Raw genomic sequence first — 113,438 nt, 5'->3', positions numbered from 1 at the left:
ACCCGCACCAGGCGCTGCATCGGGTTTATTTTGTCGGCGCTTTTCTGTTTCACGTCCGCGATGGTCGACGCGGCGAGGCCCGTTTGCTCACGCAGGGCGGCGTAGACTTTTTCCACTTCGCCGGGGCCGATCACGATCTGGAACAGACCGCCGGTGAAGAACGAACCCTTGACCAGGTCGACCTGGTTCAGCTCGCCGCTGTTGGCCAGGCTCGGGTCCTTGAGGGCCAGGCGCAGGCGGGTGACGCAGTGGGCAGCTTGCTCAAGGTTGTCGCTGCCGCCGAGGTTCTTGAGAATCTCGCGGGCAATATTCGGATAGTCGTGGCTCATGCTTGGTATCCACTCTGGTTTTTTTTATTGGGCGGTCATAGGCAGCACGCCGAAGCCAAAAGTACTCGTCTGTACGAGTTAAAGCAATAACTCGTATGTACGAGTTTGAAAATGATTAATTTTCTGTTTTTTGAGTCAGAAATTTCCGAGTTCTACAATGGGTTGCATGGACAAACCCCATCGCTGCCACTAAGGTTCCTGCCTTGAACGCCAACGTGGCACAGAGCCCTTCCCCATGAGTAAATACAACCAGATCTATACCGATCTGCTTGCCAGCATCACCACCGAACGCCTGCAACGCGGCACGCGCCTGCCCTCCGAAACCGAACTGATGGACGCCTACCAGGCCAGCCGTGGCACGGTACGCCGGGCGATCGAGCAATTGCAGGAGCGCGGCTTCGCGCAAAAGATCCACGGCAAGGGCACCTTTGTGCTGTCACCCAACCCCATCGAGTTCCAGCTCGGCGGTATCGTCAGCTTTCGCGAGACCCATGCCGCCCTCGGCGACGACGTCAGTACCGAAGTGGTGGAGTTCAGCCAGTTCCCGCTGGAAGGCCCGTTGATGCAGCACATTGAGGCCGAACCTGGCAGCCTGATCACCCGGGTCAAACGGGTGCGGCGGATCGACGGCAAACGGGTGATCCTCGACATCAACCACTTCGTCGCCGACCTGATACCGGGGCTGGATCGGGAGATTGCCGAGCAGTCGATCTATGCGTTTATCGAACAGACCTTGCAGCTGCAGATCAGCTATGCCCAGCGCACCATCGAAGCGCTGCCACGGGGAAAGGACGATCAGACACACCTGGACCTCGAAGGTCAGAGCCATGTGATCGTGGTGAGCAACCAGACGTTTTTGCAGGATGGACGGCAGTTCGAGTACACCGAGTCGCGGCATACGCTGGATAAGTTTTACTTTTCGGATATTGCGCGGCGGTAGACAAACGCCAGAAACACAAAACCCCGGCACCAGGCCGGGGTTTTGTTATTCAGCGCTCAGCTGCTACGGCAGGATCATTCCCACTCTATTATCAACTACCCAGTAAACCCTTCTATTTTAAGGACGAAATTATAAATAAGTTTTTCAATACCATGAAAAAAACCACGCTCCGTAAAGAAGGTTGCCATTTCTCGATGAGGTCGTAATGGGCTGACGCTACCATCATAGGGAAGCAGATAGGCAAATACCTGGGCCCAGAGACTATGTAAGCACTTAGCGCTGCGTAATTTCAGCGCGAAGAGCTCCTGCTACAGGCATTCGCAAGGCCCAAGGAAAACGTTTGGGATCGCTCTGCTCGTACTGATTCACTTCAAGCCTCGGAAGATTTCGCTTGTCATAGAGCGTACCGAACCGCAGTGCAATACTCGCAGGGGCCGCCAAGAACAGAGAAATTTCAGTCACGCCCTCGCGAGCCAGAGACATCACAACGTCTAGAAACTGCAGCGCGAGCTGCTGCTGCTTTCTCTCGGACCAATGCGAATTCGTACTACGTCCGGCGAGGTCCATTCTAACAATCGGAATATCCGACTCGACGAGGCGAACATCAACGTCTAGAACATCGTAAGAGGCAGATATGCAGAGCGCCACTCGCTGCACTTTTGCGCCGAAAGCTCCAAGACCAGTAACAACGAAACGCTTGCCATCATCCTCATCATCGAGCGTGCGCCACATATGCTGCTTGCGATCCCAATCCATAATGAATGTTCTTGATTCATCGTCGACAATTATGCCGAGAAGAAAAAGAAGTGGTACCGGTGCGAGCCCACCGACCACGAACGAAATATCCGCCCTGTCTAGGCCGTTACAACGGCGCGCAATATCTTCAGGCAAGCTCGCAATACGGCGCAGTGCGGCTTCCGGACTGATGATCTGACCATCCACTATCCCCTGCCTTACATCAACCACCACCTGCTCACGCCGTCCCGGCATAGAGGACGGGATTGCTTTTATCAACGGCTGCCCCTGCCAATCACGCAACCCCCTCGCCTCAACTACAATTACCTTTTGTCGGCTCTCCTGACGAATGTCGCGAATGATCAGAGCCAATCCTAAAAAGACTATGAGGCTTGCAATCAGAAACACGCCCCAACTCAGGGCCATAGAGCCGCCACTTGCCGAGTCCCAGCTGAAGATAAACGGCCCATTGGATGTAGGAATCGTTACGCCGACGGTGAGCCCCACGAGAACTAGGGCGAAGAGAGGTACTCCAAATTTTACAAGAGTTACACCTGCTGAGCGTCGCCGAAAGATCCAGTCGATGAGCGATCGCAAGAAGTAGGTGACCAATGTCATTTCTCCAAAATTTCGACAGGCGAGGGGTTAGTATTTCGGGAAAAGAGCGTGCAAGAACAGGAGATCCTGTGCAACCAGTGCAGCCGAACGATTAAGAGCACGGCGAATCCTATGCCGCGTTCGCCCTCGACTAATTCATTCATTGAGAGCGTGTCCTGAACGCTAGGTGTTACGGGGAACCGCGGATGAGAGTGCCACTCCCCTAGATAATTGAAACGGTCATACTCGTGTCCCGTCCGATTGAAGAACTCGCTCAGTGCTCCAGCGTGAGCTTCTGGACTACGGACGAAATGGGCCTGACCTCCAGTCTGATCGTCCATCGAAAGATCAACGACTCGGAAAAAGCCTGGCTCGACTTGCTCGGCCATCAGCACGCCGCCGATCTCACGGCGACCTGCGCTTATTAGCGCCCGCCGCAGCTTGGCCTTGACGTCGCGCGCAATTTCAACCCGCATCGGACGCTCCGGGAAGTAGGTCTGCAAGCAGCTGCCTTAACGCATCCGAGTCGCTTGCCTCTGGCTCGGAGCCCCAAGCATCACTCTCCCCGAGATCGATCGGTTGCACGTCAAACGGGGCGGTGAAGATCCACCTTTCAGCCATCCCTATTAAGTAAGCGGAAAACGGGAAGATTGTCGCGCCGGGACGGGCGAGGATATCGATTGCAAACCGAGACAGATGCGCAGCGACGACCGATACGTCCGCGTCGTCTGCAATAAGGGGAGTTCCTACCCCGTCGCTGTCCGTATACGGCTGCGAAGACCCGTCATCTGGCCATTCAACACCCTGCTCCGCATACCAGCCCTCAATGCGCTGACGGGCAGTAAGTGGTGTCGGATCCATTTTAGGACGTAGGCGTACGACAATGCCCCCCGCCCCGCCCCCGAATACCTGCGCCCAACACATCGGCTTCTCGGCCCTGCGCGCAATCGCTGCGCATAAATTGAACACCGTCGCATCAGCGGTGGCATCTATGATCAGATCGCACTCGGCGATGTCGCTCACTGTGGCGGAAATTGTCCCGCCGCTCTCTTGGCCTCCTATGACTGTGGTACGACTAGTGACGTCGCAATCAGCACTGACCTCCTTGAGCCGGGCCCCGAGAGCAGGTGCCTTATGAATCCCCACCGACCGCCAGTCGAGCTCGTTGCGCACTAAGTTGCCGGACGCGAGGACGTCACCATCGATGAGCACGAACCTACCCACACCCGACCGGGCGAGGTTCACAGCGACCTTCGACCCGACAGAGCCACATCCTACCACCGCGACCTTCGCTCCTGCCAAACGAGCATATTCGGGATCTAGGCGCGCACGACCGTGCTCGGCGAACACTAAGTCGTAGTTGATAAGCAAACGGGATTCCACACTACCGATGACCATTAGGACTTGAATACTTATGCCATCGAAGAGGATGACCCCCACGCCACAAGACACCGCCGATAGCTCTGCTGCCGTAGATCCAAAACCGTGATGCTGAAGTAGAGAAGTCAGCTCCCCAAGCGTCTTACTTTTTGCTGACGCGCCCTCAGGCAGACGGACAACCCAGGCGCTCAACAGACGGGCTCCGTACCCGCGCTTATTAGATTCGGACCATAAAGGTGCATCTTTTGGGCCCATACGCGAGAGCTGGGCAGCGTAAAATCCCGCGAAGTCGTGTTCTTGAATCTCGGCCTCAACTACTTTGCCCTCTTCGACCATCAATAGACCGGCCCACACGTCGTACGAGTAGAGGAACCGCAGTAGCGCACCCCGAGTTCGTTGGGCTGGTGAAGAGTTGTGATCTGAAAGAGCAGACGCCCCAGTCTCATGCTCGGAAGACAACAGGCGATAGGCACTTTCAATCATCATGGCGCCGGTGACATCCGACGTCCAATTATCAGGGCGATACTGCAAGCATAGCTCTCCGGCCGCACCATACTGGTGGCCAGAGATGCGGACTCCGTCCCGCGGGACAATAGAGGGGGTCACGTCCGGGAAAAATTCGGGATAGGTAAGTGTTAGCGGGACAATCCGTTCCCCCACCTCAAGATTGAAGTCGACCGCGATCTGGAGGTTAGCCGCAAACCGCCACTCAATATTCGACAGCCACGAATTCCGATCGAGCAGATCCGCTACCGAGGCTCGCTCGGATTGTGCCCGAGAGGGTTGATCTGCCCACCAGATCAAGCGAAACCCTTTGGCGATGTCGGTTCACGCCGAGTGTTCGGAAATACTGGCGCGCTGGGAGCCGCAGCGCCTAGCGCAGCAGCAGCCGTCGCGGGGCGTAACATGCTCCCAGGTGGCGGAGCTAGACGCGCAGCGGCTCTTTCCGCAACTGCCCCCATGCGAGGTTGGATGCTTTCAATCAAACGCCGCCTTTCAACCTGCTCTGCGAGCTCCCCAAAATCGTGGCGAGCTTGGCCAAGCCATTCAAAGAAAGCTGCTTCTCGCTCAGGATGTTGCGGCCATTTGTCAGCAAAATTCTCGAGAGGGTCGGATGGGTTACGAATGACGCGATTGTGCCCGTCGTGCTCTATGAATTGATCCATACGCGAAAGGATTGAAAAAAGGGCATCCGCGATCTTTTCTTCACCATTGTAAGCATGGGCAGCGAGCGTAGTGATAATTATAGAAATCGGCCGCTCGTCGTAGCGTCCCACAAACATCCCGTCCCGATGCCGCTTTAAAATCATTATGGCCGACTGGAGAGGCGTCCGAATTTTATAGTCAGGTATATCCTCAACGCTCGCTTTTATCGACTCCGCAAGCACGCGCCTACGTTTCTCAAACACCGATCCCATACGTTGCCTGAACCACTCGGCGTATCCCTTGGGATTCGAGCGCTGCCAATCGTTAGAGATCATCTCGTAGACTGGTGACCTAATATCGGTAATGACCAGGGCTGTCTCAGACCATTTCAGATCCAGTCCACGCGCTTCAAGCTGTAGGCGCTGTCGGGTTGCGTTGGGAATTGCAGGGACGATGTCCATATGAAATTGAGCACCGTCCGCATAAGCTAAGACCCAGCAACGGCGCCCCTCAGTAACAGGCTTCACCATATTCTGCGAGTTACGATAAGCCTTGACCTCATCGCCGACGAGCGACTTGAGTTGTTTCTGGGTCAGGTCTCCGGTTCCGAGACGTAGCAAGCAGACGGAATCAACATCGTATTCCTCCTCATCACTAAGCGGGCGAATTGCTGTACCTAGTCGAAACGATCCTTGAACGTATATCTGCGGATCGTGGCCAACGACGGTAGATTCCGCACGATGCAACCATGCCCCTAGAGACTCATAGCTCCGGCACGCTTGATCGTATCGAGCCTCACTGATCGCGAGCTCATCTGCAAGCGCGGCGAGATAGTCTTCAGCAGTTTGCGTCGGCATCCTTGTCAGCTCCGAGTTTTTTGGGCTTCTTTAATGGCACTATAATGCCATTCACATAACATCGGCCAGGTAAGTCTCAACCAAAAAATACTGTACCGGCCGTTTAGAATCGCTTCCGGTCTTGACGCGAGGAAATACGCTGGATACAGCGATATTGTAGGACAGCCGAAGCTAGTCGGATGAGGTGCTGAACTGGCGTCACCGATCACAGGGCTAGCTTCTTTTCCGATCCCGTGCAGGCATTGGAGTCGGGCCACAAGCCAGAATGGTATCGTGCGAAGACGTAAAGTGGAGCGATGTTGTCATGGTTAGTGAATTAGTAGAAATGCTCGGTCGAGCAAGAACCTTAGCAGGTGAAGAATTTACTGGGGTCGGCGTGATTGTCTGCAATCCGGATACAGAGCTTCCCACAGTCCCGCTTAGACTGGAGATCGTGATCCCTAAAGAAGAGGATGCAGCTTTATCCTTGGCCAGAGTTTCTAAGGTAACGAACGACCTCCACGACGGATTCCATGTGCTGACGCCTGATCTCCGCCTAGTAGCAATGTCACAGTATTTTTCTCCTCCTGTATCGAAAACTGCGCTTATAAATAGAAGCAGGAAATTTGGCGGACGGTACTTGGCAGCACTATTTGGATCAACCATTTCAAAAGTGCTTTTATGCGGCATTGCCACTGAATCATTAGGCATTGTCATATTTAAGGATGGCCAAGAAATTTTCTCCGAGAGAACATAGATGTTTTTACTATTATATCCGCTAAGACTAATTGCATTTATAGCTATTGCCTACTGTGTATGTGTGATTGGGAGTTATGAAATAATCAGCAGATTTAATTCCGAGCAAAAAACCGAGATACTTGGAATGGCATTAGGCGGTGGTGCTGCACTTAATACAGTAGTACTTGGGTTTGTATATTGGGGCTGGCGAAAAGTTTGGGAGTTTTTGCCATTCCTGAATAGCTGGCTGTTCCCCGACCTCAATGGTGAATGGGACATGACGATTCACTACCGAAACCACGGTAAGAGCGGTGAAGTTCGTGCCATAGCCATAATCAGGCAGAACTGGCTGAGTATGAGCATGGAGGTGTTGTCGCAAGATTCGGATTCACAGACGCTTGCGATGGTACCAAAAAAAGATCCTGAATCCGGCCGCGCCCAAATCTTCTACTTTTATCGTGTGACACCAAAGAAGACCAATATTGCTACAAGAGAGGCTTATGAAGGATCTGCCAATTTAAAGTTCTTCGAAGCTAGCCCAACACAACTGGCAGGAAATTATTATACCAGCGCGGCAACGGACGGGCACTTTGAGCTAAGAAGACCAGGAACTAATTCTCCATGATTGTGCTGCCTGCCGCATATACGTCGCATCTGTAATTCTTTTGGAAAGTGCGACCCACAATAAGCAGCAACTCGGCACAAAAAAAAGGCGGGAAATGGCAATGAACGATACGAAAGAACGTGAGATGTTCGGAAACTTTTCACAGTACGAAGCAGCAAAAAATGACCTTTACGAAATATGTGCACAGATATTAAAATTCCCCCAAGAGCGTGAACATGAAAGATATTTTTTACTGGCTGTCGCTCGTCGAACATTGTCTTTAGAAGCAGCCTTCAGGCAATCCATAGAAGCGTGCAATGGCCAAATGGCAATGACGCTTGTTCGATTAAATCTAGATACCCTGGCAAGGTCCTATGCACTCTACTGGGCAGATGAGACAGATAGCATGACCGCAGAAACATTTGCGCAGCAAGTCGCCCAAGGGAAAAACATCAAAGACATGAAGTTACGTGGAGCGAAAGAGAAAGCTTCTGACAGATGGCTAATACAACAAATAGAAGGCTTAGGAGACTGGATACCAGTAGTTTATAAGAAAACATCTGGCGCTATTCACTTCTCAGACTTCCACATCAAGCAACTATTGCAGCAAGCCAAGCCAATCAAAACGCTTGAAGATGGCTCACTCCATGCAGAGTTAACCATCGGTCCTGGCGAGAAGGACGCCGAACCCGAACTATACCGCGAGCTCAAACAATCGTTCCTGCATATTACCCTTATGCTGATTGTAGCAATACAATATCGGTGTGAACTAAAGCTCGAGTGACCTAGCAGTTATCCTTGTAAGGCTCCTTTTGAGGAGTTAAAAAGCTCTAAAGCGGCGACCCCGGAAACGGCCCAAGTGAGCTTTCACCCTTTCCGAGCATAGACTATCATGCTCATCGTCTCGCGAATTTGTCCCTGCAACTCCCTGAATTCGATCATTGTTCTTTCCACGTCAATGGGGTGTGCGCCTTGGCCTCGCTTTTCGGCAAGCCAAAATTTCAATAGCCCGGCAACTCGTCCAAGGTCGCCATTGACCTTAGCCAAATCTGCCACAGCTCTCAGGTCAACGACCGACCGAATGGGCGTGTTCATGCCTAAGGCGCGAAGGTAGCCCGAGCGTGACATGCCTGCTTCTTCGGCCTTGTCAGTGATTAGCGCCTTTTCCTCGTCAGTAACCCAAACCTCGATTGGCTTGCCGCGTCGGCGAGCCGGTGCCTTTTCTTTGGTGTCGTCTGCCATTGTAGGGCCCTGTTTTGCTATTGCATTTTTGCCCTTAGACGCGGCAGCGTCTGCCTGCCTCGCAGAGCAAGATACGTTGAGCCGAAGGCGAATAAGGGGCGGTGATGGATGGGTACGGGCTTGCCCGTACCCGTACAACACACATCTTGCCGTCATTGTTTTTGCGATTCTATGCGATTTGGACAAAACAGCCAGTTCCGTTTTTCCCACTCACATATATTTTCCTAGAATCGCATTAAATCGCATTAAATCGCATTGAATCGCATTAGTCGGAACAATTAATCGCAAAAAATTGCGCTATTTTTCTTTGAAAAAATATATTAATTAGTACCAGATAGCTCGAACGGAGAAAAACGTATGAATAACCACGAATTGCCCCCTGTCGAGCACCACCCACAACGCCGTGGATGCGGCCGTGTGTCGTTCATAGCTGTCATGGATGAGGTTCGGGCGGAAGTCGTGCGAGGGGTGCCTTTGGTGCAAATATACGAGGCTTTCGAGGATTGGTTAGACCTCGGCTATACCAGTTCACCAAATACGTTACTCGGTTCATCAAGCATAGGACGACCAGTCATTTGCATTGCATTCGACCACCGATTACATCGGTTTGACCAATGTACTTCATAACCATGATCGACAGAGAACTGCACATTGCTGCCAGTGGCAGTGACAGGCAGAAAGCGGCCATAAGTGGACGTTCGCAAGCGGACGCGTCCGGCCAACAGTCGTCATCACGATATGCTGCTCTCGACATAATGCTGCTGTTTACATTCTGCGGTTATCGGTGGACAGTATTGAAAAAGTCTATCCTTTCAACCAGCCTGCACACTGATCGATGAAAATGCCTTTTTGCAAGTAGTCACCAAAATCTAAAATCGCCATGCTCTATTACAAATAAAGTTTCAGCATAGCAATTTCTGTTATTGCCCCGTAGTTGATTTTATTTTTATAAATAAAAAACTAGTGAACCGCTTGGTAGCTCTAAAGTGCCCGCAACAGCTGTTTAAATATTAGCAGAGCGCCATCAGTTTTCTTTACGAGTTCGCTTGATAATATAATCCTGCAATGCAGAGCCCTGAAGCTTTTTCTTAGACCCATTTAGTCGAACCCAAGTTTCGCCAGATGAGTTAAAGTAAAGCAGCTCCGATTGAGATCTTGGTATATTCACCTCCAATACGTAGCCATTATCAGCATTTAAAACCTCGTGAAAAAACACCCCTATTTGTGTTGGATCTATAGGCGGTTCGATTACATTGATTTTATCGCTAACAACCCTTCTGATATCATCTTTCATTTTAGTTGTCAATTTTAGGCTTTTGACTAAGCCATCATCATTAACACCCCAAAAAACGCTTCCACCCTGGCTATTGAAAAAAGCTAAAACATACTCATCCACTAAGTTACTAATTGATTTTACTGGATTATTACCCTTAACCTCCTTAAATTCTACTGTCAAGTTTTCCTCCAAGCAAAACTTTTCCCCCTCAACAAGCTTAAACTCTCGAGTTAGATAGGTATGACTTGGTAAGTTCTGGTTGTACAGCACCCTCTCAGCTTCACGCTGCGCGCGAGCGAAGTCTTCCAATCGACACGAAATAATAGCTAATAAATCTCCGCTCCCAACAAAAAAATTTAGCCCTAATACGGTATGATTAATTGACGTTGCATCGTCGTACTTATAATATTTTTTTATTGGCGGGAGAATACCATCAACTAATGACTCTACTTTTAAAAGGTATTCATCAAAAGAAAAAGGCTTAATCCAAGCACCGAGATTCATATAGCTCGTCTGCATTGTAATATCCATCCCTCTTCCGGAGTTATCGAGAGAGAGCGCTGACAAGGAAGGGTAAAACTCTTGAACCGCCCCTATGTAAAAGCTAATATCAGACGGTATATTTTCGACTCTTGTACCGTTCAGCTTTGACAAAAAATCGCTTCCACTTACCTGCAGCTTACGATTTCGCGGACTATCCATCAGATAAGTCCCTTTATAAAATAGCTCAACTCTTTCAACAGAGCATTTAAAATCTATAGCCAAGGCTCACTCCTTGCTTGGTGTTACTTACGACGAATAAAACTGGCCACGTGACGCTGTACCATCCTAGGAATAATATTATGGCAAGGGCACAGTGTCTATCGACCCATGACTGTTAAGAGTTTTCCTCGATCTGTGCATATATCTTTGCGTTGCCCCCCGAGATTTCTTGATAGTGTCCGCGAGTGGTTGCGGCGGTCTATAGACTCAGGCTCCATCCGGCTGGCCGTCGTACCTTTATAGCCACTCATTGAATGACTTCATAGCTAGTCGGACGAAATCGCACCGAAGAAATCCGATGGAAGACGACACGCCTGATGTAACCAGTATCCGGTCTCACGCCTCAGGAAATCGAGATTGCGTGCTAACGAAACAGAAATGGTCTTACATTTTCGACTAAGCGCAGGACTTCACTTTCGTTATGCCGCAGGAATTCGTGGCTCCAATGCTCCCAGCTTTCATCAAAACAGGCATCCGAAAGCTCTGCTCCAATTTTTTCAAGTGAAATTCCTCGATCAACTCGCAAAGGCTCCGGCTCATCCAACGTTCCTAGCAGATAAACACGTCCTGCTAAGTCCTCTGGAAACCGCTCTCTAAAATATCTGAGCCTTTCTTCTACCTTATTATCAAAATCGATAAGCAATACTATGTGTCCCAACGGATACTTTCTCAAAATGGGCACATAAGTCGTAACGAAATCATTACAAACTTTTGCCCACCCTCCAGAATATGGCAACGCTGCAACCGCTCGTAGGTTCAATGACGGATTTCTCAGAAAACCGTTCGCTAATTGGCGGTTAGCATCATCCTCTGGAAGTATCAGTAAGTGAGGGGCCAGCCGATTAACACTCACGGTTCCAGATCTCCGTATATAAGAGACTGCACAAGGTCAGAAGGAGCAGGCATGTCGTCCAAGAGTCGGATAATAGTAGGTTCGAGGTGCGATCTACGCCCCAAAACCCAAGTGTTATCATTAGAGAATCGGCGTACAGCTTCCTCATTATGGGAAGTCATAACAATCTGACCGCCTTTGTGAAAACCTTGCCTCAAAGCCATTACGAAGTGACTAACTTCATTAAGAGCCAAGTAATTGTCAGGCTCGTCCCAGAACGCAAACAATGGCCCATAGCATTGATTCGCGGCCAAAACTACAGCGCAAAGAAAGAAGCATTTTTCGCCGTCGGACAAGGAGTCGAATTCAAACTCATGCTCTGCTGTTTCCGACTTAAAGCGGACTAGTAAGGACTTGGATTCTTTACCCGCTCGCTCGAATCGAAAGTCCGCCAAATCCGGCATAATTTCCTGTAAATGGCGAGTTAGGGTAGAATAAGCCGATGGATATTGAGCCAGTATGCCCGAAAGCCAATCAGCGAAGTTTTTACCATCCTCTTCGGGCTCAAGTGTTTCATCACTTGCTTCCCCCCCCATGTGACTAGGAATAGGCGCAAGCAGTATCATTCTAGCCATCCATTCGCGAAACTCGCTTAAAGCATCACTACTGGATGGATCTTGTATAACCGGCAACGCGATTAAATGCCAGTCTATATTGAACTTCGCCTCAGGCTGCGCGCCACCCTGACGCCTTATTACTACCTGAGCTAATTCGCGCGAGTATACAACTTCATCATCGAGCATTAATTTTTCTTCTAATACCCTAAGCTCTCGGAATCGTTCAGGCAAGTCTAAAAGAAGGACATATCGATACAAACGACCAGAAAGCTTGGCCTCCATTTCTAAGCGAATTGGCACATCAGTACGACCCAAGGTGAAATCCTTGACTCTAACTAACTGGCCAACCCGATTCGTTCCCCGGCCAATTGCCTGAAACAGCCTAAAAACTTTTGCCAGCGTGCTTTTTCCGCTGCCGTTTTTTCCGATCAGTAGTGCAGAGGATGCACTACCCGGTTTGAATTCAAAGTTTTCTAGGCATCGAAAATTGTGAATGTATAGGCGTTGTAACATGATGCCATTCCTCATACTGATTAATGCGGTATCGCAATCCCACCCTACGTCACATAAATGCCATGGGATGTACAAATAATGATCTTAGCGCTTCCGTCGTTCCGACAATGCATGCCCCGCTACTTAAGCCTATCACAAGCCTGCCTTTGAGCTATTTTACGTTTTGCTTGCACACGTAGGCGCGCGCAGAGGCGAATGTCATGGAGCGCCACCCTAATTTGCAAGCCACAAAGCGCCAGCTTTTAGCCGGAAGCAATTGCTCATGAACGTCTGCTTCTGGCCGATTGCTGCCCTTGGCGAGAGGCAGAAAACGGCCAAAAGCTGCCTTGGTTCCCAATTCGTTTATTTGAACGGTCGGCGCACATTGACAACCTCCATGTGCGCCATCAGCCCTCATTGCCTCGCCTGTTCCAAAAGTAATGGCCAATGTGGACGTCTGCGGCCGCCACCACTACCACACCCCTCTACGTGTTCGCAGGTTGGGGGATCAATTCTGACCTCATTCCTCACAGCTTGTGGGCTTTGCGGCCCTAAGTAAGCACCGACCCACAACGCAAATCCGGCGTTATCACGCTGATCAACTGCTCCCGAATCTCGCCACTGCTCGCTGCCAGATCAACCGTCGCAAACCGGATGTAGTGCCCCTGTATCACCACACTCTCATCCACCCTTTCGCCAACCGCCGGATGCAACAGCAAACCGCTGGCGGTCTGCGTGAGGGGGTTCGACTCGGCCACCTGCGAGCGAAGGTATGCGTATATCTGATAAAGATGAGCGCTGTGCAACGTCTGCGTGCGATAAACGCTGCGCTTGTAGATTGCCGTGAACTTGGTATCAATCACCATCCGCTGCGCCAGCGTTGCATTCTCAAGCATCATATCAACCGTCATCTGCGGGAAGACCGCATCCAACCCCGGGGTACGGTCGCTGCTATTCCATCTCAGTTTCACCCCCGCACGAACAGTCCAGTCGCCCTTCAGTGCCACGCGGTAAAATCCTGCTACGGCTTTCTCGAACAACCGGCGCACCCAAACTTCGTCGCGATTGGGTTGGTGCATGTACTGCTTGCCTGCGGACTCACTGGGGATAGCCATGTCATAGGCGAGTTTGGCGGCGGAAACCATCAGACGATCCGCCGTGTCGTGCCCCCCGAATCGCTCCAAGTCGATCTGCGAACGAACCACACCCAGATTGGAGACCCCCAGTTCTGTGAGGCGCTGCGCAAGTTGTCGGCAGCGTCTGCCGACCGGGTGCCGACGCAGCAATCCAGCCAATCTTTCCAAGGCCATTCGAACAAAGCGATTTCGAACGGTGTCCAGGGTCAGTTCGTCGAATCGGCAAGCTATCTGCCCACGCATCAATAGCTGTTTGCGCTCGGTAGCGAGGACATCAATCCGGCCGCGCACGCGGTTGACGATCTGCTCGCGATGCTGATAACCCAGCCCCAAATGGCGGCGCAACCGTGCTTCAACGGCATCGGCCAGGATTTCTCCTACCATGCGCGGCAAATCGTCGGGCATGGCTTCGATAGCGGTCCTGGCATTGCCCAGGGCCCGATAGAGATCCGAAGCATAGAGCATCAGCAGCCAAAGATTTCTGACCGGAATACGACCCACCGCTCGCTCGGAGCTATGAATGAATGCCCCTTCTGCAAGGTTTGCCATATCACCAGCCTGCTAGAAGATTGGCTGCTGCCTCTTGCGCACTGGCGGGTGTGTCCACCCAATATTCGTCCAGCAAGGGCAGGATCTCGGTTTCTACCACTCGAACGAACCAGTCCCGCGTGGTGCCCTCTTTAAGCATCTCGCTTGGCGTCACGTAGCTATGCCCAATCTGGAATTGCTTACCCAGTCGCTCATCATCGGCAATCACGGTATTGAGTTCAGCCATCCGCGTTTCGATGTGGTGCGCCAAGTCGGCGTCTACAGCACATTGCGTGGTGACCCATTTGCGCCAACGGTCTCCCAACCTTGGGGTCAGGCTGATAAACGCAAATCTGCGCCGCAGCGCCAGATCAACCAAAGCCAGAGACCGATCGGCCACGTTCATGGTCCCGACCACGTAAAGATTTTCCGGGATATGGACAACCGTACGATTGCCGTCTGCGTCGGGATAGCTCAACTCCAGCGCTTCGCTTGGCGTGCGCTTGCCTGCTTCCAGCAAGGTCAGCATCTCGCCAAAGATCTGTGCGGGATTGCCGCGATTGATCTCCTCGATCACAACCACAAACGTTGAATCTGGATTGTTGAGCGCTGCTTTTACCACCTCCATGAAAACACCTTCGGCCAGGGCGAGACCTCCTCGACCGTCTGGGCGCCAACCTCTAACAAAATCCTCATAAGACAAGTTGGGGTGGAACTGAACAGATCGAACTTTTTTGACGTCCCGAGTGCCGATCAATGCGAACGCAAGGCGCTTGGCGAGCCAGGTCTTGCCAGTACCCGGCGGCCCCTGAAGGATCAGGTTTTTCTTCTCGCGCAAACGAACGAGCACGCTTTCCAACTCGGCATGCTCCAGAAAACAACCCTCTGCGAGGATGTCTTCCAATGTGTAGGAGGGTAAGGCAGGATGGTTCGCGATGGCTGGCTCGGCTTCTGTCACCTCCGGTTCCTCGTCCATATCGTCTGGGGACAGTTCGTCGCTATCAAGAGAGGAATCAGACTCCAAACCCCAAGCTAACAACGATAACTCCGGGAACGAATGCGCGGGGTAGCCACTTTCCTGAAACCGCGGCTCGAGTATATCCACCACTTGCAAGTAGTCTACTGCGGCGCATCGCCTGTTTGGGCCGTTACGGTTGATCGTTATCGCTAGAGTGTCCTTAATGTACGTTCTGGACAGCCCGTCAAGGCTGAGCAATGCCCAAGGCCGGGCCCAATACAGCCCCATGGTCAGGTTCCATGCGACGCCCAGGCGGCCATTACTGTCATCGAACGCCTTGGCAAATGCAGTTTTGGCGACTTCCTCCTGGCCCTCTTCGCTATCGGCATAGGCGATGGCTGTCGCGAAGGTTTCCCACAGCGAGTCAATGTGATCACGGCTACGGTTCTTTTCGCGTGGGAAATACCAAGACTTCAAATTGTGCAGTACGGGCACACCTTCAAACGACTGTGGCACCGGCTCTTCAACGCCCAGGAAAATCGCGATCTCGGTGGCAATCGCTTTCCGGTTTACTTCTTTGGTTTGGCGGTTGAAGGTGCCCATGACAGTGAACGGGCAAATGTCCCGTACAAAGCCACGCTTGCCGTTTGGATAAATGTCCGCTTCCAGATAACCCAGCGCCGGTACCTGAGTGGATATCTCTTTCAGCCCTGCCACCAAGGCTTTCCGATCGTGCCGATGCTGGAGCAGCTTGTCGGCGATCGCCATGTAGAAGCGCGTCCAGCCAAACTTTTCCGAAACCGCAGATTGGCGACCAAAGCGCGCTTTCCAATAAGGGGCATCGCAAAAGCGTTGAATATCCTGGGCGTTGCCTTCAAACGCAAAGTCAATCAGTCCATCATTTTTCCAATCACCCGGCAGCACGCGCCAGATCGTGCCGCGGTGGGTGTAGAAGTACCATTTATGTCCCGGCTTGACGGGTTCCCAGTCGACCTTGACTTGCCGGCCGTCATTGCGATTCTCAGTGATAATACCGGTCGCCTTGATGGTCATGACCGAAACTCGATTCCCACGGTTATCGAACGGTAGGTCATGCAATTGGGTGTAGGCCGACTTGATCGCAATGCGCTCGCCCACTTTCATGCTGCGCACGAGATCAAGGTGTTTGTCGTCGTAGCCATTTTCCCAGATGCCCTCGCGAAGGAAGCGCGCAGTCTGATCATCTTTCCTTCCGTAAGCGGCGCCGACGAACCACACGGGCTGGGTGGAGATTCCTTTAGGTGCGGTAGTCATGTCATTCCCTTAAATAGCAGTGTGTGGAGGGGGGCGAATCAGTTGCAATTGATTGCGTGACACATTCGGTGGGCTTCGATCGCATACTGGCTATAGCGCGCCCAAATCTTGCAAGGCGATAGTACTTTTCGTGACCACGACTCAAACGAGCCAGATCTGGCTTACCGTTCTTCCCAGCAAGCCCCCCCCCGCGAAAAACGAAGAGGCAATATGCCAGCAGCGGAGCTGCTCTGCATAGTAGGCAACGTGTCAATAAAATCCGCGAAACTTTCATCAACCGGTAGCCCGATGCGTGCTTTGTACGCCGCTTCAGGCCGAGCTGTGCCTGGCGGGAATGACTGCTATGGGTCGTTCTCTGCCGGTCATGGCCACGAAGCGTGGAGGTCAAATCTGGCGCAAATGGCTGGTCAGGTCGAATGCAAACTGGTGGGCAAGTCTGTGCGTTTGCCAACCCGGCCGCCCCCCTTCCCTTTGGTGTCCCTTTTTTGAGATCAACACGGTGGCCTTGTGCGCTGCTGGAAAACATGGGCGCGCAGGTTTTTTCTGAGGGTGTATTGGCCAGTACACCGGCAGGGCACTGCGCAGCCTCCCTTGTTAGATATCTAACATGGATGAACGAGGTTCGTTCATGGCCAGCAATCGCGTTTGTCGCGCGGCCCATAAACCACAATCCCCGGTAGCGAATCTGTACGACACGCCGGCTGGCCAGCGCATAGACAACTCTGTGAGCGTACCGAACGCATTTTCATGCGGAAGGGGAAGCCGCCGCGAAGCGGTGGGGGAACCCCCGCAAGGGTGCCCCTGCTTCGGTTGCCCAGTTGGCACCCTCAGCGGTTTTAGAGTTTTAATTAAGCTTTAAAAGATTTAGGAAAAAAATAATTAAAATTTCTTTTTATTTTCAATGGGTTGTAAATTTGTCCAGTGTGCAATGTACGGCTTTTGGTGGGTAATGTACGGTTTTGGGTGGGTAAAGTACGGAGGTTGGTGGGTAATGTACGGACTATCCACAGGCTAAGCGCGTGCCGCGCATTGGCACCCGTACATTACACACCGGCCGCTCCGTCGACCATGCGGCGCCGATGTGCCATTGCGAGCAGCGGCCCGCTCTGCCCGGCCTCCATCGTCAAGGTATATTCCGGCAAGTCGTTAGCCTCGACGATGCCGCGTAAGATGCGGCAGAATTCTTTGAACGTTCCCGCCGAGCCGCTGCGCTCGTAGATGGTCTGGAATGACCATCTGGCCTCTGTCTTGCCCGCTGCTCTGCGCGCAAGACGATACACGAACCGGCCAATGCCGGTACCGATCAGGAAGAAGTCAGGGTGGAGGGCCAGCACGTCGGGGTTTTTGCCGCCCGTGATCTCCTGATACATCCACTGCGCCACCTCGATCTCAATGAATTCTGGCTTGCCTGAGCTGTTCTCAATGACCTTGTATCGGCTAATCAGCGGCTCACCTTCATTCACGGTGATGGTTCGGCCATTCTTGCCCTTTTCGGTACGCCGGACCGCTACATGCGTGGTATTCAGCCGTAGGCACGTCTCTACAAGATCGTCTTTCTGCTTGCCGCCATAAGCACGACGCAGGAATTTGAGGACGTCACCAACGTGCGGCCGGAAAACCCGGCCCGGCTTTTCGCCCCTACCATCTCGATAGCGGTTCATTGCTTCGGTCAAATGCGACACAGCCATCAGCACAAGGTCGTAATCCCACACCGAAGCCATACCGGCTGGACCGGCAGACACCTTCACGTTGCCGTCCCGCAACTCATAGGTGATGACCTCGCCCGCACGCCTCTCCTTCTTGGACAGTCGGAATACGGCCACATCCATGATGTTGCGGCTATCGCGGATGCCCACGTCATACACCGTCGGGATGAAGAAATCCTGCTGCTCATCCCCCTTGGATGGTTTGCGCACGCGGGTAGCGGGTTGTAGCTTAGGCGCTGCTACTAGACGGCTTTCCTCGTTCCCTTCGCGCTGCAAGCGGTCGGCGACTTGCTCGTATGTCTCGCCAGGACGCGCTACGGCCTCAATGCGCTCGCGGCCTATTACAGCCCTCATCGACTGGGGACCATTGTTTCTGCTAGTCATATGGATGGCCAAACCCCATGCCAACTTGCTGAGCGACTGTGCGCCCTGCATTCTCGTCCAGAGCTGCCCGCAGATGGCCGCATGAAATCCAGCACAAGCGGTTTCCCCTGGCATGCTGCCCACACATCAATCGCCACGATTCAGGCCCCTATTCCGGGGCGGGCAGCATGTATACCCGACGACTTGCGCGCGTCGATCCATTCCTCGATCTCAGTCAGATCCCACGCGACGTTTCGGCTGGTTAGTGCGATGCGGCGCGGGAACTCCCCCCGCTGTTCCATGTTGTAGATCGTGCGTTCAGCCAGCGGGATCATCGCGTGCAATTTCTTGCGGTTGATGAGTGTCTTGCTCTTTGGCTTGATCTCCATAAGGTCGCTTTCCTTCAAAGTCGTCAGATGCTTGACAATGCCCTCCAGCGCCAGAGTCAGGGTGCAAAAAAGTTAGAATTTAGTTGTCACGAAGAGCTATCATCGGACGATGAAAAAACGTGAGAAAGCGCCGAGCACATTCGATCCGTTTCTAGAACGCCTGGTTAGGGAAAGTGATACATCGTCTGATCGCATCCGCGCCAAGCTCAGCAACGTCTATGACTGGGGCTTCTGCGAACTATGCTGGCGATCCACCGAATACTCGATCAGCGTGGGGGCTCAAAAGGTCTTCAAGCGCCTAAAACGAGGAAATGTCAAAGTCGCGCCGCTAACGGATGCCATTCGTGCGGCAGCTCAGAAAAAAGCCGACGCCTTGGTGGAGCGCTACGAGCAGGCATGGAAAGGTGAGTTCGGCCGGTACGAGCCCGCCCGCATGTTGATGGCCTACTGTGACATGGTGGAAATGCGCGGTGACCGTTCGGTGTCAGCCTTCAGGGAGCACGTCGAGCGGCGAATACTCATTGCCGCGTGGGCACGGCATGGTGAGTTGCTCCGGCCCACTAAACTACCGGGTCAGCCCGAAGGCGCAGCGAAGCCCAGCAAACTCTACTGCGAAGCACACAACCCAAGGCGAAGCGATGAAGCTCGCCGCGCATATCAACGTGACAGAAGGTTGGCGCTAGAGTATGACGAGTTGATTGACAAAATCTGGTCGCAGGAAGCCGGCACTCTCCCTGAGTGGGACATTGAAGCCCACGCATATGTCAGGAGAGAAGCCTATCGACTGCTCCAGGCACTCAAGTCTCCCACCAGTATGATGGATGATCTGTTAACTCAGGGCACCATGAGTCAAGCTGAAATAGCGCGCCAGCTTGGCGTATCACGCCAAGCAGTTTCCGCCGCTGTCAAGCGGCGAGCGCAGAAGCAGGCGACACGCTGAAGACAATCATGCTCTAATTAGCCTCCGGCGCTCTGCCGTGGCTGTTTGAGCGTCCATTCATCAATCATATCCGCCCAATCCTGTAGCATCGCCGTGCGCTGCTCACGGTATTCAGCCTTGTTGTAGATAGCCCGCACGCCTTTCTGCTCGTGCGCAAGACACTTCTCAATCCAATCAGTGTTGTAGCCCGCCTCATGCAGCAGCGTGCTGGCTGTTCTTCTGAGGTCGTGCGGCCCAAACTTGGTCAGCGCCTTCCCTTCTTTCTGCGCAAGCCGGTATGTCAGCGTCAACACTTGGTTAATCGTAGCGGCACTCATTGGCAAGTCCGAGTCGTACCGTGACGGCAACACGTAGTCCGATCCACCAGCAAACGTCTTTAGTGCAATGAAAATGTCTAACGCCTGCTTAGATAGAAAAACGAGGTGAGGATTTCGGCGTTTCATCCGTTCTTTGGGAACGGTCCAAAGCGCCTCGGTGAAATTGATCTCGCTCCAGGTCGCGTTGGTCAGCTCGCTCTTACGCACCATTGTGAGCAACAACAGCTTAGCGGCAGCACGGACTGACGATGCGGTGCCAATGCGCTCCATGTACTGGTACATCAAGCCGATCTCTTCAAAGCTCAACGCCCGGTCGCGCGGCTCGAATTTGGCGATGCTGGAAGGACGTACCAAGTCTGCTGGATTCTCGACCTTGTTCCCGCGCTCAATGGCCCAACGATAGACCTGCATCACCACCTCGCGAACGTGCACCGCCGTTGCCGGTGCACCTCGCTCAACAATGGCATCTGTCAGCGCTCGCAAGTCCTCGTGAGTAATCTCCACAAGCTTCTGATTGCCGAATTTCGGCTTCAACTCACGCTCGTAGATGGAGCGCCGCATATCGCGGGTAGAATCAGCCATCTGATAGCCGCGCAGCCACTTTTCAGCCCACGCATCAAACGTCTCCGCGTCCTTAACACGTGCCTTGTCCCGAGCTTTTTCCTTCGCAGGCGACTTCCCAGCCGCGACCATTTTCTTGGCCTCGTTCAGCCGCTCACGCCCCTCCGCAAGGGTAATCCCGCCACTACCGTATCGGCCGAAGGTGATGGTTTCTTGCCTGCCGTGAATCGAGTAATTGTAGCGAAACGAGATGGCTCCAGCGGCTGTAACGGCTACATAGAGGCCGTCACGGTCGTTCACCTTGTAGAGTTTTTCCCTAGGTTTGAGGTTACGTAGCTTGGTATCGGTAAGCATGGTCCCTGCCTTTTCTCGTTCAAAATACCATGCTCTAAAAACCCACAAAAATTCACAAATAATTCGTTATAAATCAATATTTTGTGAATTTTAGATACCATGGGCTCGCGGGAACGCTACACATGGTATCGGGGCATCGGCATGGCATCAGGCTTAGATAATACCAGCTACCATGCCACGGATAGGGGGTGCTTGGCGATGCTAAGAATTGCCAAATAGTGCCAGACAAAAAAACCAAAAAGCCCGCAATTACGCGGGCTCCAGGGCATTTATTGCTAGATAGTGCCGGGCAATGCCGGACGTCCCATCATTCCCACTCAATGGTCGCCGGCGGCTTGCTCGACACGTCATAAGTCACACGCGAAATACCTTCGATCTCATTGATGATACGGCCGCTGACCGTCTCCAGCAGTTCGTACGGCAGGTGTGCCCAACGGGCGGTCATGAAGTCGATGGTTTCCACCGCACGCAGGGCCACAACCCAGGCGTAACGACGGCCATCGCCGACCACGCCAACCGATTTCACCGGCTGGAACACCACGAATGCCTGGCTGACCTTGTGGTACCAGTCGGCCTTGCGCAGTTCTTCGATGAAGATGTGGTCGGCGCGACGCAGCAGGTCGGCGTATTCCTTCTTCACTTCACCGAGGATCCGCACGCCCAGGCCCGGGCCCGGGAATGGGTGGCGGTAGACCATGTCGTACGGCAGGCCCAATTCCAGGCCCAGACGGCGGACTTCGTCCTTGAACAGTTCGCGCAGTGGTTCGACCAGCTTGAGGTTCATTTCCTCAGGCAGGCCGCCCACGTTGTGGTGGGACTTGATCACGTGGGCCTTGCCGCTCTTGGCGCCGGCCGACTCGATCACGTCCGGGTAGATGGTGCCCTGGGCGAGGTACTTGATGTTGTCCAGTTTGTTGGACTGGGCATCGAATACGTCGATGAAGGTGCGACCGATGATCTTGCGCTTCTTCTCCGGGTCGGACTCGCCGGCCAGGTTGTTCAGGAACTGATCTTCAGCGTTGGCGCGGATCACCTTGACGCCCATGTTCTCGGCGAACATGGCCATCACTTGCTCGCCTTCGTGCAAGCGCAGCAGGCCGTTGTCGACGAAGACGCAGGTCAGTTGGTCGCCGATGGCCTTGTGCAGCAGCGCCGCAACCACGGAGGAGTCAACGCCGCCGGACAGGCCCAGCAGGACGTTGTCGGTGCCGACCTGGGCACGTACGTTGGCGATGGCGTCTTCAGCGATCTTCGACGGGGTCCACAGGGCTTCGCACTGGCAGATGTCGAGGATAAAGCGCGACAGGATGCGACCGCCTTGCTTGGTGTGGGTCACTTCCGGGTGGAACTGCACGCCGTAGTAGCCGCGGTCGTCGTTGAACATGCCGGCAATCGGGCAGCTCGGGGTGCTGGCCAGGATGTGGAAGTCTTCCGGCATCCGGGTGACCTTGTCACCGTGGCTCATCCATACGTCGAGGCCAAACAGGCCGTCGGCGTCGATGTGGTCTTCGATGCCGTCCAGCAGGCGGCTCTTGCCGACCACGTCGACACGGGCGTAACCGAATTCACGCAGCTCGGAACCTTCAACCTTGCCGCCCAGTTGCTCGGCCATGGTCTGCATGCCGTAGCAGATACCGAAGACCGGCACGCCCAGGTCAAACACCGCCTGCGGGCAACGCGGGCTGTTGGCTTCGTGCACGGACTCGGGGCCGCCGGCGAGAATGACGCCTTTTGGAGCGAATTCGCGAATCGCTTCGTCGTCCATGTCGAACGGATGCAGTTCGCAGTACACGCCGATTTCACGCACGCGGCGGGCGATCAGCTGAGTGTACTGGGAACCGAAGTCGAGGATCAGGATGCGGTGGGCGTGAATGTCGAGGGCCATGAGATCAGTCTCGTCTAATGAATCAGAAACAACTCGGGGCTGAATAAGACAGCCCCGGTTACTTAACTATTTGCTGGAAGCATCAACCTACGCGGTAGTTTGGCGCTTCCTTGGTGATCTGTACGTCGTGGACGTGGGACTCGGCCATGCCGGCACCGGTGATCCGCACGAACTCAGGCTTGGTGCGCATTTCTTCGATGTCGGCGCTGCCGGTGTAGCCCATCGAGGAACGCAGGCCGCCCATCAGTTGATGGATGATGGCGCTCAGGGTGCCCTTGTAAGGAACACGCCCTTCAATGCCTTCCGGTACCAGCTTCTCGGCGCCCGCGGAGGAGTCCTGGAAGTAGCGGTCGGAAGAGCCTTGAGCCTGGGACATGGCGCCCAGAGAACCCATGCCGCGGTAAGCCTTGTACGAACGACCCTGGAACAGTTCGATCTCGCCCGGCGCTTCTTCAGTACCGGCGAACATCGAGCCCATCATCACGCAGGAAGCACCGGCGACGATGGCCTTGGACAGGTCACCGGAGAAACGGATGCCGCCGTCGGCGATCAACGGTACGCCAGTGCCTTCAAGGGCCGCGGCGACGTTGGCGATGGCGCTGATTTGCGGCACGCCTACACCTGCCACGATACGGGTAGTGCAGATCGAGCCAGGGCCGATACCGACCTTGACCGCATCAGCACCGGCTTCGGCCAGGGCCTTGGCGGCAGCGCCGGTGGCAATGTTGCCGCCGATCACTTGCACGTCAGGGAAATTCTGTTTGACCCACCGAACGCGGTCGATCACGCCTTTGGAGTGACCGTGGGCAGTGTCGACCACCACCACGTCAACACCGGCAGCCACCAGGGCCGCTACACGGTCACCGGTGTCTTTGCCGGTACCGACCGCAGCGCCTACGCGCAGACGACCTTGATCGTCCTTGCTGGCCAGCGGGTAAGCCTTGGCTTTTTCGATGTCGTTGACGGTCATCATGCCCTTGAGGGCGAATTTGTCGTCGACGATCAGTACGCGTTCGATGCGGTGCTTGTGCAGCAGCTCGCGCACATCGTTCTTGTCGGCGCCTTCCTTGACAGTAACGAGGCGCTCTTTAGGCGTCATCACTTCACGGACGGTGACTTCAAGACGGTTCTCGAAACGCACGTCACGGGAAGTGACGATGCCGACCAGGTCGCCATCGTGCAGCACCGGAACGCCGGAGATGTTGTGCAGGCGGGTCAGGTCGAACAGGTCACGAACGGTGGCATCGGCCTCGATGGTGATCGGGTCCTTGACCACACCGGCTTCGTAACGCTTGACCTTGCGAACTTCGGCAGCTTGCTGCTCGATGGTCATGTTCTTGTGGATGATGCCGATGCCGCCTTCCTGAGCCATGGCGATTGCCAAACGGGCTTCAGTGACGGTGTCCATGGCAGCGGAAACCAGAGGAATATTCAGCTCGATGCCACGGGTTAGGCGGGTCTTGAGACTGACTTCGTTAGGAAGCACCTCGGAATAACCGGGCACTAGGAGAATGTCGTCGAATGTCAGAGCTTCTTGGCTGATACGCAGCATCGCGGGGGCTCCCGAGCGGGAAAATGGAAGCGCGCCATTATAGTCAGACACCCCCTCGGGTTCAATGTAAAACTCTGACAAACTTGGTAATACTGATAGATGGATGATTTTTGCAGCACTGAGCGTTCCCACGCTCTGCGTGGGAACGCTCACATCGGATTAAAGTTCGACTTTGACCCAACTCATCTTCTGGTCCAGCCAGTCGGCAAATTCGTCGATAAAACTCTGCTTGAACCCCGCCTCCGCCCAGTTATTGAAGATGAATCCCAGGTTGGAAAAGCCGCATTCCTGCAGGAACAGGAAACCGTTGATGTCGTCCTCATGCCCACACAGCGGGCAGGTGAAGTTGTCGGTGTGGCCGGGCATCCAGTCTTCCAGGCTTTCGAACAGGGCTTCGCCGACTTCCTTGAGGCACTCGGGACAGCCGGCCTCTTCCAGGAAGCCTTTGGCCGGGGTGTAGATGCAGCGCTTGTAGATGATCTCCAGGCCGTTGATCGGCTCGTTGAACGGCAGCGCGTCGGGGTGCAGCACCACGGCGCGGGCACCGTCGGCCAGGGCATAGCCCATGCGGTTGCCGGTGCGCCCGCAGGTGGTGAGTTCTTCCTTGACGATGTTCTTGCGCACCAGCCAGCGCACGATCGCCCGGGCGCGGGGTTCGTGGACGGGTAGCGTGGAGATTTTCGGGACAAGGATGCTTTGGGAATTCATGGGAGTCCTGCGGCGTGGCTACTGGCGCCTTCGCGAGCAAGCCCGCTCCCACAGGGGGAATGCGTTCCAAATGTGGGAGCGGGCTTGCTCGCGAAGAGGCCCTGAAGGCTGGCAGCTTAATCCCTGAAACAATCAGGTCAAGTACTCAAGTAACGGGCAATCAAGGCAATGCCACTGGCCAGCACCAGCCAGGTCACCAACCGCACAAACGCCTCGCGGGACATGCGCAGGGTCAACCGCCGCCCCGCCCACAGCCCGAGCGCCATGGCCGGCAACAGGCACACCGCCAACATCAACAAGGGTAGCTCGGCATACACGCCCGCGATCAGAAACAGGCTCAGGCGCACCACCGTGCTGCAACTGATCAACGCACTCTGGGTCGCCCGCGCGCCATCCTTGGGCAATCGGCTATTGAGGTAGATCGCATACAGAAAGCCACCACTGCCAAACAACGCGCCAAACAGCCCGCCGACAACCCCCATGGGAATCGCCCAGCCGGCTGCCATCTGCGTGGGCTTGGCCTTCACCGCCAGGCTGTAGATCGCATAGGCGCTGATAAACAGCCCCATCAACAGCAGCAATAAATCAGAGTGCAGGTTGAGCAGGAAGATCACCCCAAGGGTGCAGCCAATCGCCATGCACGGCAGTAGCCTGAACAACTCCGGTTTCACCACATCCCGGCGCGATTGCAGAAGGTTGCCGAAGGCCGCGACAAAATCCAGCAGCACCAGCAAGGGGATGATCTTCGACAGCGGCATGAACAGAATCAGGATCGGCCCCGCCACCAATGCGGTACCAAAGCCTGCAATGCCGAACACGATATACGCCAGGGCAATCGCCACGCCTATCACCAGCCAGTCCACACCGCCAAACGACCAATGACTCAACAACTCGACCGGACTCATGACGTATTCCTTATTAGAGATGGCCATCACTTTAGCCATTGGCAAGCGTTGCGACTAATATCTTCAAAGCCCATCACTCATCTCGAAAAGGCATGACTTGTGATTTCAACCCGGCAATTGCGTTACTTCGTCGAAATCGCCGAGAGCGGCAGCTTCAGCGCAGCGGCCGAGCGGCTGTTTGTGGCGCAATCGGCACTGAGCCGGCAGATCAAGGAGCTGGAAAACCTGCTGCAAACGCCGCTGTTTGAACGCACTGCGCGCCAGCCACGGCTGACGGCTGCGGGCGAGGCTTTTTATCCGCGGGCACGCAACCTGCTGGGCGAACTGCTCAAGGCCAGTGAGATGGCGACGCAAGTGGGCAATGGACAGCTCGGCACGCTGCGGATGAGCCATTCGAGCACGGTGCCGATGAGTGGCCGCCTGCTGCGCGGCATCGGTGCCTGGCTGGAACGATGCCCGGGCGTATCGATGGACATCGCCAAACTGTCCTCCGAAGCCCAGTTGGAAGAAATCGCCGACGGCCGACTGGAGGTCGGGCTGTTGCGCTTACCGGTGTTGCGCCAGCGCGAAGGCGTGCGCATCGTGCCTTTATATAGCGAGCGACTGTTGCTGGCCGTGCCGCCGAACCACCGGTTGGCCGGGCACACATCCGGTATCGATTTGGCGCAACTGAAGAACGAAGCGTTTATCTCGATCCCTCACCCCCAGCGCGGAGGGCTGAGTTACCTGTCAGCCGAGTTGTGCATGCGTGCAGGATTTTTCCCCAAGGCGGCGCGGGTGATGTCGCGCAAGACCACGCAGCTACAGCTGATCCAGGCCGGATTCGGGATCGCCTTGCTGCCGGAGTCGATGCAGGACATTGCGCCGGCCAACATTCATTTTTTACCCCTGGCCGATCCCGATTGCCAAAGCACCGTCGCCCTCGCCTGCCAGCAAACGCCGAGCGCGCTGGTGGAGCAGTTCTGTCAAACCCTGCACGAATGCCTATAAACTGCCGCCCATGATTAAAGATCCCTTTGCCCGTCTGGGCCTGGACCGCGAAGTCCTGACTGTCAGCCAGCTCAACGGCCGCGCGCGGGTGTTGCTGGAAGACGTGTTCACCAATATCTGGGTCGAAGGCGAGATCTCCAACCTCGCCCGCCCGGCCTCCGGCCACGTGTATTTCACCCTCAAGGACAGTGGCGCCCAGGTGCGTTGTGCGCTGTTCCGGCAGAACGCCGCACGGGTGCGCCAGGCGTTGAAAGACGGCCTGGCGGTGAAGGTGCGGGGCAAGGTCTCGCTGTTTGAGGGCCGTGGCGACTATCAGCTGATTCTCGACACGGTGGAGCCGGCCGGTGACGGCGCACTGCGCCTGGCCTTCGACGCGCTGAAGGAAAAACTCAGCGCCGAAGGCCTGTTCAGTGCCGAGCGCAAGGTGCCGCTGCCCGCCCACCCAAGGCGCATCGGGATTATCAGCTCGCCCACCGGCGCGGTGATTCGCGACATCATCAGCGTGTTCCGCCGCCGGGCACCCAACGTGGAACTGACGTTGATCCCGACAGCCGTACAAGGTCGTGAAGCCGTGGCGCAGATCGTCCGCGCGCTGAAGCTGGCCGATGCACGCGGCTTCGACGCGTTGATCCTGGCCCGTGGCGGCGGGTCGCTGGAAGACCTCTGGTGCTTCAACGAAGAAGCCGTGGCGCGTGCGGTGGATGCCTGCGTAACGCCCATCGTCAGCGCCGTTGGCCATGAGACCGATGTGTCGATCAGCGACTTTGTCGCCGACGTACGCGCCCCAACGCCTTCCGCCGCTGCCGAGCTGTTGGCGCCGGACTCCAGCCACCTGACTCGCCAGGTAGAGAACCTGCACCGCCGCCTGGTGATGCTGATGCGCAACCGCCTGACTCACGACCGCCTGCGCCTGGAAGGCATGGCTCGTCGCCTGCGTCACCCGGGCGAGCGCCTGCGCCAACAGGCCCAGCGCCTGGATGACCTGGACATGCGCCTGCGGCGTGCCTTCGAGCGCAGCCTCAACACCCGTCGCGAGCGTTTGATCCGCCTGGAAACCCGCCTCGCCGGCCAACACCCCGGCCGCCAACTGGCGCTGTTGCGCCAACGCCTGGACAGCCTTGCCGAACGCCTGCCCCGCGCCATGCGCGAAGGCCTCAAGGCCCGTCGTCTGCAACTGCAAAGCCAGGTGCAGACGCTGCACGTGGTCAGCCCGCTGGCGACGCTTGGACGCGGCTACAGCATCTTGCTCGACGAACGCGGCCAGGCGATTCGCAACGCCGCGCAAACCCACACCGGCCAGCGCCTGACCGCGCGCCTCGGTGAAGGCCAATTGCAGGTACGGGTGGAAGACAACCACCTGACGCCCGTCACCCTCTCGTTACTGGACTGATTGATGCCACGCTTTTTAAGTTTGTTGATGCTGCTGTGCCTGACCTTTAACGCCCATGCCGACAGCTACATCACCCGCCTGCTGAACAAGCCGGTGCCCGGTGGCGTGGCGGTGGTCGACCTCGGCACTTCGGCCACGGCGCCCAAAGCCACCTACATGAACCGCCCAGTGCTGGTGGTGAAGGAGCAAAACAACTGGCTGGCGATTGTGGGCATCCCGCTGACGGTCAAGCCTGGCACCCAACGCATCACCAGCGGCAGCCAGAACCTGCCGTTTGTCGTGGGCTTCAAGAAATACCCCGAGCAGCACATCACCCTGAAGAACAAGAGCCAGGTGAACCCGGACCCGGCGCAACTCAAGCGCATCGAAGGCGAGCTGGCGGTCCAGCTCAAGGCGTATCGCAGTTTCAGCCCGAACACGCCGAGCAACCTGCTGCTGGACAAGCCGGTGAACGGGCCGCTGTCGAGCAAGTTCGGAGTACGACGTTTCTTCAATGGCGAGGAGCGGAATCCGCACTCCGGCCTGGACTTTGCCGTGGGCGCCGGCACGCCGATCAAGACCCCGGCAGCGGGCAAGGTGATCCTGACCGGCAACTACTTCTTCAACGGCAACACCGTGTTTGTCGACCATGGCCAGGGCTTTATCAGCATGTTTTGCCATATGTCGAAGATTGATGTGAGCGTGGGCCAGCAACTGGCTCGTGGTGCGGTGGTGGGCAAGGTCGGTTCCACCGGCCGGGCGACCGGGCCGCATATGCATTGGAACATCAGCCTGAACGACGCACGGGTGGATCCGGCGATCTTTATCGGCGCGTTTCAGCCCTGACGCTCAATTGCGCACCCGGCAACGGGTGCGCAAACAAAACAACCTCGCGCACAATTCTCAACCATAAAATCTCGTTTTCCTCAGCAATAGCAGAACTTCTCTCAATTTTTTCCGACTGCTTGCCATCTTTCACCCCGGCGGTTAGGGTTGGACCTATGAAAACCTCTCACACCCTCATTCAGCTCCGCCAGCACCGCAGCCTGTGCCTAGTCAGCGCACGACTGCCAGGCTGAATCGATCTGCCTCGTCTTCTGCTTTATCCCCAATAACAGTTTTACGGCAGGCCGCCTTTTCTCGGCCCCTAGACAAAGGATTTCCCGATGAGCATGCTCAAAGACCCGTCTTCGAAGTACCGCGCGTTCCCGACCATTGATATCCCGGACCGCACCTGGCCTTCGAAAACCATCACCACCGCGCCGATCTGGTGCAGTTCCGACCTGCGCGACGGCAACCAGTCGCTGATCGAACCGATGGACGCGGTGAAAAAGCTGCGTTTCTGGAAGACCCTGGTGGCCGTCGGTGTGAAGGAAATCGAAGCCTCCTTCCCGGCTGCGTCGCAAACCGATTTCGACTTCGTGCGCACCCTGATCGAAGACAATCACATCCCCGCGGACACCACCATCCAGGTGCTGACCCAGGGCCGTGAAGACTTGATCGCACGCACCTTCGAATCCCTGCGCGGGGCGAAGAAAGCCATCGTTCACTTGTACAACGCCACCTCGCCGTCGTTCCGCCGCATCGTGTTCAACCAGGACAAGGATGGCATCAAGGCGATCGCGGTCAACGCGGCCAAGCTGTTCGTCAAATACGCCGCCCAGCAGCCGGAAACCCAGTGGACCTTCGAATACTCGCCAGAGACGTTCAGCGCCACTGAGCTTGAGTTCGCCAAGGAAGTCTGTGACGCGGTGATCGAGGTCTGGAACCCGACGCCTGAGCACAAGGTGATCCTCAACCTGCCAGCCACCGTCGAGTGCGCCACCCCGAACATCTATGCCGACCAGATCGAGTGGTTCGGTCGTCATATCAACCGTCGCGACAGCGTGATCATCAGCCTGCACACCCACAACGACCGTGGCACCGGCGTAGCCGCCACCGAGTTGGGCCTGATGGCCGGCGCCGACCGTGTCGAAGGCTGCCTGTTCGGCAACGGCGAGCGTACCGGTAACGTCGACCTGGTCACCGTGGCCTTGAACATGTACACCCAGGGCCTCGACCCTCAGCTGGACTTCTCCGACATCGACGGCATCCGCAAGGTAGTCGAAGAGTGCAACCAGATCCCGGTGCACCCGCGTCACCCGTACGTCGGCGACCTGGTTCACACCGCCTTCTCCGGCTCCCATCAGGACGCGATCCGCAAGGGCTTCACCCAGCAGAAAGACGACGCCTTGTGGGAAGTGCCGTACTTGCCGATCGACCCGGCCGACATCGGCCGCAGCTACGAGGCGGTGATCCGCGTCAACAGCCAGTCGGGCAAAGGCGGCATCGCCTACCTGCTGGAGCAGGAATACGGCATCAGCTTGCCGCGCCGCATGCAGATCGAGTTCAGCCAGGTGGTACAGGCCGAAACCGACCGAGTGGGCCTGGAGATGACGGCCGCGCAGATCTACAGCTTGTTGCAGCGTGAATACCTGCAAGCCAACATTCCTTACGCACTGGTCAGCCATCGCTTGCAGGAAGAGAACGGCAACAGCTCGGTGGAAGTTGAAGTCTCCGGCAAAGGCCAGGGCGAAACCAACCTGCGCTGGCACGGCAAGGGCAACGGCGCCCTGGAAGCGCTGGTGGCCGGGCTGCCGATTGGTGTGGAGATCATGGATTACAACGAACACGCGATTGGCGCCGGCACCAATGCCAAGGCGGCGGCCTACATCGAGCTGCGAGTGAACGGTGAGCGTCCGGTGCATGGCGTGGGCATTGATGAAAACATCACCACGGCGAGCTTCAAGGCGGTGTTCAGCGCGCTGAACCGCTCGTTGAGCCAGCTGGAAGCGAAAGCGGCGTAAGCACTGACCGCTGAAATGCGAAAGGCCCCGGGATGAGAATCCAGGGGCCTTTTTTATGATCGTTCCCACGCTCCGCGTGGGAATGCAGCTCGGACGCTCCGCGTCCCGAAGCGTGACGCGGAGCGTCACAAGAGGCGTGCCCACGCAGAGCGTGGGAACGATTTATACGAACTCGAAGCTGTCCGCATCCAGGTTCGCCGGGAAGCGTGTGCGATACTCCGCCAATTCCGCTGCATCCAGGCACACCTGGAACACGCCGTCCGCCTCCCCTGCGCTCAGCAGGCTTTCGCCCTGGAAATCCACGACCTGGCTGTCGCCGGTGTAGGCAAAGCCCTTGCCGTCCGTGCCCACCCGATTCACCGCCGCCACGTAGCACAGGTTTTCAATGGCCCGTGCCGGCAGCAGACGGTTCCAGTGCTGGCGACGTGCGCCCGGCCAGTTGGCGGTGTACAGCAGCAAGTCAGTGTCCTGGGCGTCACGACTCCACACCGGGAATCGCAGGTCGTAGCAGATCAACGGACGAATCCGCCACCCCTTGAGTTCGAACTGCACCTGGCGCTCGCCGGGGGTGTAGTGGTCGTGTTCACCGGCCATACGGAACAGGTGACGCTTGTCGTAGTGCAACACCTCACCATCCGGTCGCGCCCACAGCAGGCGGTTGCGGTGGCTGCCATCGGCGGCCTGGATGATCACGCTGCCGGTGATCACCGCGTTGTACTTCTTCGCCTGGGCCTGCAGCCATTGATGGGTGGGGCCGTTTTCAGGCTCGGCGAGGGTGTCCGATTCCATCGAGAAACCGGTGGTGAACATCTCCGGTAGCACGATCAGGTCGGCACCCTTGGCCTGTTCCAGCAGCAGTTCAAAATGCTCCAGGTTGGCCTGGCGGTCGTGCCAGGCCAGGGTGGTTTGCACCAGGGCGATGTTCAGGTTGGGCAGTGCACTCAGATCACGCATAGTTTCTCGGCTGCTTGACGCAGCGTCTCCTCGCGTTTGGCAAAGCACAGTCGCACCAGGCGCTGGCCTTGCGGTGGGTTCCGGTAGAACACCGAGACCGGGATGGTCGCAACGCCGTGTTCGCGGGTCATCCACAGCGACATGGCGACGTCATCCAGGTCCGGGCGAATCTGTGAGTAATCCACCAATTGAAAGTAGGTACCGGCCACCCGGGTAAAGCTGAAACGCGACGGTTCCAGCAGGTCGCAGAACAGGTCGCGCTTGGCTTGATAAAAAGCCGGCAGCTCCTCGACGTGTTCCGGGTGTTCGGCCATGAAGTCTGCCAAAGCGTACTGCAACGGGGTCACGCCGCAAAAGTTGACATATTGATGCACCTTGCGCAGCTCGGCGCTGAGGGCTGGCGGCGCGACCACGTAGCCGGTTTTCCAGCCGGTGACGTGGTAGGTCTTGCCGAACGAACTGACCACAAACGCACGCTGATACAGCTCTTCGTGAGCCAGCACGCTGACGTGGGGCACACCGTCGAACACCAGGTGCTCGTAGACCTCGTCGCTGACCAGGTAGATGTCGCGGTCGCGGATCAACTCGGCCAACTGGTCCAGCTCGGCACGGCTGATCAGGGCACCGGTGGGGTTATGCGGGCTGTTGAGGATGATCATGCGGGTGCGCGGCGACAGCGCAGCGCGCAGTTGCTCGAAGTCCAGGGCGAAATCATCCAGACCCAGTTGCACGTGCACGCAGCGACCGCCTGCCAGTTCCACAGAAGGCTCGTAGCTGTCGTAGGCCGGATCGAACACGATGACTTCATCACCGCTGCGGATCACCGCCTGGATCGCACAGAAGATCGCTTCAGTGGCGCCTGGGGTGATGGTCACTTCGCTGTCGGCATTCACCGTTGCGCCATAGCTGCGGGCGATCTTGGCCGCCACTTGCTGGCGCAGTACCGGCAGGCCGGTCATGGGGGCGTATTGGTTATGGCCCAGGGCAATGTGTCTGCCCACTCCATCGAGCAACTCCTGGGGCCCGTTAAAGTCGGGAAAGCCCTGGGACAGGTTGAGCGCACCGGTTTCGGCAGCGAGTTGCGACATGGTGGTGAAGATGGTGGTGCCGACATTCGGCAGCTTACTGGTGATCATCGGTGCGCCCCTTGCGGTGAGCCCCAAGTTTTAAGCTGCATGCCGCGAAGGGTCAACCGCCAGGCACAAAAAAGGGCTCCGAAAGAGCCCTTTTTCAACCGATCAGGATCAGCGCTTGTCGCGGCGCTTTTTGTCGGCCTTCTTGTGGTGCGTCATCATCCGGCGCTTTTTGTTTACCTGGCGGTCGGTGAGGCTGTTCTTGTTACCTTCGTACGGGTTCTCGCCACCCTTGAACTCGATACGAATCGGCGTACCGACCAGTTTCAAGACACGGCGGTAGGTATTTTCCAGGTAACGCACGTAGGACTTCGGCACCTTCTCCAGCTGGTTACCGTGAATCACGATAATCGGCGGGTTGGCACCACCCAAGTGAGCGTAGCGCAGCTTGATCCGACGGTTGTTGACCATCGGCGGCGCGTGCTCGCTGACCGCATCTTCAAGAATCTGGGTCAGGCGGTTGGTTGGCCAGCGGGTGACCGCGGACTTGAACGAGTTCTGCACCGAGGCGTAGAGGTTACCCACGCCGGTACCGTGCAGTGCCGAGATAAAGTGGATATCGGCAAACTCGACGAAGAACAGACGACGCTGCAGCTCGACCTTGACGTAGTCGCGCTCGCTCGGCGTCATGCCGTCCCACTTGTTGATCGCGATCACCAGGGCACGACCGGCTTCCAGGGCAAAGCCCAGCAAGTTCAGGTCGTGGTCTACCACGCCTTCGCGGGCGTCCATGACGAAGATCACCACGTTGGCGTCTTTGATCGCCTGCAGGGTTTTCACCACGGAGAACTTTTCAACTTCTTCGTGGATCTTGCCGCGCTTGCGCACACCGGCAGTGTCGATCAGCGTGTACTTCTCGTCGTTACGCTCGAACGGGATGTAGATGCTGTCGCGGGTGGTGCCCGGCTCGTCATAGACGATTACCCGGTCTTCACCGAGCATGCGGTTGACCAGGGTCGACTTGCCGACGTTCGGACGGCCGATGATCGCGATCTTGATACCGTCTTTTTCGCTTGGGCCAGGAATGCGCTTGGCTTCCTCGCCTTCGGCAACGATTTCTTCTTCGCCTTCGACTTCATCCACGTCATCACGCGGGAAGTCGCGCAGGGCGATTTCCAGCATCTGGGTGATGCCGCGACCGTGGGCACCGGCGATCGGGATCGCATCGCCCAGGCCCATCGGGCTGAACTCGGCGCGGGCCATTTCAGGATCGATATTGTCGATCTTGTTGGCCACCACGTAGGAACGCTTGTTGCGCTTGCGCAGGTGCTCGCCAATCATCTGGTCTGCAGCGGTGTAGCCCGCGCGGGCGTCCACCAGGAACAACACGACATCAGCTTCTTCAATGGCCAGCAGCGACTGCTCGGCCATCTTTTCGTCCATGCCATGCTCGTCACCGGAGATACCACCGGTGTCGACAATAATGTAGGAGCGCCCTTGCCACTTTGCCTCACCGTATTGGCGATCACGGGTCAGACCGGACAAGTCGCCGACGATGGCGTCGCGAGTCCTGGTCAGGCGGTTGAACAAGGTGGACTTGCCGACGTTCGGTCGGCCCACCAGGGCGATTACGGGAACCATGCGGCTCTCCACTTCGTTATTTCAGAAAATACAAAAGCCGCTGCAAGGCAGCGGCTGGTGCTCGGGGCAGCGCTCGAAAGCGCCGCATGCCCTGCCGAAGCAGGGCCGCCTGGGAATTACCCCAAGCATAGTCAAACCATTACTTGATGGTCAGCGCTTCCAGTTTGCCGCTGTTGCCATACACGTAAAGCATGTTACCTACCACCAGCGGACGGGCACGCAGGCCGTCGCTGTCGATACGTTCGCGACCCACGAAGCGACCGTCCACCTGGCTCAGCAGGTGCAGGTAACCTTCAAAGTCGCCTACCGCTACGTAGCTGGAGAACACTTCCGGTGCCGACAACTGACGGCGGGCCAGGGAGTCGTTGCTCCACAATGCAGTGGTGGAACGCTCGTCGACACTTTCAACGGTGCCGGACGCCAGGCTTACGTAGACGCTGCCAAACCCTTGGGCGACACCGGCGTAGCTGGAAGCATCACGCTGCCAGTTGATCCGGCCGCTCTGCACGTCCAGCGCCGCAACACGGCCCTGATAAGTAGCGACGTAAAGGGTATCACCCGACAGCAGCAAGCCACCGTCGATGTCCACTACGCGGTCCAGTTCCGAACGACCTTGAGGAATCGCGACCCGGGTTTCCCAGGCCGGCACGCCGTTCTGGGTGTCCAGGGCGACCACTTTACCGGTCGACAGGCCTGCCAGTGCCAGGTTGCTGGTCACAACCGGACCGCTGGTACCGCGCAAGGTCAGGACCGCCGGCGTGCTGTCATACAACCAGCGCTGGTTACCGGTGGCGGCGTCGAGGCCGATCACACGGTCATCCTGGGTCTGCACGACAACCACGTCACCGTTGGTAGCAGGCGGCGAGAGCACTTCACTGGTCACGCGAGCGCGCCATTTCTCTTCACCGGTGCTCGAATCCAGTGCCACGACGTCGCCTTTCAGCGTGCCGAGCATCACCAGGCCAGAACCCACGCCAACGGCGCCGGACACAGGCAGTTCGAGGTCTTTCTTCCACTTGACGTCGCCGTTCATGCGATCCATGGAGACCACAACACCGGTGGAATCAGCGGCGTAGATAGTGTCACCGTCGATCGCCGGGACCATCAGGTTGTACAGATCGCCCTGACCGTCACCAATGGAGCGGCTCCACTGCTTTTGCAGGACCACTTCTTCCTTGAAGCTGGTCAGCTCGGCCGGAGGCAGTTCTTTTTTGCTGTTGCTGCTGCAACCCGCGGCCAAAACGGCCAGAGCCAGCAATGCTGCATGTTTCCAACGGATCACGTCACGCATCCCCTTTGGCCAAGTCGTCGAGCTTGATTTGTAAGCCACCGACCGCCGCTTCATCAGACAGCGCCGCCTTGGCTTTTTGGTACGCAGCATTGGCTTCGTCGGTACGACCCAATTGGACCAGGAGGTCGCCCTTGAGCTCTTCACGAGTGGCCAGGAATGCCTTGTCAGCATCGCCGTCGAGCAGTTTCAGTGCTTCGTCGGCCTTGTTCTGTGCCGCCAGTACCTGAGCCAGACGCTGACGTGCGATTTCACCCAGTGTCGGGTTGGCCGGCTTGTCGGTGATGGCTTTCAGCTCGGAGGCGGCGTCATCCAGCTTGCCGTTGTCGACCGCAACTTTTGCGACGAACAGGCTGCCGTATTGCGCGTAGGTGCTACCGCCGAATTCGCTCTTCAGCTTGCCGGCCAGGTCTGCAACCTGGGCCAGGTCAGGCTTGCCGTTTGGCGTCAGCGTGGTTTCCAGCAGTTGCTGATAGATAATCGACGCGCCTTGCGACTGGTTAGCCTGATACTTGTGCCAGGCTTGCCAGCCGAACACCACTACTAAAGCCAGCAAGCCGCCAGTGACCAGGGGCTTGCCGTTGCGCTGCCACCAGTCTTTGAACTCGGCCAGCTGGTCATCATCAGTACTCGACACCCCAATACTCCTTAATCGCTAAATCGGCTGTTTGACAGCTTCAACCCTGCACGATGCAGGTGGCCAGGTGCGCTGCAAGCGCATCAAAGGCAATGCTTTGTTGTTCACCCTGACCACGCAGGGGTTTGAAACTTACCACTTGCTGGGCCAATTCATCATCACCCAGGATCAGTGCATACAACGCACCGCTCTTGTCGGCTTTCTTGAACTGGCTTTTGAAGCTGCCGGCGCCGGCATTGACTTGCAGGCGCAGGTTCGGCAGTTGGTCGCGCAGTTTCTCGCTCAGGGCCAGGGCAGCCAGTTCGGCCGCCTCGCCAAAGGCACAGAAGTACACGTCCACCTGACGGGAGATTTCTTCGGGAACCTGCTCCAGGGTTTCCAGCAGCAGGATCAGCCGCTCGATGCCCATGGCAAAACCTACGCCGGTGGTCGGCTTGCCGCCCATCTGCTCGACCAGGCCGTCGTAACGACCACCGGCACACACCGTGCCCTGGGCGCCGAGCTTGTCGGTGACCCACTCGAACACGGTCTTGCTGTAGTAATCGAGGCCACGTACCAGTTTCGGGTTGATGACGTAAGGAATACCGGCTGCATCCAGGCGAGCCTTGAGGCCCTCGAAGTGGATACGGGACTCGTCGTCCAGGTAGTCGGCCATTTTCGGCGCGTCCACCAGTACGGCCTGGGTCTCGGCGTTCTTGGTGTCCAGTACCCGCAGCGGGTTGGTTTTCAGGCGGCGCTGGCTGTCTTCGTCCAGCTTGTCCAGGTGGGCCGACAGGAATTCCACCAGGGCTTCGCGGTAGCGGCCCCGGGATTCGCTGGTGCCCAGGCTGTTGAGTTCAAGCTTGACCGCATCGCGGATGCCCAGCATGCCCCACAGGCGCCAGGTCAGCACGATCAGCTCGGCGTCGATGTCCGGACCGTCGAGGTTGAAGACTTCCAGGCCGATCTGGTGAAACTGGCGATAACGGCCTTTCTGCGGACGCTCGTGGCGGAACATCGGGCCGATGTACCAGAGCTTCTGCGGCTGGCCACCGCCGGTGAGGCCATGTTCGAGCACCGCACGCACACACGCGGCAGTACCTTCCGGACGCAGGGTCAGGGAGTCACCGTTGCGGTCTTCGAAGGTGTACATCTCTTTTTCGACGATGTCGGTCACTTCACCGATGGAGCGCTTGAACAGCTCGGTGAACTCGACGATCGGCATGCGGATCTGCTTGTAACCGTAGTTATCCAGCAGGCGCGCGACAGTGCCCTCGAAGTAGCGCCACAGGGGCGTCTGCTCAGGCAGGATGTCGTTCATGCCACGAATGGCTTGCAGAGACTTGCTCACATCAAATCCTTAAATTCGTTCGATCAGCCGCGCGCGATAACCGCTGCGTCAGCTTCGACCTTTTCGGCCGCTTTCTGGCGGATCAGCCGTTCCAGCTCATCCACCAGATTGTCATTCGTCAATTTCTGCGACGGCTTGCCGTCGATGTAAATCAGGTTTGGCGTACCACCGGTGAGGCCCACATGGGCCTCTTTGGCCTCACCCGGCCCGTTGACCACACAGCCGATCACCGCGACATCCAGCGGCACCAGCAGGTCTTCGAGGCGTACTTCCAGTTCGTTCATGGTTTTCACCACGTCGAAGTTCTGCCGCGAGCAGCTCGGGCAGGCAATGAAGTTGATGCCACGGGAACGCAAATGCAGGGATTTGAGAATGTCGTAACCGACTTTCACTTCCTCTACCGGGTCTGCCGCGAGGGAGATGCGAATAGTATCGCCAATCCCGTCGGCCAGCAGCATACCGAGACCCACCGCAGATTTCACTGTGCCTGAGCGTAAACCGCCGGCTTCGGTGATACCCAGGTGCAGCGGCTGGACGATTTCCTTGGCCAGCAGGCGGTACGCTTCTACCGCCATGAACACGTCGGAAGCCTTTACGCTGACCTTGAAGTCCTGGAAATTCAGGCGTTCAAGGTGTTCTACGTGGCGCAGCGCGGACTCGACCAGTGCGGCCGGCGTCGGCTCGCCGTACTTCTTTTGCAGGTCTTTTTCCAGCGAGCCGGCGTTGACGCCGATGCGGATTGGAATCCCGCGATCACGGGCGGCATCCACCACGGCGCGAACCCGGTCTTCACGGCCGATGTTGCCCGGGTTGATCCGCAGGCAATCGACGCCCAACTCGGCCACGCGCAACGCGATCTTGTAGTCGAAGTGGATATCGGCGACCAGCGGCACCTTGACCAGTTGCTTGATGCGGCCAAAGGCTTCGGCAGCGTCCATGTCCGGTACGGAAACCCGCACGATGTCGACGCCCGCCGCTTCCAGGCGGTTGATCTGGGCGACAGTGGCCGCCACATCATTGGTGTCGCTGTTGGTCATGCTCTGTACTGCGATGGGGGCATCGCCGCCCACCGGCACCGAGCCGACCCAGATCTTGCGCGATACGCGACGTTTGATTGGAGATTCGCCGTGCATGACTTTATTGTCCCAACTTGAGGCGAGCAGTCTCGCCACTGGTGAACGGCGCCACGTCCACAGGCTGGCCGTTGTAGGCCACTTGCGCGCCACGGGCAAAGCCCAGACGCAGCGTCAAAGGAGGCTTGCCGCCCTGGTCAAGTGTATCTCCCTTACGCTTCAGACCACTGAACAGCACCTTGCCGTTGCCATCGGAGACTTGCGTCCAGCAGTCAGCGACGTAGGTAATTTGTACTCGGCCATCACCGGCGATCAGTACCGGGGTGGTTGGCGCGGAAATCGCCGGGGCGACGGGAGCCGTTGTTGCCGGAGCCTGCGCCGGTACTGCTGGCGTTGCTGGCGTATGAGCTGGAGCAGCAGGCGTCACTGCAACCGCTGGAGCGGGTGCGACGGGTGCCACTGCGGCGGCAGTACCTGCTTCGGGCGCAGGCTGCTCGGCACTTGGCTCTGCCTCAGGCGCCGCCTGACCCTGGGCCACGGCCTGGTCTTCCGGCTCATCCAACGGATGAATCTGGGTGGTGCCGTCGGCGCTTTCGACTTCGACGTGCTCCATGGCGTTGCTGGACAAGTCCTTGCCACGCTGGGCGGTCTGATCCTGCCACCATACAAAACCACCGCCGATCACGGCGATGAGCAGCAACAGGCTGACAATGCGCAAAATGGTGTGGGAAACCCGCACAGGCTCTTCAATGCGGCCAAGACCATGGACATTGCTGCCCTGGGAATCGGTACCGGTGATTTGGTCGAACTCCTGGACCAATGCAGCCTGGTCGATACCCAGCAACTTGGCGTAGGCGCGGATATAGCCGCGGGCAAAGGTGTGCCCTGGCAGCTTGTCGAATGCGCCAGCTTCAAGGTTGCCCAATGAAGTCGTGGTCAAATTGAGCTTGAGGGCCACTTCTGCCAGCGACCAACCATTGCTTTCGCGGGCCTGACGCAAGGTCTCGCCTGGGTTTCCACGATTAGCTGCTACAACTTCCGGGTGCGCCGCTTTCATCATTGCTCCGACAGGTATTGCTGATATTCCGGCGTACCGGGATAGAGTCGTTCGAGTTGCTGGCCAAAACGTGCGGCCTTGTCGCGTTCTTCATGAACCGTCGCCAGGCGCACACCGAGCAATAGACTACGTGCATTTTGCCCGCTCAGCAGGCTAAAACGCTCGTAATAGTCACGTGCCGGCACATAATGCCTGTCTTCGAAGGACAACTCAGCCATTTCGAGCAAGGCCCGTGGCTGGCGCTGGTTCAGGTGCAGGGCTTTTTCCAGTTGCTGGCGTGCGGTGTCGCGCTGGCCGAGAAGCATTGAGGTCACCCCCAGGTTCTCGAAAACCCGCGAACGCTCAGGATAGAGGGTATCGGCCGCAGCCTGCTGGAAATATTCGGATGCCTGGGCATAACGTTTCTGCGCAAACAAAAAACTGCCGTAGTTATTCAGCAGTCTTGGGTCGCCAGGGCGTGTGGCCAGGGCCTTGTGGAAATATTGATCGGCCAATTCAGGCTCGGCCTGGGCCTGGAACACCAAAGCCAGCGCAGCATTGGCGTCAGCGTCGCTGCCATCCAGCTCGAGGGCTTTTTTCAGCGGCACCTTGGCCTGTTCGGTCATCCCTTGCTGCAAGTACCCCAAGCCCAGCTGCACATAGGCAGCTCGCGCTTCGTCACGGCCCTTGCCGGTTTGCAACGGGCTGTCATGGCCCGATGAAACACAGCCAGCCGCGAGGCTGGCAACAAGCAAAAGCAGCGCAAGGCGCAAGGGCATAGAGATCCTCTCTCAGGTTCGAGTCGCGGCGCTTTGCGGCATATCGTCGGCGGCACTCAATTCACGCACGGCGATATAACGTTCGCTGCGACGGGTGCGATCCAGCACCTGTCCTACCAATTGGCCACATGCCGCATCGATGTCTTCGCCGCGGGTGGTGCGCACGGTGACATTGAAGCCTGCATGGTGCAGTTGATCCTGGAAACGGCGGATGGCGTTGTTGCTCGGCCGCTCATAGCCAGAATGGGGAAACGGGTTAAACGGAATCAGGTTGATCTTGCACGGTACGTTCTTGAGCAACTCGATCATCTCGACCGCGTGCTCGACCTTGTCGTTGATGTCCTTGAGCATGGTGTACTCAATGGTCAACACACGCTTTTCGCCCAAGGTCGCCATGTAGCGCTGGCAAGATTCGAGCAGCATCTTAAGCGGATACTTCTTGTTGATCGGCACCAATTGGTTACGCAATGCGTCATTCGGTGCGTGCAGCGACAACGCCAGGGAGACGTCGATGTGCTTGGCCAGCTCATCGATCATCGGTACCACGCCGGAGGTCGACAGGGTCACGCGGCGCTTGGAGATACCGTAGCCCAGGTCGTCCATCATCAGGTGCATGGCCGCGACAACGTTGTCGAAGTTCAGCAGCGGCTCGCCCATGCCCATCATCACCACGTTGGTGATGGCACGGTCGGCGGTCGCCGGGATGCTGCCGAACGATTTATTGGCAATCCACACCTGGCCGATGACTTCGGCGGCGGTGAGGTTGCTGTTGAAACCTTGCTTGCCGGTGGAGCAGAAACTGCAGTCCAGGGCACAGCCTGCCTGGGACGAAACGCACAGAGTGCCGCGTTTGCCCTGGGGAATGTACACGGTCTCGACGCAGCTGCCGGACGCCACGCGCACCACCCACTTACGGGTGCCGTCGGTGGAAATGTCCTCGCTGACCACTTCGGGGCCGCGAACTTCGGCAATGGCCTTGAGCTTGTCGCGCAGGGCCTTGCTGACGTTCGTCATGGCGTCGAAATCATCGACGCCAAGATGGTGAATCCACTTCATTACCTGAGCGGCACGAAAACGCTTCTCCCCGATTGAGTCGAAGAATTTTTCCATTTCCTGTTGAGTCAGACCCAGCAGGTTGGTTTTTGCAGTCAATGTAGTCATGGATTCACCTTCGCTCTTTTAAGCCAATGCTTAGCGAGCGGTTACTTCAGTAGCAGCGAAAAAGTACGAGATTTCGCGGGCAGCAGCGGCTTCGGAGTCCGAACCGTGAACGGCGTTGGCGTCGATCGATTCAGCGAAGTCAGCACGGATGGTGCCGGCAGCAGCTTCTTTAGGGTTGGTAGCGCCCATCAGCTCACGGTTCAGAGCGATAGCGTTTTCGCCTTCCAGAACCTGAACAACAACAGGGCCGGAGATCATGAAGGCAACCAGGTCGCCGAAGAAACCACGAGCGCTGTGCTCAGCGTAGAAGCCTTCAGCTTCAGCCTTGGACAGTTGCTTGAGTTTCGAAGCTACAACCTTCAGGCCGGCTTTTTCGAAACGAGTGGTGATCTCGCCGATGACGTTTTTTGCAACAGCGTCAGGCTTGATGATGGAGAAAGTACGTTGAACAGCCATGGTGTAACTCCAGAAACGGTAATTTGCGAAAAATTAAACCCGCGAATTATACGCGGGTTCTTGGGTATTGCCTAACTGCGTAAAAAGGCGATTCAGTCTGCTTCTTCGATCCACAGGCCTTGTATCGCCTCAAGAACCTTTTCGCCACCCCGATCCGGGATGTCGTCAAATTCCGGCAGCTGCATCACCAGGTTGCGCAACTTGACGAAGTTCACCGACAGAGGATCGACATCCGGGTGAGCTTCAGCAAGTTGTATAGCGATTTCTTGTACATCAACCCATTTCAGGCTCATGACATTTCCTTGAATCAATGCGGCGCTTCGGCGGCATGGTTGAGCGAATACTTCGGAATCTCGACGGTGAGGTCTTCTGTTCCCACTTTTGCCTGACAGCTCAATCGCGACGTCGGCTCAAGGCCCCACGCCCTATCAAGATAGTCCTCTTCCAGCTCATCAGCCTCTTCCAGGCTATTGAAACCTTCGCGGATGATGCAATGGCACGTGGTACAGGCGTTAACGCCGCCGCAGGCGCTTTCGATCTCGATGTGGTTATCGTGAGCGACTTCGAGAATGGACTTGCCGGTCTCAGCCTCCACAACCATACCGTCCGGGCAATGCTCGGCGTGTGGCAGAAAAATGATCTGCGGCATCAGTTAATCCTCAAGTTCATTCAAGTTGCGGCCCGCCAGGGCGGCTTTTACCGTCTGGTCCATACGACGGGCGGCAAAGGCATCGGTCACTTGCGACAGGCGCTTGGTCTGTTGCTCGATGGCGTAACCATCGGTGCCTTTCATCAATTCAGCCAGTTCCTGCATTTGCAGGTCGATGACCATGCGCTCTTCGGCATCCAGCAGACGTTCGCCGTCAGCTTCCAGGGCGCCCTGCACCGCTTCGAGCAGGCGTTGGGCGTCGACTTGCTGCTCACGCAGCACGCGGGCGACCTTGTCGTCACCGGCGTACTGGAACGAATCCTTGAGCATCTTGGCGATTTCGCCGTCGGTCAGGCCGTAGGACGGCTTGACCTGGATGCTGGCTTCAACGCCAGAGGCCAATTCGCGAGCGGCAACGCTGAGCAAGCCGTCGGCGTCGACCTGGAAGGTCACGCGAATCTTCGCCGCACCAGCCACCATCGCCGGAATACCGCGCAATTCGAAGCGCGCCAGGGAACGGCAGTCGCTGATCAGCTCACGCTCGCCTTGCAGCACGTGAATCATCATGGCCGTCTGGCCATCTTTGTAAGTCGTGAAGTCCTGGGCGCGGGCAACGGGGATGGTGGTGTTGCGTGGAATCACCTTCTCCATCAGGCCGCCCATGGTTTCCAGCCCCAGGGACAACGGGATCACGTCGAGCAGAAGCAGTTCGCCACCATCACGCTTGTTACCGGCGAGGGTATCGGCCTGGATCGCGGCACCAATGGCCACCACTTGATCCGGGTCGATTTCAGTCAGCGGCTGACGGCCGAAAGCTTCAGCTACCGCCTCACGAACACGCGGCACGCGGGTCGAACCACCCACCATGACCACGGCGACCACGTCTTCCAGCTCGACACCGGAATCACGCACGGCGCGGCGGCAGGCTTTCAGGCTGCGGGCGACCATCGGTTCGATCAACGAATCGAACGCTTCGCGGGTCAGTTGAGCCGACCAGCTACCGTAGGAAACTTCAACCGACGCAGCGTCAGTCAGCGCTTCTTTGGCGGCACAGGCAGTTTGCAGCAAATTACGTTGCGCACCCGGGTCCAGGTCGGCAGACAAGCCGGCACTGGTGATGATCCAGCCAGCAATGGCGTGATCGAAGTCATCGCCACCCAGGGCGGTATCGCCACCGGTAGCCAGCACTTCGAAGACACCGCCGGTCAGGCGCAGGATCGAAATATCAAAGGTACCGCCGCCCAGGTCGTAAATAGCCACCAGGCCTTCGGCGTGCTGATCCAGGCCGTAAGCCACAGCGGCTGCGGTCGGCTCGTTGAGCAGGCGCAGCACGTTCAGGCCGGCAAGTTTCGCCGCATCCTTGGTGGCCTGGCGCTGAGCGTCATCGAAATATGCAGGAACAGTAATCACCGCACCTACCAGTTCGCCACCCAAGGTGGTTTCGGCGCGCTGGCGCAAGACCTTGAGGATATCGGCCGACACTTCCACCGGGCTTTTCGGGCCCTGGATCGTGTCGATGAACGGCATATGTGATTCGCCGCCGACAAAGCGGTAGGGAAGCTGGTCGCCCAGCTGCTTGACGTCGGACAAACCACGACCCATCAAGCGCTTGACCGACAGCACGGTATTCAAAGGATCGGTAGACGCCGCCAGCTTGGCCGACTCGCCCACTTCGGTGCGGTCAGCGTGATAACGCACGGCAGACGGCAGGATGACCTGGCCATCCGCGTCGGGCAGCGGCTCGGAAAGACCGCTGCGCAATGCAGCGACCAGCGAATTGGTAGTGCCCAAGTCAATCCCGACCGCCAGACGACGCTGGTGCGGTTGAGGACTTTGACCGGGTTCGGCGATCTGCAGTAGGGCCATGGTAATCAGGACTTATCTGTATATCAGGCGTGCAACCTGGGCGGCACTGGGTTAATCGTCGAGGCGCTCTTCTAACTGGCGCACTTCGTAGGTGAGCTTGTCGAGGAACTGCATGCGCCGCATCAGGCGTTCGGCCTGTTCACGTTGCGCTGCATCATCCCAACAGGCTGCGAAGCTTTCGTTGAGTTCATCTTGGGCCACTTTCAGACGGCGCTTGAACACTGCGACTCCGGCCAGATCAGCCTCGTCCTGCAGTTCTTCAAGCTCCTCGCGCCATTGCATCTGCTGCATCAGGAAATCAGGGTCCTGGACCGTGACTTCAAGCGGCAGCTCGCGACCGCCCATCGCGAGCAGGTAGCGCGCGCGTTTGGGAGGGTTCTTGAGCGTCTGATAGGCTTCGTTGAGGCTGGCTGATTGCTCCAGCGCCAGGCGTTGCTCACGCTCGGAAGCGTCAGCAAAGCGGTCCGGATGCACCCCACGCGCCAGTTCACGGTAGCGCGTGGCAAGCTGTTCAAGGTCCAGTCGAAAACTCGGCTGCAGCTCGAACAAAGCGAAATGACAAGGAGTACCCACGATCAGCCTCAGATGTTGAAGCTTTCGCCGCAGCCACATTCACCGCGTACGTTGGGGTTGTTGAACTTGAAGCCTTCGTTCAACCCTTCCTTGACGAAATCGAGTTCGGTGCCGTCCAGGTAGGTCAGGCTTTTCGGGTCGATGATCACTTTTTCGCCGTGACTCTCGAACACCTGATCTTCCTCGACCACCTCGTCGACAAACTCCAGCACGTAGGCAAGGCCGGAACAGCCCGTGGTGCGAACACCCAGACGAATCCCCTCACCTTTACCGCGCCCATTCAGGGAGCGGCGAATGTGCTGCGCAGCCGCTTCTGTCATGCTGATAGCCATCGTGACTCCTTACTCGTCGCCAAATTGCTTAGATCAAGCCTTTCTTCTGCTTGTAGTCGCGAACGGCCGCCTTGATGGCGTCTTCCGCGAGTACCGAGCAGTGGATTTTCACTGGCGGCAAGGCCAGTTCTTCGGCCAGCTGGGTGTTGCTGATAGTCACAGCCTCATCCAGGGTCTTGCCTTTCATCCATTCGGTCGCCAGGGAGCTGGAGGCGATGGCCGAACCGCAACCGTAAGTCTTGAACTTGGCGTCTTCGATAACGCCAGCTTCGTTGACCTTGATCTGCAGGCGCATAACGTCACCGCACGCCGGAGCGCCGACCATGCCGGTGCCGACATCAGGGTCTTCCGCGTTCATCTTGCCGACGTTGCGCGGGTTTTCGTAGTGGTCGATGACCTTTTCGCTGTAAGCCATGGTACTGAATCCTCACTCATCAGGGCCGCTCTGGAACCCTGCAAACACGCCTGCGTTTTCCGCCACGTCTTTACAGAGCCTTTTGGGTGGCGGCTTCTATATTTAGTGTGCCGCCCACTCGATCTTGGAAATGTCGACACCGTCCTTGTACATGTCCCACAGCGGGGACAAGGTACGCAGCTTGGTGACGGCCTCGCAGACTTTCTGCGCGGCGTAGTCGACTTCTTCTTCGGTGGTGAAACGGCCGAATGTAAAGCGGATCGAGCTGTGAGCCAGTTCGTCGTTGCGGCCCAGGGCGCGCAGGACGTAGGACGGCTCAAGGGAAGCCGAGGTGCAGGCCGAGCCGGACGAAACCGCCAGGTCCTTGAGCGCCATGATCAGCGACTCGCCTTCGACGTAGTTGAAGCTCAAATTCAGGTTGTGCGGTACACGGGCGGTCATGCTGCCGTTGATGTACAGCTCTTCAAGGTGCTCGACCTGCTTGTAGAAGCGATCGCTCAGGGCCTTGATGCGCACGTTTTCGGCAGCCATGTCTTCCTTGGCCACACGGAACGCTTCGCCGATGCCGACAATCTGGTGGGTCGCCAGGGTGCCCGAACGCATGCCGCGCTCGTGACCGCCGCCGTGCATGGTGGCTTCGATACGTACGCGAGGCTTGCGGCTCACGTAGAGCGCGCCAATGCCTTTAGGGCCGTAGGTCTTGTGGGCAGAGAACGACATCAGGTCGACTTTCAGTTTCGACAGGTCAATATCGACCTTGCCGGTGGACTGCGCAGCGTCGACGTGCAGCAACACGCCCTTGGAGCGGGTCAGCTCGCCGATGGCGGCGATGTCGTTGATGGTGCCGATTTCGTTGTTCACGTGGATCACGGAAACCAGGATGGTGTCTTCACGCATCGCGGCTTCGATCATCGCAGGGGTCACGATACCGTCGGTGGTTGGCTCGAGGTAGGTAACCTCAAAACCTTCACGCTCCAGTTGGCGCATGGTGTCGAGGACAGCCTTGTGCTCAATCTTGGTGGTGATCAGGTGTTTGCCTTTGGTCGCGTAGAAATGCGCCGCACCCTTGATTGCCAGGTTGTCGGACTCGGTTGCACCGGAGGTCCAGACGATTTCACGTGGGTCGGCATTCACTAGGTCAGCGACCTGGCGACGAGCGTTTTCCACTGCTTCTTCGGCTTTCCAGCCGAAAACGTGGGAACGGGACGCCGGGTTACCGAAGTTTCCGTCAACCAGCAGGCATTCGCTCATCTTTTGCGCGACACGCGGATCAACCGGGGTGGTCGCTGAGTAATCAAGGTAAATCGGCAATTTCATGGACTTTCTCCTAAATCAGGCTGGCTGGCGTGCCGTTAGCTCTTCGGCTGTCACTCGACGGCGGACGCTTCAATCTTGTCCAGACGCGGCGCCTTGGTGTTGCAACGGCGCTGGTCCTGACGCTGGGCTACTTCTTGCACCTCACGGCGAGTCACAAGATCAGCCAAGCTGATACCACTCAAAAACTCATGGATCTGCAGGCTCAGGTCACACCACAAGTGGTGCGTAAGGCAGGTGTCGCCTGCGTGGCAATCACCCAGGCCCTGGCATTTGGTGGCATCGACGGATTCGTTCACCGCGTCGATCACCTGGGCGACCTGGATGCCCTGCATCTCGCGGGACAATTGATAGCCGCCGCCTGGACCACGAACGCTGGAAACCAGATTGCTGCGGCGCAACTTGGCGAACAACTGCTCGAGGTAGGACAGGGAAATGCCTTGGCGCTCGGAGATATCGGCCAGGGACACCGGCCCATTTTGCGCGTGCAAGGCCAGGTCAAGCATGGCGGTCACCGCGTATCGGCCTTTTGTAGTCAGTCTCATGGACAAGTACCAAGGTGTTTCAGAATGGGAGCAAGTATGCGATTCCCGAGTATTTAAGTCAACTATAAGACCTAGTACTTTAGTCAGGAATACCCGTAAAAAGGGCGCGCGAATCATAGCAGGGCGGGACGGGATGGACCAGCGGGAACAGGGCCAAGCGGGAATTCGGGGCTAATGAAGGTCAAAATGTGGGAGCGGGCTTGCTCGCGAATGCGGTGATTCAGTCAATATATTCGGTGACTGACGCGCAGCTTTCGCGAGCAAGCCCGCTCCCACATGGGTTTTGCAGTGATTGCGAGACTTCAGCCAGCCTTGGTGGCGGCACTTTCGTCCTTGATCTCGGCGAAGTCTTCCTTGCGCAGCTCAGGCAGATCCTTGGCGCAGTAGCTGCTGCCGAGGTCTTTCAGGGCACCGCACATACCGTCCAGCTTGCCGTCCACCGCTTGCAGGTGATCCAGCAACTGACCGATGGCACGCGCTACCGGGTCAGGCATGTCTTCGCTGACGCCATAGGCATCGAAGCCGATCTTCTCGGCCATGGCCTTGCGCTTGGCCTCCTGCTCATCACCCACTTCCGGCTTGACGATGATCCGCCCCGGAATACCGACAACCGTTGCGCCAGGCGGTACAGCCTTGGTCACCACAGCATTGGAGCCGACCTTGGCGCCCGCACCCACGGTAAACGGACCGAGCACCTTCGCGCCCGCCCCGACTACAACGCCATCTTCCAGCGTAGGGTGGCGCTTGCCTTTGTTCCAGGTTGTGCCACCCAGGGTCACGCCCTGGTACAGGGTCACGTCATCACCAATCTCGGCGGTCTCGCCAATAACGATGCCCATCCCGTGGTCGATAAAAAAGCGGCGGCCGACCTTGGCGCCCGGATGAATCTCAATCCCGGTCAACCAACGGCCGAAGTTCGACACCAGCCGCGCCAGCCATTTCCAGCCCATGCCCCACAAGGCGCCGGACAGGCGATGGATCCAGATCGCATGCATGCCCGGGTAGCAGGTCAGCACTTCAAAGGCGTTGCGCGCCGCCGGGTCACGGTGGAAAACACTCTGGATATCTTCTCGCAAACGCTCGAACATTTTTAATCCTTCCGCTTAAGAAGCTCGCCACGGGCCGCTTTCTGGGTTTCCGTGAGGATGCCACGCAATATATTCATTTCTGCCCGGCTGACCGAGCTGCGTCCGTATAGCCGGCGCAGGCGCGCCATCAAGTGCCGCGGTTTTTCCGGATCGAGGAACTCGATGGCCACCAGGGTTTGCTCCAGGTGCTCATAGAATCGCTCCAGCTCGTCCATGGTGGCCAGTTCGCCACTCTTGGTCGAAGCAACCTCATCCTTTTCAACCTTGCTTGGCTGGCCTTCAGCGGCCAGCCAGGCCATGCGCACTTCATAACTCAACACCTGCACCGCTGCCCCGAGGTTCAGCGAACTGAACTCAGGGTCTGATGGAATGTGCACGTGATAATGACATCGCTGCAGCTCTTCATTAGTCAGGCCGGAGTCTTCACGGCCGAATACCAAGGCGATTTCAGCGCCGCCGGCGGCCTCTTCCACGACTTTGGTCCCGCATTCGCGAGGATCCAGCAGCGGCCAGGGGATGCGACGGTCGCGAGCGCTGGTGCCGAGCACCAGGTTGCAGCCGACCAGGGCGTCTTCCAGAGTGGCAACGACCTGGGCTTTTTCGAGGATGTCATTGGCGCCGGACGCGCGCGCATCGGCCTCGTGGTGCGGGAACACACGCGGCTCCACCAGCACCAGGCGCGTCAGCCCCATGTTCTTCATGGCTCGCGCCACGCCGCCGATATTGCCGGGATGACTGGTATTGACGAGGACGACACGGATGTTTTGCAGCAAGGGAGGCGCTCTCGGACACGGGAAAGGGGAGCAAATCTTACAGAACAGCCTAAGGTTATGCCATGAAAGGTAACGTCGTCCTTCACCTGAAGAAAGTTTCTGCTAGAATGCTCGGCTTTCTTTAACAACCTTAGGTGACACATCCATGCAGCCCATGCTGAATATCGCGCTGCGCGCCGCCCGCAGCGCCAGTGAATTGATCTTCCGCTCCATCGAGCGCCTGGATACCATCAAGGTCGACGAAAAAGACGCCAAGGATTACGTATCCGAGGTGGATCGCGCCGCCGAGCAGAAAATCATCGACGCGCTGCGCAAGGCCTACCCTACCCACGGCATCCTCGGTGAAGAAACCGGCCTGCACAAAGGTAGCGGCGAAGGCGAAGACTACCTGTGGATCATCGACCCACTGGATGGCACCACCAACTTCCTGCGCGGTATCCCGCACTTTGCCGTGAGCATTGCCTGCAAATACCGTGGCCGCCTGGAACACGCCGTTGTGCTGGACCCGGTTCGCCAGGAAGAATTCACCGCCAGCCGTGGCCGTGGCGCCCAGTTGAACGGTCGCCGCCTGCGTGTCAGCGGTCGCACCAGCCTCGACGGCGCCCTGCTGGGTACCGGCTTCCCGTTCCGTGACGACCAGATGGACAACCTGGAAAACTACCTGGGCATGTTCCGCGCCCTGGTTGGCCAGACCGCCGGCATCCGTCGCGCCGGCGCAGCCAGCCTGGACCTGGCGTATGTCGCTGCCGGTCGTTTTGATGCGTTCTGGGAGTCGGGCCTGTCCGAGTGGGACATGGCTGCAGGCGCACTGCTGATTCAAGAAGCGGGCGGCCTGGTGAGCGACTTCACCGGTGGTCACGACTTCCTGGAGAAGGGTCACGTGGTTGCCGGCAACACCAAATGCTTCAAGGCAGTCCTGACGGCGATCCAGCCGCATCTGCCGGCTTCGCTGAAGCGCTAAGCGAGCGAGCACAAAAAAGCACCCCTCGGGGTGCTTTTTTTATACCTGGGATTACTGCTGCGGCTGGTTCTGACCGATAACCAGGCGCCCTTCCTTGTCGACGGGGATCTGGTTGCCTGGATCACGATCCATGCGCACGGAGCCTTCCTTGCCGTCCAGGGTGTAACGTACGTCGTACCCGACAACCTTGTCGCTGATGTCATTAACGGTATTACAACGAGTTTGCGTGGTGGTGTAGGTATCGCGGTTCTGCATGCCTTCCTGAACCTTGTTACCAGCGTAACCACCACCGACCGCCCCGGCCACGGTGGCCAGCTTCTTGCCATTACCGCCGCCGACCTGATTACCCAACAGGCCGCCCGCCAGCGCACCGACCACCGTACCGACGATCTGATGCTGATCCTGCACAGGTTTCTGCCGGGTTACGGCAACATCCTTGCAGACTTCACGCGGGGTTTTAATCTGGGTTTTCACCGGCTGCACAGCCAGCACTTGCGCATACTCAGGGCCGCTTTTTACCAGGCTGTAGGTGGCAACAGCACCCCCGGCAGTCACACCGACAGCACCCAATACCGCACCAACCAGTAACGACTTGTTCACGTGAACCTCCTGACCATCACAAACGGACCGAACGATCCGCGCTATACCCAGCCTTGGAGCAAAAAAAAAGGCGCGAGTTCAATACTCGCGCCTTATTTGTAACAGCAGATCAACAATCACCCATCAAGGGCGGTCGTCGACCTCCTTGCCGGTGCTGGCAGGAGGGATCAAGTCTTCGCTGTTGAGGTTCAGCCAGATCAGTACCACGTTGGCGATGTAGATCGACGAGTAGGTACCCGCCAGCACGCCGATGAACAGCGACAGCGAGAAGCCCCACAGGTTGTCGCCACCGAACACCATCAGTGCGGCAATCGCCAGCAAGGTGGAGATCGAAGTCGCCATGGTGCGCAGCAGGGTCTGGGTGGTGGAGATGTTGATGTTCTCGATCAACGTCGCCTTGCGCAGCACCCGGAAGTTCTCACGAACCCGGTCGAATACCACGATGGTGTCGTTGAGGGAGTAGCCAATGATTGCCAGCACCGCCGCCAATACCGTCAGATCGAAGGTGATCTGGAAGTAGGCCAGGATACCCACGGTCACGATCACGTCGTGGATCAGCGACACAATGGCGCCGACACCGAACTTCCACTGAAAGCGGAAAGCCAGGTAGATCATGATGCCGACCAGCGCCATCAGCATGCCGAGGCCGCCTTGGTCACGCAGTTCTTCACCTACCTGCGGGCCCACGAACTCGACGCGCTTGACCGACGCCGGGTTGTCGCCGCCGACCTTCTGCAAGGCCTCGGCTACCTGGTGACCCAGTTGTGGGTCTTCGCCCGGCATACGCACCAGCAGGTCAGTGGTTGCACCAAAGCTCTGGACGATGGCTTCGTGATAGCCGGCCTTGACCAGCTCGTTGCGCACCAGGCTAACGTCGGCCGGCTTCTCGTAGGTCAGCTCGATGAGCGTACCGCCGGTGAAGTCCAGACCGTAGTTCAGGCCCTTATGGAACCAGCTGAACAACGCCAGAACGGTAAGGAGCATGGTGAAGCCGAACGCAACGTTGCGAACGCCCATGAAGTTGATTGTACGTAACATGGCAGCCCCTTAAATCCACAACTTCTTGAAGTCACGTCCGCCAAAGATCAGGTTGACCATTGCGCGGGTCACCATGATGGCCGTGAACATCGAGGTAAAGATACCGAGGGACATGGTCACCGCAAAACCTTTGACCGGGCCGGTGCCCATGGCAAAGAGAATCCCGCCGACCAACAGGGTGGTCAGGTTGGAGTCGAGAATTGCAGTAAATGCCCGGCCGAAGCCTTCGTTGATTGCCCGTTGCACGGTCATGCCCGCAGCAATCTCTTCACGAATCCGCGAGAAGATCAGTACGTTGGCGTCAACCGCCATACCCATGGTGAGTACGATACCGGCGATACCTGGCAGGGTCAGCGTTGCACCCAGCAGCGACATCAGGGCCAGCAGCATCACCATGTTGCCCGCCAGCGCGACGGTGGCGATGACGCCGAAGAAGCGATAGATGGCGATGATGAACAGGGAGACGAACAGCATGCCCCACAGTGCAGCGTCGATACCCTTGGTGATGTTGTCAGCACCCAGGCTCGGGCCGATGGTACGTTCTTCAGCGAAGTACATCGGGGCGGCCAGGCCACCGGCACGCAGCAGCAGCGCCAGTTCGGATGACTCACCCTGGCCGTTCAGGCCGGTGATGCGGAATTGAGCACCCAGCGGCGACTGGATGGTCGCCAGGCTGATGATCTTCTTCTCTTCTTTAAAGGTCTGTACCGGTACGTCTTTCTCGACGCCGTCGACCACTTGCTTGGTGTAGGTGGTGACAGGACGCTGCTCGATGAAGATCACCGCCATGCTGCGACCGACGTTGCTGCGGGTTGCGCGGCTCATCAGTTCGCCGCCGTGGCCATCCAGGCGGATGTTCACTTCAGGCGTACCGTGCTCGCCGAAACCAGCCTTGGCGTCGGTCACCTGGTCACCCGTAATGATCAAGCCACGCTCGATCAGTGCAGGTGGACGATTGCCTTCACGGAACTCGAACTCTTCTGCAGTAGCACGGGTAGCACCCGGCTCAGCCGCCAGGCGGAATTCCAGGTTGGCTGTTTTACCCAGGATACGCTTGGCTTCAGCGGTGTCCTGCACGCCCGGCAGTTCAACCACGATGCGGTTGGCACCCTGGCGCTGAACGATCGGCTCGGCCACACCCAGCTCGTTGACGCGGTTACGTACCGTGGTCAAGTTCTGCTTGATCGAGTATTCACGGATTTCCGCCAGCTTGGCCGGGGTCATCGCCAGACGCAGTACCGCCTGACCATTGAGGTCGGCCGGAACAATGTCGAAATCGTTGAAGTTCTTGCGGATCAGCGCACGGGCCTGTTCGCGGGTTGCTTCGTCAGCAAAGCCCAGCTGGATGGCACCGTTGAGCTGCGGCAGGCTGCGATAACGCAGGCGCTCTTTACGCAGCAGGCTCTTCACATCGCCTTCGTAGACTTTCAGGCGAGCGTCGAGGGCCTTGTCCATGTCCACTTCCAGCAGGAAGTGCACACCACCGGACAAGTCCAGACCCAGCTTCATCGGGTGTGCGCCGATCGCGCGCAGCCATTTTGGCGTGGTCTGTGCCAGGTTCAGTGCGACGACGTAGTCATCACCCATGACCTTGCGCACAACGTCTTTTGCCGGCAATTGGTCTTCTTGCTTGGTCAGGCGCAACAAGCCGCCCTTCGCATCAGCAGCCAAACTTGCCGCTTTAACCTGGATACCCGCGTCGGTGAGCGCTTTGCTCGCACGGTCCAGATCAGCCTGATTGACCTGCAGCGCAGTGCTGGCGCCAGTGATCTGGATAGCCGGGTCATCAGGATAGAGATTGGGAGCGGAATAAATAAAACCGATCGCCAGCACCGCCAGGATCAGTACGTATTTCCACAGAGGGTATTTGTTCAGCATCACGCCGCCCGCTTATAACGCGGGGCGCCTTGCGCGCCCCGTCGATTGGTAAAGGTTGTTACTTAGATCGCTTTGAGCGTGCCTTTTGGCAGCGTGGCAGCGATGGCGCCCTTCTGGAACTTCATTTCTACGGTGTCGGAGACTTCCAGAACCACGAAAGCGTCGGACACTTTAGTGATCTTGCCGGCGATGCCGCCAGTGGTCACGACTTCGTCGCCTTTCTGCAAGCTGCCCAGCAGGTTCTTCTGCTCTTTGGCGCGCTTGGCCTGTGGACGCCAGATCATCAGGTAGAAGATGACCAGGAAGCCGACCAGGAAAATCCACTCAAAACCACCGCCCATAGGACCGGCAGCGGCCGGTGCAGCGGCATCAGCCATGGCATTAGAGATAAAAAAGCTCATTTAGCACTCCAGTTGCAAATAGTGAATCTTAGGGTCGGAAAACTCAGTCCAAGGGCGGCACAGGCAGCCCGCGCTTGGCATAGAAGGCATCGACGAAGGCGGCCAATGTACCCTGTTGAATAGCCTCGCGCAAACCAGCCATCAGGACTTGGTAGTGACGCAAATTGTGGATGGTATTCAACATGCTACCCAGCATTTCCCCACACTTGTCCAGATGGTGCAGATAAGCGCGCGAGAAGTTCTGGCAGGTGTAGCAGTCACAGGTAGGATCCAGCGGCGATTCATCATGGCGATGGAACGCGTTACGGATCTTCAGCACGCCTGTATCGATGAACAGATGCCCATTGCGGGCATTACGGGTTGGCATCACGCAATCGAACATGTCCACACCGCGGCGCACACCCTCTACGAGATCCTCCGGTTTGCCAACGCCCATAAGGTAACGAGGTTTGTCAGCCGGCATCAGGCCCGGCAGGTAATCCAGCACCTTGATCATCTCGTGCTTGGGCTCGCCCACTGACAGGCCGCCGATGGCCAGGCCGTCGAAGCCGATCTTGTCCAGGCCTTCGAGCGAGCGCTTGCGCAAGCTTTCATGCATGCCGCCCTGCACAATACCGAACAGGGCAGCGGTGTTATCGCCATGGGCGTTTTTCGAGCGCTGGGCCCAACGCAACGACAGTTCCATGGAAATCCGCGCGACGTCTTCATCGGCCGGGTACGGCGTGCACTCGTCGAAAATCATCACGATGTCGGAGCCCAGGTCACGTTGCACCTGCATCGACTCTTCCGGGCCCATGAACACTTTGGCGCCGTCCACCGGGGAGGCGAAGGTCACGCCCTCCTCCTTGATCTTGCGCATGGCGCCCAGGCTGAACACCTGGAAACCACCGGAGTCAGTGAGGATCGGGCCTTGCCACTTCATGAAGTCATGCAGGTCGCCATGCTTCTTGATCACTTCGGTGCCCGGGCGCAGCCACAGGTGGAAGGTGTTGCCGAGGATGATCTCGGCGCCCGTGGCGACGATGTCACGCGGCAGCATGCCTTTTACCGTGCCGTAGGTACCGACCGGCATAAAGGCCGGGGTCTCGACGGTACCGCGAGGGAAAGTCAAACGGCCGCGGCGAGCTTTACCATCCGTGGCCAGCAATTCAAACGACATACGACTCATGATTGTTCCTCTGGGCCGCGCGGCGCCGGATTACGGGTGATAAACATCGCATCACCGTAGCTGAAAAAACGGTATCCGTTATCGATGGCGGCTTGATACGCGGCCATGGTCTCGGGATAACCGGCAAATGCCGACACCAGCATCAACAGCGTGGATTCCGGCAAATGGAAATTGGTCACCAGAGCATCGACCACATAAAACGGCCGGCCCGGGTAGATAAAGATGTCTGTGTCGCCACTGAACGGCTTGAGCACGCCATCGCGCGCCGCGCTTTCCAGCGAGCGCACGCTGGTCGTACCGACCGCCACCACCCGCCCGCCGCGCGCCTTGCACGCTTCAACCGCATCCACGACGTCCTGACTGACTTCCAGCCACTCGCTGTGCATATGGTGGTCTTCGATGTTATCCACACGCACCGGCTGAAACGTGCCGGCCCCCACGTGCAGGGTCACATAGGCCGTTTCAACGCCTTTGGCGGCAATCGCATCCAGCAGCGGCTGGTCGAAATGCAGCCCCGCCGTCGGTGCAGCCACCGCGCCCAGTCGCTGGGAATACACCGTCTGATAACGCTCGCGGTCCGAGTCTTCATCCGGGCGGTCTATATAAGGAGGCAACGGCATATGGCCGACGCGTTCCAGCAGCGGCAACACTTCCTCGGCAAACCCAAGCTCGAACAACGCATCATGACGGGCCAGCATTTCTGCTTCGCCACCGCCATCGATAAGGATCTTCGAACCCGGTTTCGGCGACTTGCTGGAGCGCACATGGGCCAGCACGCGATGGCTGTCCAGCACCCGCTCCACCAGAATTTCCAGCTTGCCGCCGGATGCTTTCTGGCCAAAAAGGCGAGCCGGAATCACCCGGGTATTGTTGAAAACCATCAAGTCGCCTGGGCGTAAATGCTCAAGCAAATCAGTGAATTGACGGTGTGCGAGGGCACCGCTGACCCCGTCCAGGGTCAGCAGTCGACTGGCGCGACGCTCGGCCAAAGGATGGCGAGCGATCAGCGAATCAGGGAGCTCAAAAGTAAAGTCAGCAACGCGCATGATGGGGTTCGTCTAGCAGGGCCGGGAAGTCTAGCGGAAATAGTGAAAATTGACCATGAAACGTGATTGACCAACGGTAATCTCATCTCTATACTTCGCCGCCATTGAGCCCTGATGGCGGAATTGGTAGACGCGGCGGATTCAAAATCCGTTTTCGAAAGGAGTGGGAGTTCGAGTCTCCCTCGGGGCACCATCTTAAAAAAAGACCTTGAAATTCAAGGTCTTTTTTTTCGCCTGCAGGAAAGTGATGATGGGCGGGCGAACGCGAGAAAAGAGGAACCTTGGCCATGGAACAGACGCTGGAAGCTGTAGCACTTTTTGCGCTCAAGCTGGTGCATGAGACCGAAGACGCGAGCCCGATTCTGCGGGACGACCTGGTCATGGACGGCTATGAGCGGGAGGTGTTTGGCTTGCTGGTGCGCAAGGGCGATATCAATGCCATCCAGCATAAGATCGACGAGTGCCTGGCATTGGCCCTCGAATCCCTGGGCGGTGCACACACCGTGATGGGCCGCGAGCTGCAACGGCTTGCGGTGGATGCGCGCCAAGCGACGACACTCGAAGAACTCAATGCCCCGCTCAACGCACTCAAGGATTACCTGAAGGCGATCCTTTAACGCCTGCCTTCGACCGCCATGCGTACAGCCAGGCCCATCAGTACCGAGCCCATCAACCAGCGCTGTACGGTTTGCCAGACCGGTTTGCGGATGAAGAACCCCGCGATCGAGCCCGCCATCAGAGCGATCAGCCCGTTGACGCTCACGCTGATCATGATCTGCGTAAAGCCCAGTACCAGGGATTGCGACAGCACACTGGCGTGCCCGTTGGGGTCGATAAACTGGGGCAGCAACGACAGATACATCACTGCCACTTTGGGATTCAGCAGGTTGGTGACAAAGCCCATCATGAACAGCTTGCGCGGGCTGTCCTTGGGCAAGTCCCGCACCTGGAAGGGCGACCGGCCACCCGGCTTCACCGCCTGCCAGGCCAGGTAAACCAGATACAGCGCCCCGCCGAGCCGCAGCGCGTCGTAGGCATAGGGAACCGCCATCACCAACGCGGTGATACCCAATGCCGCGCAGAACATATAGACGACAAAACCCATCGCAACGCCGCCCAGGGAAATCAGCCCGGCCACTCGCCCCTGGCAGATCGACCGCGAAATGAGGTAAATCATGTTCGGGCCGGGCGTCAGCACCATGCCGAGCGAGATCAGGCCGTAGGCGAGCACGCTGGAGAGTTCGGGCATGGTGTGGCTCCTTGACGACGTAAAACCTTGTAATGGCCGGCGGGTTGTTGGCGCCATGGTAGGTCGATAAAAGGAACGCCGTTAGATACAGATCCGCGAGCAAAACGTCATACACCGGTACCGGCGTCTGCTGCACCACTCACCCAAGGAAAGGCACATGATCGACTTCAACAACAAAGGCTTCTTCAAGCTCAAGCAGAACAACGAATACGCCGAGCGCGTTTCGTCATTGCTGCTGGATGATGAGCAGGTCATCGATTCCTACAAGGCCATGCGCGATGGGGTGGTGTTCACCACCAAGCGCATCATCGCCGTGAACGTGCAGGGAATTACCGGCAGCAAAAAGGATTTCACGTCCCTGCCGTATAAAAATATCGTCGCGTATTCGGTGGAAACCTCGGGGACCTTTGACCTGGATTCGGAGTTGGAGATTTACTTTTCGGCGGTGGGGAAAGTGAAGTTTGAATTCACGGGAAAGACGTCGATTGTTGAGATATCGAGGGTGATTTCCAGGCATGTGCTTTGAACCGTTACGAAAACTCCGCTTTTAAGGATTTCCCACTATGGGCCCAAAAACCGCAGAGCTAATCGATGTGCTTGAGGAACTTGCCATCCTGCTGGAAAGCGATGGGGACAATCACTGGAGCCGATGGATGCGTAAGGCCAAAACCTTATTGCAAGCATCCGATTACTCCGGAATCACCTATTTGCGCTCTGCATACGGCGGAATGGGCTCGTTCAATGACCTCGTTCTTGGACAAAGCAGCGAAGGCGGCGTTTTTTCCTGGAAGCCTGGATACAAGGAGTTGAACGACCGGTTGGACGGGTTACGTAATAAAGCCGCGCAGTTGGGCGCGCAGATACAGCGCTCTCAGGCAGAGTAAGCGTGCTTGAATCAATGTAGCGATTGCTAAAGTGACTTTTCCCACACCTCCCATTGAACAACGAGAATTTCAGGTTCTTCTCCGCTCTCATAGGCTCGCTTCCTTGCACAGGGAAGTGAGTCGTCATGACAGAGCGCGCGTATCCAATTACCGAAGAAGAGCAGCTGAAGCGGCGAATCCTGACGCCGCAGCCTAAGCAGATTCCGTATTCACCGTTCATTGATTTGTACGAAGCACCTTCTGCGCCATCGCCTGAACCTGCAAGGATTCCAGGCCTGGTATTCGCCAAGTCGTGCCAACTGCCCGACGGGATCATCAACTACAACAACCCCACCGGTTATGTGCCGCTTGAGCTGATCAAGGATTACGGTCACTTCACGCTGTTAGGCGGACGGGAAGTGGACAGCCAAGGCGGCGTATCCCTCAGGAAAATCAGCGGTAGTCCCCTACCCGTTGGGCTTGGCCAGCTTGTGCTGCGTACATCCGCGTTGGAGTCCGCGGCTGCGGCGGTCGGTGCCGCCGCTGGGGGGTTGCTTGCAGGGCTGGTGGCGCTGGCCTGGCCGTCGGAGCTTGGCGACAGTGCGCTCTATAGCGAAGAGCAGCTTCGTCACCTGCAAAAAGCCCGTTCGCGGATGCGGTTGCATATCGAGCAACGCGCCGATGGGACGCTGAAGGGATATGGGTTTTACACCGGTAAAAATACCGACTGGCAGATGATCGATGTGGTGCAGTTTCAGAGTCGTGACAGTCAGTTCGTGGCGGATCTTGGCGAGGGTGTGGAGCTTATTTGGACGCCGGCCATTGATCCTGGCGACACCCTTGGCATTCCGGCATTGGAGGCTGCACCGCAAGCACCGGTGATGTGGATTTATCCGCCGACGGAGGCTGCAAAGCAGATTCTGGTGAATCCGATTTATCCGCCGGAGTATCGGGATTTTATTCTGGTGTTTCCGGTGGAGTCGGGGGTTCGGCCGCTGTATGTGGTGGTTAACGAACCACGAAAGGGGCTTAAAAAACCGGACCATGATTATTTCCCGGCCCCCAACGCTGCAGACATAACAGGCTTTCCAGGTCTGATAGACCAAAGACCCGTGACACCGAGGAAAGGCGGTAGCGGCTTACGCGAACGCTGGATAGACGCCAAAGGGAGGAAAATATTTGAGTGGGATTCCAAGAAAGGCGAATTAGAAGTCTATCGAAACAGTGACCTTGCCCACCTAGGCGCATTCGATCCCTACACCGGTGAGCGCCGAGGTCGAGCAAAACCCGAACGCCGCATATACAGATAAAGTGGAAAACACATCATGGTTATGAAAGTCAGATTGCGTTGGTACGACAAGCAAAGCAATTACGTGAAGGCAGATGAATACTCGGCAGATGTTGATGACGCGGAGAGCTTTTTTGAAACGCTAGGGTTGAGTCAAGAAACGGCGATATATGCGGACGTGTTCAACGTTCGCCCAAGCTGGATAGCGACTATCCAACCGCATTTCCAGCACGTAATTGAACCCGTGAACTTCGATTACCAAATCTCTTTCAGCTACCAAGGCACATGGCCGCCACAATCCTCCAAAAAACCATAAAGGACTCCAATGAAAAAGCCCCCTCTCTACCGTTCAGTCAATACCCGGACGCACAACGTGCGTCACGGAAGTTGCCGCACCTATAGGCAACAACGCCATAGCAAAAGCGAAAAGAACTCCATGCTGAGCCGCGGTTCGATGCACAGCCATCACCGGCACGGCTTCGATTACACGCCACTATTCCGGTTTCTTCTGTCCAAGGTCGGCCACCAATGGGATGCGATTTTCAGCGAAGCCAACTCCCGCTTGGACCGCCCGGATCCTGTGTTCTGGATGGTGGCTCTACATGAAAGCGAAAAAAGCGAATACGTCCGAACGGACGAGTCTACCTATTACAGCGGCTTATACGTCGACGAGACTGGTCTACTGCAAAAAGTTAACCCACAACTGACACCCGCGTTCATGAAGCCGTTTTGCGACTGCTGCACCCACACCTTCAACGGTGTGGTATTCCCACCGATTTCAGCAAGCAGGCGCTAAAACTCAACCGCGCACACAACCCACCCACCTCCCGGTTATACAACTCCAACCGCCCCCCGATTTTCCCCACGATCATCTGCACAATCGCCAACCCCAACCCCGCCCCATTTGCATTCCCGCGGCTATAAAACCGCTCGAACAACCGCCCAATCTCCCCTTCATCAATCCCCGGCCCCGCATCCTCCACACACAGCTGCACCACGCCCGAATCCTCCTCCCGCACCACCACCCTCACCTCACTCCCCGCCGGCGAGAAGTTCAGCGCATTGGTCACCAGGTTCTGCAGCGCAATCGCCAACGCCACGGGGTCCGTTTCAATCCAGCATTCCTCATCCCCTTCCAGCACCAACTCAACGCCTCTCTCCATCGCCAGGGGCGTCAGTTCCGCAAGTTCTTCGCGCACCAACTCCGTCAACGGCACACGCACTCGTACGGTGTTGTTCAACTGCGGCTCGATGCGCGCCATGGTCAGCAGTTGGCTGCCAATACGCGTCGCCCGGTCCACGCCATTCACCAGGAAGTCCAACGCCTCTCGCCGCTGCTCCTCGGTTTCCGCGCTCTGGGCGTTCTGCGCATGAATGCGCAATATCGCCAACGGCGTACGCAACTCATGCGCCGCGTCCGCGATAAACCGACGCTCCCGCTCCAGCAGGTCATCCACCTGCACCAGCAGGCGGTTCAGCGCGGTTTGCATCGGTTCCAGGTCCGCCGGCAACGGTTCAAGTTGCAGCGGTCGCAACGTATTGCTGTCCCGCCCGCGAATGGCCTGGGCCATGGCGCGCAGGGGCTTGAGGCCCCAGCCGATGGTCAGCCAGATCAACAACGCCAGCAGCGGCACGCCAATCAGGATGGGCCAGAGGGTGTGGCGGATGATGCGCTGGATCACGTCCTGGCGAATGTCGTCGCGCTCGCCCACCCAGATCAGCAGGCCTTGTTGCATGTCGGCGAGCATGAACGCGCACCAGTCATTGCCGTTTTCCATCAGGTCGTGAGGCCCGAGGGTGGTGGGCGGTGCGTTGAGGATCGGCGCGTCGGTGGAGCGCACCAGCAGTTGGCCGTCGGCGCGCCATACCTGGAAGGTCAGGCGGGTTTCGTAGGGGTGCGCGGCGCCGTCTTCGCCGACACGGCTCATGGCTTGATCGAAAGCCTGGTAGAGGCGGTCCCAGTCGGCATCGCCGGGATCGCGCTGGCGCAGTACGCCTTGCAGCAAACGGGCGCTTTGGGCGAGTTGGGCGTCGTAGACTTCTTCGATTTCGTGGTGGCTGTCCCGCAGCACGAGCCAACTGATCAGGCCATCACCCAGCAGGATCAGCACCAGTACCGGAATGAGGATGCGCGCGCGGACCGAATTCATGGTTTGAGTTCCACCATGTAGCCCACGCCACGCACGGTGCGGATCAGTTCGGTGGAGAGTTTTTTGCGCAGGTTGTGGATAAGGACTTCGAGGGTGTTGCTTTCGACGCGGTCCTGCCAGCCGTACAGCGCGCGGGACAACCGCTCGCGGGTGACGACTTTGCCGGGGCGCACCATCAGTTGGTGCAGCAGTTGGTATTCCATCGGCGTGACCACAACGTCCTCGCCTTGATAACTGACCTGTTGGGTCACCGGGTCCAGGCTCACGCCCGCATGTTCCAGCAATGGTTGCGCGCGGCCCTGGCTGCGGCGCAACAGGGCGCGCACACGGGCCTTGAACTCTTCGACGTCGAAGGGTTTGACCAGGTAGTCGTCGGCGCCGGCGTCCAGGCCGGCGATGCGCTCGGCGGTGCCGTCGCGGGCGGTAAGGATCAGCACCGGCAGGTCGTATTGCTCGGCGCGCAGGGTTTGCAGGAGTGTGAGGCCGTCAAGGCGCGGCAGGCCGAGGTCGAGCAGCAGCAGGTCGAAGCTTTCGGTGCGCAACGCGTGCAAGGCGCTGACGCCATCCTGCAACCAGTCCAGGGTGTAGCCTTCGGCGCCCAGGGCCACGCGGATCCCTTGGCCAAGGGCACGATCATCTTCGACAAGGAGCAGGCGCATAACTGATTCTCTGGAGTAACCGGCGGCATGATGCCGTGTAACCGTCGAGGCTATTTCGGGAAAGATGTTACGGGCCGTTGCCAACTAAGCTTTCGCTAAGGTTGGTTTTGCACAGTGAAATCTCCCACATCTGCTGAGAGTGCTTCCATGCGCAAAATTCTCTTGCTGTCGCTGATTATCGCCAGCCCCATGGCCTTCGCCGGCCCGCAATGCACCACTGCCGAGCGCTCGCAATGGCAGGACCAGAAGGCCTTTCAGGAGCAACTCAAGGCCCAGGGCTACGAGATCAGCAAGTTCAAGGTTACTGACGGCAACTGCTACGAGATCTATGGCTTTGACAAGGACAAGCGCAAGGTCGAGATCTACCACGATCCAGTCACCGGCAAGGCCGTGAAGACAGAGATCAAGGGCTGATGCCAGCAACCTCCCTGCGCCTCTGGGACCCGGTGGTGAGGGTGTTTCACCTCTCCATCGCCGGCGTCTTTGTGGCCAATTACTTCTTCAACGAAGCAGGCGACGACTGGCACGTATGGCTGGGCTATTACGCCATGGCCTGGTTGCTGGTGCGGTTGGTGTGGGGATTTGTCGGTCCGCGCAGCGCGCGCTGGGCGGACTTCTGGCCAACGCCGGAACGGCTCATGGGCCATGTGCGTTCACTGCTCAACCGCCGGCCGCAGCACCGCCTGGGCCATTCGCCCATTGGCGCGCTGGTGATGATTCTGATGTTGCTGGCGCTGCTGGCTATCGGTGCCAGTGGCTTTTTGATGCAGGAAGTCGACGCCCTGTGGGGCGCCGATTGGCCGCTGCTGTTGCACGAAACTGCCGCCAATGTACTGGCCGGCCTGGTAGGCGTGCATGTGCTGGCGGCGTTGTTTGAAAGTATCCAGGTGCGGGACAACCTGCCGTTATCCATGCTCACCGGCCGCAGGAGGCGCCTGCCGGATGACCGTGCGCAGTAATCCTTTTTCCCGACAGGTTCTCTATGCGCCCGCTTTTAATGATCTGCAGTCTGCTGGTGGTGTTTTTCGCCGCCTGGCAAAGTCATCCGCCCCACGTATTGGCGCCGTTTGCCCAAGGCCCCAAGGACAGCTCGCCAACAGCGGCCGCCCCGCAATACAGCAGCCGCTTTGTCTCCTCGCAGCTCAATGACTTTGTGCATTCCTCCTCGGTCACCGCCCTGCCCGGCGGCGACCTGATGGCCGTGTGGTTTGCCGGGTCCCGCGAGGGCGCCGCCGATGTGCAGGTGCGCACCGCCCGCTTTGACGCGAAAAGCGCCGAGTGGGGCCCGGAGCAAGTATTGGCCACCCGCGAAAGCACCCGCGACGGCACGCACCGCTACATCCGCAAGCTGGGCAACCCGGTGATCGCCCTGGCACCGGACAATCGCCTGTGGATGTTCTACGTTTCGGTGTCGGTAGGCGGCTGGGCTACCAGCGCGATCAACGTGATGGTCTCGGATGACCTGGGGACGAACTGGTCGGCCCCTCGGCAACTGATCACCTCGCCATTCTTCAATATCAGCACGCTGGTGCGCGCCGCACCGGTATTCCACGCTGACGGTTCCATCGGCCTGCCGGTGTACCACGAGTTCATGGGCAAATTCGCCGAGTACCTGTACTTGAGCCCCGACGGTGCGGTGGTCGACAAATTCCGTATCAGCCGTGGGAAGAACTCGCTGCAGCCGACCATCGTCCCGCAGGACGGCCAACGCGCCATCGCCATGTTGCGTTACGCCGGCGAAACCCATCACCGAGTCCTCGCCAGTCGCACCGAAGACGCCGGCCAAACCTGGAGCGAGCCTTACCCATTGGAACCGTCCAATCCCAACTCCTCGCTGGCAGCCGTCAGCACTGAAGGCGACGGTTTGCTCGTGGCCCTCAACGACCTGCAGGACGGCCGCTTCAAGCTCAGCCTGTACGGCACCGATGCCAAGCTCAATCAGTGGCGCACCGTGGTGGAACTGGATCAATCCCCCGATCCCTTGGGCCAACCGTTCTCCCCTGCGGCCTACAAGGAAATCATCGGCGAAGGCTTCCGCGCCTCCAGCGGTGCCCTGCGCCTGCCGCTGGAGCAACGTTTCCTCAGCAACCTGGATTACCGGGTGTGCAAGCCCCGTGGCTGCGATTTCGAATACGAGTACCCGTACTTCAGCCGCAGCCCGGACGGCATGTACCACCTGGTGTACTCGTGGAATAACACCTTTATCAAACATGTCAGCTTCAACGAAGCCTGGCTGTCGGAGCGCCTGTGATGGTTTATGTATGGCAAGCGCATTTGAGTTTTGTGCTGTTGGGTTTTGTGCTGCTGAGCCTGTTGCGCGTCACGACGCCCTGGCGGCCGTGGCTGCTGCCGGTGTTGGTGGTGGTGAGTTTTATCCCGGTCAACGAACTGCCGTTGGCGGCCTATGTGCGCAGCTTCACCGATGACCTGGCCATCAGCACCCTGGTGTTGCTGGCGTGGGTCAGCCTGTGCCGGTTGGGTGTGGTGCAGCCGCTCCAGCGCCCGCTGAAGGTCCAGGTGCTGCTGCTGTTTGGCATCCTGAGCCTGGTGCTGTACCCGGCAACGATGGGCCTGACGTACTTCGACCCCTACCGCTGGGGTTTCAACCCTCGGCCGATGATCGTGCTGATAGGCGCGGCAGCACTGTTGATGCTCTGGCTGCGTAATACGCTGGCGGTGTGGATGCTCGCGGCGGGCACCCTGGCGTTCGCGCTGCGGCTCAAGGCCTCGGAAAACTACTGGGACTATCTGATCGACCCACTGCTGACGGGCTACTGCCTGGTGGCCGGGTTGTGGATGCTGGCGATGGCTGCCTGGCGCCCTCTTTTAAAATTGCACAGAGGTCAATGATGGGATGGTTGCACTCGCGCCGCCTGCGCTACGGCGTGGGCGCGATCGGTTTGGTATTTGCGTTGCTGGCGGCACTGCGGCTGGTGTTTGTATGGGGATTTTCCGGGGTCGACCTGAGGGAGCCCGCACTGCTGGAAACCGTGGGCATCGGCCTGCGTTTCGACCTGCGCCTGGCGGTGCTGATCCTGTTGCCCCTGGCACTGCTCGCCTGGCTGCCACGCTGGAACCTGGTGACTGTCCCCGCCCTGCGCTGGCTGGCACGGGGTTATCTGCTGCTGGCGCTGGCCATCGTCGGGCTGGTGTACATCATCGACTTCGGCCACTACGCCTACCTCGGTGTGCGCATCAACGCCACGGTGCTGCGTTACCTGGAAGACGCACAGATTTCACAACAGATGGTGTGGGAAACCTACCCGGTGCTGTGGATAACCTTGAGTTGGCTTACCGCCGTCGGCCTGTGGACCTACGCTCTGGTTCGCCTTGAACGCATCACCCTGGATGGCGAACGCAAACCCATTGGCAAGCTGGCCATCGCATCCGTGGCCACCGTCGGCGTGATCGCGGTATTGCTGGCCCTGCTCGGCCGCGTCGCCAACCTCAATATCGAAAATCCCGTGCCCCTGCGCTGGAGCGACGCGTTCTTTTCCGGCAACAACCAGATCGCCGCCGTGGGCCTCAACCCGGTGCTGTTTCTGTACGACACCCTCAAGGTCGGCCAGTCGCAATTCGATGAGGCGCGGGTGCGAGAGCATTACCCGCAAGTCGCGAATTATCTGGGGGTCAGCCAGCCCGACCCCGAGCAGTTGAACTTCGCCCGTGAACAAGCCGTGCAGCCTTATCGGCTCAAGGGCGAGCGCCCGCCGAACGTGATCTTCGTGATGCTCGAGTCCCTCGGCACCAGCGCCGTGGGCGCCTATGGCAACCCGCTGAACCCCACGCCGAACCTCGACAAGCTGGCGAAGGAAAGCTGGTTCTTCAAACACTTCTACGTGCCCGTCACCGGCACCGCCAAAACCGTGTGGGCGAGCATCACCGGCGTGCCCGACGTTACCCGCCAGGAGACGGCAACCCGCAACCCGCTGATCACCCGGCAACACACCTTGATCAATGCGTTCGAGGACTACCAGAAGCTCTACATGATCGGCGGCAATGCCGGCTGGGCGAATATCAACGCCTTGATCCGCCAGAGCATCGACGGCGTGAAGCTGTATGACGAAAGCCACTGGCGCTCGCCACGGGTGGACGTGTGGGGCGTTTCGGATCTGGACCTGTTCAAGGAAGGCGACGAACTGCTGCGGGCCATCCCCAAGGACCAACCGTTCTTCGCCTACCTGCAAACCTCCGGCAATCACCGCCCGTTCACCATCCCCAGGACCAACGATGGCTTCAAGGTGCATGACCTCACCGTGGAACAAGTCCAGGCCGCAGGCAGCCGCAGCGTCGAGCAATACAACGCCGTGCGCCTGCTGGACTTCAACATTGGCCGCCTGATGGAAATCGCCAAGGCTGGCGGTTACTACGACAACACCATCTTCGTGTTTTTCGGCGACCACAACACCCGAATCAGCCAGATTCCGCACATGGCGCCGGCATTCGAGCAGCTTGGGCTGGAAAGCAACAACGTGCCGATGATGATCCACGCGCCCGGCCTGCAACCCCGGGTGATCGAAGAAGCCGTCGGCCTGGCGGACCTGCTGCCGACCGTGGCCGGCATGGCGGGCATACCGTTCCGCAATGGCGCGATGGGCCGGGATATCCAGCAACCTGCGCCGGAAGGCGAGCGCGTGGTGCCGCTGGTATTGCGCGAGGGCACGTTCCCGCTGATCGGCGGCGTGACCAAGGACTTCCTGCTGCAAATGGAGCACGACGGCAGCTCGCCGACCCTGCATGACCTGGCGTCGCAAACGCCGAGGGACGATGTGGCTCAGCAGTATCCCGAGGAGTTTGAGCGGTTGCAGGGGCTGACCCGTGGCCTGCATGAGAGTGCGCGATTGATGTTGTTCCGGAACGTGCGCTGAAGTCACCTGGCGGTTGGGCTGTACTATCGGCCCAGCCAATCCATCCCCCCAATCTATCGATTTGAGGTCCACCTCACCCTCCCCGACTATGGCGGCACTTCCAATAACAAAAACCAGGAACCCGCCATGACTGCCCGCTTCCACAACCCGGTAGACACCCGCTTCGGCTGGGGCTGCCTGCAAGAACTCGCCGCTCTTACCGAAGGCCAGAGCGTCGCCCTCGTGACCTTTCCCGAAGCCCGCGGGCTCGGTCTGGTAGACCGCATCCAGGACCTGCTGGGTGAGCGCCTGGTGTACGTGATCGAAAACGTACAGCCCAACCCCGACGTGGCCCAACTGCGCGACACCTACGAGCGTTTCTGGCTGCAGGCCGGTGATTGCCAGGTGGTGGTCGCCGTCGGCGGTGGCAGTGCAATTGATACGGCAAAGGCCTTGATCGTCGGCACAGATTCCGGGGATTTCGACGAGCTGCTGGCGTTGCTGGCCACCGGCAAACCTTTCGCGCCGGCCCGCCACAAGCTGTTGATTGCCGCACCGACCACCGCCGGCACCGGCAGCGAAGTCACGCCATGGGCGACGATCTGGGACTCCGCCAGCCTCAAGAAGTATTCGCTGCACCTGGACTGCACCTGGCCGACAGTGGCGATCATCGACCCGCAGTTGATGCTGACGGTGCCGGCCGGGGTCACGGTGTCCACCGGGCTGGATGCCTTGTCCCATGCGCTGGAATCGATCTGGAACGTCAACGCCAACCCGGTCTCCGACACCTTCGCCATCTCCGCCATCGAAGACATCCTGGAATGCCTGCCGCGCTTGCGGCGTGACCTCGGCAACCAGGAATTGCGCTCGCGCATGGCCTTGGCGGCGCTGAAAGCCGGCCTGGCTTTTTCCAACACCAAGACCGCCCTCGCCCACTCCATCTCTTATGAGATGACTCTGCACCACGGCCTGCCCCATGGCATCGCCTGTTCCTTCACTTTGCCGCTGGTACTGGGCCTGGCATGGGGGCACGACGCCGCGCGGGACCGCACCCTGCAACGGGTATTCGGCACCGACCTGCAGCAGGCCCAGGCGCAGTTGCGCGACTTCCTCCACAGCCTGGACGTGAAGACCGAATTTGCCGACTACGGCGTGAATGCCACCGAGGCCGAGGCGATGATCCGCTTCGCCCTGCAAGGCGCACGCGGCAAGAATTTCATCGGCGCGCAAGCGGCCTAGACTCATCGTAATTCGGTCGTTTCCTGTTGCACCTATCAAGAGTGCCCCCCGGCGGCTGCGGTCGCCGGGGCGAATAACAATAAGGAAAACATCATGAATCGTGCACACGTGCTGCCTGTTCCTGCCGTCCGTACCTCATCGTTTCGCGTAGCCCAGTGGCGCATGCTGCTGGCGGCGATGTTTTGTTATCTGTTTTTCTACACCGGCCGCCAGACCTTCGGCTTTGCCATCCCCGGGATCCAGGCCGAGTTCGGCCTGACCAAGGAAACCCTCGGCTGGGCCTCCGCGGCGATGCTTTGGGCCTACGCGATTGGCCAGGCGATCAACGGCAACCTCGCCGACAAGTTCGGCGGCCGCCGCATCATGACCCTGGGCGCGGTGCTGTCCTGCGCGGCCAACTGGGTCACCAGTTTCGCCAGCGGCTTTGCCGGGTTGATCCTGCCGTGGGGCATCAACGGTTACTTCCAGGCTCTCGGCTGGGCACCCGGCAGCCGGTTGATTTCCAATTGGTGGAGCGCCGGCGAGCGCGGCAAGGTGTATGGCTTTTATGTGTTCGCCGCCGGGTGCGCCTCGGTCCTGTCGTACGTCACCTCCATCGTGGTGCTGGAAGTGTTCCAACTGGAATGGCGCTGGATCTTCCGCCTGCCGGTGCTGTTGATGTTGGCGGGCGGCATCATTTTCTACCTGGTGGCCCGCGAGCGGCCTCAAGACATGGGCTTCGAGCCCCTGGCCGATACCGGCGTGGCGAATGCCGAAGACAAGAATCATGAAGTGGCCCACGGCGAAGTCGAATCCTCGGCGCAGCGCTACAAGGCGGTGCTGAAAAATCCGCGGCTGATCATCGCCGCGATCTCCCTGGGTTTCCAGAACGCCGCCCGCTACGGCCTGATCGTCTGGGTGCCGGTGCACTTCCTCGGGGCCAACTGGAAAAGCGGCGACAGCATGATCGACCCCAAGTGGATCACCGTGGCCCTGCCGGTGGGCATGGCCATCGGCGCCCTGAGCAACGGCTGGGTCTCGGACAAGCTGTTCGGCTCCAAACGCTACCTGGCGATCATGCTCTACATGTTCCTCGGCGCCGCCACCAGCCTGTGGATGTGGAGTTTGCCGCCCCACAGCGCAATCGGCCTGGTGGCGTTGTTCCTCTGTGGGTTCTTCGTGTACGGGCCGGCGTCGAGTTTCTGGGCGCTGTGCCCGGACCTGGTCGGTGCCAAGCGTGCGGGTACGGCCACGGGCGTGATGAATTTCTCATCCTATCTGTTCGCCGGCCTGGCGGAACCGCTGATCGGCAGTATGCTCGACAGTACCGGCAATACCTCGCTGATCTTCATCGTCGTGACCTCGGCCTGCCTGTGCAGCGCAGCGGTGGCGTTGTTTATCCGACGTTGATGACCGGCCCGGCGGACCTCAGGAACAGGACTCGTTATGTACCAGTACCACAAGTGGCTGCGCTCGTTTCATGCGGTGGCGAAGACCGGCAGTTTCACCCTCGCCGCCGAATACCTGAGCGTCGGCCAGCCGACGGTCAGCGAGCAGGTCAACGGGCTGGAGAAGCAGTTCTCGGTGGAGCTGTTCCACCGTCGCGGGCGGTTTATCGAGATGAGTGCCGCCGGGCACGCCCTTTACGGGATCACCCAGGGGCTGTTCGGCCAGGAGGATGAAGCCATGCAACTGTTGCAGAGTTTCAAGCAGCGCAAGACCGGGCTGCTGCGCCTGGGCGCGGTGTCGCCGCCGATCGCGATGAACCTGACCTACGAGCTGATGCAGCGCCACCCGGACATCGAACTGGAAACCTCGTTTTCCCCGGAAAAGGAAACCCTGGACCGGCTCTTCAACTTCGATATCGACGTGGCGATCCTGGCCCTTTCGGAGTTCGACCAGCGTTTCGACACCCAACTGTACCGGCGCTATCCGATTATTGCGGTGGTGCGCGATGACCACCCGTGGGCCCGGCAGAAAGAGGTGCACGTGGAACAGATCAGCCGCGAAAAGTGGGTGATGCGCGAGAAAAGCTCACGCACCCGGCAACTGGTGGAAGAAAGCTGCAAGCGCCAGGGCATCGCCGTGAACTGCGTGATGCAACTGAACAGTCGCGAAGCCATTGTGCACGCGATCACCAAGGGCATCGGCATCGGCTTTGTGTCTGCCGTGGAATACGCCGAAACCCCGGGCACCACGCCGATCACCTTCGTCGACCATCCGTTTTTCATCGACTACCACTTGTGTTGCCTGGGCATCCGCCGCAACCGACCGATGATCGCCGAGCTATTCGAGGCCAGCCCGATCCCGGCCACCTGATCGTCTTGACCGTTTAAACCCTCACCAGGCGCTTACCTCTTCTTTGAGAGAGGGACGGCCTGCTCACACCTGAAAATGGAGACTTGCCATGCACTACCAACAACCTTCCAAGCTGCAAGCCGTGGTCCTGGACTGGGCCGGCACCGTCGTCGACTTCGGTTCCTTCGCCCCCACGCAGATTTTTGTCGAGGCGTTCGGCGAGTTCGGCGTCGCCGTTTCCTTGGAGGAAGCCCGCGGCCCGATGGGCATGGGCAAGTGGGATCACATCCGCACCTTGTGCAACCTGCCGCAGATTGCCGAGCGTTATCGGGCGGTGTTTGATCGCTTGCCGACTGACGAGGATGTCACTGCACTGTATGAACGCTTCATGCCGTTGCAGATCGAGAAAATCGCGCTGCATTCGGCGGTCATTCCCGGCGCCCTTGAGGCGATCAACACCCTGCGCGGGCAGGGCTTGAAGATTGGCTCCTGCTCCGGGTACCCGGCGGTGGTGATGGCCAAGGTGGTCGAGCTGGCGCGACAGAACGGCTACGTCGCCGACCATGTGGTGGCGACCGACGAGGTGCCCAACGGGCGCCCGCATCCGGCGCAGGCACTGGCCAACGTGATTGCCCTGGGGGTCAGCGATGTGGCCGCGTGCGTGAAGGTCGACGACACCTGGCCGGGGATCCTGGAAGGCCGTAGCGCCGGCATGTGGACGGTGGCGTTGACCTGTTCCGGCAACGCACTGGGTTTGACCTACGAGCAATACAGGGCGCTGCCTGCTGCTGAGCTGGCGCTGGAGCGTGCGCGCATTACACAGATGTTCGAGGGCTCGCGGCCGCATTACCTGATCGACACCATCGTCGAACTGCCGGCGGTGATCGACGATATCAATGCGCGTTTGGCGCGCGGAGAAACGCCGCAGGGTTCTTGATGGGCCGATGGGGTCAGTGAGCTGACCCCACACTGCGGCCTATCGCCCTGCGACAAGCTGCTCGCTAAGTATCCACAGCCGCTGCGCCAACCCGGTATCCACCGCCCACGGCCTGACACCCAACTGCTCTTCCGATTCCGCACTCACTGCCGCCGCCACATCACAGTTCTCGCAATAGACCCCGCCCATTCCCGCCAACTGCCCACTCACCGCGCACCACACACTGGTGGCCGCGCCTTGCTCCGGGGTTTTCATGTTCCGCTCAGGGTCGATCACCGGTTTCCCGTGCTCGTCGACATAGCCTGATGCCTGCAAGACTTCAGGCTTCATGTGCCGCACCAGATCGGTAATGATTCCACCGGGATGCACCGCAAAAGCCCTTACCCCACTCGCCGCACCGAGCGTATCCAGATGCACGGCGAACAGCGCATTGGCAGTCTTGGACTGACCGTAGGCCCTCCATGGATCGTAGGCCTGGCGCTCGAAATTCCAGTCGTCAAAGTCGACGGCGCCGTGCACATGCCCCCGTGAGGACAGCGTCACCACCCGTGCACCTTCGGCGCGCTGCAAGGCCGGCCACAGGCGCTGGGTAAGCAGGAAATGCCCGAGATGGTTGGTCGCAAACTGAGATTCGTAGCCCTGGGCATTGCGGCTCAGCGGCGGCGCCATGATGCCCGCGTTATTGATCAGCAGGTGCAGCGGGCAGCCTGTCGCCAGAAAGCGCTCGGCAAACTGTTCGATGGACTGGGCGTCCATCAAGTCCAGGGGTTCAAGTTGCAGCTGTGGGTAAGGTTTGAGTGCGGCGCGTGCCTTGGCCAGGTCACGGGCCGGGACGATCACGCGGGCGCCCGCGGCAGCCAGGGTACGGGCGGTGACCAGGCCAATGCCGGAGTAGCCGCCCGTGACAATCGCCACCTTGCCCGAGAGATCGACGCCCCGGATGACTTCGGCGGCGGTGGTTGCTGCTCCATAGCCGCTATGGATCGGTTTTTGTACTGTGGGCATGACAGAGTCTCCATTGGACGTGTGGTTAACACGCTACCCCTCGAAAGCCGTACTCTGAATACTCGATTATCCCATTTACATGCGTAAAAGTACGAATATGCCCAGCGACCCGTTTTCCGAGATTCTCACGTTCGTGAATGCCCAATCGGTTATGACCGGCGGCTTCAGCGCGGGCGGCGCCTGGGCCCTGCGTTTTCCCGCGCCGGACAAGATCAAGTTTTTCGGGGTGGTGAAGGGGCAGTGCTGGTTGTGGATGGATGGCGAACTGGCGCCGGTGTTGATTGAGGCGGGCGATGTGTTCCTGCTGTGTGCGCAACGCTCGTTTGTGCTTGCAGGCGATGTGTCTGTCGCGCCTTTGGAAGCGCGGCAATTATTCGCTGACGCCGGCCGCTTCCCGCAAATCGGTGACGGCCAGGGCTGTGTGCAAATCGGCGGCTACGTGCAACTGGACCCGGAGAGTGGCGGCCTGCTGGCCAACGCGCTGCCGCCCCTGATCCACGTGCGGGCCACGTCGCCGCAAGCGACAATCATGCAATGGCTACTCGGCCAGTTGGCACATGAGGGGCAAGCCAATTTGCTCGGGGCAAGCTTGGCGTCGGCGCAACTGGCGCAGTTGATGTTTATCCAGATCCTGCGGGCCTATGTCGAGACCTCGGGCGTATTACCCGAAGGCTGGCTGCGCACGGTCAGCGACAAGCGCCTGGCCCTCGCGCTGCGCTTGATGCACAGCGAGCCGGGGCGTGCCTGGACACTGGAAGACCTGGCTACGGCGGCTGCGATGTCGCGCACCACCTTTTCGCACTACTTCAAGAGCGTTGCCGGGGTACCACCGTTGGCGTACCTGACCGAGTGGCGCATGCGCCTTGCACAACGAGCGTTGCGCGAGGGGAATCTGTCAGTGGGCGTGTTAGCGCAGTCGTTGGGGTACGGATCCGAAAGTGCGTTCAGCAACGCCTTCAAGCGAGTGACAGGAAAGGCCCCGAGGCATTATCGGGACGCGTGCCGTCAATCCAGTAGCGCGGCGCCCTTGAGCAGCGCGTAAAGCCCTTCCGGTACCAGTGGCGACTGCGCGGTGAAGCTTGAGCTGCCCTTCCAACTCACCTTGAACGCAAAACCGTTGCTTTCAGCACCGTCAAGATACGGCTGCTCGTATAGGCTCTGATCCGCAAATTGGCCATCGTAGACCTGGACGATCTCGTGTCCGGGGTTGCCGTCGTAGGTGAAGATACTTTCAAGCGTGCCGAGCAAGTGCAGGCTGTGAATAGGCTGCGCCAGTTCCTCCTGGACTTCTCGCACGATGGCCTCGGCGCTGTGTTCACCGAATTCGATGCCGCCACCGATGGGGCGAAAGACTGTCTGCTGTTTCACCGCATCCTGGAATTCGTGAACCAGAATTCGACCGTTGCGGTGAAAGATACAAAGGGCAAGCGGCCGGATACGCGGTGCGACCATGGGGTGAAATCCTTGTCTTGGGATCGGTGTTTATTGCGCCTGAAATGTCGCAAGGTACGCCAGCAAGTTGTCGATTTTCTCCTGATCGCTGATCCCCCAGAAAATCATCCGGGTGCCGCTCACCACCTTTTTCGGCGCCTCGATATAGGCGGCCAGCTTGTCCCGCGTCCAGACCACGCCTGAATTTTTCATCGCATCTGAATACTGATAGTCAGTGGTGGTGCCAGCCGGTCGACCAATGATGCCGTTGAGTTGCGGCCCGAAACCGCCCCGTGCATTTTCGCCGACGCTATGGCAACCGCCACAGGTTTTGCTGAACAGCTTTTCACCGGCTTGGGCATCGCCTTCTGCGAGAGCCTGGAGACTGAAGGCCCCACCGATCAAGGCAATGGCCAGTAAAACGGCGTATTTCATGAATGAGTCCCCACAGGTCGTTCGCCCAACCGCTGCACCAGACGCACCAGGTAGCCGTCCGGGTCTTGCACGATGAACTGCCGCTGCCCCGCTTCCACCTCACCCGCCCGGTACCAAGCGTCCTCAACGTCGCGGAACAGCGGCCAGCCGATGGCAGCCAGACGCTGCAGAACAGGCGCCACGGCAGGCACATCGATTTGCAGGTTAATGCCTCGTCCCAAGGGTTTTTCCAAGGGTGCGGTCAGCCACTGGCCGGCATCCGGATCGTATTGCTCCAGCATGATTTGCGCGCCTTGCAGGTCGAGGTAGGCAAAGCCTTCTTCGGAGCGCTGATAACCAATGTCGAATCCCAACTGGGTGACCCAGAAGTCGAGGCTGCTCGTGAGGGCCGTCACGATGAGTTCGGGGACGAGGGGGTTTCGGATAAACATGAGAATCCTTGGGGTGCCTTTACTTAACGCGCTACGACCTGCCATGACATGGCACAGCGACTGCCCGGCGCAAAACCGTGACGATACTCCTCACGCAGAGCCTCTGCCAAACGATGATCCGGCGCCAGCGAATGTGCTTGCTCAAATCCCAGCCGCTGATAAAACGGGCTGTTCCAGGGCACGTCGCAAAATGTGGTCAAGGTGACTGCCCGCAACCGGCGCGAGCGAGCCTCATTCATCACGGCCTCAAGCAATTGCCGCCCTGCGCCACGGCCCTGCATGACCTGCGCCACCGACAGTTCATGGATGTGCAGGTCGTCATCAAGCATCTGTGCACTGAGAAAACCCTGGACCTGGCCAGCAGCATCCACCGCCACCCAACACGTACCCCACGCGATCAACTGCAGATGACGTTCAACACTCATGACCTCGGCATCGGCCAGCCAGCTCAAGGATTCGATCGCACGAAAGGACTGGGCCGCACTGCGCTCTATTGCAGGTAAACACACTGCGTCGGGTGCGGCGGCAAGTCGGATAACAGTCAGCATGAGACAACCCGGGATCGTTGAAACACCTGAGATTAACATCTGGAAACAGCCACTCAATTGATATCACCCCACCACTCTGCTTGCATGCCCGCTCCTCTCGGCACAGCGGTTCAGGAGACAAGCGATGAAAACCATGGTGGTCGGTGCAAGCAAAGGATTGGGCAGGGCCTTGATGGAAGGGCTGGGCGGGGTTGGGGATACGCTGATCGGGGTGTCCCGCAGTCGCCCTGATCCCTTGATGTGCAGCACTGGCGCCGAGGTGCGCTGGGTGGAAGCAGACCTTGGCGTGCCTGGCCAAGCGGCGCACGTCATCGAGCAGGCGGTGGCGGCAGGCGGGCTGGACACACTGATCTATAACCTGGGCATCTGGGAGGCGCGGGCGTTTGATCCGGCGTACAGCTATCTCACCGACGAGGACACGCAACTGGAAGCCATCGTCAGCTGCAACATCACCGCACCGCTGTTGTTGGTCAAGCGGCTGCTGCCGGTGTTATTGAAGAGCCCACAGCCGCGCATCATCCTCACCGGCTCAACCTCGGGACTGCCCCAGAGCGGCCGGCCCGAAGTGGCGTTCGGCGCCTCGAAATTCGCCTTGCGCGGCATCGCCGATGCGCTGCGTGAAGGCTATCGCCAGCAGCGCCTGGGCGTCACTTGCCTGAACCTGGGCTATCTGAATACCGAAGATTCCTTGAGCACCTCACGCACCCAGGCCGAACAGCGCGGTGAGGGCCAATTGATTCCGGTGCATGACGTGGTGCAGGTGGTGCGTATGGTCTTGAGCCTGTCCGGCGCCAGTTTCGTCAAGGAGCTGACATTGCCGGCGCTGCTGGATGAACGCTTCTAGCAGGTTTAGCCAGTGGAGCGCCCTGCCCTGACGCAATTCAAAGGCAACCAAATGACCACCCATCGCAAAAAAAACATCCAATCGAACCTATTCAACGGCGCCCCACTCCACCTTACTTAACCCGGATGGTGGAGTAAGGATCATGGCTCAGCCATCGATATTGGTGCTGGAAGACGACGAAATCATTCGCTCGTTGATGGTAGATGTACTGGAGGAATTCGGCGCGGTGGTGACCTCGTTTCCGTCCGCAGACGAAGGGATGATTTTTCTTGAACGGGCCAGTGATCCGGTAGACTTGATTGTCAGCGATATCCAGATGCCCGGCCTGCTCAATGGCTACGACTTGAGCAAAGTAGTCGCCCATCGCTGGCCGACGCTGCCGGTGGTGCTGACCTCGGGCAACACCGAAATGGCCTCGCAGTTGGGCAGCACCGTGCGGTTCCTGCCCAAGCCATGGACCACCAAGCGCCTGATCGACTGCGTGCAGTCGGCCCTGGTGAAGGATTCACCCATGCACTGATAGCATCGCGATATCAGCCAAGGCGAACTTCACGGCGACTCCTGCGGTCAGTTATTAAGCAACCTTACATGGCCAGCAGGCCCCCAGTTCGAGTTTACTGAATGCATTCACAGGCCCATGACGTTGGTGCGCCCCCTGTACTTGAAGCCCTGCGCTCGGGTACCGCTTTACTGCACGTCGCCCTGGAAAAGCGCTTGCCGTTTTTCTCCCCGCAGCTGGATCACACTCGGTATAAACGCCTGCTCCAGGCCTATTACGGGTTCTACAACCCTCTGGAAACGACGCTGAACGACAGCGGCTTGATCCCCGTGGGGTTTGATCAGGTGCTGCGTCGCAAAACTCCCACCTTGCTGACGGATCTTCACGCCCTGGGCCTGGACGCCCGAGCCATCGCCGCCCTTCCCCATTGCATGTCGCTACCGCTCCTCGACACGCCGGCCGCCTGCCTGGGCGCGCTGTATGTGCTGGAAGGTGCCACCCTGGGCGGGCAGATCCTGCGCCGGGAAATGGCCCAGCGCCTGGGACTGGATGCCGACAACGGCGGCGCGTTTCTCAACGTGTACGGCGCTGAAACCGGTCGGCGCTGGAAAGACTTTCTCGACTACCTGAGCCATGTGCCCCTCGATGCGCACGCCAAACTGCGCGCCGTGAACGCGGCTCGCTCGACATTCAGCTGCTTTGAGCAATGGCTCGACAGCCAGGAGGTACTGCTATGAAACCCGAAGATTTTGAAGAGTTGCTTGCCAACTGTGCAGACGAACCCATCCGCTTCCCGGGGGCCATCCAGCCCCACGGTGCGCTGCTGACCCTGTCCGAGCCGGACCTGCATATCGTGCAGGTGAGCGCCAACGTAGCCGAACTGTTCAACCACTCGCCGGAATCCCTGCTGGGCCAGCCGCTGCACACATTGATCGGCATTGAACATGCCGAAGCCGTCCGGGCCATGGTCACGCAAAACAGCTTTTTCGACGCCGCACCGCTGCACATGACCCTCAACGGCGCCGAGTTCGAAGGCTTGCTGCACCGCCATCAGGATGTGCTGGTGCTGGAGTTCGAACCACGGCTCAAGGACTTCCAGCCGCGGGCACTCAATGGTCGGACCAGCAACCTGGGCAAGATGCTGCAACGCCTGCAGGCAGCGAAAACCCTGCAAGCCTTGTATGAAATCAGCGTCAACGAAATCCAGGCCATGACCGGCTACGACCGGGTGCTGATTTATCGTTTCGAAGAGGAAGGCCACGGCCAGGTGATCGCCGAAGCGTCCGCCCCGTCGATGGAATTGTTCAACGGCCTGTTCTTCCCGGCGTCTGACATCCCCGAACAAGCCCGGGAGCTGTACCGCACCAATTGGCTGCGGATCATCCCCAATGCCGATTATGAGGCAGTGCCGCTGGTGCCCAGGTTGCGCCCGGACACCGGCCAGCCCCTGGACCTGAGCTTCGCCACCCTGCGCAGCGTGTCGCCGATTCACTGCCAGTACATGAAAAACATGGGGGTGCTGTCGTCCATGAGCATCTCCCTGATGGCCGGCGACAAACTCTGGGGCCTGATCAGTTGCGGCAACCGCCAGCCGCTGCTGGTGCCCAATGATTTGCGCACCGCGTGCCAGACCATCGGCCAGGTGCTGTCGTTGCAGATCAGCGCCATGGAGGCCCTGGACCTAAGCCGCCAGCGCGAAGAAAAAGTCGAGGCCCTGGCCTTGCTCAGCCAGGCCATGCAGGCCTCGCCCGCAAACGTCTTCGATGGCCTGGCGCAGCGTCCGCAATTGCTGATGGACCTGACCCTCGCAGGCGGTGTGGCGATCATCGAAGACAAGCAACTGCACCGTTACGGCAATTGCCCGGAACCTGCGCAGATTCGCGCCCTGCACAAGTGGCTGCAAGAGACCGGGCAGCCGGTTTTTGCCAGCCATAACCTGGCCTCGGTTTACCCGCCGGCGGCTGAATACCAGCACGTAGCCAGTGGCGTGCTGGCCATGAGCTTGCCCAAGCCGGTGGACAACGGCGTGTTGTGGTTTCGTCCCGAAGTGAAGGAAAACATCAACTGGAGCGGCGACCCGAACAAACCCCTGGACCTGGAAAGCACCGACGCGGGCCTGCACCTTCGCCCACGCACCTCGTTTGAAATCTGGAAGGTGGAGATGGCCGGCATTTCCACCAAATGGAGCCACGGTGACCGCTTCGCCGCCAACGACCTGCGCCGCTCGGCCCTGGAAAATGACCTGGCCCGCCAGGTGCTGCGTGAACAACAGGCGGTGCGCGCCCGGGATGAACTGGTGGCGGTGGTTTCCCACGACCTGCGCAACCCGATGACGGTGATCTCGATGCTCTGCGGCATGATGCAAAAGGCCTTCAGTTCCGATGGCCCACACACCTCGCGACGGATTTCCTCGGCCATCGATACCATGCAACAAGCCGCCGGGCGCATGAATGTGCTGCTGGAAGATTTGCTCGACACCTCGAAGATCGAAGCCGGGCGCTACACCGTCAAGCCGGTGGCCCTGGACGTGAGCCAGATGTTCGAGGAGGCCTATTCACTGCTCGCGCCCCTGGCGATGGAAAAGGGCATCGACCTGTCCTTCAATGCCGAACCCGGGCTGCAAATCCATGCCGACCCGGAACGGTTGTTCCAGGTGCTGTCGAACCTGATCGGCAACGCCATCAAGTTCACCCCGCGCCAGGGCAATATCGGCATCAGTGCGTTGAGCAATGGCGAAGAGATCGTGTTTTCGGTGCGTGACTCCGGCGAAGGGATCGCCCCTGATCAGTTGCCTCACGTGTTTGATCGTTACTGGACGCAAACCGAAAACAATCCCACCGGCAGCGGCCTGGGGCTGTACATCACCCAAGGCATCGTGCAGGCCCACGGCGGGCGGATCGAGGCTGAGAGTGAGTTGGGGCGAGGCAGCGAGTTTCGGTTTACGGTGCCCAAGCCGGCTTGAAACGGCGCCTCATCGAGACGGCGAAGCATATGGAAACCCAAAGGCCCGGAACGCCGGACCGGGCCAGGGCCACTGATCAGGACGCACTCAAAGGGAGGTGAATGCGCACACTTCACGTCCTTTCTAATGAGAGCCAAAATCTATGTCCTTTCCAATCATTGGCAGCGCTTTCCATATCCAATCCTTCAATGGGCCCACTCATTCGCCTCAAGCCACTCAACCCGTCCAACCTGTTCAGCCGGCCCCCAAACCAAACGATGAGCCCTCGCGTAGCAGTTCCAACCAGCAAAGTTTTCAGTCGAACAGCAGTAATCTGAGCGGTTTGGGACCCAATTTGCTCTGACCGTTAAGCCTTCCTAAACCGGCAACACCACCACGGCGGCCAACCCGCCGCACGGGCGATTTTCCAGGGTCAGCGTTCCACCGTGTTCCAGGACGATCGCCCGTGCCGTGGAGAGTCCCAAACCGACACCCCCGGTACTTTTATTGCGTGAACCTTCCAGACGAAAGAACGGCAGGAACACCTGCTCATGCTGCTCCTGCGGGATGCCCGGGCCACGGTCCAGCACCCGCACCGTCACCCTTCCCGGGCTCTGTTGCAGCTCAATCTGCGGCGCCAGCCCGTAGTGGATCGCATTGTCCATCAGGTTGGTCATCACTCGCTTGAGCCCCAGCGGACGACCGAAATACACCAGCCGTGGCGGGCCATTGAAGCCGATGTCGATGGACTGGTCGCGGTAGTCGTCAATCAGCGTTTGCAGCAACTCCGCAAGGTCCAGTTGGGTGGCCTGTTCCAGGCGCGCATCGTCGCGAAAGAATTCCAGCGCGGTGTTGATCATCGCCTGCATCTCGTCGACATCCCGGAACAGGCGGTGCTGCTGGTCGGCATCTTCGATGAATTCCCCCCGCAGGCGCAGGCGGGTCAGCGGCGCACGCAGGTCATGGGAAATCGCGGCGAGCATCTGGGTGCGGTCCTGGATGAAGTGCTGCAACTGCGCCTGCATGCCGTTGAACGCGAGAATCGCCTGGCGGATTTCCTGGGGGCCGACCGGCTCGATAGGCGGCGCACGAAAGTCGGCGCCGAAACGTCGCACACCCTGGGCGAAATACTGCAGCGGCCGGGCCAGGCGCCGGGTGGCGATCAGCGTGACCAGCGCGGTGGAAATCAGTACCAGCATCAGCACGATCAGGCTTCGCGGGCCTTCCGCCAGGCCCCAGCTGCGCGACGGCGCGCTGAACATCAGCCAGGATTCATCCACCAGCTGCACCACCAGCGCATAGCGCCCGCCGGGGCCAGGCCAGTCGGACGGTTCGTAGGCTTCCATTCGCCGTTCCGGCCCCTTGAGCAGCTGCTTGAACACCTGGTCGGAGTGAAACCCCGGGTCTTCCAGAACCGGCACATCAATGCCTGTGCGGGTGGCCGACCAACTCACATTGAAGCTGTCATCGGCCACTGCCCGAGTCAGTTGCGCGCGCTGGGACGGCTCCGCCGCTTCGATCATCCGCACGATCACCGCGACCTTCTCCAACAGGCCGGTTTCACCCAACGGCGGCCTGGCCCAAACGCCAGCCAGTTGCACAAACAGCGCATTGAAGGCCAGCGCAGTGAGCATCGCAATCAGGATGGTCAGGGCAATCCAGCGGGCCACGGTGTCCCGAGGTTTGAAGCGGCTCATGAGCGGGTCACCGCGACGGTGAACTGGTAACCACCGTTGCGCACGGTACGAATCATCGCCGGGCGCTTGGTGTCGAACTCCAGCTTGCGTCGCAGGCGGCTGACCTGCACGTCGATGCTGCGGTCGAACGCGTCGTGGCTATGGCCCCGCGCCAGGTTCAGCAATTGCTCGCGGGTGAGCACGCGCTGCGGGTGTTCGACGAACACCAGCAGCAGGTCGAACTCTCCGGACGACAACGGGATCATCACCTCGTCCGGCGAGCGCAACTCACGGCGCGTCAGGTCCAGTTGCCAGCCGGCGAAACGAATCAGCGGGCGCGACACGTCGCCCAACGTCGGCCGGTTTTCACCCGCCCGACGCAGTACGGCGCGCACCCGTGCAAGTAATTCACGGGCATCGAAAGGTTTGCTCAGGTAATCATCGGCGCCCATTTCCAGGCCCACCACGCGATCACTCAGTTCGCCCATGGCGGTCAGCATGATCACCGGTGTTGCGTATTGCTGGCGCAGGCGCTGGCACAGCAACAGGCCGTTATCCCCCGGCAGCATCAGGTCGAGGATGATCAGGTCGGCAGGTGTACGCTCCATGGCCGCCCACAGCTCGGCGCCATTGGCGGCGGTCTCGACCGTGTAGCCATGTTGCAGGAAGAATTTCTTCAGCAGGGCGAGGACCTCGAGGTCATCGTCCACGATTAAAAGATGGCTCACCGATGGGCATCACTTGGTCTTGTCGATGCGCCATCTAAAACCATTCGACGCGGCCCGTCATATATTTCAATCGTGCAATAAAGCGTCAACGGCGCAATAAAGCAGACATCTTTGCGCAAGCTGCGGCTGCCAGCATCGGCTTCCTTTTCCCGGAGACTGACCCCATGCGCTCGCTGACGTATCCCCAGCACCTGGCTCGCCAGGCGGTGTTGTTGCTGACTGTGTCTTACCTCACAGGCTGCGCGAGCCCGGCCAACGTAACGAGTACCACACGCTGCGCACAGGTTTCCTACCCGGTGTATGACCCCGCTGAACCAGTCAACCGGGGCGTGTTCGCCTTCAACCGCGCGGTGGATGACTACGCCCTGGCGCCTGTAGCCCGAGGCTACCGATACATGCCGGAGTTTTTCCAGCAGGGTGTGCATAACTTCGCCAGCAACTTCAGCGAGCCCAAGGTCTTCATCAACGACCTGCTGCAAGGCAACCCACGGCGCTCGATCAACACCCTGGGACGTTTTGCGGTGAACAGCACCGTGGGGATCGTCGGCTTGATTGATGTCTCGGACCCGCTGGGCATCCCTCGCCACACCGCCGACTTCGGCCAGACCTTTGGCGTGTGGGGGATTGGCAACGGACCGATTGTCGAACTGCCGTTGCTGGGCACCGGCAACAGCCGCGATGCGGCGGGCAAGGCCCTGAACTTCCTGGTGGCGCCGCTGGGCGACAGCGATACCGTGCAAACCCTGGGCACCATCAGCCTGGTGGGTGGCACAGTGGACACGCGCGCCTCGTTGCTGCCGCTGACCGACAGCCTGCAAAAGCTGCCGGACTACTACAGTGCCTTGCGTAACGTGGTGGCCGAACACCGCGCGGCCTTTGTGCTGGAGGGCAAGCAGGGGGCGACATCGCCTCAGGCCGATAATTGTGCACAGGGAGCCGGCGATGATTTCTGAATCAAGCTCACTGGTCCTGCAACGTCAGGTTCGTAAACGCGGGACCAGCGCCCTGCTCTGCCGGGAAACCCGCCTGAGCCTGTCGTCGGAGCAGGGCCGCCTGGTGCTGAGCCGCTATGTCGAACGGTACAGCCCGCAGGGTGTGCGCTGGGTCGAGCGCCAGCACAGTGTGGCCCTGGCCGAAGTGCTGCGCTGGATGATTGCCGAAGGCGAGACCTGCGCCACGCAGTCATGATTTGAGATGAAAGGTTTATAGCCCGGGCCAGTGGGCGCCGGGTAATTTGCGGCTCGCCCGGGTATCGCGCCTTAACAAAACGCTGACATTCAATGCGTTACCTTTTCGGCCCAACCTTGCCCAGAGCCGTTGCCTTGATGCCTCACCCCGACACACTTCCCGCTGTACTCGCCGGCCCGTTGCTGCGACGCCTGGAACCGCGGCGCCTGGTGATGTGGCTGGTGGGAAGTCGTCCCCTGGCATTGACCCTGAGGCTGCAAGTCGCCCAAGGCGCGGCGCTCGATATCGAGTTGGACGCCAGCCAATACAAGGTGGTGCCCGTCGGGCGCCAGGCCTTTATCCACCTGATCGACGTACCGCTGGCGGAAGCCCTGCCCCAGGACGTGAGCATCGGCTACGACCTGCTGGTAAACCGTGCCGGTATCGCCGAATGGGCGCCGCACCTGCTCTACCCGGGCGCACAAGGCCCGCATTTCGTCCTGCACAGCCGCATCCACCAATTGGTCCACGGTTCCTGCCGCAAGCCCCATCACAGCGCAGCCGACGGTTTGCTGTGTGTCGACCGGCTGCTGGCCGAATCGAACACCCTGGAGGAACGCCCGGCCTTGTTGATGATGAGTGGCGACCAGGTCTACGCCGACGATGTCGCGGGGCCGATGCTGCGGGCCATTCATGCGCTGATCACGCGCCTCGGCCTGTTCGACGAACACCTCGACGGTGCCGTGGTCGACAACAGCGCCGCGCTTTATGAGCATGCCGCCAGCTACTACCATCGAGCCGACCTGTTGCCCGCCCTGAAGAGCAACGAGACCCTGCGCGAGCGTTTTTTTGGCGGGGTGAAGAAGCCTATTTTCACCAGCAGCAGCGCCGACAACCACCTGGTGACTTTTGCCGAGGTCATGGCGATGTACCTGCTGGCGTGGTCGCCCGTACCGTGGCAGTTGATCACACCGCAAGCGCCGCAACTGCGCGCCGAAGGGCACGTACGCTATGGGCACGAGCAAGTGCAGATCGACACGTTCCGTAACGGCCTGGGTGGCGTGGCCAGGGTGTTCGCCCACCTCTCCTGCCTGATGATCTTCGATGATCACGACATCACCGACGACTGGAACCTCAGCGCCCAATGGGAAGAAACCGCTTACGGGCATCCGTTCTCCAAGCGCATCATCGGCAACGCACTGCTGGCCTACATGCTGTGCCAGGGCTGGGGCAATAACCCGGATGCGTTCGATACGGTGATCGGCAAAACCCTGGCGCTCACCACACAGGCCCACGACAACTACCTGCAGCCTGTCGCTCAAGATGAGCTGGTGGATGATCTGCTGAAGTTCCAGCAATGGCATTACGTGCTGCCCACCACCCCCGCACTGGTAGTGCTCGACACCCGTACCCGGCGCTGGCGCAGCGAGTTCAACCTCAAGCAACCCTCCGGCCTGCTGGACTGGGAAGCACTGAGCGAACTGCAACAGGAGCTGCTGGATCACCCTTGCGCGATCATCGTTTCACCGGCGCCGATCTTCGGCGTCAAGCTGATCGAAACCGTGCAGAAGGCCTTCAGCTGGTGCGGCTACCCGCTGCTGGTGGACGCGGAAAACTGGATGGCCCACCGCGGCGCGGCACAGGTGATCCTCAACATCTTTCGTCACTCCCGCACACCGGGCAACTACGTGATCCTCTCGGGAGACGTGCACTACTCGTTCGTCTATGAAGTGCTGATTCGCCACCGCAATGCCGGCCCAAAAATCTGGCAGATCACCAGCAGCGGCATCAAGAACGAATTCCCGCCGCGCTTGCTGGAATGGTTCGACCGTCTCAATCGATGGCTCTACTCACCGCGCTCACCGCTGAACTGGTTCACCCGTCGCCGACTCATGCAGGTAGTGCCGCATATTCCGGAACACGCCGAAGCGGGCGAACGGCTCTGGAATTCTGCCGGGATCGGGCAGGTGTTTTTTAACCGGCAGGGGCAGCCTGAGGCGATTTATCAGCACAATGCCAATGGGGCGCCCAGGACCAGGATGGCGGCGCCTGATCAGAAGCTGAACCCAAGCAAATAGTGGCTTTTAGCCACATCCCCACTAGACCAAAGACCCCCTTCTAAGCGCCAAGGCGCCGTTGTACAGTACCGCCAGCCACGGAGTATCGGCATCAATTTTGGCTGGCCCCAGGAGCCAGTCCACGCAGGGAGTGCGCAATGGACGATACATCCGGCAGCGAACCGTCAAGGAAGGACTTTTGCGACCTTAACGCCGACATGCTGCATGCCATCATGGAGCTGGTCAGCGACGGGATCTGGGACTGGAACGCCAACACCGGGTTCGTTTACCGCAACCCCGGCTGGTACGAAATGCTCGGCTATGCCCATCACTCCCTGGAAAACAGCGTATTCACTTGGGAAAACGTGATTCATCCCGATGACTATCCCCAAGTGATGGTGCTGTTTGATAACTACATCAACCGCCGCACCACTCACTATCAAGCCGAATACCGCTGCCGCAAGAAAGACGGCTCCTACCTGTGGATCGAAGACCGCGGCTACGTGATCGCACGTAACGACGACGGCTCGGTGGCACGCATGGTCGGCGCCCACCGCAGTATCCAGGCGCGCAAACAGTCCATCGAACAGCTGGAGCGCCGCAATCAATCCCTTGAAGCCCTGGTGGCCGAGCGCACCCGCGAGCTGTCGCGTGTCAATCAACAACTGCAGTTGCAACTGGACGAGAATCGCTCCCTGGCCGAACGCGACGCCTTGACTCGCGTGGCCAATCGTTACCGCCTTGAACGCGTCCTGCTGGAAGAGTGCGCTCGCGCCCAACGGTTTCGCCTGCCGCTGTCGCTGATCGCCATGGACATTGACGACTTCAAGCCCATCAACGATCAGCACGGCCATGCCGTAGGCGATGAAACCCTGGTGCGCGTGGTGGAATGCCTGGAGGCCTGCATTCGCCACGGCGACTTGCTGGCCCGCTGGGGCGGCGATGAATTCATGGTCATCGTGCCCAAAAGCACGTTGGAGACCGCGCGGGAATTGGCCGAGCGGATGCGCTGTGCGCTCAAGGACTTGCCCGCCGTGGGCAGCTTCAAGGTGACGTTGAGCCTCGGCGTGGTGGAGCGGCGCAACGATGAGTCACCCGCCTGCCTGATGGCCAGGGCCGATCAGGCGTTGTATCGCTCCAAGGCGGCAGGCAAGGACACGGTTTCTTCGTGAAACCTCAGCGAACCGGCGGCGCGTATTGGATCCCGCCGTTGCTCCACAGGGCATTAAGGCCGCGCTTGATCTTCAGCACGCTGCCCTGGCCGATGTTGCGCTCGAACACCTCGCTGTAGTTGCCCACTTGCTTGACGATCTGCACGACCCAGTCCTTGCGCAGTTTCAGGTCCTTGCCGTAGTCACCGTCTGCGCCGAGCAAACGGGCGACGTCCGGGTTCTTGCTGGACTTGGCTTGCTCTTCAACGTTCTGCGAAGTGATGCCCATTTCCTCGGCATTGAGCATGGCGAACAGCGTCCACTTGACGATGCTGAACCACTCGTCGTCGCCCTTGCGCACCAGCGGGCCCAATGGCTCCTTGGAAATGACTTCAGGCAATACGACGAACTCATCCGGGTGAGCCATCTTGATCCGCTGGGCGTACAGCCCCGACTGGTCGGTGGTAAGCACGTCGCAGCGGCCCGCTTCGAGGCCCTTGGCACTTTCGTCAGCAGTGTCGAAGGTAATCGGCGTGTACTTCAGGCCGTTGGCGCGAAAGTAATCCGAGACGTTCAGCTCGGTGGTGGTGCCGGCCTGGATGCAGAGGGTCGCGCCGTCCAGGTCCTTGGCGCTCTTCACACCGAGCTTGGTGTTCACCAGGAACCCGATGCCGTCGTAGTAGGTCACGCCGGTGAACACCATGCCCATGCCCGCGTCACGGGAACTGGTCCAGGTGGTGTTGCGGGAAATCAGGTCGATCTCGCCGGATTGCAACGCAGTGAAACGCTCCTTGGCGGTCAACTGGCTGAACTTCACTTTCGACGCGTCACCAAAGAGTGCTGCGGCGACGGCGTGACACACGTCCACATCAATGCCGGTCATCTTGCCGTTGGCGTCCGGCACGCCAAAACCCGGCAACCCATCACTGACCCCACACTGGATAAAACCCTTCTTCTGGATCGCATCCAGGGTCGCCCCCGCGTGTGCGCTTGCGGCCAGCCCCAATAGTGCTGCGGCGGTGAATGCCGCCAACGTGGATTTCATGTGCTTCATGCAAGGCGCTCCCTGTCGGTCTTTATTATTCGGCGCCACAAACCCGCGCCGTTTATAGTGTTGCCGGTCAGTATCAACGGCTTTACACCTTGGCCACAAACGACGTTTAGGCAAAGGCTCCTTCCGATTTGGAATGAACTTCTCATGATCTCGAAACGCTTGACCCCTTCGATGACCGCCCTGCAGTGCTTCGAAGCCGCCGCCCGCCACCTGAGTTTCACCCGCGCTGCCGAAGAACTGCACCTGACCCAGAGCGCGGTGAGCAAGCAGGTGGCACAGCTCGAAGAGATGCTCTGCCACCCGCTGTTCCAGCGGGTGCGCCAGCGTTTGTACCTGTCGCCGGCGGGCTCGCTGTACCTGGAGGAAGTGCGCAAGATCCTCAACCAGGTGGATATTTCCAGCCGCTACATCCTCACCTATGGTGGCGAGACCGAAGTGCTGCGCATCGCCACCCAGCCGACCTTCGGTGACCGCTGGCTGGTGCCCAAGCTCAAGGATTTTGCCGCGCGCCATCCCAATATCCACCTGGACGTGCGCAACGAACTGGAGCCGTTCGACGTGTTGCAGGCCAAGGCGGATATCGCGTTTTTCTTCGGCCAGGGAGCGTGGCCGGGGGCAACTTGCATCGAGTTGTTTCGCGAAGCCGTGGTGCCGGTCTGTGCCCCCGGGTTTGTTGCCGCTGGCAGCAACGCCTCGTCCCGCCACACCTTGCTGCAATGCACCTCGCGCCCGGAAGCCTGGCACGAGTGGTTTCTGGAACAGGGCCTGCACTCGCAAAACAGCTACCACGGGCCGCGTTTCGACACGTTCTACATGTGCATCCGCGCCGCGCAATCGGGGTACGGCGTGGCGTTGGTGCCGCAGTATCTGGTGGCCGAGGAATTGGCGAACGCCAGCCTGGTGATCCCCTGGGATTACAGAATGCCGAGTGCCGGCGCGCACTTTATCGCCCATGCCGAACATGCCGGGGAGATCCCGAAAGTGAAGGCGTTCCTGAACTGGATGGTGGATGTGGCGAAGGAGCTTGCTCCCTCGCCATAGCACATCCCGACTTTTAATAATGACCCGGCGACTTTATTTCGTTTGCGGGGCAAGGCGGCTCACGGCTTAGATAAAAGGACGCATCCTATTCTTGAGTCCCGGATCCATGAGCCGCGAAACCATCAGCCAGTCGATTTCCATTGTCCACCCCATCAGCCTCAGCCATGGCCGGAACGCCGAAGTCTGGGACACCACCGGCAAGCGCTTCATCGATTTCGTCGGCGGCATCGGCGTGCTCAACCTGGGCCACTGCCACCCGCGTGTGGTGGAGGCGATCCGCGACCAGGCCACCAGGCTCACCCACTACGCCTTCAATGCTGCGCCTCACGCGCCCTACATCGAACTGATGGACCGTCTTACCGCATTCATCCCGGTGGATTACCCGGTCAGTGGCATGCTCACCAACAGTGGCGCGGAAGCAGCGGAAAACGCCCTGAAAATTGTCCGCGGCGCCACTGGCCGCACCGCCGTCATCGCCTTTGACGGTGCGTTTCACGGGCGCACGCTGGCGACCTTGAACCTCAACGGTAAAGTCGCACCCTACAAACAAAAAGTCGGCGTATTGCCGGGGCCGGTGTTCCACCTGCCCTACCCCAGCCGCGACAACGGCGTGACCTGCGGCGAAGCACTCAAGGCGATGGACCGCCTGTTCAGCGTGGAAATCGACGTCGACGACGTGGCCTGTTTCATCATCGAACCCGTGCAGGGCGAAGGTGGTTTCCTGGCGCTGGACGTGGAATTTGCCCAGGCCCTGCGACGCTTCTGCGATGAGAAAAACATCCTGTTGATTGCCGATGAAATCCAGTCCGGCTTCGGCCGCACCGGCCAGCGCTTCGCCTTCTCACGCCTGGGCATCGAACCGGACCTGATCCTGCTGGGCAAAAGCATCGCCGGCGGTGTGCCGTTGGGTGCGGTGGTGGGTCGCAAGACATTGCTCGACAACCTGCCCAAAGGCGGCCTCGGCGGCACCTACTCCGGTAACCCGATTGCCTGCGCGGCGGCCTTGGCCACCCTGGATGAAATGGCGGACGAGCACCTGCAAGGTTGGGGCGCGCAGCAGGAAGAAGCGATCGTCAGTCGCTATGAATCATGGTGTTCGAAAAGGCTCTCCCCCTACCTCGGCCGCTTGACCGGCGTGGGCGCCATGCGTGGCATCGAACTGGCCAACGCCGACGGCAGCCCGGCGCCACAACAACTGACCCAGCTGCTGGCACTGGCCCGCGAGGCGGGTTTGTTGCTGATGCCCAGCGGCAAATCGCGGCATATCATCCGCCTGCTGGCGCCGTTGACGATTGAAGCGGCGGTGCTGGAGGAAGGGCTGGATATTCTTGAAGAGTGTTTGGCGAAGTTGGCTTAAAAACCAAAAAGCCCGGCGGGAAGCCGGGCTTCGAACGGAAAACGTCAGTGGACGAGTCGGGCGACGCCAAAGGCGATGGCAGACAGAACGCCCGCAGTTCCAACAAACCATTTCAGGATACGGGTTTCCATTGATTGCATGTCTGTCCTGAAATTGGCGATCTCAAGACGCAGCCCTGATGTGTCTTCACGAAACTCGGCCCTTGTGGCGATCAGGTCAGCCTTGGTCACCATCTGTTCTTTTATGCCATCGAGCTTCGTCTCTACTCGCGAAAGCCGATCGCGTATATCAGGAAGTGCTTTTTCAATCGTATCAATACGCTTTTCCAAGTCGTTTCCTCCTCCGCTGCCTCCACCACTTTTGCGGGTACTCTCGAGTGAAGAGGCTTGACGATACTCGTGTCGAAGATAACTCACATTATTCTTGAGGTCATTCGCCATTTGGGATGCCTTTTTCCTTGGCCAACGCGTTTAAATCATCAGCGACGCTGTCCATGTAATCGATAAACTCATTCAGTTTTAACCAAGCCTCATCTGCCGCCTCTTTCACTTCGGCATTTTCACTGTGTTTCAGAGCACCGGACAAACTGATGATCCCGGAGCCCAGTCTGGACATTGCACTGTGATACTGGCCGAGAATAATGACTAGTTCCCCGGCTGTTACAGCCTTTGCCTCACCCACGTTGTCGTCGCCTTCCATGTCGACCCCCCATCTGTTTTGGTGACGCAGATAACCACGCCCTCAAACACAAACCAACGCACAGATTGCTACCAAATCCGACGACCCAGCGCACTATTACCAAATCAGAAAGAATCCATCTTCCGTTTAGCCCTTTCTCTCCCCGCGCCAGGGCTTTATCCTTGTCAGCAACAAACTGAAACGTTTCATCATTCCACCAAACCATCGACCGCCCGTGTTCAACGCCCTTGTGCGAACGCGCCAGGCCGCTGTTTGCGTTTCAAAACCATAAAATATTAAGACCCCATTTTGCCTATGCCTGCTTTCCCCAACCTGCGCCTGTGCGCTGCGCTGTTACCGTTCGGCCTGATCAACTGTGCCCAGGCCGCACCTGCCTTTGACGCTGAATCACCGTGGATGCTGGGTGATTTCGGCGGCACTCGGACAGCGCTGTCTCAACAAGGCTACGACTTCAAATTCGACTACACCGGCGAAATGGGCAGCAACCTGCACGGCGGCTCGGATCACGACCGCACTGCGCGCTACAGCGACCAATTCGGCCTGGGCACGCACCTGGATCTGCAGAAGATCCTCGGCTGGCACGACGCCGAGTTCCAGTTGACGGTAACCGAGCGCAGCGGCAACAACATCACCAATGACCGGGTCAACGATCCGCGTGTGGGCGGTTTTACCTCGTCCCAGGAAGTCTGGGGCCGTGGCCAGACCTGGCGCCTGACGCAGATGTGGTACCAGCAGAAATTCTTCGACCAAAAGCTCGACATCAAGGCCGGGCGCTTTGGCGAAGGTGAAGACTTCAACAGCTTCCCCTGCGACTTCCAGAACCTCGCATTCTGCGGCTCGCAGGTCGGTAACTGGGTTGGCAGCATCTGGTACAACTGGCCGGTGAGCCAGTGGGCGTTGCGGGTCAAATATCACCTGACGCCCGAGTTGTACGCCCAGGTCGGCGCCTACGAACAGAACCCGTCCAACCTCGATCGCGGCAACGGCTTCAAGCTCAGCGGCAGCGGCACCCAAGGCGCCCTGCTCCCGGTTGAACTGGTATGGACGCCTACGCTGAACGGCCTGCCCGGCGAATACCGCGCCGGCTACTACTACAGCAGCGCCAAGGCCAGCGATGTGTACAAAGACCGCAACGACCAGCCGGCAGCCCTCAGCGGCGAGGCCTATCGCAGCGCCTCCAGCAAGCACGGAGTGTGGCTGGGGGTGCAGCAGCAAGTCACCAGCCTGGCCAGCGACCATTCGCGGGGCTTGAACGTGTTCGCCAACGGCACGATGCACGACAAGAAAACCAACGCTGTGGATAACTACGTGCAAGCCGGCGTGGTCTACAAGGGCCTGTTCGACGCCCGCGCCAAGGACGATATCGGTTTCGCCGTGGCCCGGGTGCACGTCAACCCGGCCTACCGCAAGAATGCCGAGGCAAGCAACCAGGCCCACGCGGTATACGACTTCGATGACCCATCCTACCTGCCGATTCAACACACGGAATACAGCGCTGAGCTCTATTACGGCATCCATGTCACCCAGTGGCTGACGGTGCGCCCGAACCTGCAATACATCCGTCACCCCGGAGCCGTGGCCCAGGTGGATGACGCGCTCATCGGCGGGATCAAGCTGCAAAGCTCATTCTGACGTTGTAAGTAAATTCTGAAGAAAACGAATTAGCCCTGAACCAAGCCTGCGCCGGAACGTCATCTACAGTGAACTGTGCGCAATCAATTCAAAACGTAACGGAGAACCACACTATGAGCACTGATGGTGCTTCAAGTCCAAGTCGCCTGCTGCCCAGGCTGCTGGGGATCTTGCTGCTGATAATGGGCCTGGCCTTGTTGGCCGGGGGGATCAAGCTGAGCATGCTCGGCGGGTCGCTGTATTACCTGCTGGCCGGTCTCGGCATCACCGTCACAGGCCTGTTGCTGCTGGCTACACGCCGTGCGGCGCTGGGCTTGTACGCACTGGTGCTGTTTGCCAGCACCGTATGGGCGCTGTGGGAAGTCGGCCTGGACTGGTGGCAACTGGTACCGCGCCTGGCCCTGCTGTTTGCCCTCGGCATCGTCATGCTGCTCCCGTGGTTCCGCCGTCCGTTGCTGCGTGGCCAAGCCTCGCCGCTGGGCACTGGCGCGCTGAGCGTCGCGGTCGTACTGGCCGGCGCCGCTGCATTGGCCAGCCAATTCACCGACCCGGGCGCCATGGTCAAGAAAGGCCAGCTGGACCGCGATGCGGTACCGGGCATGGCCAGCACTGCGCCAGCCCAGGCTGATGGTGACTGGAACTCCTATGGCCGTTCGGCCTTCGGTGATCGTTACTCGCCACTCGCACAGATCACTCCGGAAAACGCCCACAAGCTGGTTCCAGCCTGGACCTTCCGTACTGGCGACATCCCTGGCCCAGGCGATCCCGGTGAAACCACCGCGGAAAACACCCCGCTGAAAGTCAACGGCATGCTCTACGTGTGCACGCCTCACAGCCAGGTGATTGCCCTGGACCCGGACACCGGCAAGGAAATCTGGCGTTTCGACCCGAAGATCAGCAGCGAAGGTGCTGCCAACTTCAAGGGTTGGGCGCACATGACCTGCCGTGGCGTGTCGTATCACGATGACGCGGTCTATGCCTCGGAACAGAGCCCGACTGGCAGCGCCAGCCCGGCCGCCGCGCCGAATGCCTGCCCGAAACGCATCTTCGTCCCTACCGCCGACACCCGTCTGATCGCCCTGAACGCCGACACCGGCAAGATGTGCGAAGACTTCGGTGACAAAGGCCAGATCGACTTGCGTGCCAACATCGGCACCTTCGCCCCGGGCGGTTACTACTCCACCTCGCCACCGGCCGTCACCAAGAACCTGGTGGTAATCGGCGGTCACGTGACCGACAACGTCTCCACCGACGAGCCTAGCGGCGTGATCCGTGCGTTCGACGTGCACACCGGCAAGCTGGTGTGGAATTGGGACAGCGGCAACCCGGACGACACCACCCCGTTGGCCGAGGGCAAGACTTACACCCGCAACTCGCCAAACATGTGGTCGATGTTCGCGGTGGACGAAAAACTCGGCATGCTCTACCTGCCGATGGGTAACCAGATGCCCGACCAGTACGGCGGCGACCGGACTCCGGACTCCGAGAAGTACAGCGCCGGCCTGACTGCCCTGGACATCGACAGCGGCCACGTGAAGTGGACCTTCCAGTTCACTCACCATGACCTGTGGGACATGGACGTGGGCGGCCAGCCTTCGCTGATCGACATCAAGACCGCTGACGGCGTGAAGCAAGCGGTAATGGCATCGACCAAGCAAGGCAGCATCTACGTGATCGACCGCTCGAACGGTCAGCCTGTAGTGCCGATCAATGAAATCCCTGTACCGCAAGGCGCAGTGGCCGGCGATCACACCGCACCGACCCAACCGAAGTCCGACCTGAACTTCATGCCACCGCCCCTCAAGGAGCGTGACATGTGGGGCGTGACGCCGTTCGACCAGATGCTGTGCCGGATTGACTTCAAATCCATGCGCTACGACGGTCCGTTCACCCCGCCATCGCTGCAGGGCTCGATCGTTTACCCAGGTAACTTCGGCGTGTTCGACTGGGGTGGCATTTCCGTCGACCCGGTTCGCCAGATCGCGTTCGTGAACCCGAGCTACATGGCGTTCAAATCGAAACTGATCCCGGCTGCCGACATTGCCAAGCAAGGCCCGCGTGTCAGCGAAACCGAAGGCGTGCAGCCAAACAAAGGCGCGCCATACGGTGTGATCCTCGAAGCCATGCTGTCGCCACTGGGCCTGCCGTGCCAGGCGCCGGCGTGGGGTTATGTGGCCGCGGTCGACCTGACCAACCACCAGACCATCTGGATGCACAAGAACGGCACCGTGCGTGACAGCTCGCCGGTTCCGATTCCACTGACCATGGGCGTGCCAAGCCTGGGCGGGACTTTCACCACCGCCGGTGGCGTGTCCTTCCTCAGCGGTACCCTTGACCAGTACCTGCGTGCCTATGACGTGAAAAACGGCAAGCAGTTGTGGGAAGGCCGCCTGCCAGCAGGCGCGCAAACCACACCAATGACCTACACCGGCAAGGACGGCAAGCAGTACGTGCTGGTCATGGCCGGCGGTCATGGTTCCCTGGGCACCAAGCAGGGTGACTACGTGATGGCGTTCAAACTGCCGGATTAAGTAAAACCGGCGGTAAGAAAAAGGCGGCTACTTCATGGGTAGCCGCCTTTTTTTGTGGCGTTTACACCGGCACGCGCTCGCGGCGCATCCACATCTCAAACGCCATGGCGTTCAACGGCCGGCTGATCAGATAGCCCTGGGCCGTGTCGCACTTCCAGAGCTTGAGCAGCTTGAGGCTGGGCTCGAACTCCACCCCTTCGGCCACCACCTTGAGCCCCAGGTTGTGGCTCATTTCGATGGTCGAGCGCACGATCACGCCGTCGCCGGAAGTGCTGTCGAGGTTGCGCACAAACGACTGGTCGATCTTCAATTCCTGCACCGGCAGGCGTTGCAGTTGCGCCAGGGATGAATAACCGGTGCCGAAGTCATCCACCGACAGGCTGATGCCACAAGCGCGCAGTTGCTCCAGCACGCTGAGGGCCTGGGCCGGGTTGTGCATGATCGCGCTTTCGGTGATTTCGAAAATCAGTTGCCGGGCCGATACCCGGTAGTGCGCCAGCAACTCGGTCACCCGCAGGGCCAGGCCGTCATCGGCCAGGTCATCCACCGAGATGTTCACCGACAACTGCACCTCCAACCCGCGCACCGCCCACTCGGCCAGTTGGCGAATGGCTTCTTCGATCACCCACTGGGTCAGGCTGCCCATGCTGCCGGTGCGCTCGGCCAGGGGAATGAACTCGGCCGGCGACACCAGGCCCAGGGTCGGGTGCTGCCAGCGCAACAGCGCTTCGGCCTGGCGCACATGGCCATGGTGCAGGTCGAGCTTGGGCTGGTAACACAGGTACAACTCGCCCTCCGTCGGCGCCCGGCGCAGGTCACGAATCAGGCTGATCTGGCGTTGATGGGCGAGGTCGCGGTCCTGCTGGTAGATCTGTAAGTAACCCGGGAACGCTGCCGCATCGTGGCGGGCAATCGCGGCGCGGCTGATCAGCTCTTCAACCTGCTGGCCGTCGGCCGGGTAGGCGGCGATGCCGATGCTCACTTCGTGGCGCAATTCATCGCCACCAATGCGCTGGGGTTCGGTGAGCAGCCCATACAAGCGGTCAGCCAGGGCCACCGCGCGGTCGATCGCGGTGTTTTCCAGCAGCAGCAAAAACTCGCTGCCGGTGATGCGCGCGGCGGTGTCGCTGGCCGACAGGCTCGACAGCAGGCAGCGGCTGGCTTCGCGGAGCATTTCTTCCACGCCTTCCGGGCCGTAGCCTTCGTTGATCACCCGGTAGTTTTCAATCCCCAGGTACAGCAACACCACCGGCCGGCCAGCGCTGATGGCGCTGCCCAGGCGTTCCATGGCCAGCGCGCGGTTAGGCAGGCCGGTGAGCGGGTCGTGCAAGGCGTTGTGGGCCAGTTGTCGCTCGCGTACCGCGATCCCGGTTTGCATGGCGTTGAAGGCCTGGGCCAGCAGGCCGAATTCATCGTGGCTGCGCACCTGTACCGGTGTGCGGTAGTCACCGGCCCCGATGCGTTCGGCCGCCTGCACCAACGCATTGAGTGGGCGTGAAACCCGCCGCGCCAGAAACAACGCACCCGCGAGCGACACCAGCAGCACCACCAGGGCGATCGCGAGAAATTGCCGGTCCAGCGGCGCGAAGGATTCAAGGGCGTGGTCCAGCGGGCTTTGCAGCAGCACCCGGACCTCGCCACCGTCTGCCGTGTTGCCCAACGGCAGCACCTGGCTGAGATAGCGCTGGCCGTGGAACAGGTTCAATTGCGCCACCGGAGTGATGTACGCGCCCTGCAGGTCGCTGGCAATCGACGCCTGTAGCGCCTCGGGCTGAGTACTGAACAATTCGCCGGGCTGCCCCTGCTGCGCGCTGATGAACGACACTTCCAGGTTGCTCATGGAGCGCAATTCACTGGCAAAGATTTCGTCCATCGGAAAGCCCATGGCGACACGGGCGATCGGTGCGGGGTCGACGACTTCCTGTTGCACCAGCAGGAAAGGCCGGCCATCCAGGGCCACGATCAACATTTGCAGGCCGCTGCGCCGGGCCTGGCGCAAGGCATCGTTATAGGGAAAGGCCTGGCCGGACGTCAGCGCCGGTAACGTGCTGACCATCACGCGGCCGTCGAGCCCCAGCACAAATACCTCGCTGGAACTCAGGCCGGTGCCATGTCGGCGCAGGGTCGCGAGAATCGCGTCGGGTTCGCCATCGGCGACAGCCTGGCGAAACGGCAGGTCCGCCGTCAGCCAGTTCAAGCCGTATTGCAGGCGCCGGCCACGCAGGTCGAGCAGGCGTTCGAACACCTGGCTGCCGGTTTCCAGCTGCACCTGAGCCTGGTTTTCCACGGCGCGATTGGTGGCGGTCTTCACCGCGAAATACACCGCCGCCACGACCACCAGCAACAGCAGCGCCAGCACCCCGGCAATCCGGGTTTGAAACGTATGGCGCCACCTCATTCTGTTGCCCTCTGGCAGCGCCTGCCCCCTCCAGCCGAAACGTCCCTTCGTCATACGCGTCCCTCGCGATAGCTGAACCGGCGTCAAATAAATATCCTTTTTACAGGGATATTTGAATTATCCAGATTAGCTGCGCAAGAGAAGAAGTGCACCCAATAAATACGGGAGTTTATATGTCATTAATTTGGCGACAGGCTGCCGTTACGACGTTCGCGCCCGCATGAAGTCCCCCCAACGCCGCACGAGATAGTTGTGCTCATCCATCACCGAGTTCCACACCGCGATATGCCCCATGCGCTGTTCATAGGAACCGCCGTCGCGCACGTCACCCACATCGATCAGCGGCAAGCCATCGCTGCCCAACAGCTCTTCCCGGGCGGGCAGCCCGGCGTACCAGTAGTCCCATTCGGCACTGCTCAGGTGATCACGGCTGCGAGCCGGGTTGCCGATGTAATAACCCTGGCGCGCCATCACCGCACCCGGCCAGCCGGACAGCCACCAGTTGAGGTAGGCATAGGCCGCATCCAGCACCGGGCCCTTGGCATGGCGCGACAGCGACAACCCGCCGAACCAGGCGCGATAGCCTTCACGGGGCACCGCCAGGCGGTATTTGACCCCGGCCCGATGCAGGCGCATCAGGGTCGGTGACCACAAGCTCTGGATATCGATGCTCGGGCTGAGCATCAGTTGCGCGGCTTCCTCGTCATCGGACCAGAACGCCGCGAAGTGGCCTTCCTTCTGTTTACGCACCAGGATATCGGCCAGTACATCGATCTCTTCGATGCTCATGTTGCCGATGTCCTTGAAGCTCGCGAGGCCCGCGCCTTGCACGGCCAGCGCCGCGTCCAGGGCGCCGATGGCGGCGTCGCTCTGCAACGCAGTGCGTGCGCCCCAGGCCGGGTCCAGCAACCAGCCCCAACTCTCGTTGGTGCGGTTGAACCCTTCGGGCAAGCGCTCGGGGCGGTAGGCGAAACTGTCGGCGTTGTGGGTCAGGGGCAGCATGCTGATGCGTTCGGTGACGGTGCTGCCGAGGCTGCCGTCGTGCTGCACGAAGAGGCGCTCGCTGGGCACACTGCCGCTGCCCAGGCGGTCGTTGGCGGACAAGCGTCCGCGCTTGGGCAGGTCGTTGATCTCGTGCCACAGCGCGATGCGCCGGGTGTCGATCGGCTGGATCGCCCGCGCCGGCCACACGAAGTCGACGTTGTGAAACCACTGGTCGTAGAGGTCGTAGCTGTCAGGTTGCATCACCGCAATGCGCTGGGCCTGCTCGACATCATGCACCTGGTACACCAGGCGAATGCCCAGCTCTTTTTCCGCTCGCACACGCAAGGTTTCGAGCAAGGTCACCGAGGTGCCGAGGACGCGAAGCGTGATCATGCGGCGAACCTTCTGGAGAACACTTCAAAGGAGCGCCGCAGCAGAGCCGGGTCGAGCCCGCGCAGGATAAACACCAGGCGCGATTGCCGATCGGTCCCCGGCCAGGCAGGCAGGTGAACCGGGGCATGCAGGCAATGCTGCACGCCATGAATGACGATGGGAGCGTTACTGGCGTTCACGTTGAGCAGTCCTTTGACGCGAAGAATACGTTCGCCGTGGCATCTTAACAGCATCGATAACCAGACCCCGAAACCGACCCAATCCAGCGGCTGATCGAAGGTCAGGCAACAGACTTGTGCAGCGCCGTGGTTGGCGGCGGTGGTTTGATGGAGTTTCCAGCGGCTGACTTCTGCAACGGGCTCGGCACTGCGCAGGCCTTCGCCAAGCAGCAGTTGTTCACCGCTGTCGATATCGCAGGTATTGAGGATCGGCGTACCGGCGTTCAGTGCATGCAAGTGCAAGCGCAACGGGCCACAGTCTTCGACGAGGTCGGTCTTGCTCAACAGCAGGCGATCGGCAGCGGCCACTTGCGCCAGCCATTCCGGGTGCAGGCGCTCTTGCAAAGCGGCGTGGCTGGCGTCCACCAGCGTCACCACCAGGCCGATATGAAAGCGCCCGCGCAGTTGCACGTCGTTGTTCAAGGTGGCGAGGATTGGCGCCGGGTCGGCCAGGCCGGTGGTTTCCAGGATCACCCGCTTGAAAGCCGGAATCTCACCCCGCTCACGACGCTGCAACAGGCCGAGCAAGGCGTCTTTCAACTCGCCGCGAATCGAACAGCACACGCAGCCGCTGGGCAGCAGCACCGTGTCCGGCGCGACTTCCTCCACCAGCAGGTGGTCGATGCCGACGTCGCCGAACTCATTGATCAGCAACGCCGTGTCGCCGAGGCTTTCACCTTGCAGCAGGCGCTTGAGCAAGGTGGTCTTGCCGCTGCCGAGGAAGCCGGTGATGACGTTGAGGGCGATGCTCATGGCTGTTGCTCCAGATGATCCAGCAGGCGCGGGTCCAACGGGTCCAGCGGTCGACCGAGCATGGTCTCTGCCGCCCGCCACAGTTGATCCAGGCCGCTGGCCAGTTCCTGTTTGCCGGTGGCGCCCAGCAGCAGATAGGACGCGCCCTGGAAGTCTTCGACCTTGAGCCGGAACACCGCCAGCACCTGGTTGATCGCCGCGATTCGGCGCAGGCGTTCGCGTCGGCGCGGCAATTCATCGCCCAAGGGATCGCTCCAGTGCAGGTCTTCGCCCAGCAGGCCGCAGAGTCCGCACATGCTTAATACCCGCTCATGGCATGACGTCGCCGGAGTTCGGGCCAAGGGTCTGGCCGACGAACAGATTGCCGCCCGGCTCGCTGGCCAGCAGCACGGCAGTCGGCGCGACTTCGTCCGCCAGGCCGAAACGCCCCAGGGGCAGCTCGGCGGCCTTGGCGCGTTTCCAGGTGTCGCTGATGCCGCCGGCCAACGGCGTCTCAATCGGCCCGGGCGCAATGGCGTTGACCAGCACGTTGTCCTTGGCCACTTCCAGCGCGAGGGATTTAGTGAAGCCGATCACGCCAGCCTTCGCCGCTGAATAGTGCGTCAACTCGGCGCCGCCCTTGATCCCCAGTTGCGAGGCGACATTGATAATGCGCCCCCAGCGCTGGCCAATCATATGGGGCAAGGCGCGCTGGCTGGCGACGAAAACGCTGGTGAGGTCGACCCGCAGCATGTCGTTCCACATGTCCATGGTCAGGTCGACGCACCGGGCCTGGGTCAGCATGCCGGCGTTGTTGACCAGGATATCGATACCACCGTAGTGGGTGACGCAGGCATCGACGCTGGCCTGGGCGCCGTCGACGGTGCCGACGTCGGCCACGCATTCGAGGACTTCGGCGCCGAGGTTACGGCAAGTGATGGCGGTTTCGGCGAGGGTGGCGGCGTCGCGGTCGGCCAGCAACAGGCGCGCGCCTTCGACGGCGTAGGCACGGGCGATGGCGGCGCCGATGCCGCTGCCGGCACCGGTGATCACGGCACGGCGGTTAGAGAGTTGGGGCATGGTGAACTCCTCAAATAATCAAACGGCGAACGCGGTAAAAAATGTGGGAGCGGGCTTGCTCGCGAAAGCGGAGTGCCAGCCAATACATGCGGAACTGATCCACCGCATTCGCGAGCAAGCCCGCTCCCACATTTGGAGCGAGTCCGGCTTAAAACTGGGGGTTAGTCCGGCCAGCGCACGGTCAAGCCACCATCAATCACAATGCTCTGCCCGGTCAGGTAGCTCGATTCCTCACTGGTCAAAAACCGCACCAGAGACGCCACTTCATCCGCCCGCCCTACCCGGCCCAGCGGAATCGCCCGCGCCGCTTTCGCCAGCCCTTCCGGCCCCAGGGAGTTCTTCGCGTCCAGCGACTGGGGCGTCTCGATCAACCCCGGAATCACCGCGTTGCAACGAATCCCCAACGGCGCCAATTCCACCGCCAGCGACCGACACAACCCCGGCACGCCGGCCTTCGCCGCCGCGTAGTGCGCGTGCTCCTGCCAGCCATACACGCCACCGGCAATCGACGAAATCGCCACCAGCGCACCGCCTTCATGCATGTGCCGGGTTGCCGCCCGGAAGGTGCGCATCACCCCGGTCAGGTCGACGTTGAGCATCTCGTTCCACAGCTCGTCGGTCATTTCCAGCAGTGGCGCACGGCGTAACAAACCGGCGTTGGCCACCGCGTAATCGAGGCGACCGAAGTGCTGGACCGCCTGCGCCGCCAGGTTATCCACAGAGGTTGTATCGCCCACGTCCAGCGGCAACATCAGGCATTCACCGCCCGCCTCTTCCACCAGCGCAACCGTGTGATGCGGGTCATGGGGATCGGCCGGGTAATACCCACCCACCACCGCCACGCCGCTGCGGGCGTACGCCACCGCGAGGGCCTGGCCGATGCCGCTGGCGGCACCGGTAATCAATGCAACTTTACGACTCATCGAATCAACTCCTTACTGGACGGTTTCCGGACGCACATGGCGCGCGGCAAACATCAACGCACCGGAGAGGAAGCACGGCACTGCGCCAAACCACAGCGCAGCGGTCTGCCAGTCACTCCCGGCCGACAACACCTGGGTCGCGCCGAACCCGGCGACCACCGCACCAATCGGCCCCATGGCATGGATGATCGCGCCACCGGTAGCCCGGATGCTGGTGGGGAAACTTTCACTGATGAAAAACAGCGCCGCCGAGTACGGCCCGATCAGGAAGAACAGGCCCAGGCTGTACAGCCCCACCACCATCGCCATGTTGCTCGGGCCAAACAGCATCCCGGCAAACGACAGCCCGCCGAGCATCCAGCCCAGGCCGATGACATTGCGCCGGCCGATCTTGTCGCCCATCCAGCCGTGGCTGAGGTAGCCGCAGTAGCCCACCAGGTTCGACAGCACGAGGATGATCAGCGAGTTCTCGAACGAGATGTGGTGCACGCTGACGATCACCGACGTACCCAGCACGCTGAACACCTGGATCGCCGCCCAGTTGAGCAGCAGCGCCGCACCGATCACCAGGGTTGCACGGCGGGCCGGGCCACGGAATGCGGCCTTGAGGCCGGCCTTGCTGTGTTCGTCATAGTCCACGCCGTAGGTCACGGCGACGTTTTGCGCTTCCTTCACCGCGCCGCTTTTACGCAGCTCGCTGATACGCTGGTGAATCTGGAACTGCGGGCTTTCCTTGAGCTTGCGCGCCATGACCGCGATCACAATCGCCGGGATCGCCGCAAACACGAAGCACCCCTGCCAGCCAATCACCGGCAGCAACAGCGCGGTCAAACCCGCCGCGATCAACGCGCCCACCGGCCAGCCGCCCTGCACCAGGCTGTAGATAAAGCCGCGACGCTTGGCCAGTTTCGGATCATCCGAGGCGGCGTACAGTTCGCTCAGGTAAGTCGCGTTGACGGTTTCCTCGGCATAACCCAGGCCGCCCAGCGAACGGATCAGGATCAACGACGACTTGCCCCACGCGCCACCAATGGCGGTGAGCGCCGAGCAGATCGCCGAACCGGCCACGGTGAAAATAATCCCTTTGCGCCGACCCAGTTTGTCCACGATCGGACCGATGGCCAGCGCGACCACGGCGGTGCCTACCGCCACCCATGTCGCAATCTCCGCCTGCTCCACTTCACCCCAGTTAAAGTGCCGCCCGATTTCCGGCAGCAAGGTGCCGAAAAGGATGAAGTCATACACCGCAAACACCCAGGCGAAAAACGCGATCCAGGTGGCGAAACGCACTTCCTTGGGCGTCAGTTGCCGGGGTTTCCAGCCAGTCAGATCAAGCTTGTTGTAGATAGACATGAATCGCGCCTCGGGAGGTTGGCCAGGGTTTAGGTACGGGTGTCAGGTACGTGGTTGGCGGCGGATAAAGTCATCGGCGATTTCGTCGAAGGTGACGAAGCGCACGCCGGCATGGCTCTGGATGTGTTCGATCAGCCGCTCAAGCATCAGCAGCACTTGCGGGCGGCCGGACACGTCGGGGTGGATAGTCATGGTGAACACCGCGTGTTCGTGCTCGCGGTAGACCCAGTCGAACTGGTCGCGCCACATTTCTTCGAGGTGACGCGGGTTGACGAAGCCATGGCTGTTGGGGGCTTTCTTGATGAACATCATCGGCGGCAGGTCGTCGAGGTACCAGTTGGCCGGAATCTCCACCAGGTCGGTTTCTTCGCCGCGCACCAGGGGTTTCATCCAGGTGTCGGGGTGCTGGCTGTAGTCGATCTTGGTCCAGGTGTCGCCCTTGCGCACGTAGTACGGGTGGAAGTCGTTGTGCATCAGACTGTGGTCGTACTTGATGCCTTTTTTCAGCAGCAGTTCGTTGGTGACCTTGCTGAATTCCCACCACGGCGCGACGTAGCCGGTGGGGCGTTTGCCGGTGACCTGGGTGATCAGCTCGATGGACTTGTCGAGGACGATTTCTTCCTGCTCGGCCGTCATCGCAATCGGGTTTTCGTGGCTGTAGCCGTGCACACCGATTTCGTGACCGGCGTCGGCCACCGCCTTCATCTGCTCGGGGAAGGTTTCCATCGAGTGGCCGGGAATAAACCAGGTGGTGCGCAGGCCGTAGCGTTCGAACAATTTGAGCAGGCGTGGCGCACCGATTTCACCGGCGAACAGGCCACGGGAAATGTCGTCCGGGGAATCTTCGCCGCCATAGGAACCGAGCCAGCCGGCGACCGCGTCGACGTCGACGCCAAATGCACAGAGGATGTCTTTAGCCATGATGTGTCTCCTTAAAAAGTGAGTGCGGTTTCTACTGACACCGCGGCCCGAAGCAGGCGCGCGTCTTCGCCGCTGGGGGCGCTGAGCAACAGGCCGATGGGCAGGCCCAGGGCATCGCGGCCGCTGGGCAGGCTGACGCCGGGCATGTCCAGCAGGCTGCCGGGCATGGTCAGGCGCAGGGTGGCGAGGTTGGTGCTGACGAACAGCTCAAAGTCGGCTTCCAACGGCGCCAGGGCCGGGGCCACATGGGCCACGGTGGGGGTGATGAGGATCGCGCCGTCGAGTTCGTCGACAAGCTGCTGTTGCAGACGGCGACGGGCGTCGTACAGCGCCAGCAGTTGGCTGGCCGGCAGTGTGCGGGCCGCTTCAAGGCGACGGCGAACGCGGGGGTCGAGTTGCTCGGCATCAGGGCTGTCGAGCAAGGCTTCGTGGAGGGCGAAGGCTTCGAAGGCGCCGAGCCAGCCCTGGTGCTGGATCAGGTCGAGGGTGGCCTGGAAAGTCTTCGAGGGGCGCACGTCAATCAGCGCGCCGTGCGCCTTCAATCGGTCCACACAACGTTGCAGGTTGTCGCGCACCGCAGGTTCAACCCGTGCGTCTTCCAGCACACTTTGCTCGACCCAGAACCGCTGGCCATTGAGGCTGCGGGCCGGGCGTGGCGGGCGCTGCTCGCGACCATTGAGCAGGTCGTCGATGGCCAGTGCATCGCGCACGCTGCGGGTCAGCGGGCCGAGGCTGTCGAGGGTGTGAGCCAGCGGGAAAACGCCGTCGCGGCTGTAGCGCCGGCAACTGCTGCGATAACCGACCACGCCATTCAGCGCAGCCGGAATACGGATGGAGCCGGCGGTGTCGGTACCCATGGCGATCGGCACGATGCCGGCTGCCACGGCGACCGCCGAGCCCGACGACGAGCCGCCGGGAATCCGCGGTTGATCGACGCTGGCCGGGTTGTGCGGCGTGCCGAAATGCGGGTTCAGGCCCAGGCCGGAATAGGCCAGTTCGCTGAGGTTGGTCTTGCCGACGCTGACCATTCCGGCGCGGCACAACAGGCCCACACTTGGCGCGTCCAGCAAGGCGGCCGGCGCATTACGGCGATAGGCCGCGCCCGCCGTGGTAATGCTGCCGGCCACATCGAACAGATCTTTCCAGGCCAGTGGCACCCCGTCGAACACGCTCAACGGCTGGCCGGCACGCCAACGGGCGGCCGACGCTTCGGCCTCACGGCGAGCGCGCTCGGCGGTCAGGGAGATGAACACGCCGGGGGCCATGCTCGCATGGGCAAGTGCCTGTTCCAGGACCTGCACCGGGTCGCTGCGACCGCTGGCGAAATCCTCGGCCATTGAAGTGGCGTCTGACATGGGAATGACCTTTGTAAAATGTACATATTAATAAAATGTACATTTTACAAAGGCAGCTTTCGTGCCAGTCTTGTGGACAGCTCGGTTGCCACACCTGGCACTTTGGAGCAGATCCACGGGCTAGATGGGTTTCAGGCATTAAAAGAAATATCGGCTGGAGTTTAAGGCTCGCCTGGAATGAAATAATGTATCTTTTATTAATAAATACATTTTGGTGCAGAAAAGTAACATCAGCCCTCTGAAGGCCCCAAAAAAGTGCCACCGACGTGGCGCAGAGTGACAGGCACAACTATGAGAGAATCCCCGGCCACCGACCCGTTTGCTCCAGAGAACCCGATGAAAGCAGTGTCAGCCTCGGCTTCCCGTTACGCGATGATTCACCAGGTTCTGCGCGACGCCATCACCCACGGCACCGCCCGCCATGGCCTGGTGTTGCTGGAAGCGCCGCTGGCCGAATTGTTCGGCACCAGCCGGGTGCCGGTGCGCAAGGCGCTGAACCTGTTGCATGACGAAGGACTGATCTGCCGCTTTGATGGCCGGGGTTACCTGATCAACCCCGACGGCCTGGACATGGAGCCGCTGCGCCTGCCCCTGAGCCATGCGCACCTGGGCCTCAACGGTGAAGATGAATTGGTGGACACCCGGCCACTGGGGGAGCGCATCGTCGAGGAAATCGGCGCGGCGCTCTCGACCTGTATCGCCTTCGGGCATTATCGCCTCGATGAACAGGCCGCCGCCGAGCACTACAACGTCAGCCGCGCGGTGGTGCGTGAAGCGCTGATGCGCCTGCGGGACCGTGGCCTGGTGGAAAAGGAACCCTATTCCCAATGGCTGGCCGGGCCACTGACTGCCCGGGAAGTCACCGAAGACTACGAACTGCGCGCCTGCCTGGAGCCCGAAGCCCTGCGCCAGAGCGCGCCGAACCTCGACCGCGACCTGCTGCACGCCATGTTGCAGCGCGTGCTCGATGCGCAAAACAGCGCCCATTGCAGCCTGGAAGAGATCGAGCAGATCGAGGAAGACCTGCACCAGCACTGCCTCGCCGGCCTGCAAAATCGCAAGATCGCCGCGCTGATTCGCCAGGGGCAAAGCCCGATGATCATCAGCCGGATTTTCTACCGGCTGCTGGGCATCGGTGCCGATCCGGCGATGCTGGCCGAGCACCGGCTGATCCTGGAGTTGCTGTTGCATGGCGCCTTCGACGCCGCCGCGCTGAACCTGCGCGAGCACCTGCAACGGGCCCGGCAGCGGATGTTGCAGCGGTTGAAAGTGCTGTCGGTGCTGCCTGAACAACCTTTACCGGCCTACTTGCACAAACTCAGCTGACGAAATGCAATCGAAAATGTGGGAGCGGGCTTGCTCGCGAAGGCGGCGCATCAGTCACAGATGCATCGACTGACAGACCGCCTTCGCGAGCAAGCCCGCTCCCACATTTGTTCAGCGGTGCTTTTGAAAATATTGTGCAATATGTTGCTATCTCACCCCACCCATTGAAACCACTGCCGACCCGCCCCATCTAACTTGCATACTTCCTTATGCAGGTGCCCCATGAGCGACCAGCAAGAATTCCCGGACATCGACCTCAACGACTACGCCGACCCGGAAAACGCTGAACACACTTCCGCCAACACTGGCTTGGCCCTCCCAGGGCAAAACCTGCCCGACAAGGTCTACATCATCCCGATCCACAACCGGCCTTTCTTCCCGGCGCAAGTGTTGCCGGTGATCGTCAATGAAGAGCCGTGGGCCGAAACCCTGGAGCTGGTGAGCAAGTCCGACCACCACTCCCTTGCCCTGTTCTTCATGGAAACCCCGCCCGAAGATCCGCGCCACTTCGACACCTCCAGCCTGCCGCTGTACGGCACCCTGGTGAAGGTGCACCACGCCAGCCGCGAAAACGGCAAGCTGCAATTCGTCGCCCAGGGCCTGACCCGCGTGCGGATCAAGACCTGGCTCAAGCACCACCGCCCACCGTACCTGGTGGAAGTCGAATACCCGCACCAGCCAACCCAGCCGACCGACGAGGTCAAGGCCTACGGCATGGCGCTGATCAATGCGATCAAGGAACTGCTGCCGCTCAACCCGCTGTACAGCGAAGAACTGAAGAACTACCTCAACCGCTTCAGCCCCAACGATCCGTCGCCGCTGACGGACTTTGCCGCCGCCCTTACCTCGGCCACCGGCACTGAACTGCAGCAAGTGCTGGACTGCGTGCCCATGCTCAAGCGCATGGAAAAAGTCCTGCCGATGCTGCGCAAGGAAGTCGAAGTCGCGCGCCTGCAAAAAGAAATCTCCGCCGAAGTGAACCGCAAGATCGGCGAACACCAGCGCGAGTTCTTCCTCAAGGAACAACTCAAGGTCATCCAGCAAGAGCTGGGGCTGACCAAGGACGATCGCAGCGCCGACGTCGAGCAATTCGAACAACGCCTGGTGGACAAGGTCCTGCCGACCCAGGCGCAGAAACGCATCAGCGAAGAAATGAACAAGCTGTCGATCCTGGAAACCGGTTCGCCGGAGTACGCGGTCACCCGCAACTACCTGGACTGGGCCACCTCGGTGCCGTGGGGCGTGTATGGCGAGGACAAACTCGACCTCAAGCACGCCCGCAAGGTGCTCGACAAACACCACGCCGGCCTGGACGACATCAAGAGTCGGATCCTCGAGTTCCTCGCCGTGGGCGCCTATAAGGGCGAAGTCGCCGGCTCCATCGTGTTGCTGGTGGGCCCGCCAGGCGTGGGCAAGACCAGTGTCGGCAAATCGATTGCCGAATCCCTCGGCCGGCCGTTCTACCGCTTCAGCGTCGGCGGCATGCGTGACGAGGCCGAGATCAAGGGCCATCGCCGCACCTACATCGGTGCTATGCCGGGCAAGCTGGTGCAAGCCCTCAAAGATGTCGAAGTGATGAACCCGGTGATCATGCTCGACGAGATCGACAAGATGGGCCAGAGCTACCAGGGCGACCCGGCCTCGGCCCTGCTCGAAACCCTCGACCCGGAACAGAACGTCGAATTCCTCGACCACTACCTGGACCTGCGCCTGGACCTGTCCAAAGTGCTGTTCGTGTGCACCGCCAACACCCTGGATTCGATCCCCGGCCCGTTGTTGGACCGGATGGAAGTGATTCGGCTGTCGGGCTACATCACCGAAGAAAAGGTCGCGATTGCCAAGCGTCACCTGTGGCCAAAGCAGCTGGAAAAAGCCGGCGTGTCGAAAAACAGCCTGTCCATCAGCGACGGCGCCCTGCGCGCGCTGATCGATGGTTACGCTCGCGAAGCCGGGGTGCGTCAGTTGGAGAAACAGCTGGGCAAACTGGTGCGCAAGGCGGTGGTCAAGCTGCTGGATGAGCCGGACTCGGTGATCAAGATCGGCAACAAGGACCTGGAAGCCTCCCTGGGCATGCCGGTGTTCCGTAACGAGCAAGTGCTGTCGGGCACCGGTGTGATCACCGGCCTGGCCTGGACCAGCATGGGCGGCGCGACCCTGCCGATCGAGGCGACGCGCATCCACACGCTGAACCGTGGCTTCAAGCTCACCGGGCAACTGGGTGAAGTGATGAAGGAGTCGGCCGAGATTGCCTACAGCTACATCAGCTCGAACCTGAAGTCGTTTGGCGGTGACCCGAAGTTCTTCGATGAAGCCTTCGTGCACCTGCACGTGCCGGAAGGCGCCACACCGAAAGACGGCCCGAGCGCGGGCGTGACCATGGCCAGTGCGCTGCTGTCCCTGGCGCGTAACCAGCCGCCGAAAAAAGGCGTGGCCATGACCGGTGAACTGACGTTGACCGGGCATGTGCTGCCGATTGGCGGGGTGCGCGAGAAGGTGATTGCGGCGCGGCGCCAGAAAATTCACGAGTTGATCTTGCCGGAGCCTAACCGGGGGAGCTTTGAAGAGCTGCCGGAGTACCTGAAGGAAGGGATGACGGTGCACTTTGCCAAGCGCTTTGCGGATGTGGCGAAGGTGTTGTTCTGATAGTTATGTAGCGCCTGAGCTGGCCTCTTCGCGAGCAAGCCCGCTCCCACACTTGACCGAGTCCATGCTTTGGAATGCGGTCGAATGTGGGAGCGGGCTTGCTCGCGAAGAGGCCGGTGCAGCCAACACAACGCCATCTGTCACACCTTGTCTCATCTTCGGTTATGCTCGCCCTTCGTCGCCAAACAACGGAGCCCCCATGACCGCTGCCCGTCTGCTTCTCCCCCTGAGCCTTTGCCTGCTCGCCGCCTGCGCCAGTGCGCCGAAGCAAAACGTCACCGTGGAAAAACAGAGCGCCTGCCCGCTGCAACTCAAGACCGGGCAAAACCTGATCCTGACCCTGCCCAGCAATCCCACCACCGGTTACCGCTGGGCCATCCAGGACTCGGCCGGCGGCGTGCTGCGCAGCCTGAGCCCCGAGGTCTACAGCAACACCGACGACACCGGCGTGGTCGGCAGTGGCGGCCAATCCACCTGGCGCTTCCAGGCCTTCAACGCCGGCCAGGGCCGTTTGCGCCTCACCTCACAACAACCCTGGGAGCCGGAAGCTGAACCGGCCGAAACCTTCGACTGCGCCATTACGGTGAACTGATATGCCATGGATGATCCTTGCGTTGATGGGGGCGGTAACCTTTATCTACGGCCTGAGCACCCACGCCACCCTGCTCTGCCTGTTGGTAAAGCCATTGCCGGTACTGGCGCTGCTGGGCTGGCTGCATGATGCGCCGCCCACTGACTATCGACGCTGGATCAGCCTGGGGCTGATTTTTTCCCTGGTGGGCGATGTGCTGCTGGCCTGGCCCGGCGACCTGTTCATCTTCGGCCTCGGTGCGTTTTTGTTCGCGCACCTGGCGTACCTGAAAGCCTACTTGAGCGACTGCCGCCGCCCGGCGATTTTGCCGCTGGTGCTGGCGCTGGTCGTCGGCGCGATCTTGCTGAGTATCCTGATTTCCCACGGCCTTGGCCCATTGCTGGTACCGGTGGTGGTTTACGCGCTGGTGATCAGCGCGATGCTGTGGCGAGCGTTGGCGCGCTTGGGCAGCGAAGTGCCCAAGCGCTCGGCCTACCTGGCGGCGGCAGGCGCGGCATCGTTCGTGTTCTCCGACACGCTGATCGGGATCAATCGGTTTGTGGTGGCGTTTGAAGCGGCGCCGTATTTGCTGATCGTCAGCTACTGGCTGGGGCAATGGGGAATTACCGCATCGGCGTTCCATCAGACAACCCGCGCATCCGAAGACCAACTTGGCTAAAATGCCCGGCTTTCCCCCTTCGTCGCCGGAACAGCCGTGAGCAAAGAACCCGATCGCCTATTCGCCCAGCCCCTGCCCCAGGTGCCGGACTTCGCCTTCAACGAAGACGTGGTGCGGGTTTTCCCGGACATGATCAAGCGCTCGGTGCCCGGCTACCCGACCATCGTCGAGAACCTCGGCGTACTCGCGGCGCAGTTTGCCCAACCCAATAGCGTGCTCTACGACCTCGGTTCATCCCTCGGCGCGGTGACCCAAGCCCTGCGCCGTCACGTGCGCACCGACGGTTGCCGGGTGATCGCTGTGGATAACTCGGCGGCGATGGTCGAGCGATGCCGCGAATACCTCAACGGCCAGGACTCGATGTTCCAGGAGTTGCTGCCGGTGGAGGTGATCGAGGGCGATATCCTCGCCCTGCAATTCCAGCCGGCGTCGGTGGTGGCGCTGAACTTCACCCTGCAATTCATCGCCCCCGAACAACGCTTGGCCTTGCTCTCGCGCATTCGCCAATCGCTGCTGCCGGGCGGCGCGCTGATCCTTTCGGAAAAGCTGCGCTTCAATGACCCGGAAGAACATGCGCTGCTCACCGACTTGCACATCGCCTTCAAGCGCGCCAACGGCTACAGCGAACTGGAAATCGCCCAGAAGCGCAGCGCCATCGAAAACGTCATGAAGCCCGACAGCCTCGAAGAACACCGCGAACGCCTGCTGGCGGCCGGGTTCTCGAAAGTCGTGCCGTGGTTCCAGTGTCTTAACTTTGCCTCGTTGATTGCCTTGCCATGATTGATCTGTCTCCCCTCGCCCGCCACCTGGTCGGCACTCCCCTGGCCGTCTGGGCCCAGGGCCTGCAAGCGCAACTCGATGCGAAGATGGAAAAAGGCCATGGCGACCTGGAACGCTGGCAGAGCGCGCTGGATGCGCTGCCGAAGATCATGCCCAGTGAAATCGACCTGCTGAACGGCCTGGTGCTGGATACCGACTGCGACGACGACACCCGTGCGCAAATGCGTACTGCGCTGATGGGCCTTTGCCCGTGGCGCAAGGGCCCGTTCGATCTGTTCGGCGTGCACGTGGACACCGAATGGCGCTCGGACTGGAAGTGGTCACGGGTCGCGCCACACCTGGACCTCAAGGGCAAACGCATCCTCGATGTGGGCTGCGGCAACGGCTATTACATGTGGCGCATGCTCGGCGCCGGCGCCGACAGTGTGATTGGCGTCGACCCGAACTGGTTGTTCTTCTGCCAGTTCCAGGCGGTGCAGCGTTATCTGCCGACGCCCAAGGCCTGGCACCTGCCGTTCCCGTTTGAAGACCTGCCGTCGAACATGGAAGGCTTCGACACGGTATTTTCCATGGGCGTGTTCTACCATCGCCGCTCGCCCATCGAGCATTTGCTGGCGCTGAAGGATTGCCTGGTCAAGGGTGGGGAGCTGGTGCTGGAGACGCTGGTGGTTGAAGGCGATCAGCAGCAAGTGCTGGTGCCGGAAGACCGCTACGCGCAGATGCGCAACGTTTGGTTTCTGCCGTCGGTGCCGGCGCTGATGCTGTGGCTGCGACGTGCGGGCTTCAGTGAGGTGCGCTGTGTGGACGTGAGCGTGACCACGGTCGAGGAACAGCGCGGCACGGAGTGGATGAAGTATCAGTCCCTCAGCGACTTCCTGGACCCTGAAGATCACAGCAAGACCATCGAAGGGCTGCCGGCGCCGATGCGGGCGGTGATTGTCGCGA

At 59.4% G+C, this 113,438-nt stretch carries 111 protein-coding genes and 1 tRNA gene (2 of these 112 cut by a window edge); 45 read left to right on the top strand and 67 right to left on the bottom strand.

Going from position 1 to position 113,438, the window contains the following annotated elements:
- A protein-coding gene (gene treP, locus HX811_RS15375; protein WP_008438268.1) for a PTS system trehalose-specific EIIBC component crosses the window boundary here: on the bottom strand, positions 1 to 329 show its 5' end (the start). The gene continues 1,114 nt to the left of window position 1, outside the view; the window shows 329 of its 1,443 coding nt (coding positions 1-329); it begins with the start codon at positions 327 to 329; the stop codon falls past the left edge of the window.
- 235 nt (positions 330 to 564) lie between these two features.
- On the opposite strand from treP, the gene treR reads away from it, so the two are divergent.
- Complete coding sequence (gene treR / locus HX811_RS15370) at positions 565 to 1,269, top strand: trehalose operon repressor (protein WP_177040145.1); 705 nt, start codon at positions 565 to 567, stop codon at positions 1,267 to 1,269.
- 273 nt (positions 1,270 to 1,542) lie between these two features.
- Here the strand turns inward: treR and HX811_RS15365 are convergent, their stop codons facing one another.
- The 4 genes from HX811_RS15365 to HX811_RS15350 all read right to left on the bottom strand — a co-directional run bounded on the left by HX811_RS15365 (position 1,543) and on the right by HX811_RS15350 (position 5,984).
- Positions 1,543 to 2,622, bottom strand: a complete 1,080-nt coding sequence (locus HX811_RS15365) for an SAVED domain-containing protein (RefSeq protein WP_177046449.1) — start codon at positions 2,620 to 2,622, stop codon at positions 1,543 to 1,545.
- Entirely contained in the window at positions 2,619 to 2,990 is a 372-nt protein-coding gene (locus HX811_RS15360; RefSeq protein ID WP_371132442.1) for a Mov34/MPN/PAD-1 family protein, read from the bottom strand. Before HX811_RS15360 ends, HX811_RS15365 begins: the two co-directional genes overlap by 4 nt.
- Positions 2,991 to 3,066: 76 nt before the next feature.
- Positions 3,067 to 4,785: a ThiF family adenylyltransferase gene (locus HX811_RS15355; protein WP_177046445.1), complete on the bottom strand. Its 1,719-nt coding sequence runs from the start codon at positions 4,783 to 4,785 to the stop codon at positions 3,067 to 3,069.
- The gene (locus tag HX811_RS15350) at positions 4,782 to 5,984 is read right to left on the bottom strand and encodes a nucleotidyltransferase (RefSeq protein WP_177046444.1); all 1,203 of its coding nucleotides are present in this window, start codon (positions 5,982 to 5,984) and stop codon (positions 4,782 to 4,784) included. Before HX811_RS15350 ends, HX811_RS15355 begins: the two co-directional genes overlap by 4 nt.
- Before the next feature lie 304 nt (positions 5,985 to 6,288).
- Here HX811_RS15350 and HX811_RS15345 point away from each other — a divergent pair, with 304 nt between their 5' ends.
- The 3 genes from HX811_RS15345 to HX811_RS15335 all read left to right on the top strand — a co-directional run bounded on the left by HX811_RS15345 (position 6,289) and on the right by HX811_RS15335 (position 8,089).
- Complete coding sequence (locus tag HX811_RS15345; RefSeq protein ID WP_177046443.1) at positions 6,289 to 6,720, top strand: hypothetical protein; 432 nt, start codon at positions 6,289 to 6,291, stop codon at positions 6,718 to 6,720.
- Positions 6,721 to 7,326, top strand: a complete 606-nt coding sequence (locus HX811_RS15340) for a hypothetical protein (protein WP_177046442.1) — start codon at positions 6,721 to 6,723, stop codon at positions 7,324 to 7,326. It abuts the gene before it with no gap.
- Positions 7,327 to 7,426: 100 nt separating this feature from the next.
- Complete coding sequence (locus HX811_RS15335; RefSeq protein ID WP_177046441.1) at positions 7,427 to 8,089, top strand: hypothetical protein; 663 nt, start codon at positions 7,427 to 7,429, stop codon at positions 8,087 to 8,089.
- Between the two features lie 83 nt (positions 8,090 to 8,172).
- Here HX811_RS15335 and HX811_RS15330 read toward each other — a convergent pair whose 3' ends face one another.
- From HX811_RS15330 to HX811_RS15295, 8 genes are all read right to left on the bottom strand, one after another.
- Positions 8,173 to 8,547 (bottom strand): CopG family transcriptional regulator, encoded by a 375-nt coding sequence (locus HX811_RS15330; protein ID WP_177046440.1) that lies wholly within the window; start codon positions 8,545 to 8,547, stop codon positions 8,173 to 8,175.
- 1,024 nt (positions 8,548 to 9,571) lie between these two features.
- A complete protein-coding gene (locus HX811_RS15325; protein WP_177046438.1) occupies positions 9,572 to 10,588 on the bottom strand; it encodes a helix-turn-helix domain-containing protein in 1,017 nt (338 codons plus the stop codon).
- Between the two features lie 361 nt (positions 10,589 to 10,949).
- On the bottom strand, positions 10,950 to 11,438 hold the full coding sequence (locus tag HX811_RS15320) for a hypothetical protein (RefSeq protein ID WP_218172315.1): 489 nt from the start codon (positions 11,436 to 11,438) through the stop codon (positions 10,950 to 10,952).
- Entirely contained in the window at positions 11,435 to 12,547 is a 1,113-nt protein-coding gene (locus HX811_RS15315; RefSeq protein WP_177046436.1) for an AAA family ATPase, read from the bottom strand. The genes HX811_RS15320 and HX811_RS15315 overlap by 4 nt, the downstream gene beginning before the upstream one ends.
- A gap of 530 nt (positions 12,548 to 13,077) precedes the next feature.
- Entirely contained in the window at positions 13,078 to 14,211 is a 1,134-nt protein-coding gene (gene mcrC / locus HX811_RS15310; protein WP_177046434.1) for a 5-methylcytosine-specific restriction endonuclease system specificity protein McrC, read from the bottom strand.
- A gap of 1 nt (position 14,212) precedes the next feature.
- On the bottom strand, positions 14,213 to 16,441 hold the full coding sequence (locus HX811_RS15305; RefSeq protein ID WP_177046432.1) for an McrB family protein: 2,229 nt from the start codon (positions 16,439 to 16,441) through the stop codon (positions 14,213 to 14,215).
- 1,043 nt (positions 16,442 to 17,484) lie between these two features.
- A complete protein-coding gene (locus HX811_RS15300) occupies positions 17,485 to 18,645 on the bottom strand; it encodes a replication initiator protein A (protein WP_256344434.1) in 1,161 nt (386 codons plus the stop codon).
- A gap of 26 nt (positions 18,646 to 18,671) precedes the next feature.
- Positions 18,672 to 18,899 (bottom strand): AlpA family transcriptional regulator, encoded by a 228-nt coding sequence (locus HX811_RS15295; protein ID WP_056721184.1) that lies wholly within the window; start codon positions 18,897 to 18,899, stop codon positions 18,672 to 18,674.
- 109 nt (positions 18,900 to 19,008) lie between these two features.
- On the opposite strand from HX811_RS15295, the gene HX811_RS15290 reads away from it, so the two are divergent.
- Positions 19,009 to 19,839: a helix-turn-helix domain-containing protein gene (locus HX811_RS15290; protein WP_177046430.1), complete on the top strand. Its 831-nt coding sequence runs from the start codon at positions 19,009 to 19,011 to the stop codon at positions 19,837 to 19,839.
- Between the two features lie 17 nt (positions 19,840 to 19,856).
- Here HX811_RS15290 and HX811_RS15285 read toward each other — a convergent pair whose 3' ends face one another.
- The 5 genes from HX811_RS15285 to HX811_RS15265 all read right to left on the bottom strand — a co-directional run bounded on the left by HX811_RS15285 (position 19,857) and on the right by HX811_RS15265 (position 26,121).
- Positions 19,857 to 21,071: a site-specific integrase gene (locus tag HX811_RS15285; RefSeq protein WP_177046429.1), complete on the bottom strand. Its 1,215-nt coding sequence runs from the start codon at positions 21,069 to 21,071 to the stop codon at positions 19,857 to 19,859.
- A gap of 307 nt (positions 21,072 to 21,378) precedes the next feature.
- Positions 21,379 to 22,956: a glutamine-hydrolyzing GMP synthase gene (gene guaA / locus HX811_RS15280; protein WP_177046428.1), complete on the bottom strand. Its 1,578-nt coding sequence runs from the start codon at positions 22,954 to 22,956 to the stop codon at positions 21,379 to 21,381.
- Positions 22,957 to 23,038: 82 nt separating this feature from the next.
- Positions 23,039 to 24,508 (bottom strand): IMP dehydrogenase, encoded by a 1,470-nt coding sequence (gene guaB, locus HX811_RS15275; protein ID WP_003209646.1) that lies wholly within the window; start codon positions 24,506 to 24,508, stop codon positions 23,039 to 23,041.
- A 159-nt stretch (positions 24,509 to 24,667) separates the two neighbouring features.
- Positions 24,668 to 25,216 (bottom strand): hypothetical protein, encoded by a 549-nt coding sequence (locus HX811_RS15270; protein WP_003209647.1) that lies wholly within the window; start codon positions 25,214 to 25,216, stop codon positions 24,668 to 24,670.
- Positions 25,217 to 25,353: 137 nt separating this feature from the next.
- Entirely contained in the window at positions 25,354 to 26,121 is a 768-nt protein-coding gene (locus tag HX811_RS15265; RefSeq protein ID WP_003209649.1) for a sulfite exporter TauE/SafE family protein, read from the bottom strand.
- 99 nt (positions 26,122 to 26,220) lie between these two features.
- On the opposite strand from HX811_RS15265, the gene HX811_RS15260 reads away from it, so the two are divergent.
- From HX811_RS15260 to leuA, 4 genes are all read left to right on the top strand, one after another.
- Positions 26,221 to 27,111 carry a LysR family transcriptional regulator gene (locus tag HX811_RS15260; protein ID WP_003209651.1) on the top strand — a complete coding sequence of 297 codons (891 nt, stop codon included), beginning with the start codon at positions 26,221 to 26,223 and terminating at the stop codon, positions 27,109 to 27,111.
- 10 nt (positions 27,112 to 27,121) lie between these two features.
- The gene (xseA, locus tag HX811_RS15255) at positions 27,122 to 28,501 is read left to right on the top strand and encodes an exodeoxyribonuclease VII large subunit (protein WP_003209653.1); all 1,380 of its coding nucleotides are present in this window, start codon (positions 27,122 to 27,124) and stop codon (positions 28,499 to 28,501) included.
- Positions 28,502 to 28,504: 3 nt separating this feature from the next.
- Complete coding sequence (locus HX811_RS15250; RefSeq protein ID WP_008438272.1) at positions 28,505 to 29,326, top strand: peptidoglycan DD-metalloendopeptidase family protein; 822 nt, start codon at positions 28,505 to 28,507, stop codon at positions 29,324 to 29,326.
- A gap of 320 nt (positions 29,327 to 29,646) precedes the next feature.
- Positions 29,647 to 31,326 (top strand): 2-isopropylmalate synthase, encoded by a 1,680-nt coding sequence (leuA, locus tag HX811_RS15245; protein WP_102605673.1) that lies wholly within the window; start codon positions 29,647 to 29,649, stop codon positions 31,324 to 31,326.
- 162 nt (positions 31,327 to 31,488) lie between these two features.
- Here the strand turns inward: leuA and HX811_RS15240 are convergent, their stop codons facing one another.
- The 21 genes from HX811_RS15240 to trmJ form a co-directional block, all read right to left on the bottom strand.
- Positions 31,489 to 32,280, bottom strand: coding sequence for an amidohydrolase (locus HX811_RS15240; protein WP_177046427.1), 792 nt, complete (start codon positions 32,278 to 32,280; stop codon positions 31,489 to 31,491).
- Positions 32,268 to 33,416, bottom strand: coding sequence for a pyridoxal phosphate-dependent aminotransferase (locus HX811_RS15235; protein ID WP_003209660.1), 1,149 nt, complete (start codon positions 33,414 to 33,416; stop codon positions 32,268 to 32,270). Before HX811_RS15235 ends, HX811_RS15240 begins: the two co-directional genes overlap by 13 nt.
- Before the next feature lie 108 nt (positions 33,417 to 33,524).
- A complete protein-coding gene (der, locus tag HX811_RS15230; RefSeq protein ID WP_003209661.1) occupies positions 33,525 to 34,994 on the bottom strand; it encodes a ribosome biogenesis GTPase Der in 1,470 nt (489 codons plus the stop codon).
- A gap of 139 nt (positions 34,995 to 35,133) precedes the next feature.
- A complete protein-coding gene (bamB, locus tag HX811_RS15225) occupies positions 35,134 to 36,285 on the bottom strand; it encodes an outer membrane protein assembly factor BamB (protein ID WP_003209662.1) in 1,152 nt (383 codons plus the stop codon).
- Complete coding sequence (locus HX811_RS15220) at positions 36,278 to 36,919, bottom strand: tetratricopeptide repeat protein (protein ID WP_003209663.1); 642 nt, start codon at positions 36,917 to 36,919, stop codon at positions 36,278 to 36,280. Before HX811_RS15220 ends, bamB begins: the two co-directional genes overlap by 8 nt.
- A 40-nt stretch (positions 36,920 to 36,959) precedes the next feature.
- Positions 36,960 to 38,249, bottom strand: a complete 1,290-nt coding sequence (hisS, locus tag HX811_RS15215) for a histidine--tRNA ligase (protein ID WP_003209664.1) — start codon at positions 38,247 to 38,249, stop codon at positions 36,960 to 36,962.
- A 23-nt stretch (positions 38,250 to 38,272) separates the two neighbouring features.
- Positions 38,273 to 39,382, bottom strand: a complete 1,110-nt coding sequence (gene ispG / locus HX811_RS15210) for a flavodoxin-dependent (E)-4-hydroxy-3-methylbut-2-enyl-diphosphate synthase (protein WP_003209666.1) — start codon at positions 39,380 to 39,382, stop codon at positions 38,273 to 38,275.
- Between the two features lie 4 nt (positions 39,383 to 39,386).
- The gene (locus HX811_RS15205) at positions 39,387 to 40,379 is read right to left on the bottom strand and encodes a RodZ family helix-turn-helix domain-containing protein (RefSeq protein WP_003209667.1); all 993 of its coding nucleotides are present in this window, start codon (positions 40,377 to 40,379) and stop codon (positions 39,387 to 39,389) included.
- A complete protein-coding gene (pilW, locus tag HX811_RS15200; protein WP_008438284.1) occupies positions 40,379 to 41,137 on the bottom strand; it encodes a type IV pilus biogenesis/stability protein PilW in 759 nt (252 codons plus the stop codon). The genes HX811_RS15205 and pilW overlap by 1 nt, the downstream gene beginning before the upstream one ends.
- Before the next feature lie 12 nt (positions 41,138 to 41,149).
- Positions 41,150 to 42,298: a 23S rRNA (adenine(2503)-C(2))-methyltransferase RlmN gene (gene rlmN, locus HX811_RS15195; RefSeq protein WP_003209670.1), complete on the bottom strand. Its 1,149-nt coding sequence runs from the start codon at positions 42,296 to 42,298 to the stop codon at positions 41,150 to 41,152.
- A gap of 30 nt (positions 42,299 to 42,328) precedes the next feature.
- A complete protein-coding gene (gene ndk, locus HX811_RS15190) occupies positions 42,329 to 42,754 on the bottom strand; it encodes a nucleoside-diphosphate kinase (RefSeq protein ID WP_003175956.1) in 426 nt (141 codons plus the stop codon).
- A 92-nt stretch (positions 42,755 to 42,846) separates the two neighbouring features.
- On the bottom strand, positions 42,847 to 43,047 hold the full coding sequence (gene iscX / locus HX811_RS15185; RefSeq protein ID WP_003209673.1) for a Fe-S cluster assembly protein IscX: 201 nt from the start codon (positions 43,045 to 43,047) through the stop codon (positions 42,847 to 42,849).
- Between the two features lie 14 nt (positions 43,048 to 43,061).
- Complete coding sequence (gene fdx / locus HX811_RS15180; protein WP_003209674.1) at positions 43,062 to 43,403, bottom strand: ISC system 2Fe-2S type ferredoxin; 342 nt, start codon at positions 43,401 to 43,403, stop codon at positions 43,062 to 43,064.
- 3 nt (positions 43,404 to 43,406) lie between these two features.
- Positions 43,407 to 45,269 carry a Fe-S protein assembly chaperone HscA gene (hscA, locus tag HX811_RS15175; RefSeq protein WP_087695132.1) on the bottom strand — a complete coding sequence of 621 codons (1,863 nt, stop codon included), beginning with the start codon at positions 45,267 to 45,269 and terminating at the stop codon, positions 43,407 to 43,409.
- Positions 45,270 to 45,320: 51 nt separating this feature from the next.
- Positions 45,321 to 45,842: a co-chaperone HscB gene (gene hscB, locus HX811_RS15170; protein ID WP_008438289.1), complete on the bottom strand. Its 522-nt coding sequence runs from the start codon at positions 45,840 to 45,842 to the stop codon at positions 45,321 to 45,323.
- 8 nt (positions 45,843 to 45,850) lie between these two features.
- On the bottom strand, positions 45,851 to 46,174 hold the full coding sequence (gene iscA, locus HX811_RS15165; RefSeq protein ID WP_003209680.1) for an iron-sulfur cluster assembly protein IscA: 324 nt from the start codon (positions 46,172 to 46,174) through the stop codon (positions 45,851 to 45,853).
- Between the two features lie 28 nt (positions 46,175 to 46,202).
- Positions 46,203 to 46,589, bottom strand: a complete 387-nt coding sequence (iscU, locus tag HX811_RS15160) for a Fe-S cluster assembly scaffold IscU (RefSeq protein ID WP_003209682.1) — start codon at positions 46,587 to 46,589, stop codon at positions 46,203 to 46,205.
- A 102-nt stretch (positions 46,590 to 46,691) separates the two neighbouring features.
- Positions 46,692 to 47,906, bottom strand: coding sequence for an IscS subfamily cysteine desulfurase (locus HX811_RS15155; RefSeq protein WP_008438290.1), 1,215 nt, complete (start codon positions 47,904 to 47,906; stop codon positions 46,692 to 46,694).
- Between the two features lie 50 nt (positions 47,907 to 47,956).
- Positions 47,957 to 48,448 (bottom strand): Fe-S cluster assembly transcriptional regulator IscR, encoded by a 492-nt coding sequence (gene iscR, locus HX811_RS15150; protein ID WP_177027913.1) that lies wholly within the window; start codon positions 48,446 to 48,448, stop codon positions 47,957 to 47,959.
- Between the two features lie 302 nt (positions 48,449 to 48,750).
- Positions 48,751 to 49,536, bottom strand: coding sequence for a serine O-acetyltransferase (gene cysE, locus HX811_RS15145; RefSeq protein WP_008438291.1), 786 nt, complete (start codon positions 49,534 to 49,536; stop codon positions 48,751 to 48,753).
- A gap of 2 nt (positions 49,537 to 49,538) precedes the next feature.
- Positions 49,539 to 50,309, bottom strand: coding sequence for a tRNA (cytosine(32)/uridine(32)-2'-O)-methyltransferase TrmJ (gene trmJ, locus HX811_RS15140; RefSeq protein WP_003210307.1), 771 nt, complete (start codon positions 50,307 to 50,309; stop codon positions 49,539 to 49,541).
- A 145-nt stretch (positions 50,310 to 50,454) separates the two neighbouring features.
- Here trmJ and suhB point away from each other — a divergent pair, with 145 nt between their 5' ends.
- Complete coding sequence (suhB, locus tag HX811_RS15135; RefSeq protein WP_003175971.1) at positions 50,455 to 51,270, top strand: inositol-phosphate phosphatase; 816 nt, start codon at positions 50,455 to 50,457, stop codon at positions 51,268 to 51,270.
- 51 nt (positions 51,271 to 51,321) lie between these two features.
- Here the strand turns inward: suhB and HX811_RS15130 are convergent, their stop codons facing one another.
- The 6 genes from HX811_RS15130 to queA all read right to left on the bottom strand — a co-directional run bounded on the left by HX811_RS15130 (position 51,322) and on the right by queA (position 57,401).
- Positions 51,322 to 51,870 carry a glycine zipper 2TM domain-containing protein gene (locus tag HX811_RS15130; RefSeq protein ID WP_003210309.1) on the bottom strand — a complete coding sequence of 183 codons (549 nt, stop codon included), beginning with the start codon at positions 51,868 to 51,870 and terminating at the stop codon, positions 51,322 to 51,324.
- A gap of 123 nt (positions 51,871 to 51,993) precedes the next feature.
- On the bottom strand, positions 51,994 to 52,908 hold the full coding sequence (secF, locus tag HX811_RS15125) for a protein translocase subunit SecF (protein ID WP_003210311.1): 915 nt from the start codon (positions 52,906 to 52,908) through the stop codon (positions 51,994 to 51,996).
- 9 nt (positions 52,909 to 52,917) lie between these two features.
- Positions 52,918 to 54,786: a protein translocase subunit SecD gene (gene secD / locus HX811_RS15120; protein ID WP_003210312.1), complete on the bottom strand. Its 1,869-nt coding sequence runs from the start codon at positions 54,784 to 54,786 to the stop codon at positions 52,918 to 52,920.
- Between the two features lie 62 nt (positions 54,787 to 54,848).
- Positions 54,849 to 55,187, bottom strand: coding sequence for a preprotein translocase subunit YajC (gene yajC, locus HX811_RS15115; protein WP_003175975.1), 339 nt, complete (start codon positions 55,185 to 55,187; stop codon positions 54,849 to 54,851).
- Positions 55,188 to 55,230: 43 nt separating this feature from the next.
- Positions 55,231 to 56,346: a tRNA guanosine(34) transglycosylase Tgt gene (tgt, locus tag HX811_RS15110; protein WP_003210314.1), complete on the bottom strand. Its 1,116-nt coding sequence runs from the start codon at positions 56,344 to 56,346 to the stop codon at positions 55,231 to 55,233.
- Positions 56,347 to 56,351: 5 nt separating this feature from the next.
- The gene (gene queA / locus HX811_RS15105; RefSeq protein WP_177046426.1) at positions 56,352 to 57,401 is read right to left on the bottom strand and encodes a tRNA preQ1(34) S-adenosylmethionine ribosyltransferase-isomerase QueA; all 1,050 of its coding nucleotides are present in this window, start codon (positions 57,399 to 57,401) and stop codon (positions 56,352 to 56,354) included.
- A 108-nt stretch (positions 57,402 to 57,509) separates the two neighbouring features.
- On the opposite strand from queA, the gene HX811_RS15100 reads away from it, so the two are divergent.
- Positions 57,510 to 57,594 (top strand) — tRNA-Leu (locus HX811_RS15100).
- Positions 57,595 to 57,688: 94 nt separating this feature from the next.
- Entirely contained in the window at positions 57,689 to 58,018 is a 330-nt protein-coding gene (locus tag HX811_RS15095) for a hypothetical protein (protein WP_177046425.1), read from the top strand.
- Here HX811_RS15095 and HX811_RS15090 read toward each other — a convergent pair.
- Positions 58,015 to 58,650: a LysE family translocator gene (locus HX811_RS15090; RefSeq protein WP_134325800.1), complete on the bottom strand. Its 636-nt coding sequence runs from the start codon at positions 58,648 to 58,650 to the stop codon at positions 58,015 to 58,017. The genes HX811_RS15095 and HX811_RS15090 overlap by 4 nt on opposite strands.
- A gap of 157 nt (positions 58,651 to 58,807) precedes the next feature.
- Between HX811_RS15090 and HX811_RS15085 the strand changes: the two genes are divergently transcribed.
- The 5 genes from HX811_RS15085 to HX811_RS15065 all read left to right on the top strand — a co-directional run bounded on the left by HX811_RS15085 (position 58,808) and on the right by HX811_RS15065 (position 61,597).
- Positions 58,808 to 59,176, top strand: coding sequence for a PH domain-containing protein (locus HX811_RS15085; RefSeq protein WP_003210321.1), 369 nt, complete (start codon positions 58,808 to 58,810; stop codon positions 59,174 to 59,176).
- Between the two features lie 37 nt (positions 59,177 to 59,213).
- Entirely contained in the window at positions 59,214 to 59,534 is a 321-nt protein-coding gene (locus tag HX811_RS15080) for a hypothetical protein (protein WP_003210323.1), read from the top strand.
- A 125-nt stretch (positions 59,535 to 59,659) separates the two neighbouring features.
- Positions 59,660 to 60,823: an S-type pyocin domain-containing protein gene (locus tag HX811_RS15075; protein WP_003210325.1), complete on the top strand. Its 1,164-nt coding sequence runs from the start codon at positions 59,660 to 59,662 to the stop codon at positions 60,821 to 60,823.
- Between the two features lie 15 nt (positions 60,824 to 60,838).
- On the top strand, positions 60,839 to 61,117 hold the full coding sequence (locus tag HX811_RS15070) for a colicin E3-like toxin immunity protein (RefSeq protein ID WP_088427027.1): 279 nt from the start codon (positions 60,839 to 60,841) through the stop codon (positions 61,115 to 61,117).
- A 9-nt stretch (positions 61,118 to 61,126) separates the two neighbouring features.
- Complete coding sequence (locus HX811_RS15065; RefSeq protein WP_177046424.1) at positions 61,127 to 61,597, top strand: hypothetical protein; 471 nt, start codon at positions 61,127 to 61,129, stop codon at positions 61,595 to 61,597.
- On the opposite strand, the gene HX811_RS15060 is transcribed toward HX811_RS15065, so the two are convergent.
- The gene (locus HX811_RS15060; RefSeq protein ID WP_177046422.1) at positions 61,554 to 62,951 is read right to left on the bottom strand and encodes a sensor histidine kinase; all 1,398 of its coding nucleotides are present in this window, start codon (positions 62,949 to 62,951) and stop codon (positions 61,554 to 61,556) included. The two genes, HX811_RS15065 and HX811_RS15060, sit on opposite strands and share 44 nt — an antisense overlap.
- A complete protein-coding gene (locus tag HX811_RS15055; RefSeq protein WP_177021394.1) occupies positions 62,948 to 63,610 on the bottom strand; it encodes a response regulator in 663 nt (220 codons plus the stop codon). The genes HX811_RS15060 and HX811_RS15055 overlap by 4 nt, the downstream gene beginning before the upstream one ends.
- Before the next feature lie 147 nt (positions 63,611 to 63,757).
- Between HX811_RS15055 and HX811_RS15050 the strand changes: the two genes are divergently transcribed.
- The 9 genes from HX811_RS15050 to phnX all read left to right on the top strand — a co-directional run bounded on the left by HX811_RS15050 (position 63,758) and on the right by phnX (position 72,910).
- Positions 63,758 to 64,024, top strand: coding sequence for a PepSY domain-containing protein (locus HX811_RS15050; protein WP_003210334.1), 267 nt, complete (start codon positions 63,758 to 63,760; stop codon positions 64,022 to 64,024).
- Positions 64,024 to 64,569, top strand: coding sequence for a cytochrome b/b6 domain-containing protein (locus tag HX811_RS15045; protein WP_003210336.1), 546 nt, complete (start codon positions 64,024 to 64,026; stop codon positions 64,567 to 64,569). The genes HX811_RS15050 and HX811_RS15045 overlap by 1 nt, the downstream gene beginning before the upstream one ends.
- Positions 64,570 to 64,592: 23 nt before the next feature.
- Entirely contained in the window at positions 64,593 to 65,861 is a 1,269-nt protein-coding gene (locus HX811_RS15040) for an exo-alpha-sialidase (RefSeq protein WP_256344433.1), read from the top strand.
- Positions 65,861 to 66,460 carry a hypothetical protein gene (locus HX811_RS15035; RefSeq protein WP_177046420.1) on the top strand — a complete coding sequence of 200 codons (600 nt, stop codon included), beginning with the start codon at positions 65,861 to 65,863 and terminating at the stop codon, positions 66,458 to 66,460. Before HX811_RS15040 ends, HX811_RS15035 begins: the two co-directional genes overlap by 1 nt.
- Positions 66,460 to 68,478, top strand: coding sequence for an LTA synthase family protein (locus HX811_RS15030; RefSeq protein ID WP_177046418.1), 2,019 nt, complete (start codon positions 66,460 to 66,462; stop codon positions 68,476 to 68,478). The genes HX811_RS15035 and HX811_RS15030 overlap by 1 nt, the downstream gene beginning before the upstream one ends.
- Positions 68,479 to 68,604: 126 nt before the next feature.
- Entirely contained in the window at positions 68,605 to 69,696 is a 1,092-nt protein-coding gene (psrA, locus tag HX811_RS15025) for an iron-containing alcohol dehydrogenase PsrA (protein ID WP_177046416.1), read from the top strand.
- Positions 69,697 to 69,789: 93 nt separating this feature from the next.
- The gene (locus HX811_RS15020; RefSeq protein WP_003210345.1) at positions 69,790 to 71,085 is read left to right on the top strand and encodes an MFS transporter; all 1,296 of its coding nucleotides are present in this window, start codon (positions 69,790 to 69,792) and stop codon (positions 71,083 to 71,085) included.
- Positions 71,086 to 71,121: 36 nt separating this feature from the next.
- Positions 71,122 to 71,994: a LysR substrate-binding domain-containing protein gene (locus HX811_RS15015; RefSeq protein ID WP_087695146.1), complete on the top strand. Its 873-nt coding sequence runs from the start codon at positions 71,122 to 71,124 to the stop codon at positions 71,992 to 71,994.
- An 88-nt stretch (positions 71,995 to 72,082) separates the two neighbouring features.
- On the top strand, positions 72,083 to 72,910 hold the full coding sequence (phnX, locus tag HX811_RS15010; protein WP_177046414.1) for a phosphonoacetaldehyde hydrolase: 828 nt from the start codon (positions 72,083 to 72,085) through the stop codon (positions 72,908 to 72,910).
- A gap of 39 nt (positions 72,911 to 72,949) precedes the next feature.
- Here the strand turns inward: phnX and HX811_RS15005 are convergent, their stop codons facing one another.
- On the bottom strand, positions 72,950 to 73,915 hold the full coding sequence (locus HX811_RS15005; RefSeq protein WP_003210351.1) for an oxidoreductase: 966 nt from the start codon (positions 73,913 to 73,915) through the stop codon (positions 72,950 to 72,952).
- Positions 73,916 to 74,012: 97 nt separating this feature from the next.
- Here HX811_RS15005 and HX811_RS15000 point away from each other — a divergent pair, with 97 nt between their 5' ends.
- Entirely contained in the window at positions 74,013 to 74,957 is a 945-nt protein-coding gene (locus tag HX811_RS15000; protein WP_177046412.1) for an AraC family transcriptional regulator, read from the top strand.
- Here HX811_RS15000 and HX811_RS14995 read toward each other — a convergent pair.
- Genes HX811_RS14995 through HX811_RS14980 form a run of 4 tightly spaced genes read right to left on the bottom strand, consistent with a single transcriptional unit; the run spans position 74,921 to position 76,760 of the window.
- On the bottom strand, positions 74,921 to 75,367 hold the full coding sequence (locus tag HX811_RS14995; protein WP_177046410.1) for an NUDIX hydrolase: 447 nt from the start codon (positions 75,365 to 75,367) through the stop codon (positions 74,921 to 74,923). The two genes, HX811_RS15000 and HX811_RS14995, sit on opposite strands and share 37 nt — an antisense overlap.
- A 30-nt stretch (positions 75,368 to 75,397) precedes the next feature.
- Entirely contained in the window at positions 75,398 to 75,781 is a 384-nt protein-coding gene (locus HX811_RS14990; protein ID WP_177046408.1) for a cytochrome c family protein, read from the bottom strand.
- The gene (locus HX811_RS14985) at positions 75,778 to 76,212 is read right to left on the bottom strand and encodes a VOC family protein (RefSeq protein WP_087695151.1); all 435 of its coding nucleotides are present in this window, start codon (positions 76,210 to 76,212) and stop codon (positions 75,778 to 75,780) included. The genes HX811_RS14990 and HX811_RS14985 overlap by 4 nt, the downstream gene beginning before the upstream one ends.
- 23 nt (positions 76,213 to 76,235) lie before the next feature.
- Positions 76,236 to 76,760, bottom strand: a complete 525-nt coding sequence (locus HX811_RS14980; RefSeq protein ID WP_143495556.1) for a GNAT family N-acetyltransferase — start codon at positions 76,758 to 76,760, stop codon at positions 76,236 to 76,238.
- A 124-nt stretch (positions 76,761 to 76,884) separates the two neighbouring features.
- Between HX811_RS14980 and HX811_RS14975 the strand changes: the two genes are divergently transcribed.
- The 4 genes from HX811_RS14975 (at position 76,885) to HX811_RS14960 (ending at position 81,065) form a co-directional block, all read left to right on the top strand.
- Entirely contained in the window at positions 76,885 to 77,604 is a 720-nt protein-coding gene (locus tag HX811_RS14975; protein WP_177046406.1) for an SDR family oxidoreductase, read from the top strand.
- Positions 77,605 to 77,746: 142 nt separating this feature from the next.
- On the top strand, positions 77,747 to 78,124 hold the full coding sequence (locus tag HX811_RS14970; RefSeq protein WP_177046404.1) for a response regulator: 378 nt from the start codon (positions 77,747 to 77,749) through the stop codon (positions 78,122 to 78,124).
- 101 nt (positions 78,125 to 78,225) lie between these two features.
- Positions 78,226 to 78,840: a biliverdin-producing heme oxygenase gene (locus HX811_RS14965; protein WP_177008168.1), complete on the top strand. Its 615-nt coding sequence runs from the start codon at positions 78,226 to 78,228 to the stop codon at positions 78,838 to 78,840.
- Entirely contained in the window at positions 78,837 to 81,065 is a 2,229-nt protein-coding gene (locus HX811_RS14960; protein ID WP_102605925.1) for an ATP-binding protein, read from the top strand. The genes HX811_RS14965 and HX811_RS14960 overlap by 4 nt, the downstream gene beginning before the upstream one ends.
- Before the next feature lie 356 nt (positions 81,066 to 81,421).
- Here the strand turns inward: HX811_RS14960 and HX811_RS14955 are convergent, their stop codons facing one another.
- Both HX811_RS14955 and HX811_RS14950 read right to left on the bottom strand, forming a co-directional pair.
- Complete coding sequence (locus HX811_RS14955) at positions 81,422 to 82,741, bottom strand: ATP-binding protein (RefSeq protein ID WP_003210366.1); 1,320 nt, start codon at positions 82,739 to 82,741, stop codon at positions 81,422 to 81,424.
- Positions 82,738 to 83,448: a response regulator gene (locus HX811_RS14950; RefSeq protein WP_177046402.1), complete on the bottom strand. Its 711-nt coding sequence runs from the start codon at positions 83,446 to 83,448 to the stop codon at positions 82,738 to 82,740. The genes HX811_RS14955 and HX811_RS14950 overlap by 4 nt, the downstream gene beginning before the upstream one ends.
- 164 nt (positions 83,449 to 83,612) lie before the next feature.
- Between HX811_RS14950 and HX811_RS14945 the strand changes: the two genes are divergently transcribed.
- The 4 genes from HX811_RS14945 to HX811_RS14930 all read left to right on the top strand — a co-directional run bounded on the left by HX811_RS14945 (position 83,613) and on the right by HX811_RS14930 (position 87,844).
- Positions 83,613 to 84,401, top strand: coding sequence for a VacJ family lipoprotein (locus tag HX811_RS14945; RefSeq protein WP_177046401.1), 789 nt, complete (start codon positions 83,613 to 83,615; stop codon positions 84,399 to 84,401).
- A complete protein-coding gene (locus tag HX811_RS14940; protein WP_003210371.1) occupies positions 84,391 to 84,636 on the top strand; it encodes a hypothetical protein in 246 nt (81 codons plus the stop codon). The genes HX811_RS14945 and HX811_RS14940 overlap by 11 nt, the downstream gene beginning before the upstream one ends.
- A 137-nt stretch (positions 84,637 to 84,773) precedes the next feature.
- A complete protein-coding gene (locus HX811_RS14935; RefSeq protein WP_177046398.1) occupies positions 84,774 to 86,693 on the top strand; it encodes an alkaline phosphatase D family protein in 1,920 nt (639 codons plus the stop codon).
- Positions 86,694 to 86,830: 137 nt separating this feature from the next.
- Positions 86,831 to 87,844, top strand: a complete 1,014-nt coding sequence (locus HX811_RS14930) for a diguanylate cyclase (protein ID WP_023659140.1) — start codon at positions 86,831 to 86,833, stop codon at positions 87,842 to 87,844.
- 4 nt (positions 87,845 to 87,848) lie between these two features.
- Here the strand turns inward: HX811_RS14930 and HX811_RS14925 are convergent, their stop codons facing one another.
- On the bottom strand, positions 87,849 to 88,877 hold the full coding sequence (locus HX811_RS14925) for an amino acid ABC transporter substrate-binding protein (RefSeq protein ID WP_177046396.1): 1,029 nt from the start codon (positions 88,875 to 88,877) through the stop codon (positions 87,849 to 87,851).
- A 144-nt stretch (positions 88,878 to 89,021) separates the two neighbouring features.
- On the opposite strand from HX811_RS14925, the gene HX811_RS14920 reads away from it, so the two are divergent.
- Complete coding sequence (locus HX811_RS14920; RefSeq protein ID WP_177046395.1) at positions 89,022 to 89,918, top strand: LysR substrate-binding domain-containing protein; 897 nt, start codon at positions 89,022 to 89,024, stop codon at positions 89,916 to 89,918.
- Between the two features lie 106 nt (positions 89,919 to 90,024).
- A complete protein-coding gene (locus HX811_RS14915; protein WP_177046393.1) occupies positions 90,025 to 91,275 on the top strand; it encodes an aspartate aminotransferase family protein in 1,251 nt (416 codons plus the stop codon).
- A 44-nt stretch (positions 91,276 to 91,319) separates the two neighbouring features.
- Here the strand turns inward: HX811_RS14915 and HX811_RS14910 are convergent, their stop codons facing one another.
- On the bottom strand, positions 91,320 to 91,604 hold the full coding sequence (locus HX811_RS14910) for a CCDC90 family protein (RefSeq protein WP_250884721.1): 285 nt from the start codon (positions 91,602 to 91,604) through the stop codon (positions 91,320 to 91,322).
- Between the two features lie 100 nt (positions 91,605 to 91,704).
- Positions 91,705 to 91,974 (bottom strand): hypothetical protein, encoded by a 270-nt coding sequence (locus HX811_RS14905; RefSeq protein ID WP_102368168.1) that lies wholly within the window; start codon positions 91,972 to 91,974, stop codon positions 91,705 to 91,707.
- 294 nt (positions 91,975 to 92,268) lie between these two features.
- Here HX811_RS14905 and HX811_RS14900 point away from each other — a divergent pair, with 294 nt between their 5' ends.
- A complete protein-coding gene (locus HX811_RS14900) occupies positions 92,269 to 93,606 on the top strand; it encodes a carbohydrate porin (RefSeq protein ID WP_102605931.1) in 1,338 nt (445 codons plus the stop codon).
- Between the two features lie 113 nt (positions 93,607 to 93,719).
- Positions 93,720 to 96,137: a glucose/quinate/shikimate family membrane-bound PQQ-dependent dehydrogenase gene (locus tag HX811_RS14895; RefSeq protein ID WP_008438499.1), complete on the top strand. Its 2,418-nt coding sequence runs from the start codon at positions 93,720 to 93,722 to the stop codon at positions 96,135 to 96,137.
- A gap of 61 nt (positions 96,138 to 96,198) precedes the next feature.
- Here HX811_RS14895 and HX811_RS14890 read toward each other — a convergent pair whose 3' ends face one another.
- The 9 genes from HX811_RS14890 to HX811_RS14850 form a co-directional block, all read right to left on the bottom strand.
- Positions 96,199 to 98,535, bottom strand: coding sequence for a bifunctional diguanylate cyclase/phosphodiesterase (locus HX811_RS14890; RefSeq protein ID WP_177046391.1), 2,337 nt, complete (start codon positions 98,533 to 98,535; stop codon positions 96,199 to 96,201).
- Between the two features lie 201 nt (positions 98,536 to 98,736).
- A complete protein-coding gene (locus HX811_RS14885) occupies positions 98,737 to 99,912 on the bottom strand; it encodes a PotD/PotF family extracellular solute-binding protein (RefSeq protein ID WP_177046389.1) in 1,176 nt (391 codons plus the stop codon).
- A complete protein-coding gene (locus HX811_RS14880) occupies positions 99,909 to 100,883 on the bottom strand; it encodes a GTP-binding protein (protein ID WP_177046387.1) in 975 nt (324 codons plus the stop codon). Before HX811_RS14880 ends, HX811_RS14885 begins: the two co-directional genes overlap by 4 nt.
- A complete protein-coding gene (locus HX811_RS14875; RefSeq protein ID WP_017476087.1) occupies positions 100,880 to 101,179 on the bottom strand; it encodes a hypothetical protein in 300 nt (99 codons plus the stop codon). Before HX811_RS14875 ends, HX811_RS14880 begins: the two co-directional genes overlap by 4 nt.
- 13 nt (positions 101,180 to 101,192) lie before the next feature.
- Complete coding sequence (locus tag HX811_RS14870) at positions 101,193 to 101,942, bottom strand: SDR family NAD(P)-dependent oxidoreductase (protein WP_177046385.1); 750 nt, start codon at positions 101,940 to 101,942, stop codon at positions 101,193 to 101,195.
- Positions 101,943 to 102,103: 161 nt separating this feature from the next.
- Positions 102,104 to 102,865 carry an SDR family NAD(P)-dependent oxidoreductase gene (locus HX811_RS14865; RefSeq protein WP_003210402.1) on the bottom strand — a complete coding sequence of 254 codons (762 nt, stop codon included), beginning with the start codon at positions 102,863 to 102,865 and terminating at the stop codon, positions 102,104 to 102,106.
- A 12-nt stretch (positions 102,866 to 102,877) separates the two neighbouring features.
- Positions 102,878 to 104,218: an MFS transporter gene (locus tag HX811_RS14860; RefSeq protein WP_003210404.1), complete on the bottom strand. Its 1,341-nt coding sequence runs from the start codon at positions 104,216 to 104,218 to the stop codon at positions 102,878 to 102,880.
- 42 nt (positions 104,219 to 104,260) lie between these two features.
- The gene (locus tag HX811_RS14855) at positions 104,261 to 105,139 is read right to left on the bottom strand and encodes a polysaccharide deacetylase (RefSeq protein ID WP_003210406.1); all 879 of its coding nucleotides are present in this window, start codon (positions 105,137 to 105,139) and stop codon (positions 104,261 to 104,263) included.
- A gap of 11 nt (positions 105,140 to 105,150) precedes the next feature.
- Positions 105,151 to 106,494: an amidase gene (locus HX811_RS14850; protein ID WP_177046383.1), complete on the bottom strand. Its 1,344-nt coding sequence runs from the start codon at positions 106,492 to 106,494 to the stop codon at positions 105,151 to 105,153.
- Between the two features lie 336 nt (positions 106,495 to 106,830).
- On the opposite strand from HX811_RS14850, the gene HX811_RS14845 reads away from it, so the two are divergent.
- The 6 genes from HX811_RS14845 to cmoB form a co-directional block, all read left to right on the top strand.
- On the top strand, positions 106,831 to 107,820 hold the full coding sequence (locus HX811_RS14845) for a GntR family transcriptional regulator (protein ID WP_003210410.1): 990 nt from the start codon (positions 106,831 to 106,833) through the stop codon (positions 107,818 to 107,820).
- 222 nt (positions 107,821 to 108,042) lie between these two features.
- Positions 108,043 to 110,463 carry an endopeptidase La gene (gene lon / locus HX811_RS14840; protein ID WP_003210412.1) on the top strand — a complete coding sequence of 807 codons (2,421 nt, stop codon included), beginning with the start codon at positions 108,043 to 108,045 and terminating at the stop codon, positions 110,461 to 110,463.
- 199 nt (positions 110,464 to 110,662) lie between these two features.
- On the top strand, positions 110,663 to 111,055 hold the full coding sequence (locus HX811_RS14835; RefSeq protein WP_003210413.1) for a protease inhibitor I42 family protein: 393 nt from the start codon (positions 110,663 to 110,665) through the stop codon (positions 111,053 to 111,055).
- Position 111,056: 1 nt separating this feature from the next.
- The gene (locus HX811_RS14830) at positions 111,057 to 111,713 is read left to right on the top strand and encodes a lysoplasmalogenase (protein ID WP_177046381.1); all 657 of its coding nucleotides are present in this window, start codon (positions 111,057 to 111,059) and stop codon (positions 111,711 to 111,713) included.
- A 36-nt stretch (positions 111,714 to 111,749) separates the two neighbouring features.
- Entirely contained in the window at positions 111,750 to 112,493 is a 744-nt protein-coding gene (gene cmoA, locus HX811_RS14825; RefSeq protein ID WP_093201534.1) for a carboxy-S-adenosyl-L-methionine synthase CmoA, read from the top strand.
- Positions 112,490 to 113,438, top strand: partial view of a tRNA 5-methoxyuridine(34)/uridine 5-oxyacetic acid(34) synthase CmoB gene (gene cmoB / locus HX811_RS14820; protein WP_003210420.1) — the 5' portion only. The gene runs 8 nt beyond the window's last position; 949 of the gene's 957 nt are visible here — the first part of the coding sequence; it begins with the start codon at positions 112,490 to 112,492; its stop codon lies beyond the right edge, outside the window. The genes cmoA and cmoB overlap by 4 nt, the downstream gene beginning before the upstream one ends.

It is taken from the genome of Pseudomonas sp. F8002 (genome assembly GCF_013385495.1).
Taxonomy (GTDB): Bacteria; Pseudomonadota; Gammaproteobacteria; order Pseudomonadales; family Pseudomonadaceae; genus Aquipseudomonas.
The sequence above is the reverse complement of the archived record's forward strand: the minus strand, read 5'-3'. Positions and strand labels throughout refer to the sequence as shown.

What these genes read in the sequence shown, in the direction of transcription:
- treR (WP_177040145.1), top strand. Translation starts at nt 565, where the DNA reads ATGAGTAAATACAACCAGATCTATACCGATCTGCTTGCCAGCATCACC.
- HX811_RS15365 (WP_177046449.1), bottom strand. Translation starts at nt 2,622, where the DNA reads ATGACATTGGTCACCTACTTCTTGCGATCGCTCATCGACTGGATCTTT.
- HX811_RS15360 (WP_371132442.1), bottom strand. Translation starts at nt 2,990, where the DNA reads ATGGCCGAGCAAGTCGAGCCAGGCTTTTTCCGAGTCGTTGATCTTTCG.
- HX811_RS15350 (WP_177046444.1), bottom strand. Translation starts at nt 5,984, where the DNA reads ATGCCGACGCAAACTGCTGAAGACTATCTCGCCGCGCTTGCAGATGAG.
- HX811_RS15345 (WP_177046443.1), top strand. Translation starts at nt 6,289, where the DNA reads ATGGTTAGTGAATTAGTAGAAATGCTCGGTCGAGCAAGAACCTTAGCA.
- HX811_RS15340 (WP_177046442.1), top strand. Translation starts at nt 6,721, where the DNA reads ATGTTTTTACTATTATATCCGCTAAGACTAATTGCATTTATAGCTATT.
- HX811_RS15335 (WP_177046441.1), top strand. Translation starts at nt 7,427, where the DNA reads ATGAACGATACGAAAGAACGTGAGATGTTCGGAAACTTTTCACAGTAC.
- HX811_RS15330 (WP_177046440.1), bottom strand. Translation starts at nt 8,547, where the DNA reads ATGGCAGACGACACCAAAGAAAAGGCACCGGCTCGCCGACGCGGCAAG.
- HX811_RS15315 (WP_177046436.1), bottom strand. Translation starts at nt 12,547, where the DNA reads ATGTTACAACGCCTATACATTCACAATTTTCGATGCCTAGAAAACTTT.
- mcrC (WP_177046434.1), bottom strand. Translation starts at nt 14,211, where the DNA reads ATGGCAAACCTTGCAGAAGGGGCATTCATTCATAGCTCCGAGCGAGCG.
- HX811_RS15305 (WP_177046432.1), bottom strand. Translation starts at nt 16,441, where the DNA reads ATGACTACCGCACCTAAAGGAATCTCCACCCAGCCCGTGTGGTTCGTC.
- HX811_RS15300 (WP_256344434.1), bottom strand. Translation starts at nt 18,645, where the DNA reads ATGCCAGGGGAAACCGCTTGTGCTGGATTTCATGCGGCCATCTGCGGG.
- HX811_RS15295 (WP_056721184.1), bottom strand. Translation starts at nt 18,899, where the DNA reads ATGGAGATCAAGCCAAAGAGCAAGACACTCATCAACCGCAAGAAATTG.
- HX811_RS15290 (WP_177046430.1), top strand. Translation starts at nt 19,009, where the DNA reads ATGAAAAAACGTGAGAAAGCGCCGAGCACATTCGATCCGTTTCTAGAA.
- HX811_RS15285 (WP_177046429.1), bottom strand. Translation starts at nt 21,071, where the DNA reads ATGCTTACCGATACCAAGCTACGTAACCTCAAACCTAGGGAAAAACTC.
- guaA (WP_177046428.1), bottom strand. Translation starts at nt 22,956, where the DNA reads ATGGCCCTCGACATTCACGCCCACCGCATCCTGATCCTCGACTTCGGT.
- guaB (WP_003209646.1), bottom strand. Translation starts at nt 24,508, where the DNA reads ATGCTGCGTATCAGCCAAGAAGCTCTGACATTCGACGACATTCTCCTA.
- HX811_RS15270 (WP_003209647.1), bottom strand. Translation starts at nt 25,216, where the DNA reads ATGAATTCCCAAAGCATCCTTGTCCCGAAAATCTCCACGCTACCCGTC.
- HX811_RS15265 (WP_003209649.1), bottom strand. Translation starts at nt 26,121, where the DNA reads ATGAGTCCGGTCGAGTTGTTGAGTCATTGGTCGTTTGGCGGTGTGGAC.
- xseA (WP_003209653.1), top strand. Translation starts at nt 27,122, where the DNA reads ATGATTAAAGATCCCTTTGCCCGTCTGGGCCTGGACCGCGAAGTCCTG.
- HX811_RS15250 (WP_008438272.1), top strand. Translation starts at nt 28,505, where the DNA reads ATGCCACGCTTTTTAAGTTTGTTGATGCTGCTGTGCCTGACCTTTAAC.
- leuA (WP_102605673.1), top strand. Translation starts at nt 29,647, where the DNA reads ATGAGCATGCTCAAAGACCCGTCTTCGAAGTACCGCGCGTTCCCGACC.
- HX811_RS15240 (WP_177046427.1), bottom strand. Translation starts at nt 32,280, where the DNA reads ATGCGTGATCTGAGTGCACTGCCCAACCTGAACATCGCCCTGGTGCAA.
- HX811_RS15235 (WP_003209660.1), bottom strand. Translation starts at nt 33,416, where the DNA reads ATGATCACCAGTAAGCTGCCGAATGTCGGCACCACCATCTTCACCACC.
- der (WP_003209661.1), bottom strand. Translation starts at nt 34,994, where the DNA reads ATGGTTCCCGTAATCGCCCTGGTGGGCCGACCGAACGTCGGCAAGTCC.
- bamB (WP_003209662.1), bottom strand. Translation starts at nt 36,285, where the DNA reads ATGCGTGACGTGATCCGTTGGAAACATGCAGCATTGCTGGCTCTGGCC.
- ispG (WP_003209666.1), bottom strand. Translation starts at nt 39,382, where the DNA reads ATGCACGGCGAATCTCCAATCAAACGTCGCGTATCGCGCAAGATCTGG.
- HX811_RS15205 (WP_003209667.1), bottom strand. Translation starts at nt 40,379, where the DNA reads ATGAAAGCGGCGCACCCGGAAGTTGTAGCAGCTAATCGTGGAAACCCA.
- pilW (WP_008438284.1), bottom strand. Translation starts at nt 41,137, where the DNA reads ATGCCCTTGCGCCTTGCGCTGCTTTTGCTTGTTGCCAGCCTCGCGGCT.
- rlmN (WP_003209670.1), bottom strand. Translation starts at nt 42,298, where the DNA reads ATGACTACATTGACTGCAAAAACCAACCTGCTGGGTCTGACTCAACAG.
- ndk (WP_003175956.1), bottom strand. Translation starts at nt 42,754, where the DNA reads ATGGCTGTTCAACGTACTTTCTCCATCATCAAGCCTGACGCTGTTGCA.
- iscX (WP_003209673.1), bottom strand. Translation starts at nt 43,047, where the DNA reads ATGAGCCTGAAATGGGTTGATGTACAAGAAATCGCTATACAACTTGCT.
- fdx (WP_003209674.1), bottom strand. Translation starts at nt 43,403, where the DNA reads ATGCCGCAGATCATTTTTCTGCCACACGCCGAGCATTGCCCGGACGGT.
- hscA (WP_087695132.1), bottom strand. Translation starts at nt 45,269, where the DNA reads ATGGCCCTACTGCAGATCGCCGAACCCGGTCAAAGTCCTCAACCGCAC.
- iscA (WP_003209680.1), bottom strand. Translation starts at nt 46,174, where the DNA reads ATGGCTATCAGCATGACAGAAGCGGCTGCGCAGCACATTCGCCGCTCC.
- iscU (WP_003209682.1), bottom strand. Translation starts at nt 46,589, where the DNA reads ATGGCTTACAGCGAAAAGGTCATCGACCACTACGAAAACCCGCGCAAC.
- HX811_RS15155 (WP_008438290.1), bottom strand. Translation starts at nt 47,906, where the DNA reads ATGAAATTGCCGATTTACCTTGATTACTCAGCGACCACCCCGGTTGAT.
- iscR (WP_177027913.1), bottom strand. Translation starts at nt 48,448, where the DNA reads ATGAGACTGACTACAAAAGGCCGATACGCGGTGACCGCCATGCTTGAC.
- cysE (WP_008438291.1), bottom strand. Translation starts at nt 49,536, where the DNA reads ATGTTCGAGCGTTTGCGAGAAGATATCCAGAGTGTTTTCCACCGTGAC.
- suhB (WP_003175971.1), top strand. Translation starts at nt 50,455, where the DNA reads ATGCAGCCCATGCTGAATATCGCGCTGCGCGCCGCCCGCAGCGCCAGT.
- secF (WP_003210311.1), bottom strand. Translation starts at nt 52,908, where the DNA reads ATGTTACGTACAATCAACTTCATGGGCGTTCGCAACGTTGCGTTCGGC.
- secD (WP_003210312.1), bottom strand. Translation starts at nt 54,786, where the DNA reads ATGCTGAACAAATACCCTCTGTGGAAATACGTACTGATCCTGGCGGTG.
- yajC (WP_003175975.1), bottom strand. Translation starts at nt 55,187, where the DNA reads ATGAGCTTTTTTATCTCTAATGCCATGGCTGATGCCGCTGCACCGGCC.
- tgt (WP_003210314.1), bottom strand. Translation starts at nt 56,346, where the DNA reads ATGTCGTTTGAATTGCTGGCCACGGATGGTAAAGCTCGCCGCGGCCGT.
- queA (WP_177046426.1), bottom strand. Translation starts at nt 57,401, where the DNA reads ATGCGCGTTGCTGACTTTACTTTTGAGCTCCCTGATTCGCTGATCGCT.
- HX811_RS15095 (WP_177046425.1), top strand. Translation starts at nt 57,689, where the DNA reads ATGGAACAGACGCTGGAAGCTGTAGCACTTTTTGCGCTCAAGCTGGTG.
- HX811_RS15090 (WP_134325800.1), bottom strand. Translation starts at nt 58,650, where the DNA reads ATGCCCGAACTCTCCAGCGTGCTCGCCTACGGCCTGATCTCGCTCGGC.
- HX811_RS15085 (WP_003210321.1), top strand. Translation starts at nt 58,808, where the DNA reads ATGATCGACTTCAACAACAAAGGCTTCTTCAAGCTCAAGCAGAACAAC.
- HX811_RS15080 (WP_003210323.1), top strand. Translation starts at nt 59,214, where the DNA reads ATGGGCCCAAAAACCGCAGAGCTAATCGATGTGCTTGAGGAACTTGCC.
- HX811_RS15075 (WP_003210325.1), top strand. Translation starts at nt 59,660, where the DNA reads ATGACAGAGCGCGCGTATCCAATTACCGAAGAAGAGCAGCTGAAGCGG.
- HX811_RS15070 (WP_088427027.1), top strand. Translation starts at nt 60,839, where the DNA reads ATGGTTATGAAAGTCAGATTGCGTTGGTACGACAAGCAAAGCAATTAC.
- HX811_RS15065 (WP_177046424.1), top strand. Translation starts at nt 61,127, where the DNA reads ATGAAAAAGCCCCCTCTCTACCGTTCAGTCAATACCCGGACGCACAAC.
- HX811_RS15060 (WP_177046422.1), bottom strand. Translation starts at nt 62,951, where the DNA reads ATGAATTCGGTCCGCGCGCGCATCCTCATTCCGGTACTGGTGCTGATC.
- HX811_RS15055 (WP_177021394.1), bottom strand. Translation starts at nt 63,610, where the DNA reads ATGCGCCTGCTCCTTGTCGAAGATGATCGTGCCCTTGGCCAAGGGATC.
- HX811_RS15050 (WP_003210334.1), top strand. Translation starts at nt 63,758, where the DNA reads ATGCGCAAAATTCTCTTGCTGTCGCTGATTATCGCCAGCCCCATGGCC.
- HX811_RS15045 (WP_003210336.1), top strand. Translation starts at nt 64,024, where the DNA reads ATGCCAGCAACCTCCCTGCGCCTCTGGGACCCGGTGGTGAGGGTGTTT.
- HX811_RS15040 (WP_256344433.1), top strand. Translation starts at nt 64,593, where the DNA reads ATGCGCCCGCTTTTAATGATCTGCAGTCTGCTGGTGGTGTTTTTCGCC.
- HX811_RS15035 (WP_177046420.1), top strand. Translation starts at nt 65,861, where the DNA reads ATGGTTTATGTATGGCAAGCGCATTTGAGTTTTGTGCTGTTGGGTTTT.
- HX811_RS15030 (WP_177046418.1), top strand. Translation starts at nt 66,460, where the DNA reads ATGGGATGGTTGCACTCGCGCCGCCTGCGCTACGGCGTGGGCGCGATC.
- psrA (WP_177046416.1), top strand. Translation starts at nt 68,605, where the DNA reads ATGACTGCCCGCTTCCACAACCCGGTAGACACCCGCTTCGGCTGGGGC.
- HX811_RS15020 (WP_003210345.1), top strand. Translation starts at nt 69,790, where the DNA reads ATGAATCGTGCACACGTGCTGCCTGTTCCTGCCGTCCGTACCTCATCG.
- HX811_RS15015 (WP_087695146.1), top strand. Translation starts at nt 71,122, where the DNA reads ATGTACCAGTACCACAAGTGGCTGCGCTCGTTTCATGCGGTGGCGAAG.
- phnX (WP_177046414.1), top strand. Translation starts at nt 72,083, where the DNA reads ATGCACTACCAACAACCTTCCAAGCTGCAAGCCGTGGTCCTGGACTGG.
- HX811_RS15005 (WP_003210351.1), bottom strand. Translation starts at nt 73,915, where the DNA reads ATGCCCACAGTACAAAAACCGATCCATAGCGGCTATGGAGCAGCAACC.
- HX811_RS15000 (WP_177046412.1), top strand. Translation starts at nt 74,013, where the DNA reads ATGCCCAGCGACCCGTTTTCCGAGATTCTCACGTTCGTGAATGCCCAA.
- HX811_RS14995 (WP_177046410.1), bottom strand. Translation starts at nt 75,367, where the DNA reads ATGGTCGCACCGCGTATCCGGCCGCTTGCCCTTTGTATCTTTCACCGC.
- HX811_RS14990 (WP_177046408.1), bottom strand. Translation starts at nt 75,781, where the DNA reads ATGAAATACGCCGTTTTACTGGCCATTGCCTTGATCGGTGGGGCCTTC.
- HX811_RS14985 (WP_087695151.1), bottom strand. Translation starts at nt 76,212, where the DNA reads ATGTTTATCCGAAACCCCCTCGTCCCCGAACTCATCGTGACGGCCCTC.
- HX811_RS14980 (WP_143495556.1), bottom strand. Translation starts at nt 76,760, where the DNA reads ATGCTGACTGTTATCCGACTTGCCGCCGCACCCGACGCAGTGTGTTTA.
- HX811_RS14975 (WP_177046406.1), top strand. Translation starts at nt 76,885, where the DNA reads ATGAAAACCATGGTGGTCGGTGCAAGCAAAGGATTGGGCAGGGCCTTG.
- HX811_RS14970 (WP_177046404.1), top strand. Translation starts at nt 77,747, where the DNA reads ATGGCTCAGCCATCGATATTGGTGCTGGAAGACGACGAAATCATTCGC.
- HX811_RS14965 (WP_177008168.1), top strand. Translation starts at nt 78,226, where the DNA reads ATGCATTCACAGGCCCATGACGTTGGTGCGCCCCCTGTACTTGAAGCC.
- HX811_RS14960 (WP_102605925.1), top strand. Translation starts at nt 78,837, where the DNA reads ATGAAACCCGAAGATTTTGAAGAGTTGCTTGCCAACTGTGCAGACGAA.
- HX811_RS14955 (WP_003210366.1), bottom strand. Translation starts at nt 82,741, where the DNA reads ATGAGCCGCTTCAAACCTCGGGACACCGTGGCCCGCTGGATTGCCCTG.
- HX811_RS14945 (WP_177046401.1), top strand. Translation starts at nt 83,613, where the DNA reads ATGCGCTCGCTGACGTATCCCCAGCACCTGGCTCGCCAGGCGGTGTTG.
- HX811_RS14940 (WP_003210371.1), top strand. Translation starts at nt 84,391, where the DNA reads ATGATTTCTGAATCAAGCTCACTGGTCCTGCAACGTCAGGTTCGTAAA.
- HX811_RS14935 (WP_177046398.1), top strand. Translation starts at nt 84,774, where the DNA reads ATGCCTCACCCCGACACACTTCCCGCTGTACTCGCCGGCCCGTTGCTG.
- HX811_RS14930 (WP_023659140.1), top strand. Translation starts at nt 86,831, where the DNA reads ATGGACGATACATCCGGCAGCGAACCGTCAAGGAAGGACTTTTGCGAC.
- HX811_RS14925 (WP_177046396.1), bottom strand. Translation starts at nt 88,877, where the DNA reads ATGAAGCACATGAAATCCACGTTGGCGGCATTCACCGCCGCAGCACTA.
- HX811_RS14920 (WP_177046395.1), top strand. Translation starts at nt 89,022, where the DNA reads ATGATCTCGAAACGCTTGACCCCTTCGATGACCGCCCTGCAGTGCTTC.
- HX811_RS14915 (WP_177046393.1), top strand. Translation starts at nt 90,025, where the DNA reads ATGAGCCGCGAAACCATCAGCCAGTCGATTTCCATTGTCCACCCCATC.
- HX811_RS14905 (WP_102368168.1), bottom strand. Translation starts at nt 91,974, where the DNA reads ATGGAAGGCGACGACAACGTGGGTGAGGCAAAGGCTGTAACAGCCGGG.
- HX811_RS14900 (WP_102605931.1), top strand. Translation starts at nt 92,269, where the DNA reads ATGCCTGCTTTCCCCAACCTGCGCCTGTGCGCTGCGCTGTTACCGTTC.
- HX811_RS14895 (WP_008438499.1), top strand. Translation starts at nt 93,720, where the DNA reads ATGAGCACTGATGGTGCTTCAAGTCCAAGTCGCCTGCTGCCCAGGCTG.
- HX811_RS14890 (WP_177046391.1), bottom strand. Translation starts at nt 98,535, where the DNA reads ATGAGGTGGCGCCATACGTTTCAAACCCGGATTGCCGGGGTGCTGGCG.
- HX811_RS14885 (WP_177046389.1), bottom strand. Translation starts at nt 99,912, where the DNA reads ATGATCACGCTTCGCGTCCTCGGCACCTCGGTGACCTTGCTCGAAACC.
- HX811_RS14880 (WP_177046387.1), bottom strand. Translation starts at nt 100,883, where the DNA reads ATGAGCATCGCCCTCAACGTCATCACCGGCTTCCTCGGCAGCGGCAAG.
- HX811_RS14875 (WP_017476087.1), bottom strand. Translation starts at nt 101,179, where the DNA reads ATGTGCGGACTCTGCGGCCTGCTGGGCGAAGACCTGCACTGGAGCGAT.
- HX811_RS14870 (WP_177046385.1), bottom strand. Translation starts at nt 101,942, where the DNA reads ATGCCCCAACTCTCTAACCGCCGTGCCGTGATCACCGGTGCCGGCAGC.
- HX811_RS14865 (WP_003210402.1), bottom strand. Translation starts at nt 102,865, where the DNA reads ATGAGTCGTAAAGTTGCATTGATTACCGGTGCCGCCAGCGGCATCGGC.
- HX811_RS14860 (WP_003210404.1), bottom strand. Translation starts at nt 104,218, where the DNA reads ATGTCTATCTACAACAAGCTTGATCTGACTGGCTGGAAACCCCGGCAA.
- HX811_RS14855 (WP_003210406.1), bottom strand. Translation starts at nt 105,139, where the DNA reads ATGGCTAAAGACATCCTCTGTGCATTTGGCGTCGACGTCGACGCGGTC.
- HX811_RS14850 (WP_177046383.1), bottom strand. Translation starts at nt 106,494, where the DNA reads ATGTCAGACGCCACTTCAATGGCCGAGGATTTCGCCAGCGGTCGCAGC.
- HX811_RS14845 (WP_003210410.1), top strand. Translation starts at nt 106,831, where the DNA reads ATGAAAGCAGTGTCAGCCTCGGCTTCCCGTTACGCGATGATTCACCAG.
- lon (WP_003210412.1), top strand. Translation starts at nt 108,043, where the DNA reads ATGAGCGACCAGCAAGAATTCCCGGACATCGACCTCAACGACTACGCC.
- HX811_RS14835 (WP_003210413.1), top strand. Translation starts at nt 110,663, where the DNA reads ATGACCGCTGCCCGTCTGCTTCTCCCCCTGAGCCTTTGCCTGCTCGCC.
- HX811_RS14830 (WP_177046381.1), top strand. Translation starts at nt 111,057, where the DNA reads ATGCCATGGATGATCCTTGCGTTGATGGGGGCGGTAACCTTTATCTAC.